This window comes from Streptomyces sp. NPDC001480, from assembly GCF_042894725.1.
Lineage (GTDB): Bacteria > Actinomycetota > Actinomycetes > Streptomycetales > Streptomycetaceae > Streptomyces.
In genome coordinates, this window is the sequence record NZ_JBIAVX010000015.1 from 85,582 (window position 1) to 198,985 (window position 113,404).

The following is a 113,404-nucleotide window of genomic DNA, read 5'->3' on the forward strand; positions in this document are numbered from 1 at the left end:
CCGAGCTGCTGCGGCTGATGAACCCGATGTCCCACCTGGTCGGCAAGCCCAACCCGAACCGCACCAGGCACTGGTGGATCCGCCTGGGCACCAAGGACTCCGACACCTCGCTGACGGTCTCCGCCAATATCGCCGCCGCCGCGGGCAGCCTCGGCGACGACGTGAACCATCTCTACTACTGGGACCAGGGACACGGCGCCAACACCGACCCCGGCGACTTCATCAAGTGGATCGCCAAGGTGACAGGGCACAGGGCCCGCAAGAAGTAGCACCCCCGAAAGCCGCGGCGTCCGTTTCCCGTCTGTCATCGGACGCCGCCCACCCCCGCGACGCCGTGCTCCAGCGCACCGGAGCCCGGCGTCGCGGGCTTTTCCGCAGCTCTTCCGCACCGGTCCCACTCACACCTCTTACAGCCGTGATCAATCCGCAACCAATTCCGGTCTTGACCGAGACCCATCAACCCGGTGCGTGATTACGCTCGCGCTCATGGCCGACTCTCCCCTGTCCGCGTCCCCCACCGACCGACCCGTCTACGTCATAGGCGCCGGCCCCGGTGGCCTGGCCGCCGCGTACGCGCTGCGCGCCCGGGGGATACGCGCGGTCGTGCTGGAGAAGTCCGACCGGGTCGGGGCGTCGTGGCGGCGCCACTACGACCGGCTGCACCTGCACACCACCCGCCGCCTCTCGGCGCTGCCCGGTCTGCCGATGCCGCGCCGGTTCGGGCGGTGGGTGTCCCGGGACAACGTGGTGCGCTACCTGGAGAAGTACACCGAGCACCACGGCCTGGAAGTCGTCACCGGCGTGGAGGTCTCCCGGATCGAGCGGACGGCCGACGGCACGGGCTGGCTGCTGCACGCCTCCGGGGGGCGGGAGCTGACCGGTGGCGCGGTGGTCGTGGCCACCGGTTACAACCACACCCCGCGCGTGCCCGACTGGCCGGGCCTGGAGGACTACGGCGGTGAGTTCCGGCACGCGGGCGAGTACCGCAACGCCGAGCCGTACGCCGGGCGGGACGTGCTGGTCGTCGGGGTCGGCAACACCGGCGCCGAGATCGCCGTGGACCTGGTGGAGGGCGGCGCCTCCCGGGTGCGGCTGGCGGTGCGGACCGCGCCGCACATCGTGCGCCGGTCGACCGCCGGGTGGGCGGCGCAGTACACGGGCGTGCTGGTGCGGCGGCTGCCGGTCGCCCTCGTCGACAGGCTCGCCGGGCCGATGGCCAGGCTGAGCGTGCCGGATCTGTCCGCCCAGGGCCTGCCCCGCCCGGACACCGGGCTGTACAGCAGGGTTCGGCAGGGGTCGATCCCGGTGCAGGACGTCGGGCTGATCGACGCCGTGCGCAAGGGCACGGTGGAGGTCGTGGCCGCCGTCGAGGGGTTCGAGGACGGCAAGGTCGCCCTCGCCGACGGTACGCGCCTGTCGCCGGACGCGGTGATCGCCGCGACCGGGTACGTCCGTGCCCTGGAGGGCCTGGTCGGCCACCTCGGCGTGCTCGACGCCCGCGGCAGGCCGGTCGTGCACGGCCCCCACGCCCCGAAGGACGCCCCGGGCCTGTACTTCACCGGCTTCACCAACCCCATCAGCGGCATGTTCCGCGAGCTGGCCATCGACGCGGAGCGGATCGCGAAGGCGGTGGCGAAGCGGGGCGCCGGGCAGCTGTCGGCGCTGCCGGGCAGCTAGGCCCTGTCGTTTGGATCATCCCGGCGTCGCGGGGTCTGGCACGCACATCTGCGGCGTTGTCGTCGGTTGCCAACTCCCCCACTCTCGGCTTCGCTCGAGCGGGGGGACCCCCATCGCGTCGGCGCCCTCCTCCGCCTTGCAGCTGCACGCACCAGACCCCGCTCGGGTCGGCTGGAAGGCGCCGTGACCTACGGCCGGCCTGATCCAAACGACAGAGCCTAGTCGCGCCCGGAAGGTTCCTGCGTCACCGCGTAACCGGGCACGGACGGCCAGCGCACCGTGAGCACCACCGAGTCCTCCTCGGCGAACCAGGAATGGTCGACCCCGCGGCCCCACACGACGTAGTCGCCCTGCTGTTCCAGGACGACGCTGCGGCCGGGGAGTTCGACGCGGAAGCGGCCACTGACGAGGACGAGGAGGGCCGTGCGCTCCTCCCCCTCCACCCAGGCCGCTCTCTCGTCGCCGCGCGGGTGGACGCCCCACTTGATCTCCACGGCCTCGCTGTGCCGGGGGTCGCCGGTGTCCTTGAAGTGCCCGAGGAGCCACCCCCGGTCCAGCGCCGCGTCCTTGCCCGCGTTCCCCACGTACACACCGTCGCCCACGGCCTGGACGCTACCAGCCGCTCCGGTCATCCTGGGGGCATCTTTGCGTGCACGACCAGTTCCTGACAGTACGTCAGTTCAGTAATCTGACAGAGCGTCAGTTGAATGGCTGTCACACAGGAGCGGGCGGACCGATGCTTGGATCAACCCACGGCACCCTCACCACCGACTCCCGCCGGGCCCGGGTCATCGCCTGCGGTGAGCCCCGTACCGGGCCCGCCGTTCACGGCCGGGCCGCCGACGTGGACGAGCTCGACGTCAGCGGGCGTCCGCTGCACCGGGACGTACCCGATCTCGACCGGTTCTTCCGGCCCGGATCCGTCGCCGTGATCGGCGCCTCGGACGCGGAGGGGCGGCCCAACACCGGCATCACCGGACAACTGCTCGGCTGGGCCGAGCGGGTGGGGGCGCGGGTGCATCCGGTGCATCCCAGCCGGCCTGCCGTCTTCGGCGTCCCCTGCGTCCCCTCCGTCGCCGGCCTGCCCGAGCAGGTGGACCTGGCCGTGCTGCTGGTCGCCGACCCCGTGCCGGTGATCGAGGAACTCGCCGAGGCGAAGGTACGGTTCGCCGTCGCCTTCGCCTCCGGGTTCGCGGAGACCGGCGAGGAGGGCGCCCGCGCCCAGGCCCGGCTCGCCGCGGCCGCCCGGCGCTCCGGCCTCCGGCTGCTCGGGCCGAACACCAACCTCAACGCCTTCGAACGGTTCCGGGACGACCTGGACGGCCCGGCGATCGCCCTCATCACCCAGTCCGGACACCAGGGACGGCCGGTCTTCGCCCTCCAGGAGCTCGGCATCCGGCTCTCCCACTGGGCGCCCACCGGCAACGAGGCCGACCTGGAGACCGCCGACTTCATCTCCTACTTCGCCGAACGACCGGAGGTCGGCGCCATCGCCGCCTACGTCGAGGGCCTGAAGGACGGCCGGTCCTTCCTGCTCGCCGCCGACCGGGCCGCCCGCCGCAAGGTGCCGGTGGTCGCCGTGAAGGTGGGGCGCACCGAGGCCGGGGCCCGTACCGCCGCCTCCCACACCGGCAAGCTGACCGGGGCCGACGACGTGGTGGACGCGGCGATGCGGCAGTACGGCGTGATCCGGGTCGACGGCCTCGACGAACTCCAGGACACCGCCGCCCTGCTGGCCCGCGCCCGCGCACCGCGCGCCGACGGGGTCGTCGTCTACTCCATCTCGGGCGGCACCGGCGCGCACGTCGCCGACCTGGCCGCCGGGGCGGGCCTCAGGCTGCCGGTGCTGTCCGAGGGCAGGCAGGCCGAGCTGCACCAGTGGATACCCGAGTACCTGAACGTGGCCAACCCGGTGGACAACGGCGGCCACCCGGTCGGCGACGAACGCGGCCGGAAGATCATCGACGCGATCCTCGACGACCCCGAGGTGGGCGTCCTGATCTGCCCCGTCACCGGGCCCTTCCCGCCGCTGAGCGACAAACTCGTGCAGGACCTCGTCGACGCCGCGGAGCACTCGGACAAGCTGGTGTGCGTGGTGTGGGGGTCACCGGTCGGCACCGAGCCCGCGTACCGGGAGGTGCTGCTCGGGTCCTCCCGGGTCGCCACCTTCCGCACCGTCGGCAACTGCCTCACCGCCGTCCGCGCCTACCTCGACCACCACCGATTCGTCCACGCCTACCGCTCCCCCTTCGACGAGGCGCCCCGCACCCCCTCGCCCTCCTTCCGCAAGGCGCGCATGCTGATGCGGCCCGGCCAGCAGCTGAGCGAGCACGCGGCCAAGCAGCTGCTGCGCGCCTACGGCATCCGGGTGCCGCGCGAGCAGCTGGTGACCAGCGCGGCGGCGGCCGTGCGGGCGGCGGGCCAGGTCGGCTACCCGGTGGTGATGAAGGCCTCCGGCGCGCAGATCGCCCACAAGACGGAGCTCGGCCTGGTGAAGATCGGCCTGACCTCGGCCAGCCAGGTCCGGGACGCCTACCGGGAGCTGACCGACATCGCCCGCTACGAGGGCGTCTCGCTGGACGGCGTCCTGGTGTGCCAGATGGTCGAGCGGGGCGTGGAGATGGTCGTCGGCGTCACCCACGACGAGCTGTTCGGGCCGACCGTGACCGTCGGGCTCGGCGGGGTGCTGGTGGAGGTGCTGCGCGACGCGGCCGTCCGTGTGCCGCCCTTCGGCGAGGACCAGGCCCGGGACATGCTCGCCGAACTGCGCGGGCGGCCCCTGCTGGACGGGGTCAGGGGACGGCCGCCCGCCGATCTGGACGCGCTCGTGGAGGTCGTGCTGCGGGTGCAGCGCATGGCCCTGGAGCTCGGGGACGAGCTCGCCGAGCTGGACATCAACCCGCTGATGGTGCTGCCCCGGGGACAGGGCGCGGTGGCGCTGGACGCGCTGGCGGTGTGCCGCTGATGGGTGAGCCGACGGAGGAGACGTGGGTGGAGGATGCGTCGGTGCTGCACGAGATCGCCGGCCAGGTCTCGTGCATCACGCTCAACCGGCCCGAGGCCCTCAACGCCCTCACCCCCGGGCAGCGGGAACGTGTCATCGCGCTGCTGGCGGACGCCTCGGCCGACCCGGAGGTACGGGCCGTGGTCATCACCGGGACGGGGCGCGGCTTCTGCGCCGGGGCCGATCTGCGGGGCGGTGCGGGGGCGGGCGGGCGGGTCGCCGGTGACGTGGCGCGTGTGCTCCGCCTCGGCGCCCAGCGGCTGACCGCCGCCGTCCTGGACTGCGAGAAGCCGGTGATCGCCGCCGTGAACGGTACGGCGGCCGGTCTCGGCGCCCATCTCGCGCTGGCCTGCGATCTGGTGCTGGCGGCGGAGTCGGCCAGGTTCATCGAGGTGTTCGTGCGGCGCGGACTCGTACCCGACGGCGGCGGCGCCTATCTCCTCCCCCGGCTGATCGGCCCGCAGCGGGCCAAGGAGCTGATGTTCTTCGGCGACGCGCTCACCGCCGCCGGCGCCGAGCGGCTCGGGCTGGTCAACCGGGTGGTGCCGGACGAGGAGCTGGCCAAGACGGCCCGCGCGTGGGCGGAGCGGCTGGCGGCCGGCCCCACCCGTGCCCTCGCCCTGACCAAGCAGCTCGTCAACGCCTCCCTCGACACCGACCGCGCCGGCGCCTTCGCCGCGGAGGCGGCCGCGCAGGAGATCAACATGACGACGGCGGACGCGCGGGAGGGGCTCGCCGCGTTCGTGGAGCGCAGGAGCGCGGAGTACGAGGGCCGCTGACCCTTCCCATCTGACGTGCCGTCAGTTTCAATGGAGGCGTGATGGGACACGCAGGGGCGGCCGCCGCCGCCGTCCGTTATCTCAGGTCGGCCGGGACCCCGGCCACCGTGGAAGCGCTGCCGCGCCCGGAGTTGCGCTGCGTCGGCGCCGACGAACGCGCCCCCGTCGACCAGACCGAGTTCCGGCGCGTCCTCGGGAGCTTCGCGACGGGCGTGACGGTGATCACCGCACCGTCCGCCGACGGCGCCCCCTCGCCCGCCGGCTTCGCCTGCCAGTCCTTCTCCTCCCTCTCCCTCGACCCGCCCCTGGTCGCCTTCATGGTCGGCCGGGCGTCGACGACCTGGCCGCGCATCGCCCGCGCGGGCGCCTTCTGCGTCAACGTCCTCGCCGCCCACCAGGGCGAGCTGTGCCGCGGCTTCGCGGTGAGCGGCGCGGACAAGTTCGCGGGCGTGGAGTACGACGCGGCCCCGGTCTCCGGCTCCCCGCGCCTGGCGGGCACGGTCGCCTGGATCGACTGCACGGTCCACGCGGTGCACACCGGGGGCGACCACCTCATCGTGGTGGGGCGGGTGGCCGCGCTGGGGACGGGCGACCACGACGAAGCGCCCCTGCTGTTCCACAAGGGGCGCTTCCTGTGAGCCGCCGCTAGGCCAGGGCCGGCACGGGGACCGCGGGCCGCCGCCGGATCACCAGGGCCATCAGGGCCGCCGCCGCGCACAGGGTGCCGGAGGCGTACCAGACCATGTTGTAGGAGCCGAAGACGTCCCGGGCGACGCCGCCGAGGTAGGCGACGAGGGCGGCGCCGACCTGGTGGGAGGCGAGGACCCAGCCGAAGACGATGGCGCTGTCGTCGCCGTACTGCTCGCGGCACAGGGCGAGGGTGGGCGGGACGGTGGCGACCCAGTCGAGGCCGTAGAAGACGATGAAGAAGATCATCGGGGGGTGGACGCTCGGGCCGAGCAGCATCGGCAGGAAGAGCAGGGAGAGGCCCCGCAGCGCGTAGTACACGGCGAGCAGGCGGCGCGGTTCGAAGCGGTCGGTGAACCAGCCGGAGGCGATCGTGCCGGCCACGTCGAACACGCCGATGACCGCGAGCAGGGAGGCCGCCGTGGTGACCGGCATGCCGTGGTCGTGGGCGGCTGGCACGAAGTGGGTCTGGATGAGGCCGTTGGTGGAGGCGCCGCAGATCGCGAAGGTGCCGGCGAGCAGCCAGAACGGGCCCGTGCGGACGGCGGAGGCGAGGATGGTGAGGGTGCGGCGGGCGGCGCCGGTGACCGGGGGCGGCTTGGGGACGAACTCCTGCGCGCCGTACGGCTTCTGGCCGACGTCGGCCGGGTGGTCGCGCAGCAGCAGCCAGACGAACGGCACGACCGCGAGGGCGGCGAGCGCCACCGTCACGGCGGCCGGGCGCCAGCCGTGGTTCTCGACCAGCCAGGACAGCACCGGCAGGAAGATCAGCTGGCCGGAGGCGGAGGCGGCGGTGAGGATGCCGCTGACCAGGCCGCGGCGCTCGGTGAACCAGCGGTTGGTGACGGTCGCGGCGAAGGCCAGCGCCATGGAGCCGGAGCCGAGGCCGACCAGCAGGCCCCAGCACAGCATCAGTTGCCAGGCCGCCGTCATCCACACGGTCAGGCCCGAGCCGAGCGCGATCACGGTCAGCGCGACGGCCACCACCCGGCGGATGCCGAAGCGGTCCATCAGCGCGGCGGCGAACGGCGCGGTGAGCCCGTACAGGGCGAGGTTGATGGAGACGGCCGCACCGATGGTGCCGCGCGACCAGCCGAAGTCCTGGTGGAGCGGGTCGATGAGCAGTCCGGGCAGCGAGCGGAAGGCCGCCGCGCCGATGATCGTCACGAAGGTGACGGCGGCGACGAACCACGCCCTGTGGAGGCGCGGCTTGTGGGCTGCTGAAGTGTCCTCTGGGGTGGCCACGGCCTCGGTTGTCTGGGTCACGCCATAAAGGATCCGTCGTGGTCCCGAACGCATCGAGTGGCCCGAAGGACAGCATTCGCTAGGATCGGGCCATGGAAACGGCCACGGGCTTCCGCCCGCACCGCGTCGTCGTCCTCGCCCTGGACGGCCTGCTCCCCTTCGAGCTGGGCATCCCGCACCGCATCTTCGGCCGCCCCAAGGACGCGGCGGGACGGCACCTGTACGAGGTCGTGACCTGCTCGGTCCGGCCGCCCGGCCCGGTCGACACCGACGCCGACTTCGCCATCCACGTCGCGCACGGCCCCGAGGCGCTGGCCAACGCCGACACGGTGATCGTCCCGGCCTCGTACGAACTGGGCCCGGTCTTCGAGGAGGGCGTGCTGACCGAGGACCTGGCCGCCGCGCTCGCCCGCGTCCGCCCCGGCACCCGGCTCGCCTCCATCTGCACCGGCGTCTACGTCCTGGCCGCCGCCGGCTTCCTCGACGGCCGCCCCGCCACCACGCACTGGGCCGACGCCGACCGCTTCCAGCGGCTCTTCCCCCACATCCAGGTGGACGCGGACGTGCTGTTCATCGACGACGGCGACGTCCTCACCTCGGCGGGCGTCGCCGCCGGCATCGACCTGTGCCTGCACATGGTGCGCCGCGACCACGGCACGGCGGTCGCCAACGACGTGGCCCGCCGTACGGTCGTACCGCCGCACCGCGACGGCGGGCAGGCGCAGTACATCGAGCGGCCGGTGCCCGACCCGCAGCAGTCCACCACGACCGGCGCCCGTGCCTGGGCGCTGGGCCGGCTGCACCAGCCGATCCAGCTGCGGGACATGGCCGCGCAGGAGTCGATGTCGGTACGGACCTTCACGCGCCGCTTCCGCGAGGAGGTCGGTGTCAGCCCCGGCCAGTGGCTCACCCAGCAGCGCGTCGAGCGGGCCCGGCACCTGCTGGAGTCCACCGACCTGTCCGTCGACCAGGTGGCACGGGACGCCGGGTTCGGCACGGCCCAGTCGATGCGGCAGCACCTCCAGGCGGCGCTGGGGGTGACACCGACGGCGTACCGGCGGACGTTCCAGGCCGCGGTTCAGAACGTGAGCACGGCCCGTGCGACCCGCCCCGCCCGCGCGTCCTCGCACGCCTTCTCGAAGTCCTCCACCGGGTAGGCCGCGGTCACCAGTTCGTCGAGGAGCAGGTCGCCCCGGCGGTACAGCTCGGCGTAGAGGGCGATGTCGCGCTGGGGGCGGGAGGAGCCGTAGCGGCAGCCCAGGATCGCCTTGTCCAGGTACATCGAGGAGACCAGGAAGGACGCCTCGGCCGTGGCCGGGGGGACGCCGAGGAGGATCGCCTGGCCCTCCCGGTCGAGCAGGTCGATCGCCCGGCGGATCAGGTCGATGCGGCCGACGCATTCGAAGGTGTGGTCGGCGCCGGTGGGCAGCAGCTCCTTCACTCCCTCCGTCGAGGTCAGGAAGTCGGTGGCGCCGAACTGCCGGGCCACCGTCTCCTTCGCCGGGTTGTTGTCCACGGCCACGATCCGCAGGGCGCCCGCGAGCCGCGCCCCCTGGAGGACGTTCAGCCCGATCCCGCCGGTGCCGATCACCACGACGGTGTCCCCGCGCTCCACCCGGGCCCGGTTGAGCACGGCGCCCACGCCGGTCAGCACCGCGCACCCGATCAGCGCGGCGGAGGGCAGCGGGATGTCCTTGGGGATGCGGACCGCCTGCACCGCCTGCACCACCGTGTGCTCGGCGAACGCGGAATTGGACGCGAACTGGTACAGCGTGTCCTCGCCCCTGGTGAACGGCCGCCCCGGCCGTCCGATCGCCTTCCGGCACATCGTCGGCCTCCCCCGGTCGCACTCCGCGCACGTGCCGCAGTTGGCCAGCGTGGACAGGGCCACGTGGTCGCCGGGGGCGACATGCGTGACGCCCGCGCCGACCGACTCCACCACCCCGGCGCCCTCGTGCCCCAGGACCACGGGCACGGGGAAGGGAATGGTCCCGTTCAGCACGGACAGGTCGCTGTGGCACAGCCCGGCCGCCGAGATCGCCACCCGCACCTCGCCCGGTCCCGGATCCCGTACCGCCAGGTCGTCCACGACCCGCGCCCGCTCGCCGTCGAACACCACACCGCGCATCGCTCGGCCCCCTCAGCCCTTCGGTTCCCTCGGCAGACCGAGCACGCGCTCGGCGATGATCGTGCGCTGCACCTGGTCCGAGCCGCCGTAAATGGTGTCGGCCCGGGAGAACAGGAACAGGTGCTGGAACGCGTCCAGTTCGTACGGCGCCGACGACGACCAGTCGACCGGGCCCGCGCTCGCCGCCGCCCCGCGCACCGCCATCGCCAGCTCCCCGAGCCGCTGGTGCCAGCCGGCCCACAGCAGCTTGGCCACGCTCGGAGCACCCGGATCGCCCGAACCACCCAGCGTGCGCAGGGCGTTGAAGCGCATCACCCGCAGCTCGGCCCACTGCCGGACCAGACGGTCGCGTACGACGGGATCGTCGGCGGCCCTGGTGTCGAGGGCCGCCCGGACGACCCGCCCCAACTCCTCGGCGAACCCGATCTGCTGGGCGAGCGTCGACACCCCCCGCTCGAAGCCGAGCAGACTCATCGCCACCCGCCAGCCCTCGCCCTCGCCGCCGACGACGTGCTCCACGCGTGCGCGTGCCCCGTCGAAGAAGACCTCGTTGAAGTCGCTGGTGCCGGTCATCTGCCGGATGGGCCGCACCTCGACGCGGCCCGGCTGGTCCATGGGCACGAGCAGGAAGCTCAGCCCGTGGTGGCGGCGGGAGCCTGGGTCGGTGCGGGCGAGCACGAAGCACCAGTCGGCCTCGTGGGCGAGGGAGGTCCAGATCTTCTGCCCGGTGATCCGGTAGGACGCCCCCTCGCGCACCGCCGAGGTGCGCACACCCGCCAGATCGGACCCGGCGCCCGGTTCGCTGTAGCCCTGGCACCAGAGTTCCTCACCGGCCGCGATGGGCGGCAGAAAGCGCGCCTTCTGCTCGTCACTGCCGTGTGCGACGAGAGTGGGCGCGAGCAGGTTCTCCCCGATGTGCCCGGAGCGCGCCGGCGCGGCCGAGCGGGCGTACTCCTCGGCCCACACGACCTGCTGCGTGAGCGTCGCCGTCCGATTGCCGTACCCGGACTCAGGCCAGCCGAGCCCGATCCACCCGGCGGCGCCAAGGGTACGTTCCCAGGCCCGGCGGTCCGGGGCATGCCCGGCGTGCTCAGCGAGCCAGGCGCGGGCCTCGATCCGGAACTCATCGTCTTCGGAGGCGGATTCGAAGTTCACGGGCGTCTCCTCTCAGCGCCGGTCAGCACAAGCCCACCTCAGGGGCGCGGGGCTGTATCGATATGCGGCTCCGCCGCGTGGGCGCGACAAGCCACAACCAACCCGCAGCCGCCGAACGACCGCACTCCCCGAGCTCTCAGGCGTTAGGCCGAGCCCCATCCCGCGCCGCCCTCTCCATGGCCTCCAGCTGGGACAGCATCGGCATGGGATCGACCCCCACCGAACCCGGCAGGAAGTCGGCAAGAGCCTCCGGGGTCCACCCACCCTCCGCATAAGCCGAGCGCAGCTCACGCGGCTGGGCCCAGACCGCCACCTTCGGCCCCGCGATCGTGTACACCTGCCCGGTGATCCGCTGCTCCCGCGCCCGCTCCGACAGCAGGTAAACGACCAGCGCGGCCACGTCCTCCGGCTCCCCGATCTCCTTGAGCTCCGTCGGAACGCCCGCGGACATCCGCGTACGCGCGACCGGCGCGACCGCGTTGGCGGTGACCCCGTACTTGTGCAGGCCGAGGGCGGCGCTGCGGACGAGGGAGATGATGCCGCCCTTGGCGGCGCTGTAGTTGGCCTGCGAGACGGACCCCTGGTGGTTGCCGCTGGTGAAGCCGATGAGCGTGCCGGACTTCTGCTTGCGCATCACCGCGGAGGCCGCGCGGAACACGGTGAAGGTGCCTTTGAGGTGGGTGGCGAGGACCGGATCCCACTCGTCCTCGGTCATGTTGAACAGCATGCGCTCGCGCAGGATGCCGGCCACGCAGACGACCCCGTCGAGGCGCCCGTACGCCGACAGGGCGGTGTCGACGACCCGTTGTCCGCCCGCCATGGTGGAGATGTCGTCGGCGACGGCCACGGCCTCGCCGCCGACCGCCTCGATCTCCTTGACCACGGCGTCGGCGACCTCACTGGTCGGCGAGGTGCCGTCGGTGGCGACGCCGTAGTCGTTGACGACGACCTTCGCGCCCTCGGTCGCGGCCGCGAGGGCGACCGCCCGTCCGATGCCCCGTCCGGCGCCGGTCACGGCGACGGTCCTGCCTGCCAAGAAGTTCCCCACGCCCGGCCCCTTCCCGCGGTTTCTGACGGTCCGTTAGATTTTATGGCGCGCCGGACGCGAGGAGACAAGCCCCGGGAGGACCGAGATGTCACTGGCCGCACTCCATCCCGAGTTCCACGACATCGCCGAGCGCGTGAACAACTGGGGGCGCTGGGGGGCCGAGGACGAGATCGGCACCCTGAACCTGATCACGGACGAGGTGGTGCGCGAGGCGGCGGCCACCGTCCGCACCGGGCGCCGGATCCCCCTCGCGCTGCCGCTGAAGGAGGACGGCGTGCAGACCGGGATGATCCCGGGGCGGGTCAATCCGCTGCACGCGATGGTGCAGATCAACCAGGAGCTGTTCGGCCCGGGGACGGTGGCGTGCAGCGACGACGCCGTGACGATGGGCTTGCAGGCGGGCACCCACTGGGACGCGCTGGCCCATGTGTCGCACTCGGGGAGGCTCTACAACGGCCGCCCCGCCGATTCCGTCACCGCGCACGGCGGCGCCGGGTTCAACGGCATCGACAAGGCGCGGCACATCGTCTCGCGCGGGGTGCTGCTGGACGTGGCACGCGCGCGCGGGGTGGACCGTCTGGAGGGCGGGCACGCGGTCACTCCGGAGGATCTGGAGGCGGCGGAGGAGCTCGCCGGGACGCGGGTGCGCGCGGGGGACGTCGTACTCGTACGGACCGGGCAGGTGCAGGTGTACCTGGCGGGGGACAAGCACGGGTACGGCTATCCGTCGCCGGGGCTGTCGGTGCGTACGCCGGAGTGGTTCCACGCGCGGGATGTCGCCGCGGTCGCCAACGACACCCTCACCTTTGAGATATTTCCGCCGGAGATCGACGATTTGTGGCTGCCGGTGCACGCCCTCGATCTGGTGGAGATGGGGATGCTCCAGGGGCAGAACTGGAATCTCGAAGAGTTGTCCACAGCCTGTGGAGAAGCCGGGCGGTACGCGTTCCTGCTGTCGGCGATGCCCGAGCCGTTCGCCGGCGCGACCGGTACGCCCGTGGCGCCCGTCGCCGTCCTGTGACGCCGGCGGGGCATCCGGCTGGCGGCGCGCAGGCGCTCGCCCCGAGCGCGGTCCCGCGCGCCGCCATCCGGCCCCGACCCACGCTCGACGAGGGCCCCGTCCCCCGGGGGCCCTCGCCGTCCCCTCGCGGCGAATCGATGAACACAAGCGTGATCAGACGGTAACGACGCGTCAACACCCGTACGGGCATTTGTTGCTTACGCCCGATTCGCGGCGGACGCGCACGGATGCACACCCGGCGCATCACCCCGGGGCCGCGACGACCCGGCGGGGCCTTCCGCACCCCCGTGCACCGGGACTACACCGCTTCGAAGGCGAGCCCGTCGCACGCCGTGAGCCCGAACGTCATCGCCGCGGCCCGTCCGGGCTCCTCGCAGCGGTCCAGTTCGCACCAGATGCGCTTGCCCGCGCCTTCCGGGCTCCAGCCCCAGCGGTCGGCGAGGCCGTCGACGAGGGCCAGGCCCCGGCCGCCGGTGGCGTCGTCGCCCGCGCACCGGGGCACGGGGGCGCGGGTGCTGGTGTCGGCCACCTCCAGGCGCACGGTCGCCGGGTCCGCCGCCGCGCCGGGCAGGGAGAGCCGCAGCACGGCCGGGCACCCGGTGTGCACCACGGCGTTGGTGACCAGCTCGGAGACGAGCAGGATCAGGGTCTCGGCGAGCGACTCGTCGTCCGCCATCCCGGACCCGGCGAGCCGCGAGCGCGCCCACCTTCTGGCCCGCCCCACCTCCGCGGGGTCGGGCCGGATCTCCAGCTGCACTTGAAGCACCTGCACCGCTCACACCATCCGAACCGGCGGACACATGACCCCGCGCCACACGGACGCCGCGACCGGAGTCGCGACGAGCACCACGACGGGGGCCACGATCGTAGCCATTTTCTGCATGGCCAGAACAACGGCCAGAGCAGGGGTCACGGAACGTGATTCCCTTGGAAGACAGCATGGTTGACGTACAGTCACCTCAACAAGCGCTTCGGGCATATTCCAGCGCGAAGGAGTACGTGTACGGCATACTGTGCGACGGTCATCCCGGAGAGTCGAACAAGCCGTTCGCGAGGCCGCCTTGGGGGCCTCACCGGCAGGGTTCGAGTTCTGGGCCACTCGCATCTCACACAAGGTACCGGAGCGCTCACCGACTCCGGGGGGTGACGAGTCGCGCACGAGGCCCACTCGACATCAACGCTCCGTGATCACGGTGTGCCACGATCCGTGACACCTCCCGGCCGCCGGTACGCCGACCTCCCAGCGCAGACGCCTCGCGGCCGCTTCAGACAAGGAGATCGGCGGCGAGCAACTCCTCACTCTCCGTGATGTCACCGGCACGTTGGGCTCGTACCCATGTTCGCTTCAGATGGAGATGCACCTCTGCTTCCCAGGTGAAGCCCATGCCGCCGTGCACCTGGAGGCAGTCCCTGGCACCGCGCACGGCCGCCCCGTCGGCCAGCAGCCGGGCCGCCGCGATGTCCGCGGGATCGGCGGTGACGGCCGCCGCGTACACGGCCGCCCGGGCGGTCTCGGTGCGGACCAGCATCTCCGCGCACAGGTGCTTGACCGCCTGGAAGGCACCGACGGGCTGCCCGAACTGCTTCCGCGCCCGGGCGTGTTGCACCGCCAGCTCGCACACGCGCGCGGCGGTGCCCAGTTGTTCGGCGGCGGTGAGGAGCACGGCGACGGGATCCGCCGCGCGGCCCCCGGAACCGCCGGGCCCCCCGGGAACCCGGTGCAGCGGTGTCAGCGGGTCCGCCGACCGCAGGGGTACGGCCCCGGAGGCGTCCCCGAGCACGGTGTCGGCCTCGGCCAGCCACTCCACCAGGCCCCCCTCCACGGCGGTCACCACCGCCTCCCCGCCGGCCGCGCCCGGCACGGTCCCGGCCGCGAGGTGGGTGGCCACCAGCGGGCCCGGCAGCAGTGCCCGCCCGGCCTCCTCGAAGGCCAGCACCGCCTCGGGCAGGCCCGCTCCGGCCCCGCCGTCCGCCTCGGGCAGCCGCAGCGCGAAGAACCCGGCCTCCCCCAGCTCCCGCCACAGCGCCCGGTCGAGGCCGGGCTCCGCGACCGCCGCCCGCAGGGCCCCCGTGTCGAAGCGCCGGGCCAGCAGTTGCCGCACGCCGTCCCGCAAGGCGCGCTGCTCATCGGTCAGTTGGAATCGCACACCCGGTTCACCGTCCCTTCGGCAGCCCTAGGATCCGCTCGCCCACGATGGTCCGCTGGATCTGCGAGGTGCCGGCCGCGATGGTGTACGACAGGGAGGAGAGCCGGTCGAGCACCCAGGGCCGGTCGAGGTCGAGGCAGTCCGGGCCGAGGACGTCGGCCGCGGTGTCGTACAGCTCCTGACGCGCGTGCGAATACCTCAGCTTGAAGACCGAGCCGCCGACCCCGGGCACCCCGCCGCTCGACTCGGCCTCGCTGACGTTCCACTGCGTCAGCCGCCACAGCGCGCGGAACTCGGCGTTCAGCCGCCCCAGCCGCCGCCGCAGCGCCGGATCGTCCCAGCGGCCGTTCCGCCGCGCCTCTTGGGCCAGTTCGCCGAGCACCCGGCGGCAGGCGACCACCTCGCCGACGAAGGCCGTGCCGCGCTCGAAGGACAGCGTCACCATGGTCACCCGCCAGCCGTCGTTCTCCGCCCCGACCCGGTTGGCGGCCGGCACCCGCACCTCGTCGAGGAACACCTCGGCGAACTCCGCCGACCCAGCGAGCGTCCGCAGCGGCCGTACGGTGACGCCCGGCGCGTCCATCGGCATCGCGAGCCACGTGATGCCCTCGTGCCTGGGCGCCTCCGGGTCCGTGCGGACCAGCAGTTCGCACCAGTCGGCGACTTCGGCGTGCGAGGTCCAGATCTTGGACCCGCTCACCACGTAGTCGTCGCCGTCCCGCCACGCGCGCGTGCGCAGCGAGGCCAGGTCGGACCCGGCCTCCGGCTCGCTGAACCCCTGGCACCACACCTCCTCGCCGCGCAGGATCGGCGGCAGCCAGCGCGCCCGCTGCCCGGGCGTCCCCTCGGCGGCGATGGTCGGCCCCGCGTGCAGCAGCCCGACGAAGTTGGCGCCCACGTAGGGCGCGCCGGCCTTCTCCGTCTCCTCCAGGAAGATCAGCCGCGTGGTCGGCGAGGCGTCCCAGTGGACGTGGGCGTACCCGGCGTCGTACAGCATCCGCTGCCAGCCGAGGTCGTGGGCGCGGCGGGCCGGCCAGTCGTCCGGGGAGGGCTTCGCGGGAAGCGTGGGCAGCACCTTGCCCAGCCAGTCCCGCAGCCGGGCCCGGAACTCCTCCTCCTCGGGCGTGTACGTCAGGTCCATGGGCGGCTACTTGTCGAGGTCCAGGGAGAGCATGCGGATCGCGTTGCCCCGCATGAGTTTGTAGACCGTGTCGTCGTCGAGGCCCTTCACATGGTCGAGGGCGACCTCCTTGGTGTGCGGGAAGGTCGAGTCGACGTGCGGGTAGTCGGTCTCGAAGGTGGCGTTGTCCCGCCCGACGACGTCGAGGGACGCGACGCCGTGCTTGTCGCGGAAGAAGCAGCAGAAGATCTGCCGGTAGTAGTACGTGGAGGGCGGCTCCGGGATCAGGTCGCGCACCCCGCCCCAGGCCCGGTGTTCCTCCCACACGTCGTCGGCGCGCTCCAGGGCGTACGGGATCCAGCCCATCTGGCCTTCGGAGTACGCGAGTTTGAGCTGGGGGAACTTCACGAGCACGCCGCTGAAGAGGAAGTCCATCATCGAGGCCATGGCGTTGTTGAAGGACAGCGAGGCCTGCACGGCGGGGGGCGCGTCGGGGGAGGCGGCGGGCATCTGCGAGCTGCTGCCGATGTGCATGTTGACGACCGTCCCGGTCTCCTGGCAGGCCGCGAAGAACGGGTCCCAGTAGCCGGAGTGGATGGAGGGCAGGCCGAGGTAGGTGGGGATCTCGGAGAAGGTCACCGCCCGCACCCCGCGTTCGGCGTTGCGCCGGATCTCCGCGACGGCCAGTTCCACGTCCCACAGCGGGATCAGGCACAGCGGGATCAGCCGTCCGCCGCTGTCCCCGCACCACTCCTGGACCATCCAGTCGTTGTAGGCGCGCACGCAGGCCAGCGCGACCTCCTTGTCGTGCGCCTCGGCGAAGGTCTGACCGCAGAAGCGCGGGAAGGTCGGGAAGCAGAGGCTGCCCTCGACGTGGTTGAGGTCCATGTCCTTCAGCCGTGCGACGGGGTCCCAGCAGCCGCGCCGCATCTCCTGACGCGTGATGCCCTCCAGGGTCATCTCGTCCCGGTCGAAGCCGACGGCGGCGATGTTCCGCTTGTACGGGAACTTCAGGTCCTCGTAGATCCACCAGTCGGTCGGCGGGCCGTCGGGGTCCATCGTGATCTGGTACTTGCCGCCCACGTAGGCGAGTTCGCCGATGCCGGCGGTGAGCGGCTTGGGACCGCGGTCGCGGTACTTCGCCGGCAGCCAGGTCTCGAAGAGGTGCGCGGGCTCGATCACGTGGTCGTCGACGCTGATGATGCGGGGCAGTTCGGTCGCCATGGGTCCCCTCCGCCGGGCGGTGCCTGTCGGACGATACTTATCTGATGGTCCGTCAGATAGCATGGCAGCTGACGAGTCGTCAGCCAAGCAGGGGGCACACGTGAACGAGACCCCGCATTCCCTGAGTTCCGTCCGCACGATGTGGGAGCTGGTCGACCGGCGCGCCCGGCTCACCCCCGACCGCCCCGTGCTGCTCCAGGACGACCGGACGCTCAGCTTCGCCGGGCTGCGGGACGGCGCCGAGCGGGTGGCGGCGGGCCTGTACGGCATGGGCGTACGCCCCGGCACGGTGGTCGCCTGGCAGCTGCCCACCCGGATCGAGACGGCCCTGCTGTCCTTCGCGCTGGCCCGGCTCGGCGCCGTGCAGTCGCCGGTCATCCCCTTCTACCGGGACCGGGAGGTCGGCTTCGCGCTGCGGGAGTCGAAGGCGGAGTTCTTCGCCGTGCCGGGGACCTGGCGGGGGTACGACCACACGGAGATGGCACGGCGGCTCGGCGCGAAGGGGGTCTTCGCGGCGTACGACGACCTGCCCGACGGCGATCCGGCGGTGCTCCCCGCCCCGCCCGCCGAGGGCACCTCCGTGCGCTGGGTCTACTGGACCTCCGGCACCACCTCCGACCCCAAAGGCGTGCTGCACACGGACCGTTCGCTGATCGCGGGCGGTTCCTGCCTCGCACACGCGCTGCGCCTCACGGCGGACGACGTGGGCTCGATGGCCTTCCCGTACGCGCACATCGCCGGCCCCGACTACACGGTGATGCTGCTGCTGTACGGCTTCCCGGCGGTGATGTTCGAGCAGTTCGCGCTGCCGGACGCACTGGAGGGCTACCGCCGGCACGGGGTGACGGTGGCCGGCGGGTCGACGGCGTTCTACTCGATGTTCCTCGCCGAGCAGCGCAAGCGGCCGGGGACGAAGGTGATCCCGACGCTACGGCTCCTCGCGGGCGGCGGGGCACCCAAACCGCCGGACATCTATCACGCCGTGATACGCGAGATGGGCGTGCAGCTCACCCACGGGTACGGCATGACCGAGGTTCCGATGATCACCATGGGTTCGCCGGACGACACGGCGGAGAACCTGGCGACGACGGAGGGGCGGCCCCCGGCGGAGATGGAGATCCGGATCGTCGACGGGGAGGTGCGGCTGCGCGGCGAGGCCGTGTGCCGGGGGTACCTGGACCCGGCGCAGACGGCGGAGGCCTTCGACGAGGAGGGGTTCCTGCGCACCGGCGACCTCGGACATCTGACCGGAACCGGACACCTGGTGCTCACCGGGCGCCGCAAGGACGTGATCATCCGCAAGGGGGAGAACATCTCGGCGAAGGAGATCGAGGACCTGCTGCACGGGCACCCGGCGGTGGGCGACGTGGCGGTGATCGGACTGCCGGACGCCGAGCGCGGGGAGCGGGTGTGCGCGGTGGTCGAGCCGGCGGCACAGGCCCCGGGGGCCGGGGAGCTGACGCTGGCCGCCGTCACCTCGTATCTGCGCGCGGAGGGGCTGTCGGTGCACAAGCTGCCGGAGCAGCTGGAGGTGGTGGACGCCCTTCCGCGTAACGACACCCTGCGCAAGGTGCTGAAGTACAAGCTGCGCGAGCGCTATTCGGGGACGGTGAAGTAGCGGGCGAAGGCCGGGACGATCTCCGCCTCCCCCACGTGGCCGTCGCCGTCGGTGTCGAGGCCGGCGGCGACCGTCCGCGCGAGGTCCTCCGGGACGCCGAACACCCGCAGTACCCGCGTGGTGTCGGTGACCGTGACCGCGCCGTCCCCGTCGCTGTCCGCCACGTCCAGGGCCGCGTGCAGGAAGGGGCGGGCGATCTCCGCGAACCGCTCCGGGTTGTCGCGCAGCCGCTTGACCGCGCCGGTGACGAACTCCTCACGGGTGATGCGCTGGTCGCCGTCCCGGTCCGCGATCCCCGCCATGCCCTGCCAGAACGCCTCCGCGCCCGCGTACAGGGCCTGTCCCTTGTCGGAGCGGGCCGTCACACCGAACTCGGCGAGCAGCGCCTTGGCCGCGCCGCTGAAGTCCAGCCCGTCGATGTATCCGTTGCCGTCCTGGTCGAAGGTGGCGAAACGGGCGGCGATCCTGCGCTCGTACTCGGTGCTGACCATGTCTTTCGGGCCGCCTTACTCACGTGGGGGTACGTCCGGCTCGGAGCGTACGACGCCACGGGGCGTCCGGGCACGCGAAAGCGAAGCTTGCACCAAGACCGGGGCAATTCCGGGGCAATATCGGGGCAATTTGCGGACAACGATGTGGCACGGTCACGATGCGGTCAGGGCTTGTCGCCGCGGCCGGTTCAGGCGGACAGCGGCTCGTCGTCCACCGCCGCCGCGATGTCGGGGTAGACGTCGAACAGCCGCCGTACGCCGAGCGCGCCGAGGACCCGGTTGACGTGGGAGCCGTCGACCGCGCCCTGGGCCGGGAGGATCAGCCGCAGCCGGCCCTGGCAGGAGCGGAACAGGCGGCGGGACGCGATGAGCACGCCGACGCCGCTGGAGTCGCAGAAGAAGACGTCCGAGAGGTCGAGGACGAGACTGTGGTGGCCCTCGGCCACCGCGTCGTGGACCCGCTGGCGCAGCACCGGCGAGGTCATCAGGTCCAGTTCGCCCGAGACCCCGAGCACGGCCCACTCACCTCGTTCGTCGCCGGTCACCTTGAACGTCACGGCATGCCCTCCGCTCACCGGATCTCCCGGAACCGCCCGGAGCCGCCTGGACCACCAGAAACGGAAGCAGTTCCTACGCTTCTCTCCGCGCGGCTGCCCACCGGCCGTTCCCGGAAACCCCTGACGTCAAACGACAGGCGGTCGTCAAGGGACTTGTTTCGGTCAGGTCCGATCCTGTTCGATCGGAGATGGTCAGGGCGTGCTCATCGCGTGTTCGCCGAGTGGAGGTCACGTGAGATACGGCGAAGGCCCCCTACCACCTACGGGTTGTCCGGGGGCGCACATTGGCACAAAGGGGCGTGCGTCGTCCGACGTGCCGACTACATTCGAGGACACGGTGGATCCAGGCTGGACACGCGCACGGGAAGGGGGAGAGGGCCGGATGGCCAAGAAGGACGCGCCACCCCGCTGGGACCGCAGGATGCAGCAGCGGCTCGCCCGCGGCGAGGCGGCCGCCCTCGGCGAGCTCTACGACCGGTTCGCCTCCCTCGTGCACGGCCTCGCCCACCGCGTCCTCGGCGACGAACGGGCCGCCGACGGCATCACCCGCGAGGTCTTCGCCCACGTCTGGGAACACCCCGAGACCTACGACCCCCGGCAGGGCCCCCTGCGCACCTGGGTGGCCACGCTGACCCATCGGCTCGCCGTGCAGCGGCTGCGCGCCACCGAGACCGCCGCGCTCACCCGGGGCGGGACCGGCTCCCCGGAGGACTGCACCGAGGAACTGGAGCTCAAGGTGCGGCACGCCTCGGTGGCCGCCCGCGCCGACTACATCGTCCACTCCATGCCCGCCCCGCTGCGCGCCGCCCTGGAACTGGCCTACGTCCAGCGCCGCGACTACCGCCAGACCGCCACCGACCTCGGCGTCACCGAGGACGAGGCCCGCCGCCGGCTCCGCCTGGGCCTGCAACTGCTCTCCACCGCCCACGACGCGGCGCCGCCCGGACACGGGGGCACGGTGTGACGGGCTTCGAGAAGCACGACGGCACGGGCGCCGGCGACGACGAGGGCGGCACGGGACCCGGCGGCAAGGGCCCCGGACCCGCCCCGGAACCCCCGCGCATACCGCTGCCCCGCGCCTCCGTCGAGGACAGCGGGCTGCCGCTGCCCGAACTGGACCCGCTCCCGCCCCCGCCGCTGGAGCTGCCGCACGACGTCCTGAAGTCGCTGCTCGGGGCGTGGGCGCTGGCCGCCTGCTCGACCGCGGAGACGGCGGCCGTCGAGGCACACCTGGGCGAGTGCGGCCCGTGCGCGGAGGAAGCGCTGCGGCTGCGCGGGGCGGTGGGCCTGCTGCACCAGCCCGAGAGCCTCGACCTGGACCCCGGGCTGCGCACCCGCGTACTGAAGAGCTGCCTGGAGCGACGTCCGCCGCGCATCCCGGTGCCGGACTGGGCTGCTCCGTACGACGCCGAGACCGCGCGCCTGGACGCGCTGCTCCAGGACTTCGGGGACGCGGAGTGGCACGCCCCGGTACGGCTGCGCTGGTTCACCGGGGACGCGCCGACGAGCCGCCGTACCACCGTCGCCGGGGTCATCGCGCACCTGCTGTCCGTCGACGGGCTGGTGGCGGTGGCGCTGGGCCTGGAGGACCCGCTGGCCGAGGCGGACGCCGTGCCCGACACCGGCCCGCCGACCGGGCCCGCCGCCCGCACCGAGGCGTTCTGGCGGGCCTCCCGCTTCCCGCCCACCCGGGCCGTGCGGGCGCCGTGGCGCGAACAGAGCCACCACCTGGTGCGGACGGTCTCCTTCACCGGCGGCGGCACCGGGGAACGCCCGGTCCCCTACGGTGACTTCACGCTGCCGCTGCACGACGCGATGCTGGACCGGGCCTTCGAGTGCTGGGTGCACGCGGAGGACATCGCGGAGGCCGTGGACTACCCCTACGGCCCGCCCGCGCCTGGCCATCTGCACGCCATGATCGACCTGGCGGCCCGTATGCTGCCCGCCGTCCTTGCCGCCCGGCGCCGCTCGGGCCTGGCCTCCCCCGCGCCCACCCGGCACCTGGTCGAGGCGGGCACACCGGGCCGCAGCCTGCGCCTGGAGATCGAGGGCCTGGGCGGCGGCGAGTGGCTGATCCCACTGGACTCCCCCGCCGCGGTGGGCTCCACCGAGCACGAGGTCGCCCATGTCGCCCTGGACGGCGTCGAGTTCTGCCGCCTGGCAGCGGGGCATGTGTCTCCGACGGAGGCGGCGGCGGGCCAGCTCGGGGACCGGGACGCGATCAGGGACGTACTGTTCGCGGCGGCGTCGTTGAGCCGGATGTAGGGGTTGGTTGCTGTGTCGCGGGCGGCCGCGGGTATGTGGGGGCCGTTCGCGCCCGCGCGGCGGTAGCCGCATATGGACACAGCCCCGCGCCCCTGAGGGGCGCTCCCGCAGCCGCCCGCGAGACAGCAACCGCCCGAGCCGCTAGGCGAACACGACCGTCCGGCGCCCGTTGAGCAGAATCCTCCGCTCCGCATGCCACTTCACGGCCCGCGCCAGCGCCTGGCACTCCACGTCCCGTCCGACGGCGACGAGCTGGTCCGGGGTCACGTCGTGCCCGACGCGCTCGACCTCCTGCTCGATGATCGGCCCCTCGTCGAGGTCGGCGGTGACGTAGTGCGCCGTCGCCCCGATCAGCTTCACACCCCGCGCATGCGCCTGGTGGTAAGGCTTCGCGCCCTTGAAGCTCGGCAGGAAGGAGTGGTGGATGTTGATGATCCGCCCGCTGAGCGCCTTGCACAGGTCGTCGGAGAGGACCTGCATGTACCGGGCGAGGACGACCAGTTCGACGTTCTCCTCGCGCACGATCTCCAGCAGCCGCGCCTCGGCGTCCGCCTTGGTGTCCTTCGTCACGGGAATGTGGTGGAAGGGGACGTTGTAGGACCCCACCAGCTCTTCGAAGTCGGTGTGGTTGGACACCACCGCGGCGATCTCCACCGGCAGCGCCCCGGTCCGGGCCCGGAAGAGCAGGTCGTTCAGGCAGTGCCCGAACTTGCTGACCATGAGGACGATGCGCATCTTCTCGTCGGCCCGGTTGATCTGCCACTCCATGTGGAAGGAGTCACCGATCGCCGCGAAGCTCGCCCGCAGCTTGTCCACGGTGACCGGCGCCTCCGCCGAGAAGTGGACCCGCATGAAGAACAGTCCCGTGTCGTGGTCGCCGAACTGCTGGCTGTCCTCGATGTTGCAGCCGGTCATGAACAGGTAGCTCGACACGGCGTGCACGATGCCCTGCTTGTCCGGGCAGGAGAGCGTGAGGACGTACTGGTCGGCGGGGGCCGCCACGGCTCGGTTGGACTGCTCGTTCATGCCCCACAGGGTCCCATACCCGCCCTGTACCGCGGACGGCCGTCCGCCCACCGGACCCCGGTTACGCGGTCCTCGTCATGATCCGCAGCACCTCGAGGGTGCGCGGCGGCGCGTCCGGGTCCTCCCCGTCGCTCGCGGCCATCCGGACGTGCGCGTCCCGCGCCGCCCGCACCGCCTCCGGCCACCCGTGGTGGTCGACGTAGGCGGCCACCGGCGCGTCCGGGCCCACCTGGTGCATGATCCGCAGCACCCGCAGCACGGCCGTGTCGACCAGCGCCGCCTCCTGCGAGTCCCGGAAGATCGTCCCGACGTACTTCTCGGCCGACCAGTTGTCCAGCCAGGTGTCCTCGACCAGTCGGTACACGGCGTCGGTGACGTCGCCGTACCCGTCGACACCCGCCAGCCAGACATCCCGCTGGAACACCGGATCGGAGAGCATGTGCAGCGCCGAGCGCACGTTGCTGCGCCAGCGCCACCACGGCATGTCGTTCAGGGGCATGCCGCCCATGGTGGATGAGCGACGGCCGCGACGGGAAGAGTTCTCCGAACCTTGCACGGTCATCGATCGTACGTTCCCCGTCCCAGTGGTCTCACCGGCCCCCGTAATTCACCTCCGTGTCACCGTCCGTTGACCGGGGGTCACTCCCAGGTTAGCGGTGTGAGGGAATCGTGCGGGTACATGACCGGCAGGCGACGCACCCGCAGCACCTTCCCCCGCTTCTTCCACCGGCCGCTCAGAGCCACCGCGCTGTCCGCCGGCGCGCTGGCCGCCTGTGCGTCGCTCACCGCCGGATGCGGGGTCGTCCCCGGTGTCACGGGGGGCTCCGGGGACGACTCGATCAAGGTCATGACGTGGGCGCCGGACGGCACGGACGCCACCAACAAACCGGGCATGCCCGCCATGGCCGCCGCCTACGCCCGCTGGATCAACGCCCGCGGCGGCATCGGCGGCCGCAAGCTCAAGGTCCTGACCTGCAACGACCACAACGACACCGTGGGCGCCGCGCGCTGCGCACGGCGCGCGGCCGACGAGGGCGTGGTGGCGGTCGTCGGCTCCTACAGCCAGTACGGCGACTCCTACTTCGCCCCGCTGGAGGGCGCCGGCATCCCGTACATCGGCGGCTACGGGGTGACGAACGACGAGCTCACCCGCTCCTACTCCTACCCCGTCAACGGCGGCCAGCCCGCGCTGCTGGCCGGTCTCGGCAAGGCCCTCGCCGGGAACTGCGGCCCCATCGCCCTGGTCCGGCCCGACAGCATCGCCGGCGACGAACTGCCGGCCGTCCTCGACGCGGGCCTGACGGCCGGCGGCCACGCGGAGGCGAACGACCTGCTCGCGGCCGAGGACGCCACCGAGTACGACACCATGTCGGGCCGGGCCCTGAAGGCGGCCACCGCCGAGCCGGCGCGGAAGGGCTGCGTGGTGCCTGCGCTCGGGGACCGCAACGACACCTTCATGGACTCCTTCCGGCGCACCCGCGAGAGCTACCCGGCGGTGCGCACCGCGACCGTCATGGGCAGCGTCGACCAGACGACGATCAACGCGACGGGCGGCGCGTCCGGGCCGTACGAGGGGGCGTACATCACCGGCTGGTACCCGGTGGCCTCCGACCAGCGCTGGGACCGGATGAAGAAGGTGATCAACGAGGAGGCCTTCGGTGACAACCGCATCGACCCCGCGGACACCGGAGTGCAGACCACCTGGATCGCCTACACCGTCCTGAAGGCCGTCCTGGAGCGGATCGGCACCGGCACCGTGACCGCCGACACCGTGCGGCGCACCCTCGACGACGGCATCAAGGTCGGCACGGGCGGCCTCACGCCCACCCTGGAGTGGCCCCGGTCCGGCCGGCTCGCCGCCGTCGGGCTGACCCGGCTGGTCAACGCCGAGGTGACCCTCCAGGTGGTGCAGGGAGGCCGGCTGGTCCCGGCGGGCAAGGGCGGGACCATCGACGTGACGCGGACGCTGGAGAAGGCGGACATCGGCTGACGCCCGCCCCTCGGTTCACAGCTGGGTCGGCTGGCGCTGGGTGAGGCCGTACTTGTTCGCGATCGCGTTCCACAGCCCGGCGGCCTTGACCTTCTGCGCGCTGGCGGTGGCGCTGTCACGGTTGCCGGCCTGGGTCTGGGCGGTGCCGCGGGCCTGGCCCTTCTTGCAGCCCTTGCGGCCCGAGACCTGGTCGGCCCACGCCGCGTAGTGGTTGTCGGCCGACGCCGAGGCCTGCCACGCCTTGGTGAGCGCGCTCGTCAGGTCGGCGTTGCCCGGCAGCTTGTCGACGGACAGCTTCGACAGCCGGGTGACGAGGTCGCCTCGCTGCTTGGCGGCGTCGCGCAGGTCGGAGGCGGCGTTGCCCAGGTTGTTGCAGGACCGCACGTTCGCCACCGCGTTGATCACCGAGGTGCGGCTGTTGCCGCTGTCGGCGAGCAGCTTGTCCAGGGCGACGGCCTGCTGCCGGGCCGGGTCGGCACCGGCGGACGCGGAGCCCTCGGTGGCGGGCGCGGACGCGGCGACGGTCTTGTTGCCGTCCGTGTCGTCACCGCCGCCCCCGCCGCCCAGCAGGGCACCGGCGCCGATACCGAGCACGGCGATGCCGACGCCGATGGCCGCGATCAGCGGCACCCGTGATCCGGTACGACCGCCCCGGCCTCCCCGGCCGCCGCCGTCCTCCGGACCCTGCGGGCCGTAGGCGGGCGGCGGCTCCTGGAAGCGCGGCAGCATCTGCGTGGCCCCGGCCGGGCCGTCGCCGCCCGCGGCGCCGCGGAAGAGGTTGTCGAACTCGGCGGGCGGCTGCCGGTCCCCGCCGGGTGCGCCGGTGTACGGCGGGATGTACTGCGTGGCCTCGGCGTCCGGGCCCGGCGCGGCGGGCTGCGGGCGGGTCGCCCGGCCCAGGTACCGCGTCTCCTCGGCTCCGGTCTCGGGCGGCAGCGCGCCCGGGACCACGGGCGGTATGTACTGGGTCGCGCCCTCGTCGACCGGGGCGGGCGCGGATCCGGCGGTGACCGGCGGGAGGTACTGGGTGGCGCCCTCGTCGGCGGGCGGCAGCGGGGCGCCGTGCGCGCCGGGGGCTCCGTGGCCGTACGACGGCTGGGGGGCGGGGGCGCCGGTGCCGTAGGGCGCGCCGTACCCCTGGTGGTTCTCCGGGGGGAGCGGGCCCGCGGTGTTCGGGGCCTGGGAGGCCTGATCGGCCCAGCCGGCGGGCTGCTCCGGCGTCGGCCACTCCTGGGCGGGCGCCTGGGGCCAGGGCTGGCCCTGCTGGGCCTGTTGCTGGCCCTGCTGGGGCTGTTGCTGGCCCTGCTGCTGCTCGGGGCCCCACGGCTGACCCCAGGCCTGACCGCCGGACGGGCCGGCCGGGGGCTGGGCCGCCGGGGCGGCCGGGTGGGGGGCGGGTCCGCCCGTCATGCCCGGCAGCAGGGGTTCGCCACCGTCGGAGGGCAGCACGATGCCTTCGTGCGCGGGTCGCGCCGAGGGCTCCTCGCCCTGTCCACTCTGCGTCACCGGGACTCCTACGATTGGGGGACCTTCGGAACGTCGGGTCACGCTACCGGGTCCCCTGAGCCTGGTGCCACGCAGCTCAGGGCCTGACCTGCTGCCCTGTGACGGCTGTAACAAAACCGCCCCGCGATGCGCTGTTGATGTGACCTCCCCCACGCCACCGGCCTGTTCGCCGTGCGTTCACGCGCCCGCGGGGCATGCGTTCACGCGGCCTGCTGCAACTCCAGCCGCGCGCCGAACTCCCGTACCACCGCCTCCTCCCGGAACGGCTCCAGACGCTGCTGGAAGTCCTCCAGGTACTCCGCGCCGCGGTTGGAGCGGAGCGTCTCCAGGAGCTCGACCGCCTTCATGCCGGTGCTGCACGCCTGCTCGATCTCGCGCTGCTGCACCTGTGCCGTGGCGAGCAGCACATAGCCGATCGCCCGCCGCCGCGCCCGGGTCTCGGGGTGCCCGGCGAGGGACTCCTCGGCGCACCGGGCCGCCGCCTCGGCCTGCCCCAGGTCGCGGTGGCAGTGCGCCAGCTCGTCGGCGAGGTAGGCCTCGTCGAAGTGCGCGATCCACGCCGGGTCGTCCCCGGAGTCGGCGTCGGCCTGCTCCATGGCCGCCACCGCCCGCCCGGACGCCAGCTGGGCGGCGCGCGCGTCACCCAGCAGGGCGTGCCCGCGCGCCTCCGCCGCGAGGAACATGGCCTCCGCGCGCGGGGTCACGCGCCCCCGCGCCCCCTCCTGCGCCGCCCTCGCCAACTGCGCGATCTCCCGCGGGTTGCCGAGCTGCGCGGCGAGGTGGCTCATGGAGGCCGCGAGGACGTAGCCGCCGTAACCGCGGTCGCCCGCCGCCTGCGCCAGCCGCAGCGACTGGATGTAGTAGCGCTGGGCCAGCCCCGGCTGCCCGGTGTCCACGGCCATGTACCCGGCGAGCTCGGTCAGCCGGGCCACCGCGGCGAACAGGTCGCGGCCGACGGCCTCCCGGTAGGAGCCGGCGAGCAGCCCGGAGACGACGCTGTTGAGGTAGTGCACGACCACCGGGCGCACGTGCCCGCTGCCGTACTGGTGGTCCAGGTCTGTCAGCGCCTGGGTCATCGCGCTGACGGCCGCCACGTCGGACTGCCCGACCCGCGGCCCCGCCGAGCGCGCCACCTGCGCGTCCGGCGCCGAGATCAACCAGTCCCGGCTGGGCTCGACCAGCGCGGACGCGGCGACCGAAGAGCCGGAGAGGAAGTCCCGGCGGCCCACGTCGCTGCGCCACAGCTCGCAGACCTGCTCGATGGCCCCCAGTACCGTCGGCGAGAACTGGAGACCCACGCCCGAGGCGAGGTTCTTGCCGTTGGCCATGCCGATCTCGTCAATCGTGACCGTACGGCCGAGTTTGCGTCCGAGAGCCTCCGCGATGATCGCCGGCGCGCGCCCGCGCGGCTGCTGTCCGCGCAGCCAGCGGGCCACGGACGTCTTGTCGTACCGCAGGTCGAGGCCGTGCTCGGCGCCGCACATGTTGACCCTGCGGGCGAGCCCGGCGTTCGAGCACCCGGCTTCCTGGATGAGCGCCTGCAACCGTTCGTTCGGCTGCCGCGCGACGAGTGGCCTGGCGGCCATGGATACCCCCTGGCGAAGCGAAAAGATCCGGCCGGGAAGATCAATGCCCAGCGGACATACCGAAAATGCGAGGCATGCGTGGATTGCCGGGGTAAGAGTCCCCACCCCCCACCTCTGGCTACCCAACGCAAGCCCCGCTTCCTACCGCGCGCCCCCACACATGCCCCCATGCGCCCCGGCCGGGGGATCGATGCTCCTCCCCCGCGCGCGGGTCCTGTCCTCGGACTGGGCCCGCCCCCGTAACCACAGGTGGGTGCGGGAGTTGAGTGGGGCGTGGAAGAAACGATCGTGGGTACCCAAGCCAGTCCGACTGTCGGTCAGATTCCCCAGCAGCGTGGGGAATCGCTGCTGGAGACCGCCGTTCGCTATGTCGAGGAACGTCACTGGGAAGTGTTCTCGGGTACCTGGCTGGAAGCCGTCGACGGGCTTCAGCGCTGCTCCTGCGGGGACACCGCCTGCCCTGCGCCCGGGGCGCACCCCGCGCGGCCGGACTGGGCGACGCAGGCGACCGGGAGCGTGACCGTCGCACGCCGGATGTGGCAGAAGCAGCCGACGGCGTCGATCCTGTTGCCGACCGGGCGGACGTTCGACACGCTGTCCGTCCCGGAGACCGCCGGCTTCCTCGCGCTCGCCCGGATGGAACGGATGGGACTCGCCCTCGGGCCGGTGACGCTCGCCCCCGACCGGCGGATGCACTTCTTCGTCCTCCCGGGGGCCTCCGTGAAGGTGCCGGATCTGGTGCGCAAGCTCGGCTGGTCCCCCCAGGCGCTGGACCTGGTCGCGCTCGGCGAGGGGGGCTACGTCGCCGCGCCCCCGACCCGCTTCGGCTCCCGGGGCGCCGTCCAGTGGGCGCGCCGGCCCACCCACGCCAACCGGTGGCTGCCGGACGCGGAGGAGTTGATCTCGCCCCTCGCCTACGCCTGCGGCCGCGACCGCTGATCCCGCTCCCCCGTACTGTTCGGGCATGGCCGATGATGCAGAGGCAGGTGCCGTCGCCGTCCGTTTGCGGGGGCTGTGGAAGCGGTTCGGGGAGCAGGTCGCCGTGGGCGGGATCGACCTGGAGCTGCCCGCCGGGCAGTTCATCGGGCTGGTCGGCCCCAACGGGGCGGGGAAGACCACCACCCTGTCCATGGTGACCGGGCTGCTGAGACCCGACGAGGGGTCCGTCGAGGTCGTCGGGCACGACGTGTGGCGGGACCCGGTGGCCGTGAAGGCACGGATCGGGGTACTGCCCGAGGGACTGCGCCTGTTCGAGCGGCTGTCCGGCTGGGAACTGCTCGGGTACGCGGGCCGGTTGCGGGGACTGCCCGGGGCCGAGGTGGACCGGCGGGCGGACCAGCTGCTGGACGTGCTCGACCTGGCGGGGGCCCGGCACAAACTCGTCGTCGACTACTCCACCGGCATGCGCAAGAAGATCGGGCTCGCCGCCGCGCTCCTGCACAACCCGGAAGTCCTCTTCCTCGACGAGCCGTTCGAGGGCGTCGACCCGGTGTCCGCGCAGACCATCCGGGGCGTCCTGGAGCGCTACACCGCCTCCGGCGCCACCGTCGTCTTCTCCTCCCACGTCATGGAGCTCGTCGAGTCGCTGTGCGACTGGGTCGCCGTCATGGCCGCGGGCCGCATCCGGGCCCACGGCCCACTGGCCGAGGTACGCGGCGGACACCCCACCCTGCAACAGGCGTTCCTCGAACTGGTCGGCGCCCGGGGACGGGACGCCGGGTCCGGTCTGGACTGGCTGGGCGGTGGAATCCGATGACCGGCGTCACCTCCACCGTCGTACGGCTGAAACTGTCCCTGCTGCGCGGCGGGCTGCGCCAGTCCGGTGGCCGGCGGGCCGCGTTCGTCGCGTCCGCCGTCGTCGCCCTCCTGTTCGGCGTGCTGCAACTGCTCGGCCTGCTCGCCCTGCGCGGCCACCCGCACACCGACGCCGTCGCCGTCCTGGGCACCGCCGTACTGGGCCTGGGCTGGGCGGTGATGCCGCTGTTCTTCCCCAGCGGCGACGAAACCCTCGACCCGACCCGCCTGGTCCTGCTCCCGCTCAGACCGCGCCCGCTGGTCCGGGCCCTGCTCGCGGCCTCCCTCGTCGGCATCGGGCCGCTGTTCACCCTGCTCGTGCTGACCGGCTGCGCGCTGTCCGTCGCGGACGGGGCGGTGGCGTACGGCGTCACCGTCGTCGCCGTCTGCCTCGCGCTCCTGGTGTGCGTGGCACTCGCGCGGGCCGTCGCCGCCGCCAACGTCCGCCTGCTGACCAGCCGCAAGGGCCGCGATCTGGCCGTGCTCAGTGGACTGGTCATCGCGATCGGCACACAGCTGGTCAACTTCGGTGCCCAGCACCTTGGTTCGGCCGGACTCGGGCGGCTCACGCCGGTGGCGGACGTACTGGGCTGGCTGCCGCCCGCGTCGGCGGTGGGCGCGGTACGGTCGGCGAGCGAGGGCTCGTACGGCACGGCGGTCGCCCAACTGCTGGTCAGCGGTGCCGCTTTGGCGCTGCTGCTCGCGGCGTGGGCACGCACCCTGACCCGGCTGATGGTCTCGCCCGACGGCTCCACCCTCCAGGCCGCCGACACCCGGACCCGTCAGCGGCGGCCGGCGAGCGGGCCCGCGCGCCTGCTGCCCGGCGGGCGCACCGGCACCGTCATGCGGCGCAGCCTGCGCTACGTCTGGCGCGACCCCAAGACCAAGGCCGCCTGGGTGACCTCGCTGGCCATCGGACTGATCGTGCCCGTGTTCAACGCCGCGCAGGGCACCGGATCGATCTACTTCGCCTGCTTCGCCGCCGGAATGCTCGGCATCCAGATGTACAACCAGTTCGGTCAGGACACCTCCGCGTTCTGGCTGGTCGCGCTCACGATCTCCGAGCCCAGGGACGCGTACGTGGAGCTGCGCGGGCGGGCACTGGCGCTGCTGGTGATCACCCTGCCGTACGCCACGCTCGTGACCGTGCTGACCACCGCGATCCTCGGCGACTGGCCCCGGCTGCCCGAGGCGCTCGGCCTGTCCTTCGCGCTGATCGGGGCGATGCTGGCGACCGGCGCGTGGACCTCGGCCCGCTTCCCGTACTCCATCCCGCAGGAGGGCTACAAGAACGTGGCCCCCGGGCAGGCGGGCCTCGCCTGGATCTCCATCTTCGGCGGCATGGTCGGCGCGGCCCTGCTGTGCGCCCCCGTCATCGCGACGACGATCTGGCTGAACGTCACCGCCGACGGCGACGCGTGGACCTGGCTCCTGCTCCCACTGGGCGCGGCCTACGGCACGGCGATCACCTGGGCAGGCCTGCACCTGGCGGCCCCGCGCACGGCGGCGAGGCTGCCGGAGATCTTGACGGCGGTGAGCAAGGGCTGACGGCACCTTTGGCGCCCCTGAGGGGCGCGGGGCTGTGTCGATATGCGGCTACCGCCGCGTGGGCGCGACAAGCCACAACGCACCGGCACTCGCCATGCGACAGCACCACGCAGACGAATGGGCCCTCAAACCCCGAGCACCGCATCAAGAAACGGCTCGATCGCCCCCCGCCAAGCCTCCGGCCGGTCATGGTGGACGAGATGCCCCGCGTCCGCGACCTCCGCGTACTTCCCGCGCGGCAGCACCCGGACCATCTCCTGCGCCTCCGCGCGCCCCAGCTCCCCGTCGAGCCCGCGCACCACCAGCGCGGGGCACTGGACCTGTGCGAGCTCCTCCCAGTGGGCGTCGTACACCCAGGTCTCGCGGGACTTGAGCATCTGCTCGGGCTCGAAGACCGGCCGCCAGCCGTCCGGCGTCTCGTGCATGACCTCCGCGTAGAACGCCCCCCGGCGGGGGTTCGGCCTTTCCACCCAGGGGTCGTCCTCGCCGAACCACTTGCGTACGTCGGCGAGCGTGGCGAAGGGGACGGGCCAGGACCTGAACCAGTCGGCCCACTCGCGCTGCGAGGCCGCGCCGAGCGCGGAGGCCCGCATGTCGCAGATGATCAGGCCGCGCACCAGATCGGGGCGCTTGGCGGCGAGCTGCCAGGCGGTGAGCGCGCCCATGGCGTGGCCGATGAGGACGGCGGGCGCGAGACCGAGCTGCTCGACGGCGGCCTCGGCGTCCTCGGTGTACGCGTCGCGGGTGTAGGCGGCCTGTGGGGGTTTCTCGCTCTGGCCGTGGCCGCGCTGGTCGAGCGCGACGGCGCGATGTCGCTCGGAGAGCCAGCGGGCGGTGGACGCCCAGTGCGAGGCGCGGCCCATCAGGCCGTGCAGTAACAGCACGCCGGGCTGGGTACGGTCGGAATCCGCTGAGGCCGGGTCGCCCTTGGGAGGGTCCGCGAACTCCCAGGCGGCGAGCCGTACACCGCCCGCTCCCGTCACATCGATGCGCCGTGCCATGGGTCTGGCCCCCCTAGCTCCGCTCGGACACCCGCACACTATCGAATAGCTATTCGAAAATTCCGTCTCTGCGGTCAACACCCCTCTATCGAGTGACACCCCTCAAGGAATGATCGCCGCCGCCCAGGGGATCTTCTCAGCGGGGGGCGGACCGCTCGGGGAAACCGGTCCGCGGGGAATGACCCTGAGAGCTCGGGGCTCCGGGTCAGCACAGGGGAGGACCGGCCCCGGCGCCAGACGGCGCCGGGGCCATCCCCTTGTCTGCGGCCGCATGCTCCCCGCCCCCTCAGGTCATATGCCTCGCGGCACAGCCTGGCACGCGAACGGTCCGCGCGCTGCGATTCGGCACAGACGGCCTCGACACCACCCACCGGACCGGCCGCTTCCGGACGGATCAGCGCTTACCGCCCGGCCGATCAGCACTCCAGGACGACCGGCCGCCTCCGGCGGACCAGCGCTTACCGGCGAACCGGCACCCGGCATCCGGCGAAAGACCCCAGCAGACCGGCCACAGCAGACCGGTTACGGCAGACCAGCTACGGCAGATCAGCGCTTCGCCACGAAAACATGGGACGCCACATCCGCCTCCAGCTCGGCCGCCTCACCGCCACTGCCGACCAGCACACCACCCGCCGCCTGCGTGACGCTCACCACCGAGCCCGGCTGCACACCCGCCCGGCGCAGCGTGTACATCAGCTGCGCGTCCGTCTGGATGGGCTCGCCGATCCGGCGCACCACGACCGTCTTGCCGTCCGCGCCCGCGTCCAGATCGGCGAGCGACACCATGCCCTCGTCCAGGAACGGATCGGCATGGTCCTTCTCGCCCAGCTCCTCCAGGCCCGGGATCGGATTGCCGTACGGCGACTCGGTCGGGTGACGCAGCAGCTCCAGCACGCGACGCTCCACGGCCTCGCTCATCACGTGCTCCCAGCGACACGCCTCCGCGTGCACCTGCTCCCACTCCAGGCCGATCACATCGACCAGCAGACACTCCGCGAGCCGGTGCTTGCGCATCACGCGCGTGGCCAGCCGACGCCCCTCGTCGGTCAGCTCCAGATGCCGGTCGCTGGCCACCGACACCAGACCGTCGCGCTCCATCCGCGCCACCGTCTGGCTCACCGTCGGCCCACTCTGGTCGAGCCGCTCGGCGATCCGGGCGCGCATCGGGACCACGCCTTCCTCCTCGAGCTCGAGGATGGTGCGGAGATACATCTCCGTGGTGTCGATCAGTCCGGACATACGTGCCCCTCGATTGCTTCTGCCGGAAGCTCACGGCTCACCGGCGCGTGCGCTGGCCCTGGACTCAATTCTGACGCATACCACTGACAACCGTGCCGCGCCGCCGAAACCCACACCCTGACGAGTACGCGTACTCGAGGCCGTCCGCGGGCCACCACGCCGTATTGACAGCACACTGGTCCAGACCGCACGGTGATCCGCGACACAGACGCTGCGAAGGGGCAACGCATGACCGACGGCACGCCGGCCGACCAGTTCTTCGACGCCGCCATCGGGCTGCTGCGCCGCGTCAAGGAGGAGGAGCCGCAGGCCATCGCCGCCGCCGGAACACTCCTCGCCGACACCGTCGAGGCGGGCGGCCGTCTGTTCGCCTTCGGCGCCGGCCACTCCTCGCTCGCCGCACAGGACGTCGTCTACCGCGCCGGCGGCCTCGCCCTGATGAACCTGCTCGCGGTCCCCGGCGTCGTCGGCGTCGACGTCACCCCCGCCACCCTCGGCTCCGCCCTGGAACGCGTCGACGGCCTCGCCGCCGCCGTCCTGGACACCTCACCCCTCCGCGCCGGCGACACCCTCGTGATCATCTCGCTCTCCGGCCGCAACGCCCTGCCCGTCGAGATGGCGGCGGGCGCCCGCGCCCTCGGCGTCAACGTCATCGGCGTGACCTCGCTCGCCTACACCACCGGGACCAAGTCCCGGCACACCTCAGGAACCTTCCTGAAGGACCACTGCGACATCGTCCTCGACTCCAAGATCGCCGTCGGCGACGCCGAACTCACCCTCGACACCGTCCCCGCGCCCTTCGCCCCCGCCTCCACCGTCGTCACCGCCGCCCTCCTCCAGGCGGTCATGGCCACGGCAGCCGCCACCCTCGCCGACCGGGGCGTCGAACCCCCGCTGCTGCGCTCCGGCAACGTCGACGGCGGCCTCGAATGGAACAGCCGGGTCATGGCGCAGTACGGCGACCGGATCTTCTACCGGCGCTGAGAGCGGTCGCGGCCGCCCGCGCTCACTCCTGCGCCGCCGCCCCCGTCACCCCGGCCAGATCCAGCGCCGCCGCGATCCGTACCGCCACATCCTCCGCGTACGTCGCGTCCGAGCGCTCGAAACGACTCCGGCCACGCCCCCGCAGGAACGTCACCACACCCAACGTCCGCCCCCGACTGCGCAGCACCGCGCACAGCGAATGCACACTGTCCGCGGGCCACTGCCGGGCCAGCGCCCACTCCCGGCTCCGCTCGGCCGGCACCTCACCGGCATCCGCCCGCACGGTCCCCGCGCGCTCCACGCACTGCAAGGCGGGATGCCCCTCCTCGTACCGCACGGGCAACCCGGCCGCCCCCGTCAGCAGACTGGGCCCCGGCGCCCCGGACGGCGTCGCCGCGAGCCGCACCAACCGCACCCGCGCGGACGCCTCCGCCTCCACCTCCGCCTCCGCGGACGCCTCCGCGGCCGGAGCAGCCGCGACCCGGTCGATCAGAGCATGGTCGGCGAACCCGGCCAGCGCGAAGTCCAGATGGACCGTGGCCGCCTCCGCCGGGTCCTCGCACTCGGCCGCCGCCCGCGCCGCCCGGTGCAGCTGATTGGTGCGGAAGCGCAGCAGCGCCGCCTCCTGCTCACCCTGCTTGGCCTCGGTGACGTCCTGGAACATCCAGCTCACCCCGAGCGGCACCGGCTCCTCCGCCAGCGGCGACGCCAGCCTCAGGAACCAGCTCCGCCAGCACCTGCGCCGCTCGCCCTCCGCGGTGCGCACACCCACCCACATCTCGGCGGGCGCCGGCGGCGCACCCTCGGCCAGCACATGCGTGAGCGCGCCCTCCAGCTCCTCCACGCCCTGCGAGAGCAGCTCCCCGATCGGCCGTCCCAGCACCGACGTACGCCCGATCCCCAACGCCCGCGCCGCGTGCGCGTTCACCACGGCGGGCCGGAGATCGGCGTCGACCAGCACGACCCCCCACGAGGCGTCCTCGAACAACGCCTCGCTCAACGCGATGGACCGCTCCAGATCGATCTGCGCGTGCACCTCGCTGAACGCGCAGTACACCCCCGCGGGCTTGCCGTCCGGTCCGCGCACGGCAGCCGACTGGGTCCGCACCAGGACCCGCCCGCCGTCCTTCGTCACCAACGCGAACTCGTGCACCTGCCGCCCCGGAGCCCGCATGGCCGACAACAGCCGCCCCTCGACCTCCTCGGCATCGGCACTGCGCACCGCCCAGCCCGCGAACCCCTTGCGCCCCACCGCCTCGGCGGCCGTCCAGCCCAGGATCCGCTCCGCCTCACGGTTCCAGTGCGTCACGACCCCGTCCGCGTCGAAAGCGCACAGGGCCGCGTCCATCCCGTCCAGCAGCGCGGCAAGCAGATCGGATCCGTCCCGCTCGGGCTCGCCGGGCCCCAGCTCATCGGTGGTCCCACTACGCCGGGAAGCACTCACCTGGACCCCCTGCAGGCTGTGTCCGCGGTTACGGCACGAAGGTTCGCTCACTCACCTTCATTCAACTCGAACGTGACGCAGCGCACACTTGGTTCCCACAAGATTGAAGGAATCGTTGTAGATCAACCCTCACTGGGAGAGTGCCCACCCCAAGGCCGATCCACTCGTCCCACTCGTCCGCGCGTACGCCTCGGTCTCGATCTTCATCCGGGGATCCGCCGGCAAAAAGTGGTTGATCGGGCGCCGAGCGGTTCTTAGGGTGTGGAGCACACGAGAAGGGAGGTGGTTCGGCAGATGTATGACAACCGGACGCGTGAGGTGGCTGCGGGCTAGCGGCCCGTCACCACATGAAGTGCGGTGCCGGACCGGCACGTGAGAAGCGTGCAGCCGGCCAATCCCAAGCAGTCACCCGACCCGCGAGCTCGCCGGTACGTCCGGCCGGCTCCCCCGCCGCAAGGCGGAGGGACCCGAGCTCGCGGGTCGCCTGCGTTTCGGGCCCCCAGGGGCTCAGGGACTGAGCCGCTCCACCCGCCAGCCGCCCTCCGGCTCGGCAACGTACCGCAGACGGTCGTGCAGGCGGTTCGCCCGGCCCTGCCAGAACTCCACCGACCGCGGGGCGACGCGGAAGCCGCCCCAGTTCGGCGGGACCGGGACCTGTTCGCCCTCGGGGTAGCGGTCGCCGAGCTCGGCGTAGGAGGCTTCCAGTTCGGCGCGGGAGTCGATCACCGAGGACTGGGCGCTGGCCCAGGCGCCGAGCTGGGAGCCGTGCGGGCGGGTGCGGAAGTAGGCGGCCGTCTCGTCGCGGCCGGTACGGACGGCGGTGCCGGTGACGATGACCTGGCGGGCGATCGGGTGCCACGGGAAGAGCAGGGAGACGTGCGGGTTCTCCGCGAGGTCGCGGGCCTTGCGGGAGTCGTAGTTGGTGAAGAAGACGAAGCCGTGGACGTCGTACTGCTTCATCAGGACCGTACGTGAACTGGGCCGACCGGCGGCGTCCGCGGTGGAGACGACCATGGCGTTCGGCTCGTGCAGCGTGCCCTGGAGGGTCGCCCGCGCCGCGTCCTCGAACCAGTGGGTGAACTGGTCCATCGGGTGCGGGGCCAGCTCGTGCTCGTCGAGACCCTCCGCCCGGTACTGCTTGCGCATCGCGGCGGGGTCACGGAAAGTGTCACGGTCGGTCACGTCACGGTCGGTCACGCGGTCATCTTGCCGTATCCACCTACCGTGTTGTGTGGCACTCAGTGCCGTACGGTCTCCCCATTGGTGGCACTCACCGATATCGTGCGAGTGGGACCGTGGAACCGTGACGGCTCATGCGCCGCAGAGCACCGCCGACCTCACGCACACCTCACTAGGAGCCGCCTGATGTCCGACTTCGTACCCGGGCTCGAAGGAGTCGTCGCGTTCGAGACGGAGATCGCCGAACCGGACAAGGAGGGCGGCGCCCTGCGGTACCGGGGCGTCGACATCGAGGACCTGGTCGGCCACGTCTCGTTCGGGAACGTCTGGGGGCTGCTCGTCGACGGCGCCTTCAACCCCGGCCTGCCGCCCGCCGAACCCTTCCCCATCCCCGTGCACTCCGGTGACATCCGCGTCGACGTGCAGTCCGCGCTCGCCATGCTCGCCCCCGTCTGGGGCCTCAAACCGCTCCTCGACATCGACGAGCGGCAGGCCCGCGACGACCTCGCCCGCGCCGCCGTGATGGCCCTGTCGTACGTCGCCCAGTCCGCGCGCGGCCAGGGGCTGCCCATGGTGCCGCAGCGGGAGATCGACAAGGCGCACTCCGTCGTCGAGCGGTTCATGATCCGCTGGCGCGGCGAGCCGGACCCCAAGCACGTCGCCGCCGTCGACGCCTACTGGACCTCCGCCGCCGAGCACGGCATGAACGCCTCCACCTTCACCGCCCGCGTCATCGCCTCCACCGGCGCCGACGTGGCCGCCGCGCTCTCCGGCGCGGTAGGCGCCATGTCCGGGCCGCTGCACGGCGGCGCGCCCTCCCGCGTGCTGCACATGATCGAGGAGATCGAGCGGACCGGGGACGCCGAGGCGTACGTCCGGCACGCCCTGGACCGTGGCGAGCGGCTGATGGGCTTCGGGCACCGGGTCTACCGGGCCGAGGACCCACGCGCGCGCGTGCTGCGCCGCACCGCCCGCGAGCTGGGCGCGCCCCGCTTCGAGATCGCCGAAGCGCTGGAGAAGGCGGCCCTGGAGGAGCTGCACAACCGGCGTCCGGACCGGGTGCTGGCCACCAACGTGGAGTTCTGGGCGGCGATCATCCTGGACTTCGCCGAGGTCCCGGCGCACATGTTCACGTCGATGTTCACCTGTGCCCGTACGGCCGGCTGGTCGGCGCACATCCTTGAGCAGAAGCGCACGGGACGGCTCGTGCGCCCCTCCGCGCGCTATGTGGGCCCGGGCCCGCGCGGCCCCCAGGAGATCGAGGGCTACGCGGCCATCGCGCACTGAGGCCGGGCCGGCCGGCATCACGGCGGCATCACGCGGGGCTGAGCAGCTCCGCGTGATGCCGTTCGGCGACCAGCGGGTGGGCGCGGAGCTTGCCCTTCAGCTCGTTGTAGCCGTACTCGGCGAACAGCGGGTTGGCCGGGTCGTCGGTGATGCCGGGCGCGCTGGAGGCGTGCGGGAAGGGCAGCGGCTCCACGCGCGCGTCCAGGCTCGGGTTGTAGAAGAACGGCACCGAGAAACGTTCGGTCGCGTGGGGCGGGCTGACGACGCGGTGGTTGGTGGCGATCAGGTAGCCGTTGGTGGCGACCTCCAGCAGCTCGCCCAGGTTGACCACGAAGGCGTCCTCCAGCGGCGGCACGTCGTGGAACAGCCCGTCCTCGCGCTGCACCTGTAGCCCGCCGACCGTGTCCTGCAACAGCAGGGTCAGGAAGCCGTAGTCCTTGTGCGCGCCGACACCCTGGTCGGTGCCGTCGCCCGCGCTGCCCGGGTAGCGGACGAGCTTGAGGTGCGGGTGCGCCCGTTCGCCGAAGACCGGGTCGTAGAAGTCCGCGGGCGCGCCGATCGCGGTGAGCAGTTCGTGCAGCAGCCGCTGTGCGACACCGCTCAGCTTCTCGATCCAGGCCAGGGCGGCGGTGCGCAGCTCGGGCAGGGCGGCGGGCCACTGGTTGGGCCCCTGGAGCCACCAGTACGCGGGCTCACCGGGCCCGGGGATCCGGGCCGGGCGCTCCGCCCCGATGTCGAGCTGGTCCCGCCAGTCCCGGGCGCCGGCGGTGCGCTCGTCGCCGGTGCGGGTGTAGCCCCGGAAGTGCGGGGAGCGGACGTTGTCCAGGGCGAGGCGGTCGGCCTCCGGCAGCGCGAAGAAGGCCCGCATCGCGGTGGTCAGCGCGTCGGTCTCGGCCCGGGTCACGCCGTGCCCGATGAGCTGGAAGAAGCCCACGTCGTGCGCGGCGCTGTGCAGCTGCGCGTGGAGCAGTTTCCGGGCCTGGGGGCCGCGGTCGGCGGCCGAGAGATCGATGATGGGGAGTTGCGCGTAGGACGACGGGTTCGCCGCCGTGCGCGTCACGGTGTGCGTCATGAGTGTGTCCGCGGGGTGTACGGGGGCACGGGCGGCCGCCGGGGTAGGGCGGAGCCCCGGTGCCGTGGGAAGGGTGAAGGGGGCTGTCTCAGGGTCCGGGTTCAGGCGGAACGCCGACAGCCCATGCTCGTGACGCGCACGTAGTCCACGTGCCGGCGTCGGACGAGCATCGGAAGCATGCGGACAGGGTACTGCGTGGTCAGCCCAGTGCCTCGTCCAGGATCTCCGCCCACTGCGCCACCACCCGTTCCCGTCGCCCCCGGTCGTCGGTGAGGAGGTTGGCGAGGCCCAGGCCGCGGGCCATGTCGAGGAGGCCCTGGACGGTTTCCCGGACGCCGGGGCGGGATTCGTCGGCGCCCAGGAGGTCCACGGCGATGCGGTGGGTCTCGCGGCCGACGCGGGTTTCGAGTTCGGTGACGCGGGGGCGGAGCTGGTCCTCGTCACAGGCCGCGACCCAGAGGTGGAGGGCGGCGCGGAAGAGGGGGCCGGTGTAGAGGTCGACGAGGGCACAGACGACGGCGCGGCGGTCGGTGGCGCCTTCGGGGAAGAGGGCGCGCAGGGCGGTGGAGCGTTCTTCGGCGACGTATTCGACGGCGGCGGTGAAGAGGTCCTCGCGGGTGCGGAAGTGGTGCTGGGCGGCGCCTCGGGAGACGCCGGCGCGTTCGGCGACGGCGGCGACCGTGGAGCCCGCCCAGCCGTGTTCGGCGAGACAGGCCACGGCGGCCTGGAGGAGCCGCTGCCGGGTGGCCCGGCTGCGGTCCTGTTTCGGGACGCGTTCGGCGGTACGTTCGGTTTGCGTTCCGGTTTGTTGTTCGTCTGTGCTCACAGAGCCCATGAGGGATCCCGTCGTTCCAGGAAGGCCGTCATCCCCTCGCGGGCCTGCGGGGAGGAGAACAGCCGGGCCGAGAGCGCGGTGAGGTCGGCCGCGTCCCGGTCGAAGGTTTCCAGCACCCTAGCTGTGAGCAGCTGTTTCGTCTCGGTGAGGCCTTGTGGGGAGGAACGGCGCAGGCCGTCCAGGACGGGTTCCAGTACGCCGTCGACGTCGTCGCCGGCCGCGGTCAGCAGGCCGAGCCGTACGGCTTCCGCCGCGTCGAAGCGTTCGCCGGTGAGGTAGTGGCGGGCGAGGGCGCGTGGGTCGGTGCGGGGCAGGACGGTGAGGGAGATGACGGCGGGGGCGACTCCGATGCGTACTTCGGTGAAGGCGAAGTCGGACCGGGTGGAGGCGGCGGCGATGTCGCAGGCGGCGAGCAGGCCGAGGCCGCCGGCGCGGACGTGTCCGGTGATCCGGGCGAGGACGGGTTTGCGGAGTTCGAGGATCTGCCGGAGCAGGGCGACCAGGGCGTCGGGGTGGGGTGGGTCGCGCAGGTCGGCGCCCGCGCAGAAGGTGGTGCCGGTGTGGGTGAGGACGACGGCCCGTACGTCGGTGTCCTTGGCGCAGTCGGTGAGGGCGTCGGCGAGTTCGCCGACGAGCGCGGCGGACAGGGCGTTGCGGGTGTCCGTCGAGTCGAGGCTGAGTGTCTCGATGCCACGCGCGTGCGTGCGTCCGATCGACGTCATGCTTCCTCCGTGAGTTCCCTGAGGTCCTGGGGTTCCCGGGGGTCCGGGAGCTCCCGCAGCTGGCGGCGGAGGATCTTGCCCGAGGCGGCCCGGGGGACTCCTTCGATGAAGGTGACGCGGCGGACGCGTTTGTAGGGAGCGACGCGTTCGGCGACGTACATCATCACTTCGCCCTCGGTGAGGTCGGGTGCGGTGGGCTGGCGGACGACGTGGGCGTGCGGGATTTCGTTGCCCTCGTCGTTGTGGGCGCCGACGACGGCCGCGTCCGCGATCCCGGGGTGGGTGAGGAGGAGGGCTTCGAGTTCGGCCGGGGCGACCTGGAAGCCCTTGTACTTGATGAGTTCCTTCACGCGGTCGACGACGAACAGCCAGCCGTCGGTGTCGGTGTGTCCGACGTCGCCGGTGTGCAGCCAGCCGTCGCGGTCGATCATCGCGGCGGTGGCGTCGGGCCGGCCGAGGTAGCCCTTCATGACCTGGGGTCCGCGGATGAGGATCTCGCCGGGTTCGCCGATGCCGAGGTCCTTGTCGGGGTCGTCGAGGGAGACGATGCGCATCTCGGTGCCGGCGATGAGCCTGCCGACGGTGCCGGGGGGCGCGTCGCGCATGGCGTCCAGGGGGACGACGTGGGTGCCCGGGGAGAGTTCCGTCATGCCGTAGGCCTGGCCGACCGGGGGCAGGCCCAGACGCTCGGAGCAGGCGGCGGCCAGGTCCGCGTCCAGGGGTGCGGCGGCGCTGATGACGTACTTCAGCGACGACAGGTCGTAGCGGGCGACGGCCGGGTGCTTGGCCAGGGCGAGCACGATCGGCGGGGCCACGTACAGGCCGGTGATGCGGTGGGTCTGGACGGCCGCGAGGAAGCTCTCCAGTTCGAAGCGGGGCAGGACGACGACGGTGGCGCCCTGGCGCAGGGGCGCGTTCATCAGCGCGGTCAGGCCGTAGATGTGGAAGAAGGGCAGTACGGCGAGGATGCGGTCGCCGGGTCCGGCGGGGACGGCGGGTTCGAGCTGGGCGAGGTTGGTGGCGATCTGCCGGTGGGTGAGCATCACGCCCTTGGGGACGCCGGTGGTGCCGGAGGAGTAGGGCAGGGCGGCGACGTCCTCGGCGGGGTCGATGTCGACGGCCGGTTCGGGGGCGGTCGTGGCGAGCATGTCGATGAGCGAGCGGTGTCCGCTCGCGGTGTCGCAGACGAATATCTCCTCGACTCCGCCGGCGAGTTCGGCGGCCCGGCGGGCGGTCTCCAGCAGCGGTGAGACGGTGATGATCCAGCGGGCGGCGCAGTCCCGCAGCTGTTTGGCGAACTCCTCGGCCGTGGCGAGCGGGTGCACGGTGGTGACGGTGGCTCCCGCGCGCGTGGCGGCGTAGAAGGCGGTCGGGAAGGCGATGGTGTTGGGGCTGTGCAGGGCGAGGACGTCGCCCTTGCGTACCCCGGCGTCTGCGAGGGCGGCGGCGAGGCGGCGGTGGAACCGGTCGAGCTGTTCGTAGGTGAGGGTGGTGCCGTCGGTGCCGTCGACGAGGGCGGGCAGGCCGCCGAACTCGGCGGCGCGGCCCAGGACTGCTTCGTGGATGGGGAGTTCGACGGCCGGGGTGTCTGCGTACTCGCTGCGGAACATGGTTCCTCCTCGCGCCGTGCCGAGTCAGTACGACTTGGGCAGGCCCAGGGTCTGGTGGGAGACGTAGTTGAGAATCATCTCCCGGCTCACCGGGGCAATACGAGCCACGCGTGCGGCGGTTATCAGGGAGGCGAGGCCGAATTCCCGGGTGAGGCCGTTCCCGCCGAGGGTGTGGACGGACTGGTCCACGGCCTTCACGCACGCCTCGCCCGCCGCGTACTTGGCCATGTTGGCGGCCTCGCCGGCGCCGGCGTCGTCCCCGGTGTCGTAGAGGTGGGCGGCCTTCTGCATCATCAGGCGGGCCAGTTCCAGGTCGATGTGCGCCTGGGCGAGGGGGTGGGCGATGGCCTGGTGGGCGCCGATGGGGGCTTTCCAGACGGTGCGTTCGCGGGCGTACTCGACGGCGCGGGCCAGCGCGTAGCGGCCCATGCCGATCGCGAACGCCGCCGTCATGATCCGTTCGGGGTTGAGTCCGGCGAACAGCTGGAGCAGCCCGGCGTCCTCGTCGCCGACGAGTGCCTCGGCGGGCAGCCGTACGTCGTCCATGACGAGCTCGAACTGCTTCTCGGCGGCGGTCAGCTCCATGTCGATGGGCCGGCGGGTGAAGCCTTCGGCGTCGCGCGGGACGATGAACAGGCAGGGTTTGAGGCTCCCGGTGCGGGCGTCTTCGGTGCGGCCGACGATCAGGACGGCGTCCGCCCTGTCTACGCCGGAGATGAAGACCTTGCGGCCGGTGAGCAGCCAGTCGGTGCCGTCGCGGCGGGCGGTGGTGGTGATGCGGTGGGAGTTGGATCCGGCGTCGGGTTCGGTGATGCCGAAGGCCATGAGCCGGGTGCCGTCGGCGATGCCGGGCAGCCAGGTCCGTTTCTGTTCGTCGGTGCCGAAGCGGGCGATGACGTTTCCGCAGATGGCCGGGGAGACGACGAGCATGAGGAGGGGGCAGCCGGCGGCGCCGAGTTCCTCCAGGATGATGGAGAGTTCGGTGATGCCGCCGCCTCCGCCGCCGTACTCCTCGGGGAGGTTGACCCCGAGGTAGCCGAGTTTGGCGGCCTCCGACCAGAGTTCCTCGGGGTGGCCGCCCCCGGCGACGACGCGGGTGATGTAGTCGCGGCCGTAACGCTTGCCGAGGGTGGCGACGGCGGCGCGCAGGGCGCCCTGCTCCTCGGTTTCCAGGGTGGTAGTCAACTGTCCTGAACCTCCTCCTGTGCGACCTTCGTGGCCTGTGCGACCTGTGTGGCCCGGGCGACCTCTACGGCCTGTACGACGGCGAGCAACGCGCCGACCTCCACCTGCTGTCCGGGCACGGCGTGCAGGGCGGTGAGCGTGCCGGTGGCCGGTGCCGCGATGCGGTGCTGCATCTTCATCGCCTCCAGCCAGATCAGCGGGTCTCCGGCCGTTACGGCGGCCCCCTCGGTGAGTCCTTCGGCGACGCGGACGACCGTGCCGGGCATGGGGGCGAGGAGGGAGCCGGGGGCGTGGTGGGCGGTGGGGTCGGGGAAACGGGGCAGGGCGGTGAGGGCGGTGGCGCCCACGTGGACCTGGTCGCCGTAGCGGGCCACCTCGAACTTCCTGCGTACGCCGTCCACTTCGAGTACGACGAGACGGGCGTCCGCGTGCACGACCCGGACCCCGTCCGCGGTCAGGCCCTCCCGTGTGTGCCGGTAGCGGACCTCGTGCTCCTCGCCCGCCATCAGGTAGCGCTTGGTCTGCGGCTGCGAGGGCAGGTTGCGCCAGCCGCCGAAGCGGGAGCGGCCGTGGGCGTCGGCGAGGGCGGCGGCCAGGGGGGCGTACGGGTCGGCGGTGGGCGGGGTGAGGGCGGTGCGGTGGCGGTCGTAGAAGCCGGTGTCCATGCGGCCCGTGGTGAACTCCTCGTGCCGCAGGGAGCGGGCGAGGAGGTCGCGGTTGGTGACCGGGCCGTGGACCGTCGCCCGGTCCAGGGCGCCGGCGAGGGCGCGGATCGCCTCCGCGCGCGTGGGGGCGTGGGTGACGAGCTTGGCGAGCATCGGGTCGTAGTGGACGCCGATCGTGTCGCCGTCGGCGTAACCGGTGTCGAGGCGGACGCCCTCGGGTACGGCGAGGCGGTGCAGGGTGCCGGTCTGCGGGGCCCAGTCGCGGGCGGGGTCCTCGGCGTAGAGGCGGGCCTCGACGGCGTGGCCGCGCGCGGGGGGCGGCTCGGTCTCCAGGGCGTGGCCCTCGGCGACGCGGATCTGGAGGGCGACGAGGTCGACGCCGAACACGGCCTCGGTGACGGGGTGCTCGACCTGGAGGCGGGTGTTCATCTCCAGGAAGTGGGCCTTGCCGTCGGCGACCAGGAACTCGACGGTCCCGGCGCCGACGTAGGACACGGAGCGGGCGACGCGCACCGCCATCTCGTACAGCTCACCGGTGAGTCGGGAATTCAAACCCGGTGCCGGGGCCTCCTCGATCACCTTCTGGTGGCGGCGCTGGAGGGAGCAGTCTCGCGTGCCGAGTGTCCACACCGTGCCGTGGGTGTCGGCGAGGATCTGCACCTCGACGTGCCGCCCGTTCTCCACGTACGTCTCGACGAAGACCTCGCCGTCGCCGAAGGCGCTCGCCGCCTCCGCGCGCGCGGCGGCCAGTTCGGCGTCCAGGTCGGCGAGCCGCCGCACGACCCGCATCCCGCGCCCGCCGCCGCCCGCCGCGGCCTTGACCAGCACCGGCAGGTCGGCCTCGGTGACCTCGCCGAGGGGCGCGAGGCCCATGAGCTCCTTGGCGCGCGTCTTGGACGCCATCGCCTCGATGGCCTGCGGCGGCGGCCCGATCCACACCAGGCCCGCGTCCAGGACGGCACGCGCGAAGTCGGCGTTCTCGGAGAGGAAGCCGTAGCCCGGGTGCACGGCGTCGGCGCCGGCCGCGACGGCGGCCTTCACGATCAGGTCGCCACGCAGATACGTCTCGGCGGGCGCCGCGCCCGGCAGCCGTACGGCCGTGTCGGCCACGCGCGCGTGGAGGGCGTTCTCGTCGGGGTCCGAGTGCACGGCGACCGTCCGGATTCCCAACTCACGGCAGGTGCGGAACACACGGCAGGCGATCTCGCCCCGGTTGGCGACGAGCACAGAAGTGATCACTTGTGGTCCCTCACATCCGGAAGACGCCGAATCCACCCCGCGCCCCCTCGTAGGCGGCCGTGTGGATCGCGGACAGGCACAGGCCGAGGACGGTGCGGGTGTCGCGGGGGTCGATGACGCCGTCGTCGTACAGCCGCCCGGACAGGAACATCGGCAGCGACTCGGACTCGATCTGCTGCTCCACCATGGCGCGCAGCGCGGCGTCCGCGTCCTCGTCGTAGGGCTGGCCCTTCGCGACGGCCGACTGGCGGGCGACGATCGACAGCACGCCCGCGAGCTGCTGCGGACCCATCACGGCCGACTTGGCGCTGGGCCATGCGAACAGGAAACGGGGGTCGTAGGCGCGCCCGCACATGCCGTAGTGCCCGGCACCGTAGGAGGCGCCCATGAGGACGGACAGGTGCGGCACCCGGGAGTTGCTGACCGCGTTGATCATCATCGAGCCGTGCTTGATGATCCCGCCCTGTTCGTACTCCCGGCCGACCATGTAGCCGGTGGTGTTGTGCAGGAAGAGGAGGGGGATGTCCCGCTGGTTGGCGAGCTGGATGAACTGGGCCGCCTTCTGCGACTCCTCGCTGAACAGCACGCCCTGCGCGTTGGCCAGGATCCCCACCGGGTAGCCGTGCAGGGCCGCCCAGCCGGTCGTGAGGCTGGTCCCGTACAGCGGTTTGAACTCGTCGAAGTCGGAGGCGTCGACGAGCCGGGCGATGACCTCGCGCGGGTCGAAGGGGGTCTTGAGGTCGCCCGGGACGATCCCGAGGAGTTCCTCGGGGTCGTACTTGGGCGGCTCGGCGGGGCCGGGGTCGGGGTGGGCCTTGTGGTGGTTGAGCCGGGCCACGACCCGCCGGGCCTGCCGCAGGGCGTCCTGCTCGTCGACGGCGAAGTAGTCCGCGAGGCCCGACACGCGCGCGTGCATCTCGGCGCCGCCCAGCGACTCGTCGTCGCTCTCCTCCCCGGTCGCCATCTTCACCAGCGGCGGCCCGCCCAGGAAGACCTTCGCCCGCTCCCTGACCATGATCACGTGGTCGGACATGCCCGGAATGTAGGCACCGCCGGCGGTGGAGTTGCCGAAGACGACGGCGACGGTCGGGATCCCGGCGGCCGACAGCCGGGTCAGGTCCCGGAAGATCGCGCCCCCGGGGATGAAGATCTCCTTCTGGGAGGGCAGGTCCGCGCCCCCGGACTCGACCAAGCTGATGCAGGGCAGCCGGTTGGCGAGCGCGATGTCGTTGGCTCTCAGGGCCTTCTTCAGGCTCCACGGGTTGCTGGCGCCGCCGCGCACGGTCGGGTCGTTGGCGGTGATCAGGCACTCCACGCCCGCGACGACCCCGATGCCGGTGACGAGGGAGGCGCCGACGGCGTACTCACTCCCCCAGGCCGCCAGCGGCGACAGCTCCAGGAACGGCGTGTCCGGGTCGAGGAGCAGCTCGATCCGCTCCCGGGCGAGCAGCTTGCCCCGCTCGCGGTGCCGCCGCACGTACTTCTCGCCGCCGCCCGCGAGGGCCTTGGCGTGCTCGGCGTCCAGGTCGGCGAGCTTGGCGAGCATGGCCTCGCGGTTCGCCGTGTAGTCGGGGCTCTGGGTGTCCAGGGCGGACGGGACGACCGTCACAGGAGGGCCTCCGGGATGTCCAGGTGCCGGGAGCGCAACCACTCGCCGAGCGCCTTGGCCTGCGGATCGAAACGGTGCTGGGCGGCGACCCCTTCGCCGAGGAGACCCTCGACGACGAAGTTGAGCGCGCGGAGGTCGGGCAGGACGTGCCGGGTGACGGGCAGGTCGCGGCTCTCCGGGATCAGCTCCCGGAACCGCTCGACCGTCAGCGTGTGCGCGAGCCACCGCCAGGCCTCGTCCGTGCGCACCCAGACGCCGACGTTGGCGTTGCCGCCCTTGTCACCGCTGCGGGCGCCGGCGACGAGGCCGAGGGGGGCGCGTCGGGTGGGGCCGGACGGGAGGGGGGCCGGGAGGGGCGGTTGCGGCACGTCGTCGAGTACCCGGGTTTCGTGGGCCGGGAGCACGGGGACGCGGCGCCCGTCGTGGAGGACGGCCACATGGTCGGCATCCGTCTGGGGCACGTACGCATCCTCGAAGACTCCATAGGGCGAGCCCTTTCCGGGTGGCGCGAGCACATGGAAGCCGGGGTAGCTCGCGAGCGCCAGCTCGACGGCGGCTCCGCTGAGCGCCCGCCCCACGACCTCCTGGTCCGGGTCGCGTACGACGAGCCGGAGCAGCGCGCCGGCCGTCTCCTCGGTGTCGGCGTCGGGGCGGTCGGTGCGGACGAGTTCCCACCGGATGCCCGCGGGCGGGGACTTGGCGAGCGCGTCGGTCATCTGCGCCCGCACCAGCTCGGCCTTCGCCTCGACGTCGAGTCCCGTGAGCACGAAGACGACCTCGTTGCGGAAGCCGCCGAGCCGGTTGCGGCCGACCTTGAGCGTCGGGGGCGGGGCCTCGCCGCGCACTCCCTCGACACGGACGCGGTCCGGGCCCTCCTGGGTGAGCCGTACGGTGTCCAGCCGGGCGGTGACGTCGGGCCCGGCGTACCGGGCGCCGCCCGTCTCGTACAGCAGCTGGGCGGTGACCGTGCCGACGTCGACGAAACCGCCGGTGCCGGGGTGCTTGGTGATGACGCTGGTGCCGTCCTCGTGGATCTCGGCGAGCGGGAAGCCGGGGCGGCGGACGTCCCGGCCGGACCCGGCGAAGAACGCGTAGTTGCCGCCGGTGGCCTGCGCCCCGCACTCCAGGATGTGACCGGCGACGACGGCGCCCGCGAGCCGGTCGTGGTCGGCCGGCCGCCAGCCGAAGTGGGCGGCGGCCGGCCCGGTGACGAGGGCCGCGTCGGTGACCCGCCCGGTGACCACGACGTCGGCGCCTTCCCGCAGGCAGGCGGCGATACCGAAGCCGCCGAGGTAGGCGTGGGCGGCGAGGCTGTCCGGATACCGGCCCTTGAGGTCGTCGCCCTCGACGTGGGCTACACGGGTGGGGACGCCCAGGCGGTCGGCCAGCTTCCGTACGGCATCGGCGAGTCCGGTGGGGTTGAGCCCGCCCGCGTTGGCGACGATCCGGACGCCGCGCTCGTGGGCGAGACCGAGGCACTCCTCCAGCTGGCGCAGGAACGTGCGGGCGTAACCGGCGGCGGGGTCCTTGAGGCGGTCCCGGCCGAGGATGAGCATGGTCAGCTCGGCGAGGTAGTCGCCGGTGAGGACGTCGAGTTCGCCGCCGGTGAGCATCTCGCGCATGGCGTCGAAGCGGTCGCCGTAGAAGCCGGAGGCGTTGCCCACGCGCAGGGTCACGCGGTGCCGCCCTTCGGGGTGCGGCCGGGGCCGGGCGGGCCCGCGAAGGCCTGGGCGATGTCCAGCCAGCGGTCGGCGTCGGGGCCGACGGCCCGCAGCGCCAGATCGGTGCGGTGCGCGCGTTGGGTGACCAGGAGGCAGAAGTCGAAGGCCGGCCCGGTGACGCGGTCGGTGGCCTCCTCGGGGCCGTACGTCCACAACTCGCCGGACGGCGCGGTCAGTTCGACACGGAAATCCTCGAACGGCGCGGGCAGTCCGTGCACGCCGAAGGCGAAGTCACGGGTGCGGACGCCGAGGCGGACGATGTGCCGGAGCCGGTCGGTGGGGGCGCGCGACACGCCCAGCGCGTCCGCGATGTCCAGGCCGTGCGCCCAGGTCTCCATCAGACGGGCGGTGGCCATGGAGGCGACCGACATAGGGGGCCCGTACCAGGGGAAACGCGCCCGCGCGGGCGCCGCGCGCAGCGCCTCCGCCAGGGCCTCGCGCCCGGCCCGCCAGTCCGCGAGCAGCTGCGCGGGGGGCTTGGCGGCCCCGTCCTCCGCCCCGTTGTCCACGAAGTCCCCGGGCTCGGCCAGCGCCTTCTCGACCTCGCGGGCGAAGGCGTCCTGATCGGTCACGGCGAGCAGGGAGGAGTGGTCGGTCCAGGCGAGGTGGGCGATCTGGTGGGCGACGGTCCAGGGGGGCGCCGGGGTGGCGAGGGCCCACTGTTCGGGCTCCAACTCGGCTACCAGCCGGTCGAGTTCGTCGCTCTCGGCACACAGATCATCGATCACGGGCGTCGGGTCGGCCATGCGGGGAGCATGGCAGTGGCGGTGGAAACAATCAAGCGTGCTTGCATGAATTTGTTATCCGACGGCCCGGAGGCCCGGAGGCCCGACGACTCGACACGTTCGCCGTCGCCGCCCCCGTTCCCCGTCTTCCGTCCTCTGTCCTCTGTCCTCTGTCCTCTGTCCTCTGTCACACCGCCTCGACCGGCGGATAGACCGGCGCCCACATCACCTCGCGCACGGCCGCTTCCACGTCCTTCAGGTCGGCCCGGGCGACGTCGTCCTCCGCCGCGGCCGTGGCCACCGCGGCGGCGACCGCCGTGGAGGTGGCGCGCAGGTCGCGGACGGGAGGGAGTACGGGCGCGCCCGGGTCGGTCACGTCCGTCTGCCGCGCGACCGCGTCCGCCGCCGCCCGCAGCATGCGGTCGGTGACGTGGGAGGCCTGGGCGACGATCGCGCCGAGGCCGAGGCCGGGGAAGACGAGGGCGTTGTTGGCCTGTCCGATGTGATACGTCGTGCCGCCGTGTTCCACCGGGTCGAAGGGGCTGCCCGTGGCGACGAGGGCCTTGCCGTCGGTCCAGGCGAGGAGGTCGGCGGGCTCGGCCTCGGACAGGTCGGTCGGGTTGGAGAGCGGGAGGATGATCGGGCGGTCCGTGTGCCGGGCCATCTCGCGGACGACGGTCTCGGTGAAGGCGCCGCCCTGGCCGGAGGTGCCGACGAGGATGGTGGGGCGGACCCGGCGGACGACCTCGTCCAGCGGGATGCCGGGCAGGTCGTCGTCGCGCCGCCAGTCGGAGACCTCGTCGGCGGGGCGGGCGAAGGGCACCTGGAAGTCGCGGAGCTTGTCGCCCTGGTCGTCGGTGAGCAGGCCGTAGCGGTCGACGCACCAGAAGCGGGCGGTGGCCTCGTCCGCCGACAGGCCCTCCGAGACCAGGGCGTCGTGGAGCTGGTCGGCGATGCCGATGCCCGCGCTGCCCGCGCCGAAGACGACGATGCGGTGCTCGCGCAGGGGCATGCCGCTGGCCTTGGCGCCGGAGAGGACGGCGGCGAGATTGACGGCGCCGGTGCCCTGGATGTCGTCGTTGAAGGTGAAGACGTGGTCGCGGTAGTGGTTGAGGATGCGGCGGGCGTTGGCGGGGCCGAAGTCCTCCCAGTGCAGCAGGGCCCGGGGGAAGAGCTTGGTGGCGGTGGTGACGTAGGCGTCGATGAAGGCGTCGTAGGTGTCGCGGTCGACGCGGGGATGCCGGTTGCCGAGGTAGAGGGGGTCGTCGAGGAGCTCCTGGCGGTTGGTGCCGACGTCGAGCATGACGGCCAGGGTGCGGCGCGGGTCGACGCCGACGGCGGCCGTGTAGACGGCGAGCTTGCCGACGGCGATGTCGATGCCGCCGACGCCCCAGTCGCCGATGCCCAGGATGGCCTCGCCGTCGGTGGCGACGATCAGGTCGACGTCGTCGGCGCCGAGGCCCGCGGCCCGCAGCGAGCGCTCGATGTCGTCGGGCGCGTCGACGGACAGGTACACCCCTCGCGGGCGCCGGTACTCGTAGCTGTAGCGCTTGATGGCCGTGCCCACGGTCGGGGTGTAGACGATGGGCAGCATCTCCTCGAGGTGGTCGCTGACGAGCCGGTAGAACAGCACCTCGTTGCGGTCGTGCAGGGCGGTCAGGTTGACGCTCCGGGCGAGGTCGTCCGGCTGCTCGCGGAACTGGGCGTAGGCGCGGTCGGCCTGCTCGTCCTGGGTGAGCACGTGTGGCGGCACCAGTCCGACCAGGTCCAGGGCCCGGCGTTCCTCCTCGGTGAACGCGGTGCCCCGGTTGAGCCGCGGGTCACTGAGGACGGCCCTGCCGCGGGCCGTGATCTTCAGAGGCTTGTGTGTGGTGTCCCGTTCGGACGTCATGGGGCCTCCTGCCGGAAGGTTTGCGCCGGTGGCTGTCCTTGTCGCCTTTCCGTCCAGCTCTGTCCCAATCAGGAGTGTGACGGACCGCGTGCGAGCCCGCCCCGGCGCCCGCGGCCGTTCAGGCGCCCGCGGCCGTTCAGGCGTCCGGCGCCACCGTCTCGCGCCGCCCCACCTGCGTGCGTACCGCGCCCATGCTCGCCGCGACGACCAGGGCGATGGCGAGTGCCTGGAGGGGGGCGAGGGCCTGGTCGAGGATCAGGAAGCCGGCCGTCGCGGCGATGGCCGGTTCCAGGCTCATGAGGATGGCGAAGGTGGAGGCGGGGAGGCGGCGCAGGGCGAGGAGTTCGAGGGTGTACGGGAGGACGGAGGAGAGGACCGCGACCGCCGAGCCCAGGCCGAGCGTCACCGGGTCGAGGAGCTTGCCGCCCGACTCGGCGACGCCCAGCGGCAGGAACAGCAGCGCCGCCACCGCCATGGCCAGCGCCAGCCCGTCCGCCTGCGGGAAGCGGCGGCCCGTACGCGCGCTGAAGACGATGTACGCCGCCCACATCGACCCCGCGCCCAGCGCGAAGGCGACGCCCACCAGGTCGAGGTCGCCGAAGCCTCCGCCGCCGAGGAGGAACACGCCGAGGAGGGCCAGACCGGCCCAGACCGCGTTGACGGCGCGGCGGGACGCCAGGACGGAGAGGGTGAGGGGGCCGAGGACCTCGAGGGTGACGGCGGCGCCCAGCGGGATGCGGGCCACCGCCTCGTAGAAGAGGCCGTTCATCGCACCCATCGTGATGCCGAAGACGATCACCGTGCCCCAGTCGGTGCGCGAGTGGCCCCGCAACCGGGGGCGGCAGACGATCAGCAGGACCAGCGCCGCCGCGAGCAGCCGCAGCGTCACCACGCCGAGCGCGCCGGCCCGGGGCATCAGGGTCACGGCGACGGCGGCGCCGAACTGCACGGAGACGCCTCCGGCCAGCACCAGCCCGACCGGCCCGAGCGAACCGGACCGGCGGGGGCCACCGCCACCGGACCCGGAGACGACGGGTGGGGACGAGGGAGTGGCGGCGCGGGAGGTGCTCACGGGCGGTCCTGGGGCTGGTTCGGATCAGAGGCGACCCTGATCGTTCATCACGATGTACTTTCAGGTCCAGGGTAATAGACTGTCTCGTCGCGGAACAGGGGGCGTCCGTCAGGGAGGGCGGTGGGGACGGGGGCGTAGGGGTCGGCGCCGTACGGGTGGCCTTCCGAGTTGCCGTACACAGATCCGTGCCCGCGGCCCTGCTCGTACCCGTAGTACCCGTGCTCGTACCCGTTCGCATACGCGGGCTCGGGCCAGGCCCCCGCCGCGGCGCCGTACGCGCCGTACGCGCCGTAACCGTTCCCCCCGTTCCCCTGGGCGGGCGCGTCCTGTACGTACGTCCCCTGACCGGTCTCGAAGGACAGCGGCAGGCGCAGCTCCCCGGTGTCCATCACCGCGTTGTTCTGCGAGCGGTGCAGTCGGGCGTACGCCCCGCCCCGCGCGAGCAGGTCCTCGTGCCGGCCGGTCTCCACGATGCGGCCCCGGTCCACGACGAGGATGCGGTCGGCGTCGGGGGCTAGGTTGAGGTCGTGGGTGATCATGATCGTCGTACGGCCGCTCATCAGACGGCGCAGGGGCTTGACGACACGGCGGGCCGCCATCGCGTCCAGGCCCGTCGTGGGCTCGTCCAGCACCAGGACCGGCGCGTCGCGCAGGATGGCGCGGGCGATCGCCAGGCGCTGGAGCTGGCCGCCGGAGAGGCGGGCCGAGTTCGGGTCGACCTTGGTGTCGTAGCCCTCGGGGAGCCGGACGATGAAGTCGTGGGCGTCGGCCGCCTTCGCCGCCTCCTCGATCGCCTGGTCGCTGGCGCCGGGCCGGCCGCAGGCGATGTTCGCGCGGACGGTGTCGTGCAGGACCAGGGTCTCCTGGGGGAGCAGGGTGACGTACTCGCGCAGACGGGCCAGCGGGAAGTCGCGCAGCGGCACGCCGTCGAGGAGCAGGTCGCCCGCGTCCGGGTCGTAGAAGCGGAGGAGGAGCTTGGAGACCGTGGACTTGCCGGCGCCGCTCGGGCCGGTGATGATCACCAGCTCGCCGGGGCTGACCGTGAAGGAGAGGTCCTTCAGGGCGGGCTTCTCCGTGCCGGGGTAGCCGAAGTACACGTTCCGCACCTCGACCGTGCCGTCGGGGCGGCCGGTCTCCGGGCCGCCGTGCCTGGGGTCGGTGACCGCCGGCCGCACGTCCAGGATCTCGATGAGCCGTTCGGCGCCCGCCGTGGCCGCCGTGACGGTGAGGCCGAGCTGGGCCAGGCCGCGCACCGGCGGGTAGAGGTAGCCGAGGAACGCGGAGAAGGCGAGGAGCTGGCCGAGGGTCATGCGGCCGGTGGAGATCTCCCAGGCGCCGATGCCGATCACGGCGAGGACGCAGACCGTCTCGATGACCTGCACCAGTTGCTCGTACGCCTCGTTCAGCCGGGTCGAGCGGACCGAGGCGCGGAACCAGGCGTTCGCCTCCTCGCTCAGGCGGCGGCGCTCCGCGTCCCGGCGGTCGTAGGCCTGGGTGAGCACGATGTTGCCGAGGGACTCCTCGACGACCGAGGTGATCGCGCCGTCGGCGACCCGGCCCTCGCGGGAGACGTCCTTGATGGAGCCGGAGAAGCGGCGGGCCGCCAGCCAGAAGAGGGGGGCGAGGACGAAGGTGGCGGCGGCCAGGTCCCAGCGCAGCCAGAACGCGGCGACCGCGTAGAACAGGGCGGAGAAGGCGGCGGAGGCGGCGCCCACGAGGCCCGACACGACCATCGTCTCGATCGCCTCGACGTCGCTGGTCAGACGGGAGAGCAGATCGCCCTGGCGGTGCCGCTGGAAGAAGTGCGGGGGCAGTTGCTGTACGTGGTCGAAGACGTGCTCGCGCAGTCGCATGACGAAGCGCTCGGTCGCCCAGGCGGCGAGGGAGTTGCCCGCGTACGCGACGGCCGCGCCGACCGCCGCGATGCCCAGCCACTTGACCGCCGGGGACCAGAACGCGCCCAGCGACCCCTTCTCCAGGGCGTTGTCGGTGAGGTCGCCGAACAGCAGGATGGCCTCGGTCTCGGCCAGCGCGGCGAGCACGGTGCAGATCCAGACAACCAGGAGCCAACGGCGCAGGCCTCTGGTCAGCGGCCAGAAACGGCGGAATGCGGCACGGGCGGGAATGGTGGGCGTGTCCTCGTATTCGTACTCCTCGCCGTCATCCTCGTCCAGGTTCATTTCCCGTCCCTTCTCCGCTTTTCGTCTCCAGAATTCCCGGAATGAAGAAAAGGGGCCGACGGTGCACCATCGACCCCTTTTTCTTTATCGCTCGATCAGCCGGTTCAGCGGTCCTGGCCGGGCAGCGGCTTGGGGGCGGGAGCCGGCGCGTGCTTCTTCTTGGGCTTCGGCTTCGGCGGGGGAGGCAGCTGCTTCGACTTCGGCTTCGGGGGCAGCGGGGCGAGCTTCTTGAGGCTCATTTCCGACTCCTTCATGTCGCGCTGTACGTGAGGTGTTGAATTCCGTTTCCGGAACCCGACACCGAGAAACTTACACACTTCTCATGCGCCGGAACGGCAAAAATGGCAAAGGAGGGCTGTGAACTCCCTGGGAGAACCTTGGAGTTGCTTTGTGAACCTGGGAGCCGCTTGGGGAAGCCCGTGATTCCTTTGAAAAGCCTGAGAAAGGCGCCTCAGCGTTCCGCGCCGAAGCGGTCGGCGTCCGCCTCGGGCAGGGCATCGGCCAGCACCTCCGCCAGGTGCCGCCCCCGTACTCCGCCCAGCTGCTCCAGCTGCGTACGGCAGGAGAACCCGTCCGCCAGGACCACCGCCCCCTGGGGCGCCTCCCGGACCGAAGGCAGCAGTTGCTCCTCCGCGCAGGCCCGCGACACCTCGAAGTGGCCTGACTCGAAGCCGAAGTTGCCCGCGAGTCCGCAGCAGCCGCCGCTCAGCTCGCCGGTCAGGCCCGCCGCCGCGCGCAGCCGGCGGTCGGACGTGTCGCCGAGTACCGCGTGCTGGTGGCAGTGGGTCTGGCCGACCGCCGGGCGGTTCACGGGCGGCGGGGTCCAGTCGGGGGCGTACCGCTGGAGCGCCTCCGCGAAGGTGACCACCGCCGACGCCAGCCGTGCCGCGCGCGGGTCGTCGTGCAGCAGCTCGGGCAGGTCGCCGCGGAGGGTGGCCGCGCAGCTCGGCTCGAGGACGACGACCGGCGTCGCCGCGTCGAGGACCGGGCCCATCAGGTCGAGGGTGCGGCGCATGACCTTGCGGGCGTGGTCGAGCTGGCCCGTGGAGACGTACGTCAGCCCGCAGCAGACCCCGCCCCGGGGTGTCTCCACCCGCAGCCCGGCCGCCTCCAGCACCCGTACGGCCGCCCGGCCGACCTCGGGCGAGAGGTGCTCGGTGAAGGTGTCCGGCCAGAGGGCCACGGGACGCCCGCTGCCGGGGCCGGCGCCAGGGGCCCGGTCCCGCCGTCGCCACCACCGGCTGAACGTCCGGCCCGCCACCCGTGGAATCTCCCGCTCGGCCGCGATCCCGCCCAGCCGCCGGGCCACGCGCGCGAGCGGCCGTATCCCCACGAGGGCGTTGAGCAGCGGCGCGGTGCGGGTGCGGTCGATCCAGCGCAGCCACAGCGGCAGTCGGCCCATCGCGTAGTGCGCGGCGGGGCGGCGCCTGCCCCGGTAGTGGTGGTGCAGGAACTCCGCCTTGTACGTGGCCATGTCGACCTCGACCGGGCAGTCGGACCGGCAGCCCTTGCAGGCGAGGCACAGGTCCAGCGCGTCCCGGACCTCGGTGGAGCGCCAGCCGTCGGTGACCAGCTCGCCCGCCAGCATCTCGTGCAGCAGCCGGGCCCGCCCGCGGGTGGAGTGCTCCTCCTCGCCGGTCGCGCGGAACGAGGGGCACATGACGGCGGGGCCCGTCGCCGCCGTCGTCCGGCACTTGGCCACCCCGACGCACCGGCGGACGGCGGCCGAGAAGTCGCCGCCGTCGGCCGGGTAGCCGAAGGCCACGTCGACCGGTTCGCGCGGCAGCACGGCGAAGCGGAGGTCGGCGTCCAGTGGTGCCGGACGGACCAGCATCCCGGGGTTGAGCAGGTCGTCGGGGTCCCACAGGGCCTTGGCGCGTTCGAAGAGGGCCACCAGCTCGTCGCCGTACATCCGGGGCAGCAGCTCGGCGCGGGCCTGCCCGTCGCCGTGCTCGCCGGAGAGCGAGCCGCCGTGGGCCACGACCAGGTCGGCGAGTTCCTCGGAGAACCGGCGGAAGCGGCCGACGCCCGCCGCGGTGAGCAGGTCGAAGTCGATGCGGACGTGGATGCAGCCGTCCCCGAAGTGGCCGTACGGAGTGCCCCGCAGGCCGTGCTCGGACAGCAGAGCCCGGAAGTCGCGCAGGTAGGCGCCGAGCCGGGCGGGCGGTACCGCGCAGTCCTCCCAGCCGGGCCATGCCTCCGAGCCGTCCGGCATACGGGTCGCCGTGCCGCTGGCGTCCTCGCGGATGCGCCACAGGGCGCGCTGCTCACCCGGATCGGTGACGACGGACGCGCCCACGACATCGGCCGCGCGGACGATCGCCTCGGCACGCGCGCGTGCCTGGGCCGCCGTGTCCCCGCCGGTCTCCACGAACAGCCAGGCGGCCCCCTTGGGCAGCCCGGCCGGGGACGGCACCAGGTCGGCGGCCATGCCCTCCACCGTGAGCGGGCGTCCCCCACTCTCGGCTTCGCTCGAGCGGGGGGACCCCCATGGCAGCAGCCCGGCGGCGGCATCGGCCGCCGCGCCCTCGTCGGCGTAACCCAGCACGGCCAGGGCACGCGCGCGTGGCGCCTCGACCAGCCGCACGACCGCCTCCGTCAGCACGCCCAGCGTCCCCTCCGAACCGCAGAAGGAGCGGGCCACGTCGGCGCCCTTCTCGGGGAGCAGGGCGTCCAGCGCGTACCCGGAGATCCTGCGGGGCAGCTCCGGGAAGCCGGTGCGCAGCCGGGCCAGCTCGCCCTCCACCAGCGCACGCAGCCCGTCCGGCGCCCCGGACCAGTCCTTGCCGAGCCGCAGCCGCCGACCGCGCGCGGTGAGCACCTCCAGCTCATGGACGCTGTCCGCCGTCGTCCCCCAGGCCACCGAGTGCGAGCCGCAGGAGTTGTTGCCGATCATCCCGCCGAGCGTGCACCGGCTGTGCGTGGACGGGTCCGGGCCGAACCGCAGCCCGTGCGGGGCCGCCGCCTCCTGGAGCCGGTCCAGCACGAGCCCCGGCTGGACGACCGCCGTACGGGAACCGGGGTCGAGCTCCAGCAGCCGGTTCATGTGCCGGGTGAAGTCCAGCACCACGCCCGTGCCCGTCGCCTGTCCCGCGATCGACGTGCCCCCGCCCCGCGCCACCACCGGCACCCCGCGGGCCCGGCACACCTCCAGCACGGCGGCCACGTCCTCGGCGTCCCGCGGGGCCACCACGCCCAGGGGGACACGCCGGTAGTTGGACGCGTCCATGGTCACGAGCGCCCGGGCGGTGACGTCGAAGCCGACCTCGCCCCGGACGGCCTCGCGCAGCTCCGTCTCAAGCCCCGTGTGATCCGTCATGCGTCCAGAATGCATCCGCTCACGCACAGTCACAGCGGGTTGTCCACAGCCCCACTCGTATCGTCGTACAACCCCACAAGTCCACAGCTCGGCGATCTCGTCTCATCCGACGGACACGGTTCCGTCCCGTTTCGCCCAGCGGATACCCTCCGACTCGTGGCCGACATCCAGATTCCCGCTGACATCAAGCCCGCCGACGGACGTTTCGGCGCAGGCCCCTCCAAGGTGCGGACCGAGGCGCTGGACGCGCTCGCCGCGACCGGCAGCTCGCTGCTCGGCACCTCGCACCGCCAGGCCCCGGTCAAGAACCTCGTGGGCCAGGTCCGCGAAGGCATCAGCTCCCTGTTCTCCCTCCCGGAGGGCTACGAGGTCGTCCTCGGCAACGGCGGCTCCACCGCCTTCTGGGACATCGCCACCCACGGACTGATCGAGAACAAGTCCCAGCACCTCAACTTCGGCGAGTTCTCCTCCAAGTTCGCCAAGGCGGCCAAGCTCGCCCCCTGGCTGGCCGAGCCCACCGTGATCGCCGCCGACCCCGGCACCCACCCCGAGGCCCGGGCCGAGGCGGGCGTCGACGTCTACGCCCTCACCCACAACGAGACCTCCACCGGCGTCGCCATGCCGATCAAGCGCGTGGCCGGTGCCGACGAGGGCTCCCTCGTCCTCGTGGACGCCACCTCCGGCGCCGGCGGCCTCCCGGTCGACATCGCCGAGACCGACGTCTACTACTTCGCCCCGCAGAAGTCCTTCGCCTCCGACGGCGGCCTGTGGATCGGCGTCTTCTCCCCCGCCGCGATCGAGCGCGCCGAGCGCGTCCACGCGTCCGGCCGCCACGTCCCGGAGTTCTTCTCGCTCCCCACGGCGATCGACAACTCCCGCAAGAACCAGACGTACAACACCCCGGCCCTCGCCACCCTCTTCCTGCTGGGCCAGCAGCTGGAGTGGCTCAACGGCCAGGGCGGCCTGGCCTTCTCCACCGGCCGCACCAAGGACTCCTCGACCCGCCTGTACAGCTGGGCGGAGGAGTCGAAATACGCCACCCCGTTCGTCTCCGACCCGGCCAAGCGCTCCCAGGTCATCGGCACGATCGACTTCTCCGACGAGATCGACGCGGCGGCCGTCGCCAAGGTGCTGCGCGCCAACGGCATCGTCGACACCGAGCCCTACCGCAAGCTCGGCCGCAACCAGCTGCGCATCGCGATGTTCCCGGCGATCGACCCGGCGGACGTCGAGGCGCTGACGAAGTGCGTCGACTACGTGATCGAGAAGCTCTGAGCATGCTCTGAGCCGCGCAGAGCACGTTCTGCGCAAGCTCGTACGCCAGTACGGGCGTTGAGGGGCGCCCCGCGGAGTACCGCGGGGCGCCCCTCGCCGTACCCGTCACCGGTAGGTGCGGAGGGAAATCAGCCCGTTCGGGTTCTCCTCCGTACGTCTCTTTCCCTGTCCTCCGCGAGGAGTAGCAAGACAGCACCGCAGAGGGATTCGCCCACCTGTCCGACACGAAATCGTCGAGCCGTCCTGGAACTCACCGAAAGGAACGGCCATCGTGCGGATAGGACGCCTCGCGCCCGGGCTCGCCGTGGGGATCACGGCGACGCTGGTCCCGGCCCTCGCTCCGGCTCAGGCATCAGCGGCGGAACCGCTGGGGAGATTCACCCACCAGACGCCCGCGTGGCACAGATGTGACACGTCGACGCCCGCCGCGCTCCAGTGCGCGACGATCAAAGTCCCGCTCGACTACAGCCGCCCCGACGGCAAGACGATCAAGCTGGCCATCTCCCGCATGAAGACCAGCGTCCCGAGCAAGCGGCGCGGTGTGCTCCTGTCCAACCCCGGCGGTCCGGGCGGCGAAGGCCTCGACATGCCGGCCATGGTGAAGGACGTCCTGCCCAAGAAGGTCCGCGAGCAGTACGACCTCGTCGGGTTCGACCCGCGGGGCGTGGGTCGCAGCAGCCCCCTCACATGCGGTCTCAACGACACGGAGCAGAACTTCGAACACGCCTACCGGGCCGAGACGTTCGGCAACGACGTCAAGTGGGCCCGGAAGGTCGCCGACAAGTGCCGCGCGAAGAACGGCGACACGCTGCGGTACGTCACCACGCGCAACACCGCCCGCGACATGGACGTCATCCGTGCCGTTCTGGGCGAGAAGAAGATCTCCTACCTGGGCTTCTCCTACGGCACCTACCTGGGCGCCGTATACGCACAGATGTTCCCCAAGCAGACCGACCGCTTCGTACTGGACAGCTCGGTCGACCCCGCACGCGTCTGGCGCGGCATGATCCAGGTCTGGGCGGAGGGCACCGAGCCGGCGTTCACCCGCTGGACGAAGTGGACCGCCCAGCACGACCGCACCTACGGACTCGGCGCCACCCCGGCCAAGGTGAAGAAGACGTTCTGGGACCTGGTCGCCCGGGCCGACCGCACCCCCATCGTGGACGGTGACCACAAGATCACCGGCGACGACATCCGGGCCTTCCTTCGCGCCCAGTTCTTCAGCCCCGAGGCGGCGGCCCAGTCGGTCGTCGACCTGAAGAAGGCCGCCGACGGCCATGCGGCCCTCCGCCGTCTCCCCGCACCGGACGACCAGCCGGGCCCGAGCCGGTCCACCACGCGCGCCGCCCAGCCGCCGGCCGACAACGGCGTCGCCGTGTTCTGGAGTGTGGTCTGCGGTGACACCGCGGCCTGGCCGCGCGACCCCGAGCAGTACCGGCGTGACGCGATCCGGAACAAGGCGAAGTACCCGCTCTACGGTGACTTCGGCTCCAACATCATGCCCTGCGCGTTCTGGGACAAGCCCGCCGAGCCCGTCACCCGGGTGGCCGACAACGTCGGCCTGCTCACCGTCCAGAACCAGTGGGACTCCCAGACACCCCTGGTCAGCGGCCTCGGTATGCATCGCGCGCTGAAGGGCTCGCGCATGGTGTACGTCAAGGGCGGCGAGGGCCACGGCGTCTACGGCACGGACCCGGACTCCTGCGCCGACCGCACCGTCAACGCCTACCTGAGCAACGGACGGCTTCCCGCGCAGGACGTCACCTGCAAGGCGTCCGGTCGCACGGGCCCCGGCGTGAGCCGGCCCATCGTGCCGGTGCCGCCGTACACCCCGGGAGCGCCCCGCTTCTGACCACTCGGCCCTGACGGGCCACACGGTCCTCGGACGGGCGCCCGGTGCCACACCGGGCGCCCGGTGTGGCACCGGGCGCCCGTCTCTCAGCTCGCCACGCAGGTGACCGCCGGCACCCCGCCACCTCCCGGAGCGCCCCCGAACCCGAAGCTCGTCGAACCACCCGGGGCCACACTGCCGTTGTGATCGGCGTTCACAGCCGTGACGGCCGACCCGCTCTGGGTGTACGAGGCGTTCCACATGGACGTGATCTGCTGTGATCCGCTCCAGGTCCAGGACACCTTCCAGGACTTCAGGGCCACGGTCCCGGTGTTGCTGACCGTCACCTGCGCGTTGAAGCCGCTGCCCCAGTCACTGCTGACGGCGTAGGAGGCACTACAGGCGGCACTCGTGCCTCCACCGCCGCCTCCACCGCCGCTTCCGCCGCCCGTCCCCGGGAACGGCGACGCCTTGACGCTCGCCAGGTACCCGTCCTTCACGGTGTCCACGGTCGCCCAGTCGTCCTTGAGGATCCCGCCGGTGTCACCGGAGTCGGGGTTCCAGGACCAGAAGGTCCAGTGGAAGCTGTCGGCGCCGTACGTCGACGTGGGCCGCAGATAACTCACCAGCGCGGCCAGCCACTTCTGGTCCACGGTCGACTGGAGGGTCGTACCGAACTCGCCGACCCACACGGGCGCGAGGTTCTGCTTGAAGATGTAGCCCCAGTACTTGTCCCAGACGCCCGGCATGTTGGCGGGGAACGTGGGATCGCTGAACCAGCTCTGCTGGGCGACGCTGGTGGCGTAGTCGTGGGCGGAGTACACGACCCGGTTGGCCACGCTGAGCCGCACGGGGTACTGGGCGACCCCCATCAGGTTGCCGCCCCACCAGCCGGAGACGCCGTTGTACGACTGCACGCCCTCGACGAAGATCAGCAGGTCCGGGTTGACGGAGAGGACGGCGTCGCCCGCGCGCTGGGCGGCGAGCCGCCAGTCGGTGGCCTGGTCGCCGCAGCCCCAGCAGGCGGGATCGTGGGGCTCGTTGTGCAGGTCGATGCCGATGACGGTGTCCTGGCCCTTGTACCGCGCCGCCAGGGACTTCAGGTCGGCGATCCAGGTCGACTCCGGGACGGACGAGGTGTACCAGAGCGCCGACTGGCCGCCGGAATCGGGCCGGTGCCGGTCGAGGATGACCTTCAGGCCGTCCTGCCCGGCGTACGCGACGAGCTTGTCCATGACCTGGAGGGAGTTGAGCCCCTGGAGGCCGGCGTTCTTGCCGCTGGAGAAGTCGATGCTGTTGGGGACCGTGGAGCTCTTGAAGACGTCGTCGCTGTAGGGCAGCCGGATCGTGTTGTAGCCCAGCGACTTCATCTGGTCGATCATGCTCTTGTAGTCGCGTGACCAGAGGCCGTGCACGACGTGGTTGCCGGTCTCGAAGCCGAACCAGTTGATCCCGGCGATCCGGACCGGCTGCCCGGCCGAGTCCAGGATCTGCCGGCCGCTGGTGTGCCAGTAACCGGCTCCAGGGGCGGCGGCGGTGCCGGCGTGCGCCGTCTGCGCGCCCGCCAGGGGGACGAGGAGCGCCGCTGCGGCAGCGCACAGTGCTCTTCGCAGGCTGCGGAACATATGGCTGGGTCCTCTCGGGGGAGGCGCGGCCCCGGAACATATGGGAGCGCTCCCATGCGCCGCGCACCACCAGCAAACTGAGCCACCATGCTCACGTCAAGACATCGCGCCGTGGTCGGTTTCAGCCCCGGCGCCGCAGCCGCCGCACCCCGAAGAGGACGAGGGCACCCGCGGCGACGGCGACGGCGCCCACCTTGAAGCCGTCGACGGAGCCGCCGCCCCCACCGCCCACGGAGGCGGAACCCCCCTTGTCCGAGGAGGACTTACCGGCCGAGGCACCGCTGGGCGCGTCCTCCGCCTGTACGGAGCTGTCGGCGCCCTCACTGCCGTACATCAGCTTGGTCCCGTCGAGCGAGTAGCTGACGGACTCCCCCTGACCCTGCAAGGGCACGTCCAGCCGCCCCCGCCGCTTGATCTTGCCGCCGTCCCAGTCGTAGTAGATGCCGCCGAAGTAGCCGCGTACGGCGAGTTGCCTGCCGTTGGGCGAGAAGGCGGCGTCCGTCGCCCACAGGTCGACGGGGGCGACGGGCTTGAAGATGTTGCTGCCGGAGGAGGAGAGCCGGGCCGGCCCCTCGTACAGGTGCCCCCCGTCCTCGTTCTTGTCGATGATGTAGACCCGCCCGGTCTTGGGATGGACGAGCAGCGACTCGGCGTTCCGTGGCCCGTTCGCGTACTTGACGACGTACTGGGTGGCCGTGACGGTCTGGTCCTTCAGCACCTTCGGCTCGGGCAGCTTGTAGACCCAGACATACGGCCACTTGCCGCCGAGGTTGTCACCGATGTCCCCGACGTAGATCTCGTTCCCGGGCCCTATGGAGATGGCCTCCACGTCCCGCGGGGAACCGATGCCCTTCAGGGTCAGGGTGGCGACGGTCTTGCCGGTCCCGCTGTCCACGGCGTAGATGTACGGGCCGTCGTCGCTGTCGTTGTGCGTCCAGTAGATCCCGGGGTGCAGGTGGGAGGCGGCGAGGCCGCTGGACTCGGTGATCTTGGGGTCCTTGATCGTGAATCCCTGGTCACCGGCGCCGTCACCGTCGGCGGCGGAGGCCACGGCGGAGGCGGGCAGGGCGAACACACCCGTGAGCAGAACCCCGGCCAGCAGGGCGAGCGATCGGCGCATGCCGCCAAGCCTGCCATCCCGGCGGACCGTTGAGGGACGGACGGCCGACCGGGGGGACCTGCGACGGGCGTGGTGGGCCTCACATCCCACCCGGTCCCGTGATCGTTCATCATGAGCGGATGCTCAGGTTCATGCCCGTCGGTGACTCCATGACGATCGGAAGCGCGGGCGAATACACGTGGCGCTACCGGCTGTGGCAGCACCTCCGCGCCACCCACGGCGGCCCCTTCACCTTCGTCGGCCCGCGCGAGACGCTCCACGACAAGACGACGGACGCCCCGACCTCGTACGCCTACGCCGACCCCGACTTCCCCCGCGCCCACCTGGCCGGCTGGGGCGAGGGCTGGGCCCACATGGTTCCGCTGATCGGCGACGCGGTACGCGAGCACCGGCCGGACGTCCTGCTGGTCTCCCTGGGCCTGATCGACCTGGGCTTCTACACCAACGCCGAGCAGACGGCGGAGAACGTGCGGAAGTTCGTCAGGCAGGCGCGGGAGGCGGATCCGCGGGTGCGGATGGTGCTGCTGCCGGTGATCCCGAACATCCGGGCCGAGGAGGACGACTCCTTCGCCGAGCAGGTGACGGCCTTCAACGACCTTCTCGCGAAGACGGTCGCGGACCTGGACGAGCCCTCCTCCTCCGTCCTGCTGGCCTCGATCCCGGAGTCGTACGACATCCACACCGACACCTACGACGGCACCCACCCGAACGAGAGCGGGGAGCGGAAGCTGGCGGGGGTGTTCGCGGGGGCGATGTGGGAGGAGTGGGGGATCGGACACGAGTACGTGGCTGGAACATGATGACTTGATCCCGGCGTGCCCTGGTCACGGTGCGTATCGTTGTACTGCGCGGCTGCACTCGTGCGGGGGCGGCCGGGGAGGAGCGCCAGGATGACCGTCCTTGAAGACAGGATCGCGATGGCCGAGAGCGACGACACGATCACGCTCGACGAGATGTTCGAGCGGCTCGAGACGATGCCCGTCCCCGAGGGATACAAGGTCGAGATCGTCGAGGGGTTCGTCTACATGTCGCCACAGCGGGACACCCACTGGGAGATCATCCTGGACATCGTCGAGCAGCTGCGGACCAAGTACCCGCGGAAGCGCGTGAAGTCCGACGTGCGCATCGACTACCCGGGGCACCTGAACGGCTTCGCGACCGACGTGACCGTGATGGCCGAGGGCGCCGCCAAGACAGAGGAAGGCCGCTGGCGCTACGAGGACGTCGAGTTCGTCGCCGAGGTCATCTCCAAGGGCACCGCCACCAACGACTACGGCCCGAAGAAGAGCGCGTACGCCAAGGCAGAGGTCCCCGTGTACCTCGTCGCCGACCCGTACCAGCGCCGGTGCCACATCTACACCCAGCCCAAGGGCGACGACTACACCACCGAGACGAAGATCAACTTCGGCGACGACGTGGACCTCACCGACACGGTGGTCGGCCTCGTCCTCAAGACGGACGAGTTCCCCCAGGACTGACAGCTTCAAGGGCGGGCTCGCTCGGGCTCGGGCTCGGGCGCTGCGGGACCGGACAGTGGCGTCGGACAGATGTGCGCGGCTGGAACGGGTTGACTTGATTCGGGCGTCTCCCGGTCACGGTGCGTATCGTTGTTCTGCGCGGCTGCGTCTGTCCGTGGAGCGGCCGGGGAGGAGCGCCACGATGACCGTCCTTGAAGACAGGATCGAGATGGCCGACGCCGACGCCAACACCGAGCGTTTGGACGAGTGGTTCGAGCGTCTCGAGCGCATGCCCGTCCCCGAAGGATTCAGGGTCGAGATCGTCGGGGGCAACGTTTTCATGACGCCGCAGCGGAACACGCATTGGCAGATCATCCGCCGGTTCCTGTGGGCGGTCGAGGACAGGTTCGGCAGGGACGTCATGGTGTTCTCCGACGTCCGCATCGACTTCCCGGGCCACCAGAACGGCTTCTGCCCGGACGTCGCCATGCTCAAGGACTCGGCGAAGCCGGACGGCGAAGGCCACTGGCGGTACCAGGACGTCGAGTTCGTCGCCGAGGTCATCTCCGAGGGCACGGCTCCCAACGACTACGGCCCGAAGAAGACCGCCTACGCGAACGCCGAGGTCCCCGTCTACGTCGTCGCCGATCCCTACCAGGGGCGGTGCTACGTCTACACCGGCCCCAAGGACGGCGACTACGAGAACAGGGTTCCGGTGGACTTCGGCACCGACATCGACCTGACCGGCACAGTCGTCGACCTCGTCCTGAAGACCGACGACTTCCCTCGCGACTGACTCCTGCGGGGCGGTGGCGAGGGCTCGGGTTCGAGTTCGGGCGCTGCCGCTGAACCCCGCTGATCGCTTGCATAGAGCGCACTCCAAGCCGTTGGCTTGTGCCCCATGGAGTACACGCAGCTCGGACGTACCGGACTCAAGGTCAGCCGACTCGTCCTCGGCACCATGAACTTCGGCCCGCAGACGGAGGAAGCCGACAGCCACGCGATCATGGACGCGGCGCTGGACGCGGGCATCAACTTCTTCGACACCGCCAATGTGTACGGGTGGGGCGAGAACAAGGGTCGTACGGAATCGATCATCGGGAAGTGGTTCGCCAAGGGCGGCGACCGGCGTGACAAGGTCGTGCTCGCCACCAAGGTGTACGGCAACATGGCCGCCGACGGCGAGGCCTGGCCCAACCACGACAAGCTCTCCGCGTTGAACATCCGGCGGGCGGTGGACGCCAGCCTGAAGCGGTTGCAGACCGACTACATCGACGTGTACCAGTTCCACCACGTCGACCGCCGCACCCCGTTCGAGGAGATCTGGCAGGCGATCGACGTCCTGGTCCAGCAGGGCAAGATCCTGTACGTCGGGTCCTCGAACTTCCCCGGCTACAAGATCGCCCAGGCGAACGAGATCGCCGCCCGCCGCGGCGGCACCATCGGTCTCGTGAGCGAGCAGTGCCTGTACAACCTCGCCGAGCGCCGCGCCGAGATGGAGGTGATCCCGGCCGCGCAGGAGTACGGGCTCGGGGTGATCCCCTGGTCGCCGCTGCACGGCGGGCTGTTGGGCGGGGTCATCAAGAAGGAGGTCGAGGGCGGGCGCAGGGCGAGCGGACGGGCCGCCGACTCCCTCGCCAACACCGCCATCCGGAATCAGATCCAGGCCTACGAGGACCTCCTCGACAAGCACGGCCTCCAGCCGGGCGAGGTCGCGCTCGCGTGGCTGCTGACCCGGCCCGGGGTGACCGGTCCGATCGTGGGTCCGCGCACGGCCGAGCAGCTGGAGTCGGCCGTGCGGGCCGTGGAGCTGGAGCTGTCGGCGGAGGTGCTGACCGGGCTGGACGAGATCTTCCCGGGCCCGGGGCCGTCACCGGAGGCCTTCGCCTGGTAGCAGGACCGGCGGGCACAGCAACGTGACGGTGGCGGTCTACTTTCCGACCGCCGCCGCCACCGCCACCAACACGAACATCAGCACGAGCGCACCGGCCATGATCCGGTTCCGGGTTTTCGGGTCCACGTGCCCGAGCCTAACCGGCACCGCCGGTGATCCCTCCGCCGGTGGCCCCTCCGCCGGTGCCCCCGCCGAGAGCCCAGCGGTCGACCGCCTCGTACCGGGGCTGCTCCCCGGGCACCCCGGACCTCGGCAGGTTGCTGCGGACCAGCACCAGCTCGCCGACCGTCCAGGTGGCGCTGGTGAATCCGGTGAGGGAGTCCACGTACGGGCGTACGTCCAGCGCGTCCCGGCTCCTGGCCACCGTCAGGTGGGCCTTGTACCGGCGGTGCTCCCCCATCGGCACGCCTGCCTTCCGCGCGGCCGCCTCCGCGCGTTCGGCCAGCAGCCGCAGGGTCGGCAGGTCGCCGTCGGCCCCGGCCCACAGGGCCCGGCCGTGACCGAACTGGCCGCCGCCGCGCAGTGCCAGCGGGAAGGGCGGGGTGCGGTCGGCCGCGCGCTTCAGGCGGGCCGACAGGTCGGGTACGAGTTCCTCGTCGACCTCCCCGTAGAAGGCGAGGGTGAAGTGCCAGCCGGGGCGGCCGGTCCAGCGGAGGGCGTCCGCCCCGGGGAGGCTCTTCAGTTCGGCTACTTCGGCGGCGAGTTGCTCGGTCACGTCCTGTGGGGGCAGCACAGCGGCGAAGAGTCTCATGGGGACCAGGGTGTCACCGGCCCCCGTCCTCAGGCCTCGTCCTCAGGCCCCATCCTCGTCAGGCCCCGCCCCTCGTCACGCCGCCGTCGCCAGCTGCTCCCGCTCGCGTGGTACGAACCGGACGCTCGGATGGCCGTGGTGCCAGCCCACGGACAGGCGCAGGCCGCCGATGCGGGCCAGGACCAGGCCGATGGTGACGGCGGCGGCGGCCGAGATGGCACCGCCGAGGATGAATCCGACGCGGGGGCCGTAGGTGTCGGTGATCCAGCCGACGACCGGGGCGCCCAGCGGCGTACCGCCCATGAAGACCATCATGAACAGGGCCATCACCCGGCCGCGCATGGCCGGGTCGGTGGCCATCTGGACGGCGGTGTTCGCGGTGACGTTGACCGTCAGGCCGGCGATGCCTATGGGGGCCATGAGCAGCGCGAACAGCCAGTACGACGGGGCCAGCGCGGCCACGATCTCCAGTGCGCCGAAGGACGCGGCGGCCGCGATCAGCACGCGCAGCCGGGCGTTTCCGCGCCGGGCGGCGAGGAGGGCGCCGACCAGTGAGCCGACCGCCATGAGGGTGTTGAAGAGGCTGTAGGCACCGGCGCCCGCGTGGAAGACGTCGTCGGCGTAGGCGGAGAGCCACACCGGGAAGTTGAAGCCGAAGGTGCCGATGAAGCCGACGAGGACGATCGGCCAGATGAGGTCCGGGCGGCCGGCGACGTAGCGCAGGCCTTCGCGGAGCTGTCCCTTGCCCCTCGGTGTCCGCTCGACGATGTGCAGCTCGCGGGCGCGCATCAGCAGCAGGCCGGCGATGGGCGCGACGAAGGAGAGGCCGTTGAAGAGGAAGGCCCAGCCGGTGCCGACGCCGGTGATCATGACGCCCGCGACGGCGGGGCCGACCAGACGGGCGGACTGGAAGTTGGCCGAGTTCAGGCTGACCGCGTTCTGAAGCTGCTCGGGGCCGACCATCTCGGAGACGAAGGACTGGCGGGCCGGGTTGTCGACGACCGTGGCGAGGCCGACGGCGAAGGCGGCGAGGTAGACGTGCCAGACCTGGACGTGGCCGGTGAGGGTGAGCGCGGCGAGCGCGAGACCGGTGAGGGCCATGGACGCCTGGGTGACCAGCAGCGTGGGGCGCTTGGGCAGGCGGTCGACGAGGACACCGCCGTACAGGCCGAAGAGCAGCATCGGCAGGAACTGGAGGGCCGTGGTGATGCCGACGGCCGCGGAGGAGCCGGTGAGGCTGAGTACGAGCCAGTCCTGGGCGATGCGCTGCATCCAGGTGCCGGTGTTGGAGACGACCTGGCCGATGAAGAAGAGGCGGTAGTTCCGGATCCTCAGCGAGCTGAACATCGAGGACTTGCGCCGGGGGGCGGGTGGGGAGTCGTGGTGGCTAGGTGCGGGGGCGGAAGCTGCTCCGGATCCCGTACTCAAAAGGGTTCGCCTCCTTGCGATAGGCACTCGGTACTGCTCAGAGGTGTGCGAGTTTCTCCAGCACGGGGGCGGCGGCGCGCAGTTTGGCCCACTCGTCCTCGTCGAGGCCGTCGACCAGGCCGGCCAGGAAGGCGTTGCGCTTGCGACGGCTCTCCTCGAGCATCGCCTCGGCCTGCTCGGTCTGGGTGACGACCTTCTGGCGCCGGTCCTCGGGGTGCGGTTCCAGACGGACCAGTCCCTTGGCCTCGAGCAGGGCCACGATGCGGGTCATCGAGGGCGGCTGCACGTGCTCCTTGCGGGCGAGCTCGCCCGGGGTGGCGCTGCCGCAGCGGAACAGGGTGCCCAGCACCGACATCTCGGTGGGGCTCAGTGACTCGTCGACGCGCTGGTGCTTGAGGCGACGGGAGAGTCGCATCACGGCGGAGCGCAGTGAGTTCACGGCGGCTGCGTCGTCGCCATGGGTAAGGTCCGGCATGTCTTTAGAGTAACTCATTACTCTCCCTAAAGACCACCGGGTACGCGGCCATACACCCGTGACCCTGGCCACTGGGCCTCAGAATCACTCATTCGGGTGATCCCGCTGCGGAACGTGACGCAACGCGCCGAAGGGTGCCGCGACCCTCGTAGGCATGGGGACCAGCGTGCTCAGCCTGCGCATAGACCACGAACTGCTCGAACGGCTTCGCCAACAGGCCGCCAAAAGGGGAATGAGCGTCCAGGACTACGTGGTCCAGACGCTCATTCGGAACGACTTCGACGAGCGGTTCCAGGCCGCCGTCGAGGAGACGGAGAAGTTCTACGGGGTCACGTGAGGCCGAGGGCCGGCATCAGGTAGTAGAAGGCGAACACGGCGGAGACGACGTACATCGGTACGGGGATCTCGCGCCCGCGGCCGGCCGCCAGGCGCAGCACCACGAAGGTGATGAAGCCCATGCCGATGCCGTTGGTGATCGAGTAGGTGAACGGCATCATCACCATCGTCACGAAGGCCGGCATGGCGAGGGTGTAGTCGCTCCAGTCGATCTCCTTGACGGAGCCGGCCAGGATCAGGAAGCCGACCGCGATCAGCGCCGGGGTGGCCGCCTGGGACGGGACCATCGTGGCGACCGGGGTCAGGAAGAGGGCGAGGGCGAACAGCCCGCCGGTGACGATGTTGGCCAGGCCGGTGCGGGCGCCTTCGCCGACACCGGCGGTGGACTCCACGAAGCAGGTGGTGGCCGAGGAGGAGCTCGCGCCGCCGGCGGCGACGGCGATGCCGTCCACGAACAGCACCTTGTTGATGCCGGGCATCTGGCCCTGGGCGTCCGTGAGCTTGGCCTCGTCGCTGACGCCCATGATCGTGCCCATGGCGTCGAAGAAGCAGGACAGCAGCACGGTGAAGACGAAGAGGATGCCGGTCAGCGCGCCGACCTTGCCGAAGCCGCCGAAGAGGCTGACCTGGCCGATGAGCCCGAAGTCGGGGGTGCCGACCGGGTTGCCCGGCCACTTCGGGGTGGTCAGGCCCCAGGTGGGCACGTGCGCGACCGCGTTGACGATCAGGCCCAGCACGGTCATCGACACGATCGAGATGAGGATCGCGCCGGAGACCTTACGCACGATCAGCGCGAGGGTGAGCAGGGTGCCCAGGATGAAGACCAGTACCGGCCAGCCGTTGAGGTGGCCGGTGGCGCCGAGCTGGAGCGGGACGGTGGTCTGGGCGACGTCCGGGATACGGCTGACGAAGCCGGAGTCGACGAGGCCGATCAGCATGATGAACAGGCCGATGCCGATGGAGATCGCCTTGCGCAGGCTGTAGGGCACCGCGTTCATCACGCGCTCCCGGAGGCCGGTGGCGACGAGCAGCATGACGACGAAGCCGGCGAGGACGACCATGCCCATCGCGTCCGGCCAGGACATCCGGGGGGCGAGCTGGAGGGCGACGACCGAGTTGACGCCGAGACCGGCCGCGAGGGCGATCGGCACGTTGCCGATGACACCCATGAGGAGGGTCGTGAAGGCGGCGGTGACGGCGGTGGCCGTGACCAGCTGGCCGTTGTCGAGCTGATGCCCGTACATGTCCTTCGCGCTGCCGAGGATGATCGGGTTCAGCACGATGATGTACGCCATCGCGAAGAAGGTGGCGAAACCGCCACGGACCTCGCGGGACAGCGTGCTGCCGCGCTCCGAGATCCTGAAGTAGCGGTCGATCGCGCCGTACGCGGGCGTGCCGCCCGGCTGTTCCGGGGCGGGGACCTTGGCTGGGGCCGAGGTGGACATCAGGGACCTTTCGTTCACCGGCGGGCGTCCCCCTAGCCCGATTGGTGTTTCCTACGAATATAAGCTGCCAAACGCAAACCGTTTCAGTATGAACATATAAGCCCGTGAGCGCTATCTCCGCGCGTAGACCTGATCGCCTCGTAAGCTGTGCGCATGGAGAAGTGGACCCCCAAGCACGAGGCACCGGAGCCGCTGGAAGGCCCCGTGGTCGCCACGATCACCGGTGGCACGATCGTCTGGTTCGTCCTCTTCCTCGCCCAGCTCCCCTTCTACGGCTGGTACGCCGACCGCGGCCACGCCTGGTGGATCTGGACCTGCCTCGCCGGCGGCGGCCTCGGCCTCATCGGCGTGTGGTACGTCCGCCGCCGCGACGCGGCCATCAAGCGGGCGGCAACGGTCCAGCCGGGCCCCCGCCCCGCCGAATAGTCGCCCCGCTACAGCCGGGCCGTCTGCTGGGGGCTGCCGCCCCCAGACCCCCGCATCGGCCCTGAACGGGCCTCGTCCTCAAACGCCGGACGGGCTGGGTAATGCGGACCTGGGCCTGGGGGGTGGGGGCGAAGCCCCCTGGCTGGGTGCGAGGGCGAAGCCCCGCGAGGGGCGCACGGGCGAAGCCCGAAGGGGTGCAGGGGCGAAGCCCCGCGAGGGGTGCACGGGCGAAGCCCGAAGGGGTGCAGGGACGCAGTCCCCGCGAGGGGCGCAGGGGACGCAGTCCCCGCGAGGGGTGCAGGGGCGGAGCCCCGCCGGGGTCTGGGCGGAGCCCCGCCGGGGTCTGGGCGGAGCCCCGCCGGGGTCTGGGCGGAGCCCCGCCGGGGTCTGGGCGGAGCCCCGCCGGGGTCTGGGGCGGAGCCCCGCCGGGGTCTGGGGCGGAGCCCCGCCGGGGTCTGGGGCGGAGCCCCGCCGGGGTCTGGGGCGGAGCCCCAGGGTGGGGTGACTTCCCAGTTGGCCGTCATGGGTGGGTGGGTGGGAAACCCCGGGGTCTGGGGCGGAGCCCCAAGGGCGGCCACCCCGCCGTACCCCCATTCGGCAGGTGCCGGCCCAAATCCGCACGTACCGTCGATTGCATGACGCACATCGACGCGCCCGGCGCGAGGCTGCACGCGCCCACCCGGGCCGGCGGCCTGACCTCGGCCGAAGTAGCGGAGCGCACCGCGCGCGGTGAGGTCAATGACGTCCCCGTACGCAGCAGCCGCTCCCTCGCCGAGATCGTCCGCGCGAACGTCCTCACCCGGTTCAACGCGATCATCGGCGTGCTCTGGCTGGTCATGCTGTGCGTCGCGCCGATCCAGGACAGCTTCTTCGGGTTCGTCATCCTCGCCAACACCGGCATCGGCATCCTCCAGGAGTGGCGCGCGAAGCAGACCCTGGACTCGCTGGCCGTCATCGGCGAGGTGAGACCGACCGTCCGCCGTGACGGCGTCACGACGGAGGTGAGGACGTCCGAGATCGTGCTCGGTGATCTCATCGAGATCGGACCCGGCGACAAGATCGTCGTGGATGGCGAGTGCGTCGAGGCCGACGGCCTGGAGATCGACGAGTCGCTGCTCACCGGTGAGGCCGATCCCGTCGTCAAGGCCCCCGGCGACCGCGTCATGTCCGGCAGCTTCGTCGTCGCGGGCGGCGGCGCCTTCCGGGCGACGAGGGTCGGCCGCGAGGCCTACGCCGCACAGCTCGCCGAGGAGGCCTCCCGCTTCACGCTGGTCCACTCCGAGCTGCGCTCGGGTATCTCGACCATCCTCAAGTACGTCACCTGGATGATGGTCCCGACCGCGGTCGGCCTCGTCATCAGCCAGTTCGTGGTCAAGCAGCACGGGCTCAAGGACTCGGTCGCCCGGACCGTCGGCGGCATCGTCCCGATGGTCCCGGAGGGGCTGGTGCTCCTCACCTCCGTCGCCTTCGCGATAGGCGTCATACGGCTCGGCCGCAAGCAGTGCCTCGTGCAGGAGCTGCCCGCCATCGAGGGTCTCGCCCGCGTCGACACCGTCTGTCTGGACAAGACGGGCACGCTCACCGAGGGCGGGATGGACGTCATGGAACTGCGGGCCGTGGACGGGCACGACGAGGCGTACGTACGGCAGGTCCTCGGCGCGCTCGGCGAGTCCGATCCCCGCCCCAACGCCTCGCTCCGCGCGATCATCGACGCCTACCCGGACAGCGAGGAGTGGCGCTGCGTGGAGTCGCTGCCCTTCTCCTCCGCCCGCAAGTACAGCGGCGCGAGGTTCAGCGAGGGCGACGGCGAGACGAGCACCTGGCTGCTCGGCGCGCCCGATGTCCTGCTGCCGGCCGGTGATCCCGCCCTGGCCGAGACCGAGCGGCTCAACGAGCAGGGTCTGCGGGTCCTGCTGCTGGCCCGCGCGGGCCGGGACGACCTGGACGTCCCCGACGTCGTCGACGGGGCCGCGCCCGCCGCCCTCGTCGTACTGGAGCAGCGGCTGCGGGCCGACGCCGCCGACACCCTGCGCTACTTCGCCGACCAGGACGTCCGCGCCAAGGTCATCTCGGGTGACAACGCGGTCTCCGTGGGGGCCGTGGCCGCCAAGCTCGGGCTCGACGGCTCGGTGGTCGACGCGCGCCGGCTGCCCGCCGAGCGGAACGGGATGGCGGACGCGCTGGACGGGGCGACCGTCTTCGGCCGGGTCACCCCGCAGCAGAAGCGGGAGATGGTCGGCGCGCTCCAGTCGAAGGGGCACTCGGTCGCGATGACCGGCGACGGCGTGAACGACGTACTGGCGCTGAAGGACGCCGACATCGGCGTGTCGATGGGGTCGGGTTCGGAGGCCACCCGCGCGGTCGCGCAGATCGTGCTGCTGGACAACAGCTTCGCCACGCTGCCGTCGGTGGTCGCGGAGGGCCGGCGGGTCATCGGGAACATCACCCGGGTGGCGTCCCTGTTCCTGGTCAAGACGGTCTACTCGGTACTGCTGGCCGTCCTGGTGGTGTGCTGGGGGGTGCAGTACCCGTTCCTCCCGCGGCACCTGACGCTGCTGTCGACCCTCACCATCGGCATCCCGGCCTTCTTCCTGGCCCTCGCGCCGAACAGGGAACGCGCCCGCCCGCACTTCGTACGGCGCGTGATGCGGTACGCGGTGCCGGGCGGGCTGGTGGCCGGGGTGGCGACCTTCGTGACGTATCTCGTCGCCCGGCACTACTACACCGGCGACGGCTCCCTGGAGGCGGAGACCAGCGCGGCCACCCTGACCCTCTTCCTGATCTCCATGTGGGTCCTGGCGATCATCGCCCGCCCGTACACCTGGTGGCGGGTGGTCCTGGTGGCCTCGATGGGCGTGGCGTTCGTGTGCGTCCTGGCCGTGCCCGCCCTCCAGGCCTTCTTCGCGCTGAAGCTGGTGGGCGTCGCGATGCCGTGGACGGCGGTGGCCGTCGCCGCGGTGGCGGCGGTCGTCCTGGAGTTCCTGTGGAAGTGGGTCGACCGCCGCTTTCCCGCGTGAGCGTCACACCGCGGGCCACAGGATCCTGTCCTCGGCCTCGGCCTGGAGATCACTGATTGCCTGGCTCGTCCTGCTGGAACGGGTGGGCGGGCGGATCGACGTACGGCCCGCGGACGCGGCGGCCTTCGATGAGGCGAAGGCCGCCTTGATCACCGCACGTCGACGTAGTCACCCGTGGCGCTGACGGCCGGGGTGGTCGTGGTGCCCGCGAAGGAGAGGCGCCAGTAGCCGTCGTACTGGGCGGTGGCGGTGGCCTTCACGTTGCCGGACGAGTCCGAGGTCACCGTCTTGACGGTGGTGTACGTGGTCGTGCCCGCCTTGCGGAACTGGAGCTTGACCGGCTGGCTGGTGTAGCCGTGGTACAGGCCGTCCTCCCAGTTGGCGCGGGACAGCTTGCCCGTGGTGGTGAGGGTCGTGCCCTTGGTCACCGGCTCCGGGCCCGCGTCGGCCGTGAGCTTGGAGTAGCGCTGCACGTTGCTGGTGGCGAGGCTGCCCTGGTCCTTGAAGCCGACCTTGCTGAGGTCGGGGTTGTCCGGGTCCTGGCCGTTGAAGGCGTAGGCCTCGGCGGCGACGGTCCAGCTGCCGGCGTCGGCGTTCTTGAGCTCGCCCTCGCCCGGGTGGATGTCGACGGTGCCCGTGCAGGTGGCGGTGGTCGACGAGGTGACCGTGCAGGTGGCGAAGTCGTCGCCCTCCAGCGTCTTGCTCGGCTCGTCCAGGGTGCCGCGGTAGAGGTAGGCGTCGCTGAAGAAGTCGGACGCGGTGACGTCCACGTCGGCGCCGTGGGTCAGCGTGTACGAGTACGTGGTGCTGACCTTGTTGGTGGTGCCGACCTTGATCGCCGAGGCGATCTTGAGGTTGGAGAAGCTGACGTCCATGGTGTACGGCGTACCGCTGGACCCGGTGGCGTGCGCGGCGGGCACGGCGAGGGCGGAAAGGGCCAGGGCGCCGGAGACGGCGGCCACGGTGGCACGGATGCGCATTGCGTTCCCCATGTGGGAGGAGTGATCGGGGAGTCTCTTGACTCGACAGCTCTGATCAGTGACGCCTGCGGCTGGTTGTACGCCGGTGACCGGATCCGGCCAGTTTTTGCGTGGTCATTGCATGCAGATGGCCAGAAGCAGAGGGAGAGGAAGCGTTTCGGCCCCAGGACGCCGGCTGCGTCCTGGGGCCGAAAGGGCACTGCTTACTGCTTACTGCTTACTGCACGTCGACGAAGTCACCCGTGGCGTTGACCGCCGGGGTGGTCGAGGTGCCCGCGAAGCTGTAGCGGAAGTAGCCGTCGACCGAAGCGGTGGTCGTGGTCTTCAGGTTGCCGGTGGAGTCCGACTTGATGGTCTTCAGCGTGGTGTAGGTGCTGGAGCCCTTCTTGCGGAACTGGAGCTGGACGGACTGGTTGGTGTAGCCCGCGTACTTGTGCGTCTCCCAGTTGGCGCGGGACAGCTTGCCCGTGACCGTGATGGTCTTGCCCTTCTTCACCGGCTCCGGCGAGGCGTTGACCGTCAGCTTCGAGTAGCGCTGCACCAGGGTGGTGCCGAGGCCGAACTGGGCGGCGGTGTCCTCGGTGGTGTAGTTGAGGGCCAGGGCGCCGCCGTGCCAGGTGCCGGCGTCGGAGTTCAGCAGCTCCTCGTCGTCCGGGCCCGGGTAGATGTCGATGTCGCCCTTGCAGGTGGCGGTGGTCGCCGAGGTCGCGGCGCAGGTCGCCGGGGCGTCACCGAACAGCACGTTGTCCGGGGCGTCCTCGGAGCCCTTGTAGATGAACGGGCCGTTGGCGAAGTCCTCGGACGTGATGTCGACGTCGGCGCCGTGGGTCAGCGTGTAGGTGACCGAGGTGGCCACGTGGTTGGTGGTGCCGACCTTGACCGCCTTGGCGATCTTGAAGTTCGAGAAGGTGACGTTCAGGTCCGCGGCCGTGGTGGCGGTGAACGCCGTCTTGCCGGAAGCGGCGTGCGCGACGGCGGCGGCGGCTTCCGCGCGGTAGGAGGAAGCGTCGGCCTGCGCGGCCGGTACGGCGAAGGCGGAGAGGGCCAGGGCGCCGGAGACGGCGGCCACAGTGGCACGAATGCGCATGTGTTTCCCCTGATGGAGAAGGATGGGCGCGGGGCCCAAGTGATCGGGGAGTCTGTTGACTCAGGTGATCAGATTCGCCATCAGGGGCAATGGTTGTACGCGATTGAAGAATTCGTGCGAAGACCTCGAAGGCGCGACTCAGTCGAACCAGCGGTCCCGTGCCAGCTCCTCCGTGCGTGACGGGTCCTCCAGCAGGGCCGCGACCTCGAAGCGGCGCGGCCACTGGCCGGCGGCCCAGGCGAGGCCGGCGGCGACGCCTTCGAGGGTGGCGGCGTGCAGGACGCCGTCGTCGGTCAGGCGCCAGTCGATCTCCACGCCGTCGACCACGAGTTCGTCGTGCTCGACGTAGGTGTCCGGGGTGCGCGGGCCCAGCAGCACGCGCACCGACTCGGGTACGTCGTGCTCGGCGCCCTCGGAGTCCACCTCCCCGGTCACGGATTCGCTCAGCCGCCGCACCTGGAACAGTTCGGCCAGCTCGGCGGCCCGGGTGGGGCGGACCGGCAGCAGCGGGACCCCGGACGTGAACGGCAGCAGGTCGGGCGAGTCGACGACGACGGCGCCGCCGGCGTCCACCACCGCCACCCGCCCGTCGACGACGGCCCGCAGCTCGTCCGGCAGGGTGACCTGCTCTGGGTCGAGGTCGGCCAGCGCGGTGTACAGGCCGTGCAACTGGGCTGGGGTGACCCGGCGTTCCGGGTCGGCGAGGCGGTCCAGCAGTTCGGCGGCGCCGCCGGGCTCGTCGAGCAGGGCGGCGACGGAGGTGCGCACGCCGAGGGCCTTGAGGACCTGCTCGTCCTCGAAGCCGGTGGCGTCCGCCTCGTCGTACAGGCCGTGCAGCAGCGGGTCGCCGCCGGCCGCGAGGAGGCCCGCCGGTCGGCGGCCGTCGAGGACCGGGTGCCCGCGCAGCCACCACGCCGTGTACGGCCGTACGACCTCGTGGGTGCCGTCCGGCAGCAGGATCCGCACCGGCTGGGTGAGCGCGTCGCGCAGCGGCGGGCGGGCGAGCAGGGCGAGGGCCTGCGGCCAGTGGTCGTCGTCGACGAGGTCGAGGTCGCGGACGGCGACGAGTTCGGTGGCGACCGGGGGTACGGGAGTGTCGGGGAAGCGGTCGAGGATGTCCTCGCACCACACGTCCACGGCGTCCAGCAGACCGGCGTCGTCCGGTTCGGCGAAGTCGCTCTCGCGGGGCTCCAGTTCGTCCGGGTCGAGGACGACGTCCGTGGCCCGTACGAGGGCGAAGTCGGCCAGCACGCCACAGGCGGCCAGCGGCTGCTCGCCCCACTTCTCGGCCAACTCGACGTCCACCGCCGCGAGTTCACCCTCGCGGATGACCTGGGCGAACGGGCTGCCGGGCAGGACGAGTTCACCGGCGGGGGCGAGTTCACCGTCCTCGTCGGGCAGGGCGAGGGCGCCCAGCCACGGCTCGTCGCCCGGCTCCAGACCCGCGTCGCGGACCAGGGCGAGGACGGCGTCGGCCAGTTCCTCGGCGTCGAGGCCGTCCTCCTCCCAGGCCACCGCGCCCTCGTCGTCCAGGGAGGCGGCGACGGCGGCCCGTACCTGCGGGGTGGTCAGGACGGCGCGCGGGGTCGCGGGCAGCGCACCGAGCTTCTCCAGGAGCGGGTGGGCGGCGTCCGGGTGAGCGACCTTCAGGCCGAGCCGGCCCAGCACCTCCGGGTCGACGGCGGCCGCGTCCGCGGTGGGCAGCAGGACCTGGCGGGGCCCGATCGTCGTCCGGCCTCCCCCAGAGCCGAAAGCCTGGGAGGTGCCCCCAGCCAGCGGCACGGGCAGTCCGGAGAGCCGGTCGGGGTCGACGCCGGCCAGGCTGTCGTACAGCCGCCACCACCAGTCGGGGGACTTCTCCAGACCGGCCAGCCGGTCGACGGCGTCGGCGAGCGGGAGGCGGGCGACGCCCAGCGTGCGCAGCTCGGCGCGGCGCTCCAGGCCGGCGGGCAGCAGCGTGGGCAGCACCTCGGCGAGGACCCGGACGGTCTCGGCGCCGGCGCCCTCGGCGATCTCCGCGTCCCGGGGGCGCAGGGACTCCGGGAGTTCGGCGGCGACCTCGTGGTCCGGAACGCCCGCGCCCTCGGCAGGGCGCTTCGGGGTCGCGGCCGGGGGCAGGAAGGCGGTGCGCGGGAGGCGGTCGAGGATCGCCTGGCGCAGGGCGCCGTCGAGTTCGCCCTTGCCGAGCGGGCCGGGTACGAGGTCGATGATGCCCTCGGTCACCGGGCGCCAGCCGGCGAGGAGTTCGACGTACGCCTCCGCCGCGCGCTGCACCAGGAAGTCGGTCAGCGGGCCGGGCGCCGCGTGCCGGCGGGTGGTGTCCAGCGGGAAGGAGGCGATGAGCAGGGCGGGGACGCCGAGGGGCTCGTCGCTCGGAGTGGGGGCGTGCACGACGGGCGTGGTGCGGGGGCGGGCCGGGGTGCCGTCCGGGTCGGGCACGGCCCAGGTGACCGACCAGTACGGGCGCAGCCGCTCCTCGACCGGGCGGTCGGCGAGCAGGTCCGGGGTGAGCGGGCCGTGCGCGGAGACCGTGCGCCAGCGGGTCGTGCCGTCACGGGAGTCGTTCACGACCGTGTGGGCGCCCTCGGTGCGGCGGCGCAGGGTGCGGGGGGCGTCGTCGTCGATCTCGACGACCACTTCCTCCAGGCCGGGCAGGGCCAGCAGGAGGGCGTCGTCGACGGCGTGCAGGAGGCGTTCGGCGAGGTCGGTGGCGGCCGTGTCGCGCAGCGGGAGGATGACGGCGGTGTCGTACGGGTCCGGGGCGCTGCCCTCGGCGGCGAACGGCAGGCGCAGCAGCGGTACGTGTCCGTCGCGGCGGCGGATCTCGTCGCCCAGGCCGGGGCTGTGGCGGGCGGTGTCGACGGCGAGCTCGCGGGCCTCGGCGAGGGACCAGCGGACGCCGCCGTGCCGGCCGACGACCGCGGGCTCGTCGGTGACGGCGAGCACGGCTGCGAAGCCGACGCCGAAGCGGCCGACCGTGGCGCGGGGTTCCTGTACCTCGGCCTCGCGTTTGGCGGACGCGCGGAGGGTGGAGAGCGACTCGACGCCGGCCGCGTCCAGGGGGGCGCCGGTGTTGGCTGCGACCAGCACGCCGTCGCGGAGGGTGAGGCGGAGCCGGCCGGGCACGTGGGCGCGGGCCGCTGCGTCGGCGGCGTTCTGGGCCAGCTCTACGACGAGGCGGTCGCGGTAGCCGCCGAGGACCAGGTCCTCCTCGGCGTTGGCGTCCTCGCGGAATCGGGCGGGGCTGGTGGCCCAGGCGTCGAGAACCCCGCGGCGGAGGCGGGCGGTGGCGAAGGGGTCGGCGCCCTCGGTCGCCGGGCGCACGTACTTGCTCACGTTCACTCTCCTCGTCGGCTGACCACGAAGGTACCGCGCCGCTGCCGCTGGGCTTGGCCGGTGGGCCCGGGCGGAGGGCGCTTCCTGGGGCTCCGCCCCAGACCCCGGCGGGGACTGCGTCCCCACCCCTTCGGCCAAGGTCCGCATTACCCAGCCCGTCCGGCGCTTGAGGACGAGGCCCGTTCAGGGCCGACGCGGGGGTCTGGGGGCGGCAGCCCCCAGCAGACGGCCCGGTTACGAGTGGCCCAGTTCCGCCGAGGCCTCGTCGCCGGTGGGGGGGACCGAGCCCGAGTCCGGGGACGGGCGGAGGGGGAAGGGGTCCACCCTCGTCTCGTCGACCACCGGAGGTGCCGGCTGGGGCGGCTTGGGCATGACCGCGGCCTCGGAGTGGCCGCCGCAGCCGTAGGCGAGGGAGACGACTCGGCCGTCAGCCGGGGAGAACTCGTTGGCGCAGACTCCGAAGGCCTGGCCGAGCGAGCCGCCGACGGGGACCAGGAAGCCGCAGCTGGCGCAGGAGGCGGGCGCCGCCTGGGCCATGGGGGTCTTGGCTCCGAAGGCGTCGTCCCAGCGGTCGGCGGCGACGTGGAGGCCGTAGCGGGACAGGACGCGGGCCCGGCGCATGCCCAGTTCCTCCGCGATCGCGGCGATCGTGCCGCGGGCGGGGGTCACCGGCTGTACGGCGGGTGTGCCGGGGGTGACGTCGGCGTCCTCGGCGTCCGCCAGTTCCGCCATCTCCTCGGAGACCGGGGAGCTCGGCAGCGGCTGCTCCTCACCGGTGTAGCCGGGCTCCAGGCGGAGGTCCTCGGCGTCGGTGGGGAGCAGGTCGCCGGGGCCCATGTCGCCGGGGCGGAGGCGTTCGCTCCAGGGCACCCACTCGGGGGCGAGGAGGGCGTCGGGGCCGGGGAGGAGGACCACCTCGTCGAGCGTCACGATCTTCGCGCGGGACGCCCGGGCCACGGTGGCCGCCCAGCGCCAGCCCCGGTACCCGAGCTCCTTGCACTCGAAGAAGTGCGTGACGACGCGGTCGCCCTCGGCGACCAGGCCCACATGCTCGCCGACGACGCCTGGCGCGGCCGCCTCCTCGGCTGCGGCACGGGCGAGGTCGACGGCCTCGGCGCACAGACGGTCGGGGGTGCGGCTTCGCGTGGTCGCTGCGCTCACAGGTATCGCTTCTCTCCTACGCCGTCTCACGGGTGCGCCTGCCTGAAGGCGGTGGAACGGACGGAGCGGACCTGTGGGCCGCATCGACGTCCGCGTCCGATCGCGCTCGGGCGCACCTCTGTCATCCATTCTGCGGGATGGCTGAGATACGCACGCTACCCGGTCACCGGCGCTCGGCCTACACCGACGGAGTTGTTCGCCGGTTCGCGGTGGTGTTTCCGGCCCGGCCGTTCGACTCGCTTGGCTTCAAACCGCACTATCAACGCCCGTCTCGGGGCACTATGAACGTCGTGGCAGCCACGAGGCCGCCCCAGGGTGCCACCGGGAGGACCGGTGGGGCCGGGGGGAGCAGTCGAGGTGGCGGTGCGGGTCCGGTGCGCGGGGCCGCCCGCGCGGTCGGTCGTGCCCTGCACTTCCCGGTGACCGGGGCCGCACGAGGCATCCGCAAGGCCACGCACGCGCACGGCGCCGGAGAGTCCGGGCTCGGCAAGCTGATCGAGTTGCACGCGGTCAACGGCGCGGGCGATGTCATGATCACCGTCGCGCTGGCCTCGACGGTGTTCTTCTCGGTGCCCACCGACGAGGCCCGGGGGCGTGTCGCGCTCTACCTGGCCATCACGATGGCCCCGTTCACGGTCCTCGCGCCGGTGATCGGCCCGCTCCTCGACAAGCTGCCGCACGGCCGCCGGGCCGCGATGGCCGGGACGATGCTCGCCCGTGCCCTGCTCGCGCTGATCATCTCGGGGGCCGTGGCCGGCGGCAGCCTGGAGCTGTATCCGGCGGCGCTGGGGGTGCTGGTCGCGTCCAAGGCGTACGGGGTGGTGCGCAGTGCCGTGGTGCCGCGGCTGCTGCCGCCGCGTTTCTCGCTGGTGAAGGCGAACTCGCGGGTGACCCTGGGCGGGCTGCTGGCCACGGGGGTCGCCGCGCCCATCGGGGCGGGGCTCCAGTCGATCGGCTCCCCCTGGCCGCTCTACGGCGCCTTCGTGATCTACGTGGCCGGAGCGTTCCTGTCGTTCTCCCTGCCCGCGAAGGTCGACTCGGCCAAGGACGAGGACATCGCGCTGCTCGCCGCCGACGAGCGGCATCTGCACGGGCCGCACCGCAAGAAGGAGGAGCTGAAGCGGCCGGGGCTGCGCACGGTCGGGCCCGCCGTCACGAACGCGCTCGGCGCCAACGCCGCCCTGCGCTGCCTGTCCGGCTTCCTGATCTTCTTCCTCGCCTTCCTGCTGCGCGAGCACCCGCTGACCGGCGAGAGCGCGGCGGTGTCGATGGGGATAGTGGGCGTGGCCGCCGGCGCGGGCAACGCGCTGGGTACGGCGGTCGGGTCATGGCTCAGGTACCGGGCGCCGGAGATCATCATCGTGACGGTGGTGGCGGTGGTGCTGGGAGCGGCGGTCGTCGCGGCGGTGTTCTTCGGCGCGTTCCTGGTGGCGTGCCTGGCCGCGGTCGCCGGGTTCGCGCAGGCGCTGGCCAAGCTGTGCCTGGACGCGCTGATCCAGCGGGACGTGCCGGAGCTGGTGCGGACGTCGGCGTTCGCCCGGTCGGAGACGTTGTTGCAGATGGCCTGGGTGTTCGGCGGCGCGGTGGGCATCGTGATGCCGCTCAACGGCACGCTGGGGCTGGCGGTGGGCGGCGCCTTCGTCGCCGTGGGCTGGCTGACCACGGTGCGCGGTCTGCTGAGCTCGGCGCGGCACGGCGGCCGGGCGCGACCGCGAGTGGCGTAACGAACCGGGCACGCCGCACCCCGCGTGGGGAAGGGTCGGGACACGCCAGATAGCCTTCGGACATGACCACGCTGCACTCCGTTGTTGTGCGACGCCGCCGCGCCGTCGCCGCCGCCGGCGCCGTTTCCGCCGGACTGCTTCTGCTGTCGGCCTGCGACAAGCCGTCGCCGATGTCGACGGTCACCGTCGGCACGAGCTCGGTCAACTCCGAGGCCACTTGTTACAACGACGGCGACGCCCTCGACACGGCGTCGCTGACGAAGTGCCTGAAGGACACCGACATCAAGTCCATCAAGGTGGACCCGGACGAGACCGTGCGCTTCGGGGTGGACCCGAAGATCGCGGACAACGGCTGGACGATCCTGATGAACGGCCAGCCCCTGACCGACTCCAGCAAGAAGACGTACCGGACCATCCCGGGCAGCGTGTTCTTCAACGCCCAGTACGGTGCCCAGGGCAACTCGACCCTGGTGTCCATCAAGGAGGGCGAGAAGACGGTCACGGGTCTGTGGTCCTTCAAGCTGAAGAAGGAGTCCTGACCACGTCGTCCTCGGCCGGTCTCCGGGTCCTGGTGGCCACCGCGGTTCCCGCTGAACGGGACGCGGTGGCCCGGGCGTTTCCCGGTGCCGATGTGGTCGCCGCCGGGGTCGGCCCCGCCCTCGCCGCCGCCTCCACCGCGACCGCCCTGACCACCGCCGCGCTGCGCGGCACCCCCTACGGCCTGGTCGTCTCCGCCGGGATCGCCGGCGGCTTCCTGCCCGAGGCGTCCCTCGGCTCGCTCGTCGTCGCCGACGAGATCACCGTCGCCGACCTGGGCGCCACGACACCGGAGGGGTTCGTTCCGGTCACCGGGCTGGGCTTCGGGACCGTCACCCACCGTCCGCCGGATTCACTCGTACGAGAGGTGACCGCGGCCACCGGCGCGCTCGCCGGGACCGTCCTCACCGTCTCGACCGTGACCGGAACCGCGGCCCGCGCCGCCGAGCTGCGCGCCCGCCACCCCCGTGCCCTCGCCGAGGCCATGGAGGGCTTCGGGGTCGCCGAGGCGGCCGCCGCGCACGGCACGCCCGTGCTGGAGATCCGCGCGGTCTCCAACCCCGTCGGCCCGCGCGACCGCGCCGCCTGGCGCATCGGTGACGCCCTCGCGGCCCTGACCGAGGGGTTCGGGAAGCTGACGCCCGTACTGGAGAGTTGGAAACAGGTATGACTGCCCACGGTGAGCCCGAGTCGCTGCGGATCGCGTACTCGCCCTGCCCCAACGACACCTTCGTCTTCGACGCCCTCGCCCATGGCCGGGTCCCGGGCGCGCCCGCCCTCGACGTCACCTTCGCGGACATCGACATCACCAACGGCATGGCCGAGCGCGGTGAGCTCGACGTGCTGAAGGTGTCGTACGCGGTACTGCCGTACATCCTCGGCGAGTACACGCTGCTGCCGTGCGGCGGCGCGCTGGGCCGGGGCTGCGGGCCGCTGGTGCTCACCCGGGAGGCGGACACGGACCTGACGGGGCGTACGGTCGCGGTGCCGAGCGAGAAGTCGACCGCCTACCTGCTGTTCCGGCTCTGGGCCGCGGACACCCTGCCCGGCGGGGTCGGCGAGATCGTGGTCATGCCGTTCCACGAGATCATGCCGGCCGTGCGGGACGGGAAGGTCGACGCTGGACTCGTCATCCACGAGGCGCGCTTCACGTACCAGAACTACGGGCTGCACAAGCTCGCCGACATGGGCGAGCACTGGGAGGACACCACCGGGCTGCCGATCCCGCTGGGCGCGATCGTCGCCAAGCGGTCACTGGGCGCGGACACGCTGCGGGGGCTCGCCGAGTCGATCCGTACGTCCGTCCACGCGGCCTGGGACGACCCCGAGGTCTCCCGCCCGTACGTCATGGAACACGCCCAGGAGATGGACCCGTCCGTCGCCGACCAGCACATCGGCCTGTACGTCAACGAGTTCACCTCGGAACTCGGAGAAGACGGATACGCGGCCGTACGGGGCCTGCTGACGCGTGCGGCGGCCGAGGGGCTGGTGCCGCCCCTCGGGCCCGACGCGCTGTCGTTTCCCTGAACCGGCGCACACCACAGCGGGCCGCCGGACGGAGTCCGGCACAGCCGTCCGCAGCCCGCGAAGCGCCGCAAGGACGGCAGAAAGAGGTGGCCGCGTGCGGCGGCCGAGGGGCTGGTGCCGCCCCTCGGGCCTGACGCGCTGTCGTTTCCCTGAGCGGGCGGGTCACACGTCCAGTTGGTCGGCGACCGCCCGCAGCAGGCCGGCGATCTTCTTGCCGGAGGCCTTTTCGGGGTAGCGGCCCTTTTCGAGCATCGGGGTGATGTTCTCGAGGAGGGTCGTCAGGTCCTGCACGATGGAGGCCAGCTCGTCCGGCTTCTTGCGCTGCGCGGCCGCGACCGAGGGCGTGGGATCCAGTACGACGACCGACAGCGCCTGGTCGCCGCGCTGGCCGGCGACCACTCCGAACTCCACCCGCTGTCCCGGCTTGAGCGCGTCGACTCCGGCGGGGAGGACCGAGGAATGGACGAAGACGTCACCGCCGTCGTCGCGGGAGAGGAAGCCGAAGCCCTTCTCGCTGTTGAACCACTTGACCTTGCCGGTAGGCACGTCTGTCCTCGTCCTCGTACTCGTCGGAAAACTGCTTCGGAAAACAGCGCTGGAACGGCTCTTGATAGCACTGGGGCGGGTCGACCATGACCCGCCGGTACCAAGGCTAATGGTCTTGGGGCGGCTGACAAGACGTCGCCCGGTTGTTCCTTCGCGCTGGGAACTACCCTGGTCGGGTGCGTGACAAAACCCAAACGAATTCCGCCGCACCCGGTGACGGACTGATCCGCGCCGGTGCGGTCGTGTTCTTCATCGGTGCCGTGGCCACTCTGGTCACCGTGGCCCCGCTCTTCCTCGGCGCGAAACCATTTCCGGCGTTCATGTACGGCCTGTGCATGCTGATGGGCGTCGGTTTCCTCGTCGCGGGCGCCGGCGTGCTCCGCTCGGTCGCGGCGGGGCGGCGACAGGCCCGGGAGGCCGCTCCGCGTTAGGGGCCCTAGGCGGCCTGGCGGTACTCCGTGAGCCAGGCCGGGAGTTCGGTCAGGTCCTTGAGGACCACGTCCGCGCCCGCCGCGCGCAGCTCCTGCGCGTCGCACGGACCCGTCGCCACGGCCACGGACAGGGCGCCCGCCGTACGCGCCCCGCGTACGTCACCCACGTGGTCGCCGACGTAGACGCCCGCGCCGTGCTCACGCAGCGCCCCCGCCTTCTGCTCGGCCCACAGGTCGCCGACGACCGCGTCGGGCTCGATGCCGAGGTGGGCGAGGTGCAGCTTGGCGTTCGGCTCGTACTTGGCGGTGACGACGAGCGTCCGTCCGCCGGCCTCCCGCACCGCGTCGATGGCCTCGCGGGCGCCCGGCAGCGCGGGCGTCGCGGCGATGGCGATCGTGGGGTACATCTCCCGGTACAGCTCGCTCATCGGCGCGATCTGCTCGGCCGGGAACCAGTTGATCAGCTCGTCGGCCAGCGGAGGCCCCAGCCGGGTCACCGCCAGGTCGGCGTCGATGTACGTCCCCGTCCGCTCCGACAGCGCCTGGTAGCAGGCCCGGATGCCGGGGCGGGAGTCGATCAGGGTCATGTCGAGGTCGAAGCCGACGGTCAGCGGGCGTGAGGTCATATGGGCCATTGTGCCCAGGCGGTACGGCACCCAGGCCCGCCGGGACTGTGAGCTGGGCAACCGTCACCGTCTCTGCGAGCGCCACACCAGGAACAGCGCCGAGGCCACGGCCGCGCCGCGCACCACCCACGGCCAGGTCTCGGCGAGGGCGTCGTTCATGTGGCCCTGGGCGATGGGGGTGCCCCAGCGGCCGTTGTCGCGGCCCCAGAGCCAGACCAGGCCGGCCGCGAGCGCCAGGCCCGGCACGCCCATCACGGCCCACTTGCTCTCCGCCGGGGTGAGCCGGCGGGAGCCGTACGCGATGAGCCAGCCCAGGATCAGCACGAACGGGTTGCCCATGACCGCCCCGGCCACCAGGGCGGCGGCGGCCAGCAGCAGGAGCGGGTTGGTCCAGCCTGCGGCGGGGCGGGGCAGCGGGAGCCCACGGCGCCGGGCGGGGACGGCGGGGTCCTCGGCGGCCACCGTGTCACCGGCGGTTTCGGCGGCCGCCGACTCCTTCGCCGGTTCCTTGGCCGGTTCCTTCTCCAGGCTCGGCGGCGGCTTGAGCAGCTCGGGGATCTCCACCCCGCCGACGAAACCCGGGACGCTGTCGCCCGCCCCGAAGGGGCCGCTGTCCAGCCGCCACCAGTCGGGCTGCGCGGCGCTGTCGCCGAGCTCGTCCGTGCCCGCCAGGTGCGGCGGGGAGGCGGCGGGTGAGGGCGGGGCGGGGGCCGGCTCGGGCGGGCGCGGGCGCGGTACGACCCGGCGCAGGCCCTTCGGTCCCTTCGGCCGCGTGCCTTCCTCGCCGTCCCGCTGTACGGGCACCGCGGCGGGCGGCGCCTCGGGGGTCCCGGCGGTGCCGCCCGCCGCCGTGACGACCTCGTCCGGGGTGCCGAGACGGTCCAGGATGCGGCGGACCGCGGCGGGACTGTCCACCGTGGTCTTCGCCCGGTGCCGGTCGATCTCGTTGCGCAGCTCCGTCACGAGGCGCATCCGCGCGGATGACGGCAACTGGCGTTGCTGGGCCACGTCGCCGACGCGGCTCAGGTATTCGTAGACGACCTGGTCGCTCTCAATCCCCACGAAGTCCCTCCGGGGGTTCGGCCGTTATTTCCCCGGGTCGAAGGTACCGCGTGCCGGCGGGGTGCAGTGGCCGCCCGCTGGGGGCTGCCGCCCCCAGACCCCCGCTTCGGCCCTGAACGGGCCTCGTCCTCAAACGCCGGACGGGCTGAGTGATACGGACCGGGGTGAGTGTGCGGACCGGGGCCACCGTCGTACCCACCCGCTAACGTGGGGCAGATGAGCACCGAGGACCGCCCGGCGCCCCGCTCCCTCGCGGAAGCGCTCCGTGGGCGTGACGACGCGTCCCTGGCCGGGCTGCTGCGCGCCCGGCCGGATCTCATCACGCCCGTGCCGACCGACCTGACGCAGCTGGCGACGCGGGCGGGGACGCGGGCCTCGGTGTTGCGGGCGCTGGAGCGGCTGGACCGGTTCGCGTTGCAGACGGCGGAAGCACTGGCCGTGGCCGCGGATCCGGCGACGTACGACGAGGTGCTGGGGCTGATGGCGGGGGACGCCGGTGATCCGGTCGTCACGGCGGCGTTGCCCCGCGCCCTGGGGGTCCTGCGCGAGCAGGCCCTCGTGTGGGGCGGCGACGACCGGCTGCGGCTGGTGCGGACCGCCCGTGAGCTGCTCGCGCCGTCCGCGCAGCACCCGTCGCCGACGGGGCTGGGGCCGACCGTGCAGGAGGCGACGTCGGGGATGTCGCCGGGGCGGATCCAGGAGATCGTGACCACCGCGGGGCTGCCGACCACCCATGACTCGGTGTCCGCGGTGGCCGCGCTGACCGCCCTGTTCACGGACCGGGAGCGGATGGCGGCGCTGCTGGACCAGGCGCCCGCGGAGTCGCTGGAGGTGCTGGACCGGCTGGTGTGGGGGCCGCCGTACGGGCAGGTCACCGCCGATCCGGCGGCCCGGCTGCGCTGGCTGCTCGACCGGGGCCTGCTGCTGCCGACGGCGCCCGGCACGGTCGTGCTGCCCCGGGAGGTCGCCCTGCATCTGCGTGCGGGCCGCGCCCACCGGGCCCCGGAGCCGGTGCCGCCCGCCGTGGAGCCGGCCTCGTCGCACCGGCCCGAGATGGTGGACGCGACGGCGGCGGGGCAGGCGTACACCGCGCTGGCCACCGTCGAGGAGCTGCTGAAGGACTGGGACGAGGGCGGGCCCGCGGTGCTGCGGGCCGGGGGCCTGAGCGTGCGGGACCTGAAGCGGACGGCCGTCGCCCTGGACGTGGCCGAGCCGGTCGCCGCGTTCTGGGTCGAGCTGGCCTACGCGGCGGGGCTGCTGGCCTCCGACGGTGAGGCGGATGAGCGGTTCGCGCCGACCCCGGCGTACGACGAGTGGCTGGAGCGGCCCCCGGCCGAGCGCTGGGCTCGGCTGGCCGAGACGTGGCTGGCGGTGACGCGGACGCCGGGGGTGATCGGCGGGCGGGACGCGAAGGACCGTACGTTGTCGGCGCTGGGGCCCGGTCTCGACCGGTCGGCGGCACCCGAGGTGCGGCACCGGGTGCTGTCGCTGCTGGCGGGGCTGCCCGCGGGCGGGGCGCCGTCCGCCGAGGCCGTGCTGGAGCGGCTGCGCTGGGAGCGGCCGCTCCGCGGGCCGCAGCGGGACGACGATCTGCGGTCCCGGCTGGCCTCGTGGACGCTGTCGGAGGCGGAGCTGCTCGGGGTGACGGGCCGGGGCGCGCTGTCCGGGCACGGGCGTGCCCTGATCGGGGCGCCGGCTCCGCACCCGGCCGGGGAGGCGCCCGCCGGGCCGGGTGACAAGCTGCCCGTGCATCACCGTCATCACCAGCCGGCCGTCCGGGAGCCCCTGTCCGCGGCCGAGCAGGCCGTCGCCACGGCCGCCGCCGCCCGGGTGCTCGCCCCGCTGCTCCCGGAGCCCCTGGACCACGTGCTGCTCCAGGCCGACCTGACGGCGGTGGCGCCGGGCCCGCTGAAGCGGCCGCTCGCCGACATGCTGGGTGTGCTCGCGGACGTGGAGTCCAAGGGGGGTGCCACCGTCTACCGGTTCACACCGGCCTCGGTGCGGCGTGCCCTGGACGCCGGGCGTGCGGCCTCCGACCTGCATGCCTTCCTCGCCGCGCACTCCCGTACGCCGGTGCCGCAGCCGCTCGCCTATCTGATCGACGACGTGGCCCGTAAGCACGGGCATCTGCGGGTGGGGGCCGCGTCGGCCTATGTGCGCTGCGACGACGACGCGCTGCTGAGCGAGATCCTCGCCGACCGGCGGGCGGCGGCCCTGCGGCTGCGCCGGCTGGCGCCGACGGTGCTGGCGGCCCAGGCCGATCCGGCGACGCTGCTGGAGGGCCTGCGCGGGATGGGGTTCGCCCCGGCCGCCGAGTCCGCCGAGGGCGATGTGCTGATCACCCGCGCCCATGCCCACCGCACCCCGCCGCGCACCGCCCCGGAGCCGGTTCCGGACGGCCCGCCGCCGCCCGACGGCACTCTGCTGTCGGCCGCGATCCGGGCGATCCGCGCGGGTGATCTCGCCGCCACCGCCCCCCGCAAGCCCGCCGCCGGCACTCCGGTCTCCGACGGCGACCTGCCCCGCACCAGCTCCGCCGAGACCCTCGCCACCATGCAGGCGGCCGTCCTCACCGGCGAGGCCCTCTGGATCGGCTATGTGAACGCCGAGGGCACCGCCAGTCAGCGGGTCATCGCCCCGATCCGGGTCGAGGGCGGTTTCGTGACGGCGTACGACCACACGGCGGACGAGGTGCGGACGTATCCGCTGCACCGGGTGACGGGGGTGGCGGAGCTCGCCGACGACTGACCGGACCGGCCGTCGGTCTCAGCAGTCCCCGACGGGCGCGTCCGCGGCCAGGCCGAAGTGGGTGCGGGCGGCGGTCTCCAGGGCGGCGGAGGGCATCGAGTCGTCGAGCGACGAGGCGAAGACCCCGAGGTGTGCCTTCGTCCACTGGGCGTTTCCCGCGCCGTCGGGGGCCTCCTCCCGGGACACGACCCGGTAGCGGCCGTCCGTGTCCCGGGCCAGCCGCACCACCTGCGGGACGTGCCCGCCGCCGCACTCGACCAGGGTGTGGCCGTGCACTGCGTACTCGGCGCACAGCGTGTCGACGCCCGCCCGTACGACGTTCCCGTGCTCCTCCAGGCCGAGCGGCTCCGCGCGGCAGAACCAGCGGGCGTCGAGCCCGGGCACGGCCTCGCCGTAGCCGCTGCCGTGCGCCTCCGCCACGAGGCGGGCCTCGATCACCGGCCGTACCTCGCCCCACAGCCGGGTGTCGACGTCCGCCGGCCGCCCTGTGTCGACGTCCGCCGGCCGCATCGCCCAGGTGCCCGTGACGGCCAGCACCACGACGGCTCCCACCCCGGTCGCCCATCTGCGTCCCGACATCCGCGAACTCCTCACCGCCCCGCGCCCGCGCACACCGCGCCGCCGCTCACGTGGTGAGACATCCGAACGGTGCGTGCAGTTGCGCGGCAAGCGGTCCGGGAAGGAGCGGGCCCCCGTTTCGGGGCCCGGTGCGGCACACTGGACGTTTGGTCCATGCGGAAGGAATGACGTACGTGAATGGTCCGCTGATCGTCCAGTCCGACAAGACCCTGCTCCTGGAAGTCGACCACGAGCGGGCAGGCGACTGCCGTCGGGCCATCGCGCCGTTCGCCGAGCTGGAGCGGGCGCCGGAGCACATCCACACCTATCGGGTGACGCCGCTGGGGCTGTGGAACGCGCGCGCGGCGGGACACGACGCCGAGCAGGTCGTGGACGCGCTCGTGCAGTACAGCCGGTATCCGGTGCCGCACGCGCTGCTCGTCGACATCGCCGAGACGATGGACCGCTACGGGCGGCTGACGCTGACCAGGCACCCGGCGCACGGGCTGGTGCTCACCACCACCGACCGGCCGGTGCTGGAGGAGGTGCTGAAGTCCAAGCGGATCGCTCCGCTGGTCGGCGCCCGGATCGACCCGGACACCGTGGTCGTGCATCCCTCCGAGCGCGGGCAGATCAAGCAGACGCTGCTGAAGCTGGGCTGGCCGGCGGAGGACCTCGCCGGGTACGTGGACGGTGAGGCGCACCCGATCGAGCTGGCCGAGGAAGGGTGGGCGCTCAGGCCCTACCAGAAGCAGGCCGTGGAGAACTTCTGGCACGGCGGCAGCGGTGTCGTCGTGCTGCCCTGCGGCGCCGGGAAGACGCTGGTGGGGGCCGGGGCGATGTCGGAGGCCAAGTCGACGACGCTGATCCTCGTCACGAACACCGTCTCCGCCCGGCAGTGGAAGCACGAGCTGGTGAAGCGGACCTCGCTGACCGAGGACGAGATCGGCGAGTACAGCGGTACCCGCAAGGAGATCCGGCCGGTCACCATCGCGACCTACCAGGTGCTGACCACGAAGCGGAAGGGCGTCTACCCCCATCTGGAGCTGTTCGACTCCCGGGACTGGGGTCTGATCGTCTACGACGAGGTGCACCTGCTGCCCGCGCCGGTCTTCAAGTTCACCGCCGACCTCCAGGCGCGGCGGCGGCTCGGGCTGACGGCGACGCTGGTACGGGAGGACGGCCGGGAGTCGGACGTGTTCTCCCTGATCGGGCCGAAGCGGTTCGACGCGCCGTGGAAGGAGATCGAGGCGCAGGGGTACATCGCGCCCGCCGACTGCGTCGAGGTCCGGGTCAATCTGACGGACTCCGAGCGGCTGGCGTACGCGACCGCCGAGACGGAGGAGAAGTACCGCTTCTGTGCGACGACGGAGACCAAGCGGAAGGTCACCGAGGCGATCGTGCGGCGGTTCGCCGGGCAGCAGATCCTCGTCATCGGGCAGTACATCGACCAGCTCGACGAGCTGGGCGAGCACCTGAACGCGCCGGTGATCAAGGGGGAGACCTCGAACGCGCAGCGCGAGAAGCTGTTCGACGCGTTCCGGGAGGGCGAGATCAGCGTGCTGGTGGTGTCGAAGGTGGCTAACTTCTCCATCGACCTGCCGGAGGCGACCGTCGCCATCCAGGTGTCGGGGACGTTCGGCTCCCGGCAGGAGGAGGCCCAGCGCCTCGGGCGGGTGCTCCGCCCGAAGGCCGACGGCCACCAGGCGCACTTCTACTCGGTCGTCGCCCGCGACACCCTCGACCAGGACTTCGCCGCCCACCGCCAGCGGTTCCTGGCGGAGCAGGGCTACGCGTACCGGATCGTGGACGCGGACGAGCTCCTGGCCGGAGGCTGAACCGGCGCCCGGGGCCAGCGGTCGGTCAAGCCCCGCGGGGAACACCGGTGCGTGTGTGCGCGTACTCGTCCCCCGGGGTCGTGGTGCGCGACTGGGCGCACAGCACGAGCAGGGCCAGGCCCAGCAGGGGATACGGCGCCGCCGCCGGCTGCTGCCACCAGGGGAGCCGGAGGTCCAGGGATCCCTGGTGCGGTACCAGCCACATCGTGCGGACCGTGAACACGGCTGTCGTCATCGCCGCGAGGCGGGCGCGGCCCTCCGCCAGGAGTACGGCGATGAGAGGCACGCACCACACCCAGTGGTGTGACCAACTGATGGGGCAGACGAGCAGGGTGGTGAAGGCGGTCAGCAGGATTCCCCAGCGGTCCTCGGGGGCGCGGGCCGCCAGCCACAGGCCGAGCACGCCGAGGGCCGCCGCCGGGAGCAGCCAGGCCGGGCCGGGGGCCGGGTCGCCCAGTGCCCGCGCGATCAGGCCTTGCAGGGACTGGTTGTCGATGATCCAGGGTTTGCCGACGCGGCCGGTCTCGTAGAGGCGGCGCGTGAAGAAGTCGACGCTGGCGGCGGGCAGCGCGAGGGCACCGAGCAGGACGGTCGCGGTCAGTGCGGCCGTCGCCGTGGCGGCCTCCCGGTGGCGTCGGCGCACGATCAGCCAGGCGATGAACACGGCGGGCACGAGCTTGATCCCGGCCGCGATGCCCACGGCGGCCCCTTTGGCCCGGGCGCCGGCCGGCCGGGTGAGGTCCCACAGGGTCAGGCAGATGATCGCCAGGTTGATCTGGCCGAACACGAGGGTCTGGAAGACCGGTTCGAGCCAGAGGGCGAGTGCCGTGGCGGTGCGGACGGCGGACGGGGACGGGGTGCGCCCCGCGAGGCGGGCGGAGAGGGTGACGAGGCAGCCGAGCAGGAGCGCGTTGCCCGCGAGGAAGGTGAGCTTGAGGGCCGGGACGGGGATCCAGGTCGTGGGGACGAACAGGACCGCCGCGAAGGGCGGATACGTCGCCGGCAGATGCCATTCGGTGACGGTGAGGCCGTAGAGGTCGCCGCCGTGGGCGACGGCCTCGCCCTCGGCCCGGTAGACCAGCGCGTCGGCCATCGGGACGCGCTGCCAGAGGCAGAGGACGGTGAGGGAGGAGAGGGAGACGACGAGGAGGACGCAGGACATCACCGACCGTTTTGGCACGGCGATGAACTTATGCGGTCACCTGTGGCGTATGCCCGCTTCCTCGCCGTACTCGCCGAGGACGACGACGTTGAACGCCGCGCTCACGAAGACCTTGACGGCACGGAGTGCGTCGCCCAGGCGGTGGTGGGGGACGCCGTCGACGGCTGTGGCTCCGGCCGGTGGCCGGGCGGGGGCTGGGTGGATGGTTGCTGCGCTCATGTCTCCATGGTGGAACCCGGACACAGGGATCGCATCGGCCCCAAGGCCCGATCCCGGGCATGTTTCGGTCCACCCGTGGTCGGACCTCGCCACCCCTCCCCTAGGCCCGGAGTACGACCCCCCTAGGGGACGGAAAAGGATTGGCGACCGCCGAGCCGCCCTCACTACAATCTTCGCTCTTGCCCGCCTCCTCACGGAGTGCCGCCGTCCGGCCGGAAACCGCTCGGCACCCACGCACACGCACCCACCACACACACGCGCCCAGCAGGCCCGGCTCCGGAGGCACCCCCTTGTCCACGCCCGCCCACGACCCCCTCGCCCGGGAACGCTCCCACCTCGCCGCCTCCCGTGCCGCCCTGCGCGCCATGCGCGAGGACGTGGAGTCGCTCGACATCAAGGACGTCACCGCGAACTGGGTGAACGCCGAGGTGCTCGCCCGCCAGATCGACGAGCGCATCAAGGCGCTGGCCGACCTCAGCGGCACCCCGCTGTTCTTCGGCCGCCTCGACTATCTGCACGCCCCCGGAGCCGAACAGGCCGAGGGCGCCGAGGGGGAGCAGTTCTACATCGGGCGGCGGCATGTGCACGACGCCGACGGCGACCCGATGGTCATCGACTGGCGCGCGCCGGTCTCGCAGCCGTTCTACCGGGCGTCCAAGAAGGACCCGATGGACATCGGGCTGCGCCGCCGCTTCGGGTACACCGGCGGCGACCTCACGGCGTACGAGGACGAGCACCTCTCCGACCCCGCTGATCCATCGGGGGCCGCCGCGACGAGCAAGCTGCTCCAGCAGGAGATCGAGCGCCCGCGCGTCGGCCCGATGCGCGACATCGTCGCCACGATCCAGCCGGAGCAGGACGAGATCGTCCGCAGCGGGCTCGGCGGCACGGTCTGCGTGCAGGGAGGGCCGGGGACCGGGAAGACGGCCGTGGGCCTGCACCGGGTCGCATACCTCCTCTACGCCCACCGGGAGCGGCTCGCCCGCACCGGCACCCTGGTCATCGGGCCGAACCGGTCCTTCCTGCACTACATCGAGCAAGTGCTCCCGGCGCTCGGCGAGTTGGCCGTCCGGCAGGCCACCGTCGACGACCTCGTGGGCCAGGTCGAGGTGCGCGGCACCGACGACGCGGCGGCGGCGCTCGTCAAGGGTGACGCGCGGATGGCGGAGGTCCTGAGAAGGGCCCTCTACTCGCACGTCACCATGCCCACCGAGCCGGTGGTCGTGGTGCGAGGCTCCCGGCGCTGGCGCGTCCCGGCGTACGAACTCGAATCCCTGGTGCGCGAGTTGCTGGACCGCGACATCCGCTACGGCGCCGCCCGCGAGGCCCTGCCGCAGCGCGTCGCGCACGCGGTGCTGGTGCAGATGGAGCGCTCGGGCGAGGCCCCGGACGACCGGGTGCAGGACGCGGTGGCCCGCAACAGCGCGGTGAAGGCGGCGGTGAAGGAGGTCTGGCCGGCGGTGGAACCGGCGAAGCTCGTCCTACGGCTGCTCACCGATCCCGACTTCCTCGCCGCGCACGCGGACGGGATCCTCGACGAGGGCGAACAGAAGACGATCCTGTGGTCGAAGCCGGTACGCAGCGTGAAGTCGGCCAGGTGGTCGGCGGCGGACGCGGTGCTGATCGACGAGGCGACGGACCTCGTGCAGCGCACGCACTCGCTCGGGCACGTCGTCCTCGACGAGGCGCAGGACCTGTCCCCCATGCAGTACCGGGCCGTCGGCCGCCGCTGCACCACCGGCTCCGCGACCGTCCTCGGCGACCTGGCGCAGGGCACCACCCCATGGGCGACCCGGAGCTGGGACGAGGCCCTCGCCCACCTCGGCAAGACGGACGGGGTGGTGGAGGAACTGACCGCCGGTTTCCGCGTCCCGACGGACGTCATCACCTACGCCTCGCGGCTGCTGCCGCACATCGCCCCCGGCCTCACCCCGGTCGCCTCGGTCCGCGAGAACCCGGGCTTCTTCGAAGTCCGCGCCACCGACGGCACCGCCGACGTCGTCGCCGCGTGCGAGGAACTCCTCCGCAACGAGGGTTCGACCGGCCTGATCGCCGCCGACGCCCGGATCCCCGCCCTCACCGAGGCGCTCACCGAGGCCGGGATCACCTACCTGTCCCCGGGCGAGGAGACGACGGCGGACACCCGCCTCACCCTGGTCCCCGCCTCACTCGCCAAGGGCCTGGAGTACGACTACGTCGTACTCGACGAGCCCCAGGCCGTGGTCGACGGCGAACCGGACGAACGCACGGGCCTGCGCCGCCTGTACGTGACCCTGACCCGAGCGGTGTCTGGCCTGATCGTCACCCACACGGCCGCATTGCCGGAGCAGCTGGCCTAGCGCGACTGTTTCCCGCTTCAACAAATTCGCTTGATATCAGCCCTGTTGAGTACATTAGTAATAAGCAGGACATAACGAGGTTGATGGCGATGGATGAGATCGTATCGTCGGCAGCCACGGCCTTGGTGGGGGCCATGACCACCGACGCATGGCAACAGGCCCGCGCGGCCCTCGTCACCTGGTGGCGTCGGGTGCGTCCACGTCAGGCGGGCCGGGTGGACGCGGCGCTCGTGGAGTCCCGCGACCGGGTGCTGACGGCCCGCCGGGCAGGGGACGAGGACGCGGAGTCGCACGTGGTCGCGGCCTGGGGGTCCCGGCTGACCGCACTGCTGCGGGACGACCCCGCGCTGGTGGACGGGCTGCGGCGGCTGATCGAGGAGGAGATCGCCCCGCTCCTCGGCCACGAGAGCGGCGCCCGGACCGGCTCGCACGAGTTCCGGGCCGAGGCATCCGGACACGGCCGGGTGTACCAGTCCGGCCGTGACCAGCACATCCACGGGCCATGAGCACCGCCGGCAGACAGCCCGCGTCCGGAGAGGAGATCCGGCTGGAGGCGCACGCCTCCGACCGGGCCCGGATCTACCAGGCGCGCCGGGATCTGTACTCGTCGGAGCGGGACCTGCACGTGCACTACGAGGACGGCGTGCGCGGCGCCCGCCGGGTCCGCGCCGCCGAGATCTCCGAGGAGTGCCCGTATCCCGGCCTGGCCGCCTTCAGCACCGAACAGGCCCAGTGGTTCTTCGGCCGGGACGCGCTGGTGGCCAAGCTGCTGATCCGGCTGGACGCCAGCCTCGCGGTGGGCGGGGCCCTTGTCGTCGTCGCGCCCTCCGGGGCCGGGAAGTCCTCGCTGCTCAGAGCGGGACTCCTGGCCGAGCTCGCGCGCGGCGCCCTGCCCGGCTCGGCGCACTGGCTCCGCGTGTGGCTGACACCGACCGCCCATCCCATGGCGGTCCTCACCGCCCGCCTGCCGGAGGTGACGGGCGGAACGCTCCCGGCGCAGAGCGGCCGGACGGCCGGGGAACACCGCCTGGTCCTGGTCGTGGACCAGCTGGAGGAACTGTTCACGCTGTGCGCCGACGAGCGGGAGCGGCGGGAGTTCCTGGACGCGGTCATGGGCCTGGCGGAGGCAGGCCCCGACGGCGAACCGCCCGCCGCCCTGGTCGTGTTCGGCCTGCGCTCGGACTTCTACACCCAGTGCGCCACCCATCCGGGGCTCCTCGACGCGGTGGAACGCAACCAGGTGATGGTGGGGCCGCTGTCCCGTATCGGCGTCCGAGAGGCCATCCTGCACCCCGCCCGCGCGGTCGGGCTGGACGTCGAACCGGGCCTCGTGCAGGTGCTGTTGCGCGACCTCGGCGCGGCCGAGGCGGACGACGGGAGCGCGGACGCGGACGAATCCGCCGCCTACGAGATCGGAAGGCTGCCACTGCTCGCCCACGCGCTGCGGGCCACCTGGGTGCGCCGGGCGGGCCACGTCCTCACCGTGGACGGCTACGAGTCGACCGGCGGTATCGCGCACAGCCTGTCGGCGGAGGCGGACCGCTGGTTCGACCGGCTGGATCCGCCGGCGCGGCAGACGGCACAGTCCGTGTTCCTGCGCCTGGTCAAGTTCGGCGACGGCACCGACGACACGCGCCGCCCCGTGCGGTACGCCGAACTGGTGGGCCACGGCGCGCGTTCCGAAGAAGCGGCCCGGGTCATCGAGACGTTCACCCGGGGACGGCTGCTGACCCGGGAACAGGACACGGTCACCATCACCCACGAGGTGCTGCTGCAGGCCTGGCCGCGCCTGCGGCAGTGGATCGACGCGCACCGCGCCCAGTACATGGCCCGCCAGCGGCTGGAGGACGCGGCCGCCGCCTGGGAGGAGGCGGGCCGCGACCCCGGTCTGCTGTACCGGGGCGGGAGGCTGGAGGAGGCCTGTGCGCTGGCCGGGGACGAGGAGACGGGCGAGCTCGATCCGGTGGTGTCCGCGTTTCTGGCCGCCTCGGTACGGCAGCGGCGGCGCGCGCGCCGGATCCGGCAGGGGGTCATCGCGGGGCTGACCGCGCTGGCCGTACTCGCCGCGCTCTCCGCGGCGCTGGCGTTCCAGCAGGCCGACACGGCACAGCACGAACGCAACACGGCGATCCTCGGCGAGATCAGGGCCGAGGCCGATCAGGTGCGCGCGACCGACGCGTCATTGGCCGCCCAACTGGACCTGGTCGCGCAGCGGATGAGCCCGGCCGAGTCGACCGGGACCCGCCTGCTCGGCGCCCAGAACACGGCTCTGGCCACCGTGCTGACCGGTCACAACGGCCGGGTGAACGCCGTGGACTTCAGTGCGGACGGCGGGCTGCTGGCCGGCGCGGGCAGCGACGGCACGATCCGGCTGTGGGACACCGCCCGCGCCGGCCGGCCTACCCTGCTCGGCGCCTCGCTGCGCGGCCCCCGGGGAGCCGTACGGGCGCTCGACTTCAGCCCCGCCGGACGCCTCCTCGCCGCCGCCGGCGACGACGGCACCGTCCGCCTGTGGGACGTACGCGCCCCCCGGCACCCGGTCATGGCAGTGCGGGGCGGTGACGGCGCCGTGAAGACACTTGCCTTCGGCCCCGACGGACACGTCCTGGCGGCGGCGGGACACGACGGCCGCATCCGCCTGTGGGACACCGCCGACCGCGCGCACCCGAAGTCCCTCGGCAAACCGCTCAAGGGCTCGTCGGACGAGGTGAACGGAGTGGCCTTCAGCCCGGACGGAAAGCTGCTGGCGTCCGGCGGGAGCGATGCGACGGTGCGGTTGTGGAAGGTGGCGGACCGGCGACACCCGTCAGCTCTCGGCCGGACGTCCGACATCGCCTTCGCGGCCGGGAACCCGGGCTCCGCCCAGTCGGTCGCCTTCGGCCCGGACAGCCGTACCCTGGCCGTGGCCGGCAGCGACCAGACCACCCACCTCTGGGACGTCACGCACCCCGCCAGGCCTGCCGCGCTGGGCAAGGCGTACAGCAACAACGTGGTCAACACCGTCGCCTTCTCCCACAGCGGCCATCTCATGGCCTTCGGCGGGGACGACGACGACATCTGGCTCGAGAACGTGACGGACCCCAGGAACGTCCAGAACCTCACCGCCGCCCTGAACGGCCACACCGGACATGTGCAGTCACTGGCCTTCAACCCGCAGGGCACCATGCTGGCCAGCGCGGGCGCAGACCACACCGTCCGGCTGTGGACCATCCCGCGCACCGTCCTCACCGGGCACACCGGTTATGTCGACACCGTCGCCCTGAGCCCCGACGGGCATCTCCTCGCCTCCGGCTCCGAGGACAACACCGTCCGGCTCTGGGACGTCCGGAACCCGGACCGCCCCAATCTCGTCGACGCGTCGATCCGTGGCCGCACACCGTACGTCAACTGGGTCGCCTTCGGCCCGGACGGCGGGGTGCTCGCCGTCGCGGCCGGGCGGGACATCCGGCTGTGGGACGTCACCGCGCCGGCCCGGCCCAGGCCCCTGGGCAAGCCGCTGACGAGTGCACGGGACAACTTCCTGGTCACCGCGTTCACCCCGGACGGGCGCACCCTCGCGGGCGGCGACGTCGACGGCACGGTACGGCTGTGGGACGTCTCCGACCCGTCACATCCGGCACCCCTCGGGTCGCCGCTGGACACGCACGCGGGCCGGATCAACCGCCTGGCCATCGCCCCGGACGGCCGCACACTCGCCGCCGTCGCGTACGACGGCACGCTCCGCGTCTGGGACATCGCCCGGCCCGCGCGCCCCCGTGCGCTGGGAGCGCCGCAGCACGTCAGCGCGGACCCGATGTTCAGCCTCGTCTTCAGCCGGGACGGACACACCCTCGCCACCGGCGGCGGCGACGGCACGATCCGCCTGTGGAGCCTCAGCGACCGCGCCGCCCCCCGGCCGACCGGCCCACCCCTGACCGGTCACTCGGACACCGTCTACACCCTGGCCGTAAGCCCGGACGGAAACACCCTGGTCAGCGGCAGCTTCGACGGGACGATCCGGCTCTGGGACATCCACGACCGGGCACACGCACGGCCCTACGGGATGCCTGTGACCGTCGTCGCCAACTACGTCAACGCCATCGTGTTCTCCCCGGACGGCCGCCAACTCTTCATCGGCGACGGCGTGTACGACGTACGTGTCCTGCCCTTCACCACCCGGGCCGCCGTCGACTACGTCTGCCGGGCGACGGGCGACCTGCTGACGCCCGCCCTCTGGCACACATACATCCCGCAACTCCCCTACGCCCCGCCGTGCGCCCACCGATGAGGAGACGGTCAGAGGCCGTCGACGACCCGCCGCCACCGAGCCACGGCCGCCGCCGACACCGGCTCGCCCCAGCCTCCCGGTCTGGCCGCTCCCCCGATGTGGAAGCCGTCGATCCCCGCGGCGAGCAGGGCCGGCACATGGTCGAGGCGGAGGCCGCCCCCGACGAGGAGACGCTGCCCGTACCCGGGCTCGCCGCTCCGCCCGGCCTCGGCGAGCAACGTGGGCAGACCGTCGTCCACCCCGGAGGCGGCACCGGCGGTGAGGTAGCAGTCCAGGCCGGGCAGGTCGGCCAGCTGCTTGCGCAGGGCGGCGCGGTCGGCGGCACGGTCGATGGCCCGGTGGAAGGTCCAGCGGCAGCCGTCCAGTTCACCTACGACCCGCTCCACGGCCTCGATGTCCACGCCGCCGTCCGGACCGAGGAAGCCGAGCACGAACTGGTCGGCCCCGGCAGCCCGCAACTCCCCCGCCACGCGTACGAGCCGATCCACGTCCCCCGCCGCGAACCCGTCGGCGAGCCTCAGCATCACACGCAGGTCGAGATCGACGGCGGCACGAATCCCGGCGAAGGTCCGAGCCGCCGGGGTGAGCCCGTCAGCGGCCATGTCGGTAACCAGCTCAAGCCGGTCCGCGCCTCCGGCCTGGGCGGCGATCGCGTCCTCGGGATCGAGCGCGATCACCTCCAGGACCGCACGCGTGCTCATACTCATCGGACCCCTTCCGTCGATGCACCCTGGCGGCTACAGGTCTAGTCCAATCTCAGAGTACGTCGAAAACCCACCGCCCCGCGAGGGCGTCCCCGGCGCCGCAGCCAGGCCGAGGCGCCAGGGGGTACGGGGGCACAGCCCCGCGAGGGGTGCAGGGGCGGAGCCCCGCCGGGGTGCAGGGGGTGGAGCCCCGCCGGGGTGCAGGGGACGCAGTCCCCGCGAGGGGTGCAGGGGCGGAGCCCCGCCGGGGTGCAGGGGCGGAGCCCCGCCGGGGTCTGGGGCGGAGCCCCAGGGGCGGCAACCTCCCAGTCGGCCGTCATGGGTGGGTGGGTGGGAAACCCCCGGGGTCCAGGGGCGGAGCCCCTGGCGGGGTCGAAGGGGCGGAGCCCCTGGGGACGGGAAGGGTAGGGGCGGCGGGGGCGAACCCCCCACGGCGGCGGAGCGGAGCGGCGCGGCAGCCGCGGGACAATGACCCCATGGCCGATCTCGACGCCCTCCGCGCCCGCTTCGCCCGCGCCCTGGACGGCGCCCGCGCACCCGGCGGCGGCCCCGCGCCGGAGCCGTACGCCGACAGCCTCCTCGCCCGCTGGCAGGAGCCGCAGCGCCACTACCACACGCTCACGCACCTCACCGCGGTCCTCGACCACATCGACGCGCTGGAGGAGTACGCGTCCGACCCGGACGTCGTACGCCTCGCCGCCTGGTTCCACGACGCCGTCTATCTTCCCGACCGCTCCGAGAACGAGGAACGCTCGGCCCGGCTCGCCGAGCGCGCGCTCCCCGAGGCCGGAGTCCCGGCGGGAAAGACCACAGAAGTCGCCCGGCTGGTGAGGCTCACCGTCACCCACGACCCCGCCGACGACGACCGCGACGGCCAGGTGCTGTGCGACGCCGACCTGGCGGTCCTCGCCGCGCCGCCCTCCGCGTACGCCGCGTACACCGCCGCCGTCCGCGAGGAGTACCACTTCGTGCCGAGCGACGCCTTCCGCACGGGCCGGGCCGCGATCCTGCGCCAACTCCTGGATCTTCCCAGGCTGTTCAGAACGCCGTACGGGCAGGAGAAGTGGGAGGCTACGGCCCGCTACAACCTCGCGGGCGAGCTGGAAATGCTGTCGACCTGAGCGGCTCGGCGCGCCTAGTGTGCGGCCCATGCGTGCCATAGGTGGGGATCAGGTGGAAGAGGCCGTCGCGGGCTGCGTGGCGGCGCTGCGGCCGGCGGTGGAGCGGGACTGGCAAGGCGTGCAGGCCGCGGGGCTGGAGTGGAGCTGCCACCAGACGGCGTTCCACATCGCCGAGGACCTCGTCGCATACGCCGCCAACCTGGCGGGACGCGCCCAGGACGACTACGTACCCTTCGAGATCACCCTCGACGACGGCACCGACAACACCGGCCTGCTGCACGTCATCGAGGCGAGCGGAGCCCTGCTCGCCGCCGCCGTCCGCACCGCCCCGCGCGAGGTCCGCGCCTTCCACCCCTACCCCTTCCGCAGCGCCGACCGCGAGGGCTTCGCCGCGATGGGCGTCGCCGAGGTGCTGCTGCACACGCATGACATCGCCCAGGCCCTGGGGCTCGCCTACGAGCCGTCCGAGGAGCTGGCCGAGTCCGTCCTGACCTGGCTCTTCCCGCACGTCCAGCCCGGCCCGGCCGCCTGGCCGACCCTGCTGTGGGCCACGGGCCGGGGTGAACTGCCGGGCCGTGCCCCGGTCACCGAGTGGCGCTGGCGCAACAACCTGGTCATCCCCACCGAACGCCTCACCCTGGTCGGCGTCCGGCCCGCCGCCGCCCGCGATCTGCGGCTGGGCGGCGACGGCGGCTTCGAGTGGCTGGACGGCGGACCGTTCCAGGGCACGCGGGAGGCCGCCGGGATGGTGGTCAAGGCGTACGAATCGGGCGTGCACCGGCCGGAGTTCGGGTTGTTCGCGCTCGTCCGCAGGGAGGACGGCCGCGCGGTCGGCGGCATGGGCTTCCACGGCGCCCCGGACGAGGACGGCCGCGCGGAGGTCGGCTACGACCTCGTCGAGGCCGCCCGCGGCCAGGGCTACGCCACCGAAGCCCTGCGCGCCCTGTCGGAGTGGGCGCTGGCCCGGGACGACGTACGGCTGCTGATGGCCACCGTCGACCGGGAGAACCTTCCCTCGCAGGCCGTGGTCACCCGGTGCGGTTACGACCGGGCGACGGTGGAGGAGGAGCGGACGGCCCGCGAGCAGGACGACATGGACAGCGTGCTCCAGTTGTATCTGCGGCGGGCCTGAGGGCACCTAAGCCCGGCGGTGCTTGCGTACGCGCAGCCCCGACTTGTGCAGCAGCCGCACCACCTCGCGGCTGCTGATCTCCACCGCCCCGGCCCGTACGGCGTCCGCGTACCGGTGGGAGGGGATGTCGTAGTGGTCGCGCTCGAAGGCCCGCCGGGGCACGCCCAGTTCCGCGGCGAAGGTGTGCAGCTCGTCGTACGAGACGTCGCTCACCAGGTGCGACCACATGCGCCCGTGCCCGGGCCAGGCCGGGGGATCGATGTAGACGGTCACGGGCGCCTCACGAGGGCGGCTCCCCGCCCGTCGCCGACCCCAGCGCCCCCACGGCGGCGACCTTCACGCCCGCCTTGTGGCACACCCAGTGCGGGTCGGGCCCCAGTTCCGGCTCGACGTCCAGCGCGTGCGGGTCGCCGTGGCCGCACACCGGGCACAGCGGCCAGCGCCCGTACCGGTCGAGGAGCGCGTCCTGTACGTCCTGCGCGACCAGCCCGGCCACATAACTCGCCCCCTCCGGCCACTGCTCGACCCACCATCGCCGCTGCACGACGGACTCCTCGACCAGCGAGACGACGTCGGCCTCCGCCACGTCACCGGCGACCAGGTCGGCCAGGACGAGGGCGCGGGCGGCATGCAGGGCCTGCTCCAGGGGGCTGATGGGGTCCATGAACCCATTGTGCGCACTCTTGACCGGGACACCGAGCCGAAAATATCTTTCAGGGGTGACCCAGGACGTGAAGGAAATTTTCGGGGGAGCCCTGGCCGCCAAGGTCCGCACGCTCGCCCCGTCGATGACCCGCTCCATGCAGCGCGTCGCCGAGGCCGTCGCGAGCGACCCGGCGGGCTGCGCGGCCCTCACGGTCACCGGCCTCGCCGAGCTCACCGGCACCAGCGAGGCCACGGTCGTACGCACCGCCCGCCTGCTCGGCTATCCGGGTTACCGCGACCTGCGCCTCGCGCTCGCCGGCCTCGCCGCCCAGCAGCAGTCCGGACGTGCGCCCGCCATCACCACCGACATCGCGGTCGACGACCCGATCGCCGATGTCGTCGCCAAGCTCGCCTACGACGAGCAGCAGACCCTCGCCGACACCGCCGCCGGCCTCGACACCGTGCAGCTGGGCGCCGCCGTGACCGCGCTCGCCGGGGCCCGGCGGACCGACGTGTACGGGATAGGCGCGTCGGGGCTCGTCGCGCAGGACCTCACCCAGAAGCTGCTGCGGATAGGGCTCATAGCCCACGCGCACAGCGATCCCCACCTCGCCGTCACCAACGCCGTGCAGCTGCGGGCGGGGGACGTGGCGATCGCGATCACGCACTCCGGTTCGACGGGCGACGTCATAGAGCCGCTGCGGGTCGCGTTCGAACGCGGGGCGACCACCGTCGCCGTGACGGGCCGCCCGGACAGCGCGGTCACCCAGTACGCCGACCACGTGCTGACCACGTCCACCGCACGGGAGAGCGAACTGCGGCCGGCGGCCATGTCGTCCCGGACCGGTCAGCTCCTCGTGGTGGACTGTCTGTTCGTCGGTGTCGCCCAGCGGACCTACGAGACGGCGGCGCCGGCGCTGGCCGCCTCGTACGAGGCGCTGGCCCACAGGCACCGGAGCGGATCACGATAGAGCCGGGCCCTGGGAAGCTGTACCGCCCCGCACTGGAAAGAGCTGCCCCCATGACCTCCACCTCCCGCCCCCGTGACCTGCGCGCCCAGTTGGCGTCCCTGACCACCGAGGCCTTCCGTCCGGAGCTCGCCGAGATCGACCGGCTGCCCACCCTGGAGATCGCCCGCCTGATGAACGGCGAGGACACCGCCGTGCCCACCGCCGTCGCCGAGCAGCTGCCCCGGATCGCGGCCGCGATCGACGCCGTCACCGACCGCATGCGGCGCGGCGGCCGCCTGGTGTACGCGGGCGCGGGCACCGCCGGACGGCTCGGTGTGCTGGACGCCTCCGAGTGCCCGCCGACCTTCAACACCGACCCCGACCGGGTCGTCGGCCTGATCGCGGGCGGCCCGGACGCCATGGTGACCTCCGTGGAGGGCGCGGAGGACTCCAAGGAGCTCGCGCACCGCGACCTGGACGCGCTCAAGCTGACCCCCGAGGACACGGTGGTCGGCGTCTCCGCCTCCGGCCGCACCCCGTACGCGATCGGCGCCGTGGAACACGCCCGCGCCCAGGGCGCCCTGACCGTCGGTCTGTCCTGCAACCGGGACAGCGCGCTCGCGGCGGCGGCCGACCACGGCATCGAGGTCGTCACCGGCCCCGAGCTGATCACCGGCTCCACGCGTCTGAAGGCGGGCACCGCCCAGAAGCTGGTCCTGAACATGCTGTCGACGATCACGATGATCCGGCTGGGCAAGACCTACGGGAACCTGATGGTCGACGTACGGGCCTCGAACGACAAGCTGCGGGCCCGCTCGCACCGTATCGTCGCGCTGGCCACGGGCGCGGCGGACGAGGAGATCGAGAAGGCGCTCACCCGGACCGGCGGCGAGGTGAAGAACGCGATCCTCGTCCTCCTGGCCGGTGTCGACGGCCCGACGGCCGCCCGCCTTCTGGAGGAGTCCGGCGGCCATCTGCGCGCCGCGCTGGCGGCGGCGGCCGGCTGACCGCACGCTCGGGGTGTGCAGACCTCGAACGAGACCGCCGTCGCCCTCCTCCCCCTGGTCGGCGGCCCCGCGAACGTCACTTCCGTCGCCCACTGCGTGACCCGGCTGCGGCTGGGTCTCGCCGACCGGTCGCTGGTGGACGAGCCGGCGCTGCGGGCGCTGCCCGGCGTCCTCGGTGTGGTGGACGACGACACGTACCAGATCGTGCTGGGCCCGGGAGCCGTGACGGAGGTCGCGGCACGGTTCGAGGCGCTGCTGGCGCCCCGCACGCGGGCCGAGGAACTGGCCTCCCTGGGCGCCGACTTGCGGGAGTGGCGACGCCGGCGCAACGCGACCCCGGCCAAGGCCGCCCTGCGCCGGATCGCGAACGTCTTCGTCCCGCTCATCCCCGCGCTGATCGGCTGCGGCATCCTCGCCGGCCTGGTCGGGCTGCTGACGAACGCCGGGTGGCTACCGGGCCTGACCCCCGCCCTCGCCGCCATCGCCTCCGCGTTCATGGCGCTCATCGCGGTGTTCGTCGGCTACCAGACGGCGAAGGAGTTCGGGGGCACGCCGGTGCTCGGCGGGGCGGTGGCGGCCGTGGTGGTGTACCCGGGCGTGGCGAAGGTGACCGCGTTCGGCGTGCACCTGGCACCCGGCCAGGGCGGGGTGCTCGGCGCGCTGGCGGCGGCACTGCTGGGAACGTACGTGGAGAGGTGGTGCCGGGGGCGGGTGCCGGGCGCCCTCGACGTACTGCTGACCCCGACCGTGACCGTCCTGACCGCCGGGCTGGTGACGCTCTACGGGCTGATGTACGCGGCCGGCGTCGTGTCGGCGGCGATCGGCACGGCGGCCGACTGGCTGCTGACGACGACCGGCGCGTTCGCCGGACTGGTCCTGGGCGGCCTCTTCCTCCCCCTGGTCATGCTGGGCCTGCACCAGGCCCTGATCCCCATCCACACCACCCTCATCGAACAGCAGGGCTACACGGTCCTGCTGCCCATCCTCGCCATGGCGGGCGCCGGGCAGGTCGGCGCGGCCCTCGCGGTGTATGTCCGCCTCCGCCACGACACCTCCCTGCGCACGACGATCAGGTCGGCGCTCCCGGCGGGCCTGCTGGGCGTCGGCGAACCCCTCATCTACGGCGTCTCGCTCCCCCTGGGCCGGCCGTTCCTGACCGCCTGCGTGGGCGGGGCGGCGGGCGGGGGCTTCGTCGGGTTCTTCGCGATGCTGGGCGACCGGGTCGGCGCGACGGCGATCGGACCCTCGGGCTGGGCCCTGTTCCCGCTGCTCGCGGGGAACCGCAGCCCGGCCCTGACGGCGGCGATCTACGCGGGCGGTCTGCTGACCGGGTACACGGTGGGCTTCCTGGCGACGTACGTGGCCGTCAGGCCGGCCGCTGACCGGAGGTTCCTATAGTCGGCAGTGGCCGTCGGCGTCCGCCGCGCGGTCGAGCCGATGGAGAGGCGTACCCATGAACCACGCCCAGCTCACCGCCCTCGGCCGTGCCCTGCGGGTGCTCGGCGAGCACGGTGACGCGCTGACCGCCGACACGCCGGACGCCAAACTGCACGAGGTGAAGGCCGACCTGCGGCGGGCGCTGGACCTGCTGGACGAGAGCGTCACGGGCGCCGCCACCACCACTCGGTGCGCCGAGCACCCCACGGGGCCCGTCGACAAGAGCGCCCCCGACCTGTGTCTGCTGTGCGAGACCCGGCGGCGGGCCGCCCGGCGGTCCGAGTACGGCGGCGGCCGGCCGCCGCAGCCGGCGGTCACGGCCCCCTCGGCCTCCTCCCGCTACGGGGTGCGCGCCGACCGCCCCCAGCCCCAGCAGCGCTGGCTGCCGGAGCTGTGGAACGGCCGCGAGTGGCAGCTGTGCGGCACGCCGAGGCGGGACCGCCGCGAGGCCGAGCTCTACCTCGCCGCCGCGCGGCGCGGATCGCGGCCCGCGATGGCGTACCGGCTGGTGCACGAGTTCACCGACTACGAGGTGCTGCGGGTGTGGGGCACGCCCGTACAGGTGGACATCGAGCCCATGGGCAATCTGTAGCCCGCTCGCGGAGTGTCAGCTCAGCGTCTTCAGCGCGGCGGCGTCGTACGGCTTCAGCTCGTCGAAGCGGCCCGCGAGGACCTTCGCCGCCCACTCCGGGTCCTGGAGCAGCGCGCGGCCGACGGCGACCATGTCGAACTCCTCGGCCTCGATGCGGTCGAGGAGGTCGTCGATGCCCTTGACCGCGGAGCCCTCGCCCTGGAAGGCCTTGATGAAGTCGCCGTCGAGGCCGACCGAGCCGACGCTGATGACCTGCTTGCCGGTGAGCTTCTTCGTCCAGCCCGCGAGGTTGAGGTCCGAGCCCTCGAACTCCGGGACCCAGTAGCGACGGGTGGAGGCGTGGAAGGCGTCCACACCGGCCGCGGCGAGCGGGGCGAGGATGGCCTCCAGCTCCTCGGGGGTCTCGGCGAGGCGGGCGGTGTAGTCCTGCTGCTTCCACTGCGAGTAGCGGAAGAGGACCGGGAAGTCGGGGGACACCGCCTCGCGGACCGCGGCGACGATCTCGGCGGCGAACTTCGTGCGGGCCACCGGGTCGCCCCCATACGCGTCCGTGCGGCGGTTGGTGCCCGCCCACAGGAACTGGTCGACGAGGTAGCCGTGGGCGCCGTGGATCTCGACACCGTCGAAACCGATGCGCTCGGCGTCGGCGGCGGCTTGGGCGAACGCGGCGATGACGTCATCCAGGTCCGCTTGCGTCATGGCCTTGCCGGTGGGCTCGGCGCCCTCGCTGACCAGGCCGGACGGCCCGACCGCGGGAGCGTCCGCGAACGGTGCCTGGCCCTGCTCGCGGACCATGCCGATGTGCCACAGCTGCGGCACGATCGTGCCGCCCGCCTCGTGCACAGCCTCGGCGACCTTCTGCCAGCCCGTGAGCTGCTCCTCGCCGTGGAACCGGGGGACGCGGTCGCTGTTGCCCGCCGACTCGTGGCCGACGTACGTCCCCTCGGTGACGATCAGGCCCACCCCGGCGGCGGCACGGCGGGCGTAGTACGACAGCACGTCCTCGCCGGGGACGCCGCCCGGGGAGAACATGCGGGTCATCGGAGCCATCGCGATGCGGTTCGGGACGGTCAGGCCGTTGATCGTCGTCGGCCGGGAGAGGATCTGGGCCGCGCGGGAGGCGGGGGGCGTGGCTGTCACGTGGGGGCTCCTCGTGAGACGGCGGTTTAACCGGAAGGTATGTGCACGCGCATTGTTGCACCTCATTAAGGAACTCCCCACCCCGCGTCGCGCATTCCTCCACCTCGGCCCACCACCACGTGATCCAGCACACACCCGGCCGTCACGCGCGCGAGCGGGCGTCCCGGTTCAGCCGCCGCACCCGCTCCCGCAGCACGTCCGCCGGCGCCGCCTCCGCCAGCTCCTCGGGCGGACAGTCCCACTCCCGCCCGCCACCCACCGGCCGCAGCTGCACGTACCCGCCCACCCGCCCCATGACCTCACCGATCCGGCCGTCCCGCCCGTCCACGGCGTACGTGGGCGCACCACCACCGCTCACGCGTCCACGCTCCGCGCGCGCAGGACGGCGGCCAGCCGGGAGGCCACGCCGAGGTTGCACCGGCCGAGGTCGACCAGCGCGTAGGGGTCGCCGTGCGCGCCGGTCACCGGGTCGACGCGCAACGACGGCAGGACGATCCCGACGTCGCGCAGGGCAGCACGCAGCCGCTCGACGGCCTCCTCGGCGGAGCGGGCGGGCCGTTCGTCCGCCGTGGTTTCCTTCGACTCCATTGAGCCAATCCCTCCACGCTGAGTGTTCACGTTCACCACACAGCGTGGTTGATGCGGCTCTAGCCTGGCCAGATACGGCGGTCCAACAACCACGTCTGTAGGACCAGGAGGCACCCATGCCAGGACCGAAGGACCTCGACCCGTCGTCGTCGCCGCGAGCCTTGCTGGGGGCCGAGTTACGCCATGTCCGCGAGCGGAGAGGGCTGAGCCAGGAGCAGTTGGGCCAGCGGCTGTTCGTGAGCGGCGCGTTCGTCGGGCAGCTGGAGGCGGGGACACGGCGAATGCGGCCGGAGCTCGCGCGGATGCTGGACGAGGCGTTGGGGACGGGCGACTTCTTCCAGCGGAACTGCGGGGCGACGAACAAGTCCCGCTATCCCGAACACTTCGCCGAGGCGGCGGAGGCGGAAGCGCTGTCCACAGCGATCCGCCAGTACGCGCCGATGCTGGTCCCCGGCCTGGTCCAGACGCCCGCGTACGCACGGGCCGTGAACCGCGCATACGACCCGACTGCACCGGAGGAAACCATCGACGAGTGGGTGGAGGGCCGGATGGCGCGCACCCGTCTACTGAAGCATCCAACAACGCCGTTGTTGTGGCTGGTGCTTGACGAGGCGGTGTTGCGCCGGGAGACCGGTGGCCGGGCGGTGATGGCGGAGGTGCTGCGCCACGTCGCGGACCTGGCCCGCCGGAGCCGGGTCATCGTGCAGGTCCTGCCGTTCAGCGCGGGAGCGCACAAGGCGATGGAGGGCTCGATGAGGCTGATGGACTTCGAGGACGCTCCTCCGCTGGTCTACCTCGAAGGGCCCAGCACCGGACGGCTGGAGGACGACCCGGCCACCGTCGCCAAGCTGAGGTTCACCTTCGACCTCCTCACGGCCTCGGCACTCTCGCCGGAGAAGTCCCTAGCCCTGATCGAGGCGGTGGCGCAGGATTACGCCCATGAGGAACACCCCTGACCACGACCTGAGCACAGCCTCCTGGCGCAAGTCGAGCTACAGCGGCGGAGGCGGCAACGAGTGCCTCGAAGTCGCGGACGGTCACCCCGCCATCACCCCCGTTCGCGACTCCAAGAACCCCCTCGGCCCGAAGCTCGTGTTCCGGGCGGAGTCATGGTCGGCGTTCGTCGAAAACCTCAAGGACGGCAGGCTCTGAGCTTCGGGCGCCGAGCCTTGAGCCCTATTTGTTTTGAATGGGTGGAGGGCTTCAACCCACCCTCCCACCCGGCGCGTTGACTTGACGCAACCGATTTGCCACGCACAGTCACAAGGCTCTAACGTCCCGCACAACGAACAGCCCCCGCCAGGCGCTACCAACACCTGCGGGGGCTTGACCACCAAGATCGAATGCGAGTCGATCCCATGGCTGAAGCCAAGCTTAGTGCTGCCGTCGTGCCCACGCACCCCATGGCCAATCCGGGTTACGGCAAACGCTCCGCACCGGACCAACTCCCCCGCACCAACCACGACTTCGCCCACCTCCCACCCCGCGAGGCGGCCATCGCCGCATACGTCGACCGGCTCCCCGACGGCGCCGACATCTCGGTGAAGACGCTGGCCAAGGAGCTGCCGTACGGCCAGTGCGCGATGCGGACGGCCCTCAACAACCTCCATCGGGCGGGCCACTTGCGGCGGGGTCGCGAGAACATCGCCGGTTCGGGCGGCTCGCGCTGGATCACCCGATCGTGGTGGTCCCGTACGGCACGAGACGACGCCTGGTGGGCGGCGTTCACGCGCGGCGACGTACCGGAGGCACCACCGCCGGAACGCGCCCGCCCCACCCGCTCCCGAGCACACATCCTGCTCGCCGCCCTCGGCCGTACGGCCCCCGCCCTGTCGCTCTCGGAGGCCGACTGCGCGCAGCTCGCGCCGCTGGTGGCGGAGTGGTTCGAGCGCGGGGCGACCGAAGAGACCGTACGCACCGCCCTGACCGCCGGCCTGCCCACCCCGGTGCACCATCCGGCGGCCCTGCTCCACCGCCGCCTGACCACCAAACTTCCCCCGGTTCCCGCCCCGCGCCCCCCACTCCGGGTCCTGGAGTGCGCGGAGTGCCACACTCCCGGCCCTCCGGAAGCCCTGCCGGGCGGCCTCTGCGGCGCATGCCGGGGCGACCGCTCCCCCGCCCGCCTCAACACGCCCCTGTCCCCTTCCGCAGTCCAGGTCCGCGCAGGCGAGATCCGCGCTGCGATGTCCCTACGACGAGGAGAGAAGGTACCTGTATGACCGCGCCTACGGTCCGACGACACCACACACGGGCACGATGGAGGGG

The 113,404-nt window shown here is 72.3% G+C and carries 99 protein-coding genes (1 of these 99 cut by a window edge); 44 read left to right on the top strand and 55 right to left on the bottom strand.

All coding sequences use genetic code 11. The features are described 5' to 3' along the window. Both ACFY01_RS32935 and ACFY01_RS32940 read left to right on the top strand, forming a co-directional pair. Positions 1-269: the 3' end of a subtype B tannase gene (locus ACFY01_RS32935; RefSeq protein ID WP_390739415.1), read on the top strand. 1,345 nt of this gene lie to the left of the window's left edge; the window shows 269 of its 1,614 coding nt (coding positions 1,346-1,614); its start codon lies beyond the left edge, outside the window; it ends in the stop codon at positions 267-269. Positions 270-486: 217 nt separating this feature from the next. Then, the gene (locus ACFY01_RS32940) at positions 487-1,677 is read left to right on the top strand and encodes a flavin-containing monooxygenase (protein ID WP_390739416.1); all 1,191 of its coding nucleotides are present in this window, start codon (positions 487-489) and stop codon (positions 1,675-1,677) included. Positions 1,678-1,895: 218 nt separating this feature from the next. On the opposite strand, the gene ACFY01_RS32945 is transcribed toward ACFY01_RS32940, so the two are convergent. Further along, positions 1,896-2,279: a signal peptidase I gene (locus ACFY01_RS32945; protein WP_390739417.1), complete on the bottom strand. Its 384-nt coding sequence runs from the start codon at positions 2,277-2,279 to the stop codon at positions 1,896-1,898. A gap of 134 nt (positions 2,280-2,413) precedes the next feature. On the opposite strand from ACFY01_RS32945, the gene ACFY01_RS32950 reads away from it, so the two are divergent. Genes ACFY01_RS32950 through ACFY01_RS32960 form a run of 3 tightly spaced genes read left to right on the top strand, consistent with a single transcriptional unit; the run spans position 2,414 to position 6,098 of the window. After that, positions 2,414-4,642, top strand: coding sequence for an acetate--CoA ligase family protein (locus ACFY01_RS32950; protein ID WP_390739418.1), 2,229 nt, complete (start codon positions 2,414-2,416; stop codon positions 4,640-4,642). Continuing rightward, positions 4,642-5,460, top strand: coding sequence for an enoyl-CoA hydratase/isomerase family protein (locus ACFY01_RS32955; protein ID WP_390739419.1), 819 nt, complete (start codon positions 4,642-4,644; stop codon positions 5,458-5,460). Before ACFY01_RS32950 ends, ACFY01_RS32955 begins: the two co-directional genes overlap by 1 nt. A gap of 41 nt (positions 5,461-5,501) precedes the next feature. Next, the gene (locus ACFY01_RS32960; RefSeq protein ID WP_390739420.1) at positions 5,502-6,098 is read left to right on the top strand and encodes a flavin reductase family protein; all 597 of its coding nucleotides are present in this window, start codon (positions 5,502-5,504) and stop codon (positions 6,096-6,098) included. Between the two features lie 7 nt (positions 6,099-6,105). On the opposite strand, the gene ACFY01_RS32965 is transcribed toward ACFY01_RS32960, so the two are convergent. Next, a complete protein-coding gene (locus ACFY01_RS32965; protein WP_390739421.1) occupies positions 6,106-7,413 on the bottom strand; it encodes an MFS transporter in 1,308 nt (435 codons plus the stop codon). Between the two features lie 71 nt (positions 7,414-7,484). Between ACFY01_RS32965 and ACFY01_RS32970 the strand changes: the two genes are divergently transcribed. Beyond that, positions 7,485-8,549, top strand: coding sequence for a GlxA family transcriptional regulator (locus tag ACFY01_RS32970; protein WP_390739422.1), 1,065 nt, complete (start codon positions 7,485-7,487; stop codon positions 8,547-8,549). Here the strand turns inward: ACFY01_RS32970 and ACFY01_RS32975 are convergent. The 3 genes from ACFY01_RS32975 to ACFY01_RS32985 all read right to left on the bottom strand — a co-directional run bounded on the left by ACFY01_RS32975 (position 8,471) and on the right by ACFY01_RS32985 (position 11,723). After that, the gene (locus tag ACFY01_RS32975; RefSeq protein WP_390739423.1) at positions 8,471-9,520 is read right to left on the bottom strand and encodes a Zn-dependent alcohol dehydrogenase; all 1,050 of its coding nucleotides are present in this window, start codon (positions 9,518-9,520) and stop codon (positions 8,471-8,473) included. The two genes, ACFY01_RS32970 and ACFY01_RS32975, sit on opposite strands and share 79 nt — an antisense overlap. A 12-nt stretch (positions 9,521-9,532) precedes the next feature. Next, positions 9,533-10,675 carry an acyl-CoA dehydrogenase family protein gene (locus ACFY01_RS32980; RefSeq protein WP_390739424.1) on the bottom strand — a complete coding sequence of 381 codons (1,143 nt, stop codon included), beginning with the start codon at positions 10,673-10,675 and terminating at the stop codon, positions 9,533-9,535. Between the two features lie 136 nt (positions 10,676-10,811). Further along, positions 10,812-11,723 carry an SDR family oxidoreductase gene (locus ACFY01_RS32985; RefSeq protein ID WP_390739425.1) on the bottom strand — a complete coding sequence of 304 codons (912 nt, stop codon included), beginning with the start codon at positions 11,721-11,723 and terminating at the stop codon, positions 10,812-10,814. Between the two features lie 85 nt (positions 11,724-11,808). On the opposite strand from ACFY01_RS32985, the gene ACFY01_RS32990 reads away from it, so the two are divergent. After that, positions 11,809-12,744, top strand: a complete 936-nt coding sequence (locus ACFY01_RS32990) for a cyclase family protein (protein ID WP_390739426.1) — start codon at positions 11,809-11,811, stop codon at positions 12,742-12,744. 298 nt (positions 12,745-13,042) lie between these two features. On the opposite strand, the gene ACFY01_RS32995 is transcribed toward ACFY01_RS32990, so the two are convergent. The 4 genes from ACFY01_RS32995 to ACFY01_RS33010 all read right to left on the bottom strand — a co-directional run bounded on the left by ACFY01_RS32995 (position 13,043) and on the right by ACFY01_RS33010 (position 17,235). Then, a complete protein-coding gene (locus tag ACFY01_RS32995; RefSeq protein ID WP_390739559.1) occupies positions 13,043-13,501 on the bottom strand; it encodes an ATP-binding protein in 459 nt (152 codons plus the stop codon). Positions 13,502-14,009: 508 nt separating this feature from the next. Further along, complete coding sequence (locus ACFY01_RS33000) at positions 14,010-14,891, bottom strand: acyl-CoA dehydrogenase family protein (RefSeq protein ID WP_390739427.1); 882 nt, start codon at positions 14,889-14,891, stop codon at positions 14,010-14,012. Between the two features lie 7 nt (positions 14,892-14,898). Beyond that, on the bottom strand, positions 14,899-16,032 hold the full coding sequence (locus tag ACFY01_RS33005) for an acyl-CoA dehydrogenase family protein (protein WP_390739428.1): 1,134 nt from the start codon (positions 16,030-16,032) through the stop codon (positions 14,899-14,901). Positions 16,033-16,038: 6 nt separating this feature from the next. Beyond that, a complete protein-coding gene (locus ACFY01_RS33010) occupies positions 16,039-17,235 on the bottom strand; it encodes an amidohydrolase family protein (protein ID WP_390739429.1) in 1,197 nt (398 codons plus the stop codon). 100 nt (positions 17,236-17,335) lie between these two features. On the opposite strand from ACFY01_RS33010, the gene ACFY01_RS33015 reads away from it, so the two are divergent. Beyond that, a complete protein-coding gene (locus ACFY01_RS33015; RefSeq protein ID WP_390739430.1) occupies positions 17,336-18,853 on the top strand; it encodes a class I adenylate-forming enzyme family protein in 1,518 nt (505 codons plus the stop codon). Here the strand turns inward: ACFY01_RS33015 and ACFY01_RS33020 are convergent. Next, a complete protein-coding gene (locus tag ACFY01_RS33020) occupies positions 18,832-19,344 on the bottom strand; it encodes an EF-hand domain-containing protein (RefSeq protein WP_390739431.1) in 513 nt (170 codons plus the stop codon). The two genes, ACFY01_RS33015 and ACFY01_RS33020, sit on opposite strands and share 22 nt — an antisense overlap. A gap of 188 nt (positions 19,345-19,532) precedes the next feature. Then, positions 19,533-19,901, bottom strand: a complete 369-nt coding sequence (locus tag ACFY01_RS33025) for an STAS domain-containing protein (RefSeq protein WP_390739432.1) — start codon at positions 19,899-19,901, stop codon at positions 19,533-19,535. Positions 19,902-20,283: 382 nt separating this feature from the next. Between ACFY01_RS33025 and ACFY01_RS33030 the strand changes: the two genes are divergently transcribed. Further along, a complete protein-coding gene (locus ACFY01_RS33030; protein WP_390739433.1) occupies positions 20,284-20,865 on the top strand; it encodes a sigma-70 family RNA polymerase sigma factor in 582 nt (193 codons plus the stop codon). Next, the gene (locus ACFY01_RS33035) at positions 20,862-22,166 is read left to right on the top strand and encodes a maleylpyruvate isomerase N-terminal domain-containing protein (RefSeq protein ID WP_390739434.1); all 1,305 of its coding nucleotides are present in this window, start codon (positions 20,862-20,864) and stop codon (positions 22,164-22,166) included. Before ACFY01_RS33030 ends, ACFY01_RS33035 begins: the two co-directional genes overlap by 4 nt. 141 nt (positions 22,167-22,307) lie before the next feature. Here ACFY01_RS33035 and purU read toward each other — a convergent pair whose 3' ends face one another. Both purU and ACFY01_RS33045 read right to left on the bottom strand, forming a co-directional pair. Continuing rightward, positions 22,308-23,192: a formyltetrahydrofolate deformylase gene (gene purU, locus ACFY01_RS33040; protein ID WP_390739435.1), complete on the bottom strand. Its 885-nt coding sequence runs from the start codon at positions 23,190-23,192 to the stop codon at positions 22,308-22,310. A 61-nt stretch (positions 23,193-23,253) separates the two neighbouring features. Continuing rightward, complete coding sequence (locus ACFY01_RS33045; protein ID WP_390739436.1) at positions 23,254-23,754, bottom strand: hypothetical protein; 501 nt, start codon at positions 23,752-23,754, stop codon at positions 23,254-23,256. 117 nt (positions 23,755-23,871) lie between these two features. Here ACFY01_RS33045 and ACFY01_RS33050 point away from each other — a divergent pair, with 117 nt between their 5' ends. After that, positions 23,872-25,182, top strand: coding sequence for an ABC transporter substrate-binding protein (locus ACFY01_RS33050; protein WP_390739437.1), 1,311 nt, complete (start codon positions 23,872-23,874; stop codon positions 25,180-25,182). Positions 25,183-25,197: 15 nt separating this feature from the next. Here the strand turns inward: ACFY01_RS33050 and ACFY01_RS33055 are convergent, their stop codons facing one another. Next, positions 25,198-26,688 (bottom strand): hypothetical protein, encoded by a 1,491-nt coding sequence (locus ACFY01_RS33055; RefSeq protein ID WP_390739438.1) that lies wholly within the window; start codon positions 26,686-26,688, stop codon positions 25,198-25,200. Positions 26,689-26,888: 200 nt separating this feature from the next. Next, complete coding sequence (locus tag ACFY01_RS33060; protein WP_390739439.1) at positions 26,889-28,274, bottom strand: transcriptional regulator; 1,386 nt, start codon at positions 28,272-28,274, stop codon at positions 26,889-26,891. 273 nt (positions 28,275-28,547) lie between these two features. Here ACFY01_RS33060 and ACFY01_RS33065 point away from each other — a divergent pair, with 273 nt between their 5' ends. The 3 genes from ACFY01_RS33065 to ACFY01_RS33075 are packed head-to-tail and all read left to right on the top strand — an operon-like array spanning position 28,548 to position 31,616. Next, positions 28,548-29,213, top strand: a complete 666-nt coding sequence (locus ACFY01_RS33065; RefSeq protein WP_390739440.1) for a bifunctional DNA primase/polymerase — start codon at positions 28,548-28,550, stop codon at positions 29,211-29,213. A 25-nt stretch (positions 29,214-29,238) separates the two neighbouring features. Further along, complete coding sequence (locus tag ACFY01_RS33070; RefSeq protein ID WP_390739441.1) at positions 29,239-30,030, top strand: ABC transporter ATP-binding protein; 792 nt, start codon at positions 29,239-29,241, stop codon at positions 30,028-30,030. Next, on the top strand, positions 30,027-31,616 hold the full coding sequence (locus ACFY01_RS33075) for a transporter (protein ID WP_390739442.1): 1,590 nt from the start codon (positions 30,027-30,029) through the stop codon (positions 31,614-31,616). The genes ACFY01_RS33070 and ACFY01_RS33075 overlap by 4 nt, the downstream gene beginning before the upstream one ends. A gap of 125 nt (positions 31,617-31,741) precedes the next feature. On the opposite strand, the gene ACFY01_RS33080 is transcribed toward ACFY01_RS33075, so the two are convergent. Together ACFY01_RS33080 and ACFY01_RS33085 are read right to left on the bottom strand one after the other, a co-directional pair. Then, entirely contained in the window at positions 31,742-32,617 is an 876-nt protein-coding gene (locus tag ACFY01_RS33080; RefSeq protein WP_390739443.1) for an alpha/beta fold hydrolase, read from the bottom strand. Positions 32,618-33,163: 546 nt separating this feature from the next. Next, positions 33,164-33,856 (bottom strand): metal-dependent transcriptional regulator, encoded by a 693-nt coding sequence (locus ACFY01_RS33085; protein WP_361442796.1) that lies wholly within the window; start codon positions 33,854-33,856, stop codon positions 33,164-33,166. 228 nt (positions 33,857-34,084) lie between these two features. Between ACFY01_RS33085 and ACFY01_RS33090 the strand changes: the two genes are divergently transcribed. Then, entirely contained in the window at positions 34,085-34,840 is a 756-nt protein-coding gene (locus ACFY01_RS33090; RefSeq protein ID WP_390739444.1) for an SIS domain-containing protein, read from the top strand. Positions 34,841-34,862: 22 nt separating this feature from the next. Here the strand turns inward: ACFY01_RS33090 and ACFY01_RS33095 are convergent, their stop codons facing one another. Next, on the bottom strand, positions 34,863-36,284 hold the full coding sequence (locus tag ACFY01_RS33095; protein WP_390739445.1) for a PAS domain-containing protein: 1,422 nt from the start codon (positions 36,282-36,284) through the stop codon (positions 34,863-34,865). 507 nt (positions 36,285-36,791) lie between these two features. Continuing rightward, positions 36,792-37,430: a pyridoxamine 5'-phosphate oxidase gene (gene pdxH, locus ACFY01_RS33100; RefSeq protein ID WP_390739560.1), complete on the bottom strand. Its 639-nt coding sequence runs from the start codon at positions 37,428-37,430 to the stop codon at positions 36,792-36,794. 219 nt (positions 37,431-37,649) lie between these two features. Between pdxH and ACFY01_RS33105 the strand changes: the two genes are divergently transcribed. Then, entirely contained in the window at positions 37,650-38,750 is a 1,101-nt protein-coding gene (locus ACFY01_RS33105) for a citrate synthase 2 (RefSeq protein WP_390739446.1), read from the top strand. A 28-nt stretch (positions 38,751-38,778) separates the two neighbouring features. Here the strand turns inward: ACFY01_RS33105 and ACFY01_RS33110 are convergent, their stop codons facing one another. The 14 genes from ACFY01_RS33110 to ACFY01_RS33175 form a co-directional block, all read right to left on the bottom strand. After that, positions 38,779-39,822, bottom strand: coding sequence for an isopenicillin N synthase family dioxygenase (locus tag ACFY01_RS33110; protein ID WP_390739447.1), 1,044 nt, complete (start codon positions 39,820-39,822; stop codon positions 38,779-38,781). A 199-nt stretch (positions 39,823-40,021) separates the two neighbouring features. Continuing rightward, a complete protein-coding gene (locus ACFY01_RS33115) occupies positions 40,022-40,657 on the bottom strand; it encodes a TetR/AcrR family transcriptional regulator (protein WP_390739448.1) in 636 nt (211 codons plus the stop codon). Continuing rightward, positions 40,645-41,379, bottom strand: coding sequence for an enoyl-CoA hydratase family protein (locus tag ACFY01_RS33120; protein ID WP_390739449.1), 735 nt, complete (start codon positions 41,377-41,379; stop codon positions 40,645-40,647). The genes ACFY01_RS33115 and ACFY01_RS33120 overlap by 13 nt, the downstream gene beginning before the upstream one ends. Continuing rightward, positions 41,376-42,989, bottom strand: coding sequence for a 4-coumarate--CoA ligase family protein (locus ACFY01_RS33125; RefSeq protein WP_390739450.1), 1,614 nt, complete (start codon positions 42,987-42,989; stop codon positions 41,376-41,378). The genes ACFY01_RS33120 and ACFY01_RS33125 overlap by 4 nt, the downstream gene beginning before the upstream one ends. Positions 42,990-43,013: 24 nt before the next feature. Beyond that, a complete protein-coding gene (locus tag ACFY01_RS33130; RefSeq protein ID WP_390739451.1) occupies positions 43,014-44,174 on the bottom strand; it encodes an acyl-CoA dehydrogenase family protein in 1,161 nt (386 codons plus the stop codon). Next, complete coding sequence (locus ACFY01_RS33135; RefSeq protein ID WP_390739452.1) at positions 44,171-46,078, bottom strand: biotin carboxylase N-terminal domain-containing protein; 1,908 nt, start codon at positions 46,076-46,078, stop codon at positions 44,171-44,173. The genes ACFY01_RS33130 and ACFY01_RS33135 overlap by 4 nt, the downstream gene beginning before the upstream one ends. Before the next feature lie 10 nt (positions 46,079-46,088). Continuing rightward, positions 46,089-47,687, bottom strand: a complete 1,599-nt coding sequence (locus tag ACFY01_RS33140) for an acyl-CoA carboxylase subunit beta (protein WP_390739453.1) — start codon at positions 47,685-47,687, stop codon at positions 46,089-46,091. Beyond that, on the bottom strand, positions 47,684-49,363 hold the full coding sequence (locus tag ACFY01_RS33145) for an acyclic terpene utilization AtuA family protein (protein ID WP_390739454.1): 1,680 nt from the start codon (positions 49,361-49,363) through the stop codon (positions 47,684-47,686). Before ACFY01_RS33145 ends, ACFY01_RS33140 begins: the two co-directional genes overlap by 4 nt. Beyond that, a complete protein-coding gene (locus ACFY01_RS33150; protein ID WP_390739455.1) occupies positions 49,360-50,154 on the bottom strand; it encodes a TIGR03084 family metal-binding protein in 795 nt (264 codons plus the stop codon). Before ACFY01_RS33150 ends, ACFY01_RS33145 begins: the two co-directional genes overlap by 4 nt. A 166-nt stretch (positions 50,155-50,320) precedes the next feature. Next, the gene (locus ACFY01_RS33155; protein ID WP_390739456.1) at positions 50,321-52,024 is read right to left on the bottom strand and encodes an NAD-dependent malic enzyme; all 1,704 of its coding nucleotides are present in this window, start codon (positions 52,022-52,024) and stop codon (positions 50,321-50,323) included. Between the two features lie 136 nt (positions 52,025-52,160). Then, entirely contained in the window at positions 52,161-53,096 is a 936-nt protein-coding gene (locus ACFY01_RS33160) for a DMT family transporter (RefSeq protein ID WP_390739457.1), read from the bottom strand. A 47-nt stretch (positions 53,097-53,143) separates the two neighbouring features. Further along, complete coding sequence (locus ACFY01_RS33165; protein WP_390739458.1) at positions 53,144-55,276, bottom strand: ABC transporter ATP-binding protein; 2,133 nt, start codon at positions 55,274-55,276, stop codon at positions 53,144-53,146. 104 nt (positions 55,277-55,380) lie between these two features. Beyond that, positions 55,381-55,515 (bottom strand): hypothetical protein, encoded by a 135-nt coding sequence (locus ACFY01_RS33170; RefSeq protein ID WP_390739459.1) that lies wholly within the window; start codon positions 55,513-55,515, stop codon positions 55,381-55,383. Positions 55,516-55,727: 212 nt separating this feature from the next. Continuing rightward, positions 55,728-58,595, bottom strand: coding sequence for an FAD-binding and (Fe-S)-binding domain-containing protein (locus ACFY01_RS33175; RefSeq protein ID WP_390739460.1), 2,868 nt, complete (start codon positions 58,593-58,595; stop codon positions 55,728-55,730). A 156-nt stretch (positions 58,596-58,751) separates the two neighbouring features. Between ACFY01_RS33175 and serC the strand changes: the two genes are divergently transcribed. Next, positions 58,752-59,870, top strand: coding sequence for a phosphoserine transaminase (serC, locus tag ACFY01_RS33180; RefSeq protein WP_390739461.1), 1,119 nt, complete (start codon positions 58,752-58,754; stop codon positions 59,868-59,870). 271 nt (positions 59,871-60,141) lie between these two features. Then, entirely contained in the window at positions 60,142-61,722 is a 1,581-nt protein-coding gene (locus tag ACFY01_RS33185) for an alpha/beta hydrolase (RefSeq protein WP_390739462.1), read from the top strand. An 86-nt stretch (positions 61,723-61,808) separates the two neighbouring features. On the opposite strand, the gene ACFY01_RS33190 is transcribed toward ACFY01_RS33185, so the two are convergent. Together ACFY01_RS33190 and ACFY01_RS33195 are read right to left on the bottom strand one after the other, a co-directional pair. After that, on the bottom strand, positions 61,809-63,326 hold the full coding sequence (locus ACFY01_RS33190) for a cellulase family glycosylhydrolase (RefSeq protein WP_390739463.1): 1,518 nt from the start codon (positions 63,324-63,326) through the stop codon (positions 61,809-61,811). Between the two features lie 121 nt (positions 63,327-63,447). Next, positions 63,448-64,446 (bottom strand): WD40 repeat domain-containing protein, encoded by a 999-nt coding sequence (locus tag ACFY01_RS33195; protein WP_390739464.1) that lies wholly within the window; start codon positions 64,444-64,446, stop codon positions 63,448-63,450. A 119-nt stretch (positions 64,447-64,565) separates the two neighbouring features. Between ACFY01_RS33195 and ACFY01_RS33200 the strand changes: the two genes are divergently transcribed. The 4 genes from ACFY01_RS33200 (at position 64,566) to ACFY01_RS33215 (ending at position 67,797) form a co-directional block, all read left to right on the top strand. After that, positions 64,566-65,246 (top strand): GDSL-type esterase/lipase family protein, encoded by a 681-nt coding sequence (locus ACFY01_RS33200; RefSeq protein WP_390739465.1) that lies wholly within the window; start codon positions 64,566-64,568, stop codon positions 65,244-65,246. A gap of 90 nt (positions 65,247-65,336) precedes the next feature. After that, positions 65,337-65,924 (top strand): Uma2 family endonuclease, encoded by a 588-nt coding sequence (locus ACFY01_RS33205; protein WP_390739466.1) that lies wholly within the window; start codon positions 65,337-65,339, stop codon positions 65,922-65,924. Positions 65,925-66,105: 181 nt separating this feature from the next. After that, the gene (locus ACFY01_RS33210) at positions 66,106-66,699 is read left to right on the top strand and encodes a Uma2 family endonuclease (protein WP_361805625.1); all 594 of its coding nucleotides are present in this window, start codon (positions 66,106-66,108) and stop codon (positions 66,697-66,699) included. A gap of 105 nt (positions 66,700-66,804) precedes the next feature. Continuing rightward, a complete protein-coding gene (locus ACFY01_RS33215) occupies positions 66,805-67,797 on the top strand; it encodes an aldo/keto reductase (RefSeq protein WP_390739467.1) in 993 nt (330 codons plus the stop codon). 136 nt (positions 67,798-67,933) lie between these two features. Here ACFY01_RS33215 and thpR read toward each other — a convergent pair whose 3' ends face one another. The 3 genes from thpR to ACFY01_RS33230 form a co-directional block, all read right to left on the bottom strand. Then, positions 67,934-68,548: an RNA 2',3'-cyclic phosphodiesterase gene (gene thpR / locus ACFY01_RS33220; RefSeq protein WP_390739468.1), complete on the bottom strand. Its 615-nt coding sequence runs from the start codon at positions 68,546-68,548 to the stop codon at positions 67,934-67,936. A gap of 75 nt (positions 68,549-68,623) precedes the next feature. Continuing rightward, complete coding sequence (locus ACFY01_RS33225) at positions 68,624-69,895, bottom strand: MFS transporter (RefSeq protein ID WP_390739469.1); 1,272 nt, start codon at positions 69,893-69,895, stop codon at positions 68,624-68,626. Between the two features lie 118 nt (positions 69,896-70,013). Further along, positions 70,014-70,451, bottom strand: a complete 438-nt coding sequence (locus tag ACFY01_RS33230) for a MarR family transcriptional regulator (protein ID WP_361442699.1) — start codon at positions 70,449-70,451, stop codon at positions 70,014-70,016. 154 nt (positions 70,452-70,605) lie between these two features. Here ACFY01_RS33230 and ACFY01_RS33235 point away from each other — a divergent pair, with 154 nt between their 5' ends. Then, positions 70,606-70,788, top strand: coding sequence for a CopG family antitoxin (locus tag ACFY01_RS33235; protein ID WP_390739470.1), 183 nt, complete (start codon positions 70,606-70,608; stop codon positions 70,786-70,788). On the opposite strand, the gene ACFY01_RS33240 is transcribed toward ACFY01_RS33235, so the two are convergent. Then, entirely contained in the window at positions 70,781-72,232 is a 1,452-nt protein-coding gene (locus ACFY01_RS33240; protein WP_390739561.1) for an NCS2 family permease, read from the bottom strand. The genes ACFY01_RS33235 and ACFY01_RS33240 overlap by 8 nt on opposite strands. Positions 72,233-72,385: 153 nt before the next feature. Here ACFY01_RS33240 and ACFY01_RS33245 point away from each other — a divergent pair, with 153 nt between their 5' ends. Continuing rightward, complete coding sequence (locus tag ACFY01_RS33245) at positions 72,386-72,658, top strand: DUF2530 domain-containing protein (RefSeq protein WP_390739471.1); 273 nt, start codon at positions 72,386-72,388, stop codon at positions 72,656-72,658. 635 nt (positions 72,659-73,293) lie between these two features. Beyond that, complete coding sequence (locus tag ACFY01_RS33250; protein ID WP_390739472.1) at positions 73,294-75,675, top strand: HAD-IC family P-type ATPase; 2,382 nt, start codon at positions 73,294-73,296, stop codon at positions 75,673-75,675. A gap of 149 nt (positions 75,676-75,824) precedes the next feature. On the opposite strand, the gene ACFY01_RS33255 is transcribed toward ACFY01_RS33250, so the two are convergent. From ACFY01_RS33255 to ACFY01_RS33270, 4 genes are all read right to left on the bottom strand, one after another. Continuing rightward, complete coding sequence (locus tag ACFY01_RS33255; protein WP_390739473.1) at positions 75,825-76,655, bottom strand: hypothetical protein; 831 nt, start codon at positions 76,653-76,655, stop codon at positions 75,825-75,827. A gap of 217 nt (positions 76,656-76,872) precedes the next feature. After that, on the bottom strand, positions 76,873-77,742 hold the full coding sequence (locus tag ACFY01_RS33260; RefSeq protein WP_390739474.1) for a hypothetical protein: 870 nt from the start codon (positions 77,740-77,742) through the stop codon (positions 76,873-76,875). 138 nt (positions 77,743-77,880) lie between these two features. Then, positions 77,881-81,078: a sacsin N-terminal ATP-binding-like domain-containing protein gene (locus tag ACFY01_RS33265; RefSeq protein ID WP_390739475.1), complete on the bottom strand. Its 3,198-nt coding sequence runs from the start codon at positions 81,076-81,078 to the stop codon at positions 77,881-77,883. A gap of 234 nt (positions 81,079-81,312) precedes the next feature. Beyond that, entirely contained in the window at positions 81,313-82,239 is a 927-nt protein-coding gene (locus ACFY01_RS33270; protein ID WP_390739476.1) for a DUF3027 domain-containing protein, read from the bottom strand. Between the two features lie 290 nt (positions 82,240-82,529). Between ACFY01_RS33270 and ACFY01_RS33275 the strand changes: the two genes are divergently transcribed. From ACFY01_RS33275 to ACFY01_RS33290, 4 genes are all read left to right on the top strand, one after another. Next, on the top strand, positions 82,530-83,963 hold the full coding sequence (locus ACFY01_RS33275) for an MFS transporter (RefSeq protein WP_390739477.1): 1,434 nt from the start codon (positions 82,530-82,532) through the stop codon (positions 83,961-83,963). A gap of 62 nt (positions 83,964-84,025) precedes the next feature. Beyond that, a complete protein-coding gene (locus ACFY01_RS33280) occupies positions 84,026-84,502 on the top strand; it encodes a DUF2771 domain-containing protein (RefSeq protein ID WP_390739478.1) in 477 nt (158 codons plus the stop codon). Continuing rightward, positions 84,472-85,170, top strand: coding sequence for a futalosine hydrolase (locus ACFY01_RS33285; protein ID WP_390739479.1), 699 nt, complete (start codon positions 84,472-84,474; stop codon positions 85,168-85,170). Before ACFY01_RS33280 ends, ACFY01_RS33285 begins: the two co-directional genes overlap by 31 nt. Then, entirely contained in the window at positions 85,167-86,027 is an 861-nt protein-coding gene (locus ACFY01_RS33290) for a 1,4-dihydroxy-6-naphthoate synthase (protein WP_390739480.1), read from the top strand. The genes ACFY01_RS33285 and ACFY01_RS33290 overlap by 4 nt, the downstream gene beginning before the upstream one ends. A 162-nt stretch (positions 86,028-86,189) precedes the next feature. On the opposite strand, the gene ACFY01_RS33295 is transcribed toward ACFY01_RS33290, so the two are convergent. Then, complete coding sequence (locus tag ACFY01_RS33295) at positions 86,190-86,573, bottom strand: cold-shock protein (protein WP_390739481.1); 384 nt, start codon at positions 86,571-86,573, stop codon at positions 86,190-86,192. A gap of 176 nt (positions 86,574-86,749) precedes the next feature. On the opposite strand from ACFY01_RS33295, the gene ACFY01_RS33300 reads away from it, so the two are divergent. Beyond that, positions 86,750-87,004: a hypothetical protein gene (locus ACFY01_RS33300; RefSeq protein ID WP_390739482.1), complete on the top strand. Its 255-nt coding sequence runs from the start codon at positions 86,750-86,752 to the stop codon at positions 87,002-87,004. A gap of 5 nt (positions 87,005-87,009) precedes the next feature. On the opposite strand, the gene ACFY01_RS33305 is transcribed toward ACFY01_RS33300, so the two are convergent. Together ACFY01_RS33305 and ACFY01_RS33310 are read right to left on the bottom strand one after the other, a co-directional pair. Further along, the gene (locus ACFY01_RS33305; protein ID WP_390739483.1) at positions 87,010-87,639 is read right to left on the bottom strand and encodes an HAD family hydrolase; all 630 of its coding nucleotides are present in this window, start codon (positions 87,637-87,639) and stop codon (positions 87,010-87,012) included. Between the two features lie 54 nt (positions 87,640-87,693). Continuing rightward, complete coding sequence (locus tag ACFY01_RS33310; protein ID WP_390739484.1) at positions 87,694-88,692, bottom strand: hypothetical protein; 999 nt, start codon at positions 88,690-88,692, stop codon at positions 87,694-87,696. Positions 88,693-88,908: 216 nt separating this feature from the next. On the opposite strand from ACFY01_RS33310, the gene ACFY01_RS33315 reads away from it, so the two are divergent. After that, positions 88,909-91,440, top strand: a complete 2,532-nt coding sequence (locus tag ACFY01_RS33315) for a helicase-associated domain-containing protein (protein ID WP_390739485.1) — start codon at positions 88,909-88,911, stop codon at positions 91,438-91,440. An 18-nt stretch (positions 91,441-91,458) separates the two neighbouring features. Here ACFY01_RS33315 and ACFY01_RS33320 read toward each other — a convergent pair whose 3' ends face one another. Beyond that, positions 91,459-92,019 (bottom strand): hypothetical protein, encoded by a 561-nt coding sequence (locus ACFY01_RS33320; protein WP_390739486.1) that lies wholly within the window; start codon positions 92,017-92,019, stop codon positions 91,459-91,461. Between the two features lie 173 nt (positions 92,020-92,192). On the opposite strand from ACFY01_RS33320, the gene ACFY01_RS33325 reads away from it, so the two are divergent. Beyond that, a complete protein-coding gene (locus ACFY01_RS33325; protein WP_390739487.1) occupies positions 92,193-93,836 on the top strand; it encodes a DNA repair helicase XPB in 1,644 nt (547 codons plus the stop codon). A 25-nt stretch (positions 93,837-93,861) separates the two neighbouring features. Here ACFY01_RS33325 and ACFY01_RS33330 read toward each other — a convergent pair whose 3' ends face one another. Then, entirely contained in the window at positions 93,862-94,998 is a 1,137-nt protein-coding gene (locus ACFY01_RS33330; RefSeq protein ID WP_390739562.1) for a glycosyltransferase 87 family protein, read from the bottom strand. A gap of 36 nt (positions 94,999-95,034) precedes the next feature. Then, a complete protein-coding gene (locus ACFY01_RS33335) occupies positions 95,035-95,217 on the bottom strand; it encodes a hypothetical protein (protein WP_390739488.1) in 183 nt (60 codons plus the stop codon). Between the two features lie 290 nt (positions 95,218-95,507). On the opposite strand from ACFY01_RS33335, the gene ACFY01_RS33340 reads away from it, so the two are divergent. From ACFY01_RS33340 to ACFY01_RS33350, 3 genes are all read left to right on the top strand, one after another. Next, a complete protein-coding gene (locus tag ACFY01_RS33340) occupies positions 95,508-97,556 on the top strand; it encodes a HelD family protein (RefSeq protein WP_390739489.1) in 2,049 nt (682 codons plus the stop codon). 134 nt (positions 97,557-97,690) lie between these two features. After that, positions 97,691-98,062 (top strand): hypothetical protein, encoded by a 372-nt coding sequence (locus tag ACFY01_RS33345; RefSeq protein ID WP_390739490.1) that lies wholly within the window; start codon positions 97,691-97,693, stop codon positions 98,060-98,062. Next, on the top strand, positions 98,059-101,823 hold the full coding sequence (locus tag ACFY01_RS33350) for an NACHT and WD repeat domain-containing protein (protein ID WP_390739491.1): 3,765 nt from the start codon (positions 98,059-98,061) through the stop codon (positions 101,821-101,823). Before ACFY01_RS33345 ends, ACFY01_RS33350 begins: the two co-directional genes overlap by 4 nt. 8 nt (positions 101,824-101,831) lie before the next feature. Here ACFY01_RS33350 and ACFY01_RS33355 read toward each other — a convergent pair whose 3' ends face one another. Further along, positions 101,832-102,524, bottom strand: a complete 693-nt coding sequence (locus ACFY01_RS33355) for a copper homeostasis protein CutC (protein WP_390739492.1) — start codon at positions 102,522-102,524, stop codon at positions 101,832-101,834. Between the two features lie 479 nt (positions 102,525-103,003). Here ACFY01_RS33355 and ACFY01_RS33360 point away from each other — a divergent pair, with 479 nt between their 5' ends. Together ACFY01_RS33360 and ACFY01_RS33365 are read left to right on the top strand one after the other, a co-directional pair. Continuing rightward, the gene (locus tag ACFY01_RS33360) at positions 103,004-103,648 is read left to right on the top strand and encodes a hypothetical protein (RefSeq protein ID WP_390739493.1); all 645 of its coding nucleotides are present in this window, start codon (positions 103,004-103,006) and stop codon (positions 103,646-103,648) included. 28 nt (positions 103,649-103,676) lie between these two features. Then, positions 103,677-104,780 (top strand): GNAT family N-acetyltransferase, encoded by a 1,104-nt coding sequence (locus ACFY01_RS33365; RefSeq protein WP_390739494.1) that lies wholly within the window; start codon positions 103,677-103,679, stop codon positions 104,778-104,780. A gap of 6 nt (positions 104,781-104,786) precedes the next feature. On the opposite strand, the gene ACFY01_RS33370 is transcribed toward ACFY01_RS33365, so the two are convergent. Both ACFY01_RS33370 and ACFY01_RS33375 read right to left on the bottom strand, forming a co-directional pair. Beyond that, positions 104,787-105,053 (bottom strand): DUF4031 domain-containing protein, encoded by a 267-nt coding sequence (locus ACFY01_RS33370; RefSeq protein ID WP_390739495.1) that lies wholly within the window; start codon positions 105,051-105,053, stop codon positions 104,787-104,789. A 7-nt stretch (positions 105,054-105,060) separates the two neighbouring features. After that, entirely contained in the window at positions 105,061-105,444 is a 384-nt protein-coding gene (locus ACFY01_RS33375; RefSeq protein ID WP_390739496.1) for a hypothetical protein, read from the bottom strand. Between the two features lie 55 nt (positions 105,445-105,499). On the opposite strand from ACFY01_RS33375, the gene ACFY01_RS33380 reads away from it, so the two are divergent. From ACFY01_RS33380 to ACFY01_RS33395, 4 genes are read left to right on the top strand one after another with little or no spacing between them, the layout of a single operon-like run. Further along, on the top strand, positions 105,500-106,396 hold the full coding sequence (locus tag ACFY01_RS33380; RefSeq protein ID WP_390739497.1) for a MurR/RpiR family transcriptional regulator: 897 nt from the start codon (positions 105,500-105,502) through the stop codon (positions 106,394-106,396). A gap of 50 nt (positions 106,397-106,446) precedes the next feature. After that, entirely contained in the window at positions 106,447-107,382 is a 936-nt protein-coding gene (gene murQ / locus ACFY01_RS33385) for an N-acetylmuramic acid 6-phosphate etherase (RefSeq protein ID WP_390739498.1), read from the top strand. Between the two features lie 15 nt (positions 107,383-107,397). Continuing rightward, on the top strand, positions 107,398-108,780 hold the full coding sequence (locus ACFY01_RS33390) for a PTS transporter subunit EIIC (RefSeq protein ID WP_390739499.1): 1,383 nt from the start codon (positions 107,398-107,400) through the stop codon (positions 108,778-108,780). Between the two features lie 55 nt (positions 108,781-108,835). Further along, positions 108,836-109,411 (top strand): hypothetical protein, encoded by a 576-nt coding sequence (locus tag ACFY01_RS33395; RefSeq protein WP_390739500.1) that lies wholly within the window; start codon positions 108,836-108,838, stop codon positions 109,409-109,411. 15 nt (positions 109,412-109,426) lie between these two features. Here the strand turns inward: ACFY01_RS33395 and ACFY01_RS33400 are convergent, their stop codons facing one another. The 3 genes from ACFY01_RS33400 to ACFY01_RS33410 form a co-directional block, all read right to left on the bottom strand. Continuing rightward, positions 109,427-110,551, bottom strand: coding sequence for an NADH:flavin oxidoreductase (locus ACFY01_RS33400; RefSeq protein ID WP_390739501.1), 1,125 nt, complete (start codon positions 110,549-110,551; stop codon positions 109,427-109,429). Between the two features lie 142 nt (positions 110,552-110,693). Next, positions 110,694-110,909 (bottom strand): hypothetical protein, encoded by a 216-nt coding sequence (locus ACFY01_RS33405; protein WP_390739565.1) that lies wholly within the window; start codon positions 110,907-110,909, stop codon positions 110,694-110,696. Next, entirely contained in the window at positions 110,906-111,139 is a 234-nt protein-coding gene (locus ACFY01_RS33410) for a hypothetical protein (RefSeq protein ID WP_390739502.1), read from the bottom strand. Before ACFY01_RS33410 ends, ACFY01_RS33405 begins: the two co-directional genes overlap by 4 nt. Positions 111,140-111,255: 116 nt before the next feature. On the opposite strand from ACFY01_RS33410, the gene ACFY01_RS33415 reads away from it, so the two are divergent. From ACFY01_RS33415 to ACFY01_RS33425, 3 genes are all read left to right on the top strand, one after another. After that, positions 111,256-112,095 (top strand): Scr1 family TA system antitoxin-like transcriptional regulator, encoded by an 840-nt coding sequence (locus tag ACFY01_RS33415; RefSeq protein WP_390739503.1) that lies wholly within the window; start codon positions 111,256-111,258, stop codon positions 112,093-112,095. Then, positions 112,079-112,291, top strand: a complete 213-nt coding sequence (locus ACFY01_RS33420) for a DUF397 domain-containing protein (protein WP_390739504.1) — start codon at positions 112,079-112,081, stop codon at positions 112,289-112,291. The genes ACFY01_RS33415 and ACFY01_RS33420 overlap by 17 nt, the downstream gene beginning before the upstream one ends. A gap of 206 nt (positions 112,292-112,497) precedes the next feature. Next, on the top strand, positions 112,498-113,358 hold the full coding sequence (locus tag ACFY01_RS33425; RefSeq protein WP_390739505.1) for a hypothetical protein: 861 nt from the start codon (positions 112,498-112,500) through the stop codon (positions 113,356-113,358). Positions 113,359-113,404: the final 46 nt, after the last annotated feature.

Bases quoted from the DNA above. Each gene is read 5' to 3' on its own strand.
- pdxH (WP_390739560.1), bottom strand. From the start codon at position 37,430: ATGCGCAAGCAGTACCGGGCGGAGGGTCTCGACGAGCACGAGCTGGCC.
- purU (WP_390739435.1), bottom strand. From the start codon at position 23,192: ATGAACGAGCAGTCCAACCGAGCCGTGGCGGCCCCCGCCGACCAGTAC.
- ACFY01_RS33360 (WP_390739493.1), top strand. From the start codon at position 103,004: ATGGCCGATCTCGACGCCCTCCGCGCCCGCTTCGCCCGCGCCCTGGAC.
- ACFY01_RS33230 (WP_361442699.1), bottom strand. From the start codon at position 70,451: ATGCCGGACCTTACCCATGGCGACGACGCAGCCGCCGTGAACTCACTG.
- ACFY01_RS33170 (WP_390739459.1), bottom strand. From the start codon at position 55,515: ATGAGCCTCAAGAAGCTCGCCCCGCTGCCCCCGAAGCCGAAGTCGAAG.
- ACFY01_RS33080 (WP_390739443.1), bottom strand. From the start codon at position 32,617: ATGGCACGGCGCATCGATGTGACGGGAGCGGGCGGTGTACGGCTCGCC.
- ACFY01_RS32950 (WP_390739418.1), top strand. From the start codon at position 2,414: ATGCTTGGATCAACCCACGGCACCCTCACCACCGACTCCCGCCGGGCC.
- ACFY01_RS33215 (WP_390739467.1), top strand. From the start codon at position 66,805: ATGGAGTACACGCAGCTCGGACGTACCGGACTCAAGGTCAGCCGACTC.
- ACFY01_RS33075 (WP_390739442.1), top strand. From the start codon at position 30,027: ATGACCGGCGTCACCTCCACCGTCGTACGGCTGAAACTGTCCCTGCTG.
- ACFY01_RS33420 (WP_390739504.1), top strand. From the start codon at position 112,079: ATGAGGAACACCCCTGACCACGACCTGAGCACAGCCTCCTGGCGCAAG.
- ACFY01_RS32975 (WP_390739423.1), bottom strand. From the start codon at position 9,520: ATGCGCGGTGTGGTGTTCGACGGCGAGCGGGCGCGGGTCGTGGACGAC.
- ACFY01_RS33200 (WP_390739465.1), top strand. From the start codon at position 64,566: ATGCTCAGGTTCATGCCCGTCGGTGACTCCATGACGATCGGAAGCGCG.
- ACFY01_RS33235 (WP_390739470.1), top strand. From the start codon at position 70,606: ATGGGGACCAGCGTGCTCAGCCTGCGCATAGACCACGAACTGCTCGAA.
- ACFY01_RS33410 (WP_390739502.1), bottom strand. From the start codon at position 111,139: ATGGAGTCGAAGGAAACCACGGCGGACGAACGGCCCGCCCGCTCCGCC.
- ACFY01_RS33155 (WP_390739456.1), bottom strand. From the start codon at position 52,024: ATGACGTCCGAACGGGACACCACACACAAGCCTCTGAAGATCACGGCC.
- ACFY01_RS33060 (WP_390739439.1), bottom strand. From the start codon at position 28,274: ATGGCCGCCAGGCCACTCGTCGCGCGGCAGCCGAACGAACGGTTGCAG.
- ACFY01_RS32970 (WP_390739422.1), top strand. From the start codon at position 7,485: ATGGAAACGGCCACGGGCTTCCGCCCGCACCGCGTCGTCGTCCTCGCC.
- ACFY01_RS33415 (WP_390739503.1), top strand. From the start codon at position 111,256: ATGCCAGGACCGAAGGACCTCGACCCGTCGTCGTCGCCGCGAGCCTTG.
- ACFY01_RS33315 (WP_390739485.1), top strand. From the start codon at position 88,909: ATGAGCACCGAGGACCGCCCGGCGCCCCGCTCCCTCGCGGAAGCGCTC.
- ACFY01_RS32990 (WP_390739426.1), top strand. From the start codon at position 11,809: ATGTCACTGGCCGCACTCCATCCCGAGTTCCACGACATCGCCGAGCGC.
- ACFY01_RS33205 (WP_390739466.1), top strand. From the start codon at position 65,337: ATGACCGTCCTTGAAGACAGGATCGCGATGGCCGAGAGCGACGACACG.
- ACFY01_RS32940 (WP_390739416.1), top strand. From the start codon at position 487: ATGGCCGACTCTCCCCTGTCCGCGTCCCCCACCGACCGACCCGTCTAC.
- ACFY01_RS33425 (WP_390739505.1), top strand. From the start codon at position 112,498: ATGGCTGAAGCCAAGCTTAGTGCTGCCGTCGTGCCCACGCACCCCATG.
- ACFY01_RS32955 (WP_390739419.1), top strand. From the start codon at position 4,642: ATGGGTGAGCCGACGGAGGAGACGTGGGTGGAGGATGCGTCGGTGCTG.
- ACFY01_RS33190 (WP_390739463.1), bottom strand. From the start codon at position 63,326: ATGTTCCGCAGCCTGCGAAGAGCACTGTGCGCTGCCGCAGCGGCGCTC.
- ACFY01_RS33365 (WP_390739494.1), top strand. From the start codon at position 103,677: ATGCGTGCCATAGGTGGGGATCAGGTGGAAGAGGCCGTCGCGGGCTGC.
- ACFY01_RS33395 (WP_390739500.1), top strand. From the start codon at position 108,836: ATGAACCACGCCCAGCTCACCGCCCTCGGCCGTGCCCTGCGGGTGCTC.
- ACFY01_RS33245 (WP_390739471.1), top strand. From the start codon at position 72,386: ATGGAGAAGTGGACCCCCAAGCACGAGGCACCGGAGCCGCTGGAAGGC.
- ACFY01_RS33045 (WP_390739436.1), bottom strand. From the start codon at position 23,754: ATGACCGTGCAAGGTTCGGAGAACTCTTCCCGTCGCGGCCGTCGCTCA.
- ACFY01_RS33105 (WP_390739446.1), top strand. From the start codon at position 37,650: ATGTCCGACTTCGTACCCGGGCTCGAAGGAGTCGTCGCGTTCGAGACG.
- ACFY01_RS33260 (WP_390739474.1), bottom strand. From the start codon at position 77,742: ATGCGCATTCGTGCCACTGTGGCCGCCGTCTCCGGCGCCCTGGCCCTC.
- ACFY01_RS33115 (WP_390739448.1), bottom strand. From the start codon at position 40,657: ATGGGCTCTGTGAGCACAGACGAACAACAAACCGGAACGCAAACCGAA.
- ACFY01_RS33150 (WP_390739455.1), bottom strand. From the start codon at position 50,154: ATGGCCGACCCGACGCCCGTGATCGATGATCTGTGTGCCGAGAGCGAC.
- ACFY01_RS33005 (WP_390739428.1), bottom strand. From the start codon at position 16,032: ATGGACCTGACGTACACGCCCGAGGAGGAGGAGTTCCGGGCCCGGCTG.
- murQ (WP_390739498.1), top strand. From the start codon at position 106,447: ATGACCTCCACCTCCCGCCCCCGTGACCTGCGCGCCCAGTTGGCGTCC.
- ACFY01_RS33320 (WP_390739486.1), bottom strand. From the start codon at position 92,019: ATGTCGGGACGCAGATGGGCGACCGGGGTGGGAGCCGTCGTGGTGCTG.
- thpR (WP_390739468.1), bottom strand. From the start codon at position 68,548: ATGAGACTCTTCGCCGCTGTGCTGCCCCCACAGGACGTGACCGAGCAA.
- ACFY01_RS33345 (WP_390739490.1), top strand. From the start codon at position 97,691: ATGACCACCGACGCATGGCAACAGGCCCGCGCGGCCCTCGTCACCTGG.
- ACFY01_RS33110 (WP_390739447.1), bottom strand. From the start codon at position 39,822: ATGACGCACACCGTGACGCGCACGGCGGCGAACCCGTCGTCCTACGCG.
- ACFY01_RS33085 (WP_361442796.1), bottom strand. From the start codon at position 33,856: ATGTCCGGACTGATCGACACCACGGAGATGTATCTCCGCACCATCCTC.
- ACFY01_RS33305 (WP_390739483.1), bottom strand. From the start codon at position 87,639: ATGGCCCATATGACCTCACGCCCGCTGACCGTCGGCTTCGACCTCGAC.
- ACFY01_RS33225 (WP_390739469.1), bottom strand. From the start codon at position 69,895: ATGTTCAGCTCGCTGAGGATCCGGAACTACCGCCTCTTCTTCATCGGC.
- ACFY01_RS33020 (WP_390739431.1), bottom strand. From the start codon at position 19,344: ATGGTCAGCACCGAGTACGAGCGCAGGATCGCCGCCCGTTTCGCCACC.
- ACFY01_RS33375 (WP_390739496.1), bottom strand. From the start codon at position 105,444: ATGGACCCCATCAGCCCCCTGGAGCAGGCCCTGCATGCCGCCCGCGCC.
- ACFY01_RS33010 (WP_390739429.1), bottom strand. From the start codon at position 17,235: ATGGCGACCGAACTGCCCCGCATCATCAGCGTCGACGACCACGTGATC.
- ACFY01_RS33030 (WP_390739433.1), top strand. From the start codon at position 20,284: ATGGCCAAGAAGGACGCGCCACCCCGCTGGGACCGCAGGATGCAGCAG.
- ACFY01_RS33195 (WP_390739464.1), bottom strand. From the start codon at position 64,446: ATGCGCCGATCGCTCGCCCTGCTGGCCGGGGTTCTGCTCACGGGTGTG.
- ACFY01_RS33050 (WP_390739437.1), top strand. From the start codon at position 23,872: ATGACCGGCAGGCGACGCACCCGCAGCACCTTCCCCCGCTTCTTCCAC.
- ACFY01_RS33125 (WP_390739450.1), bottom strand. From the start codon at position 42,989: ATGTTCCGCAGCGAGTACGCAGACACCCCGGCCGTCGAACTCCCCATC.
- ACFY01_RS33120 (WP_390739449.1), bottom strand. From the start codon at position 41,379: ATGACGTCGATCGGACGCACGCACGCGCGTGGCATCGAGACACTCAGC.
- ACFY01_RS33255 (WP_390739473.1), bottom strand. From the start codon at position 76,655: ATGCGCATCCGTGCCACCGTGGCCGCCGTCTCCGGCGCCCTGGCCCTT.
- ACFY01_RS32960 (WP_390739420.1), top strand. From the start codon at position 5,502: ATGGGACACGCAGGGGCGGCCGCCGCCGCCGTCCGTTATCTCAGGTCG.
- ACFY01_RS33290 (WP_390739480.1), top strand. From the start codon at position 85,167: ATGACTGCCCACGGTGAGCCCGAGTCGCTGCGGATCGCGTACTCGCCC.
- ACFY01_RS33330 (WP_390739562.1), bottom strand. From the start codon at position 94,998: ATGTCCTGCGTCCTCCTCGTCGTCTCCCTCTCCTCCCTCACCGTCCTC.
- ACFY01_RS33175 (WP_390739460.1), bottom strand. From the start codon at position 58,595: ATGACGGATCACACGGGGCTTGAGACGGAGCTGCGCGAGGCCGTCCGG.
- ACFY01_RS33355 (WP_390739492.1), bottom strand. From the start codon at position 102,524: ATGAGCACGCGTGCGGTCCTGGAGGTGATCGCGCTCGATCCCGAGGAC.
- ACFY01_RS33165 (WP_390739458.1), bottom strand. From the start codon at position 55,276: ATGAACCTGGACGAGGATGACGGCGAGGAGTACGAATACGAGGACACG.
- ACFY01_RS33350 (WP_390739491.1), top strand. From the start codon at position 98,059: ATGAGCACCGCCGGCAGACAGCCCGCGTCCGGAGAGGAGATCCGGCTG.
- ACFY01_RS33280 (WP_390739478.1), top strand. From the start codon at position 84,026: ATGACCACGCTGCACTCCGTTGTTGTGCGACGCCGCCGCGCCGTCGCC.
- ACFY01_RS33240 (WP_390739561.1), bottom strand. From the start codon at position 72,232: ATGTCCACCTCGGCCCCAGCCAAGGTCCCCGCCCCGGAACAGCCGGGC.
- ACFY01_RS33210 (WP_361805625.1), top strand. From the start codon at position 66,106: ATGACCGTCCTTGAAGACAGGATCGAGATGGCCGACGCCGACGCCAAC.
- ACFY01_RS33070 (WP_390739441.1), top strand. From the start codon at position 29,239: ATGGCCGATGATGCAGAGGCAGGTGCCGTCGCCGTCCGTTTGCGGGGG.
- ACFY01_RS33335 (WP_390739488.1), bottom strand. From the start codon at position 95,217: ATGAGCGCAGCAACCATCCACCCAGCCCCCGCCCGGCCACCGGCCGGA.
- ACFY01_RS33090 (WP_390739444.1), top strand. From the start codon at position 34,085: ATGACCGACGGCACGCCGGCCGACCAGTTCTTCGACGCCGCCATCGGG.
- ACFY01_RS33250 (WP_390739472.1), top strand. From the start codon at position 73,294: ATGACGCACATCGACGCGCCCGGCGCGAGGCTGCACGCGCCCACCCGG.